Origin of the sequence: Nonomuraea sp. NPDC050643 (assembly GCF_040654715.1) — a bacterium.
Lineage (GTDB): Bacteria > Actinomycetota > Actinomycetes > Streptosporangiales > Streptosporangiaceae > Nonomuraea.
In genome coordinates this window covers 57100-168522 of the sequence record NZ_JBFAIM010000010.1, presented here as the reverse complement: position 1 = coordinate 168522, position 111423 = coordinate 57100, and the positions used below count along the sequence as shown (strand labels likewise).

Here is a 111423-nt window from a genome sequence, read left to right as displayed (position 1 = left end):
CGTCGGCGAGCTCTACTCCGCCCGCCAGGACCTGAGCTGCGGCACGATCGACCTGCCGGTCAGCAAGTCCACCGCCACCCACCACTTCAACGTGCTGCGCGAGGCCGGTCTCATTCACCAGTACTACGCGGGCACCTCCCGCATGAACGGGCTGCGCCGCGACGAGATCGACGCCGCCTTCCCCGGGCTGCTGCGCGCGCTGGTGGCCGGGCGCGGCGACTGAGGGCGCCCCACGCCCGCTCCCGATCGGCTCCCGGCCCTGGACAACGCGGCTCGGGCGTGATCTGACGGTATGAGAGCGCCGCCGATCACGAACAGGAGCACCTGGACATGAGCGATACGCCGCGACTCCACAAGGCCGGCCCGACCCTGCTGGAACGAGCCCGCGAGCTGCGCCCGCTGATCGAGCAGGCGGCGGACGTGGCCGAGGCGCAGGGCCGGCTCACCGACCCCGTCGTGGACGCCCTGCACGAGGCCGGGCTTTTCGGCATCTGGGTGCCGGCGCCCCTCGGCGGTGCCGAGTCGTCCCCCAGGGAGGCGATCGACCTGCTCGAAGAGCTCTCCTACGCCGACCCCTCCACGGGCTGGGTCGTCATGGCCACCAATCTGGAGAACGGCACGGCCGGCGCCTACCTGGGAGACGACGCCATCGAACGGATCTTCAAGGGCCCGCGCATGCCGGTCTTCGCCGGTCAGGGCACCCGGCCGGGCGTCGCCGTGCCCGAGGACGGCGGCTTCCGCCTCACGGGACAGTGGAGCTTCGCCTCGGGCATGCTCCACTCCCAGTACGTGCACAGCCTGGGCGCCGTCGAGGGCACCGACGAGGTCCGGATCTGCATCACCCCGATCGAGGACGCCAGGATGCTCGGCAACTGGGACGTCCTGGGCCTGCGCGCCACCGGCAGCGTCGACTACGCCATCGACGGCGCCTTCGTACCGGAGTCGCAGACGCACGTCTTCACCCAGAACGAGCCGCTGCGCGGCGGCGCGCTCTACCGGCTCGGCGTGGTCGACATGGCGCTGATCTGCCACTCCTCCTGGGCGCTCGGCGTCGGCCGCCGGCTGCTCGACGAGCTGGTCCGCCACACCGGGGCACGGACCGGACGGCCGGGGCAGATCGCCGACAGCGACGCCTTCCACGCCGACTTCGCCCGCGCCGAGGCGAGGTTCCGGGCGGCGAAGGCCCTGGTGATCGAGGCGTGGGACGACGCCGAGCGCACCCTGGACGCGGGCCGGCGGCTGGACGTGCGGCAGGAGACGATGGTGCGGCTCGCGCTCAACCACGTCACCTCGACGATCGCGGAGGTGGCCCGGTTCGTGTACGCGTCGGGCGGCACCTCGGCGCTGCGCGACGGGCTGATCCAGCGGCTGTTCAGGGACGTTTTCGCCGGCTCCGCGCACATCACCTCGGGCCCGCAGATGTTACGGGAGTGCGGCCGGGAGCTGGCCGGTCTGGCGCGGGGGCAGGCGTGGGTGGTGTTCAGCCTGGAGTCATGAGCGGGTCCAGGCCCTCCCGCCCGGCGATCCGCGTGCTCCTGGGCCCGGGAAACATTCGGACCGGGAAGGGCAAGCCGGGGTTGCCGGGGCAGGGGACGCGGGACGTACGGCCTCGGGGACATCCGGAGGGACGATGGAGATCGTGGAGTCGAGCGTTCGCGTCCCGGTGGGCGAGGTGACGCTGGACGCGGACGTCGCCGTGCCGGCGGAGCGGCGTGGCGCGGTACTGTTCGCGCACGGCAGCGGCAGCGGCCGGCACAGCCCGCGCAACCGCCACGTGGCCGCCGCGCTCCAGTCGGCCGGGCTGGTGACCGTGCTGGCGGACCTGCTGACGGAGGCGGAGGAGCGGCACGACGCGGTGACCGCCGCGCTCAGGTTCGACATCGGCCTGCTGGCCGACCGCGTCACCGCCCTGACCGACTGGGCCCGCACCGCCCCCGAGACCGCCGGCCTGGGCCTCGGCCTCTTCGGCGCGAGCACCGGAGCCGCCGCCGCCCTGATCGCCGCCGCCCGGCGGCCCGGCGAGGTACGCGCCGTCGTCTCCCGGGGCGGTCGCCCCGACCTGGCGGGCGACCTCCTCCCCCGGGTCCGGCAGCCGACCCTGCTCGTCGTGGGCGGCGCCGACCCCGTCGTGATCGACCTCAACCGCCAGGCGATGGAGCACATGACCGCCGAGGTGCGGCTGGAGATCGTGCCGGGGGCGACCCACCTGTTCGCCGAGCCCGGGACGCTGGAGCGGGTCGCCCGGCTCGCGACGGACTGGTTCGCCGCCCGTCTCCGGGCGTGATCAGCTCGAGACCATGTCGCCGTGGGCCAGGACGCGCAGGTGCTCCAGCGTGTCGGCGGGGGTGTCGGCGAGCGGCTGGACGCAGACGTGGTCGGCGCCGGCGTCCAGGTGCGCGCGGACGCGCTCGATGATCGTGTCCGGGTCGCCCCAGGCCACGATGGCGTCCACCAGGCGGTCGCTGCCGCCGTCGGCGAACTCCGCGTCGTCGAAGCCCAGGTCGCGCAGGTTGTTGACGTAGTTGGGCAGGCGAAGATAGGTGGCGGTGAAGCGGCGGGCGGTGCGCCGGGCGCTGTCCGGGTCGGTGTCGAGGATCACGGTCTGCTCCGGCGCCAGCACCGGGCCGGGGCCGAGCACGGCGCGGGCGCGGGCGGTGTGCTCGGGGGTGACGAAATAGGGGTGGGCGCCGTAGGTGCGTTGGGCGGCGAGTTCGAGCATGCCGGGGCGCAGGGCGGCCAGCAGGCGCGGGGCCGGCTCGGCCAGCGGGCCCTCGTACTCCGCCTCGTCCATGGCGTCCAGGTACGCGCGCATCGCCGACACCGGCTTGCGGTAGTCGTGCCCCCTGGACGACACCAGGGGCGCGTGGCTCACGCCGAGGCCGAGCACGAACCGGCCGCCGCTCGCCTCCGCGAGCGCGTTCGCGCCGTTCGCGGCGGCGGTGGCGTCGCGGACCCAGATGTTGGCGATGCCGGTGGCGATCGTCATGCTCCGGGTGCCCTCCAGCAGGATCGCCGAGTGGACCAGCGCCTCCTTGCCCCGGGGGCTCTCACCGATCCAGAGCGTGGTGTAGCCGAGACTCTCCATCTCCGCCGCCGCCTCGCGCTCGAAAGCGGCCGGCTGCCCGCTCAGCGTGCTGCTCCAGACCCCGACCCTGCCCAGACGCCGCTTCAGAGCGGCGGTGTCCACCCCGGCCATCACAACCTCATCGCCTCGTACGACTCGTCTTGATCACCATAGGCGGACCGGGGCCGGGGCACCGGTCATGACGTGCCGTGTCTTACTCCTTCTCGGCCTCGCACAACCGGGACGGCGGCACGGGGATGGCGGGGAACGGGTTGTCCGGCAGGAGGATGACCCGGCGCGCCTGGCGGGGTTGCAGGGCCGCGTCGAGGTGCAGCAGGGCCGCGCCGATGCCGGCGGCGCCGATCATGTAGCCGGTGTCCGCGCTCACCTCGCCCGGCCGCAGCCGCCGGTAGGCCTGGTACCAGCGGTAGCCCCGGCCGTCGGGGTCGGTGGCGCCGGAGACGAGGTGGTCGGCGAGCCGGCGGGCGTAGGTGAGGTAGGTGTTCTCACCGGTCTGCGCCCACAGGCCGACGAACAGTTCGAGCAGCCCGGCGGTGCCGCAGCACTGGCAGGCCACGTTCCAGAAACCGGTGGTGCGCCGCTCCGGGGCACCGCTCTGCACGATGCCGCTGGCCAGGCGCCGCGTCCAGTCGAGGTGGCCGGGGTCGCCCGTCACCCGGTAGAGCTCGTAGAACGTGCGCGCCACGCCCGCCGAGCCCGAGCAGAACCCGAGGTAGTGCAGGCTGCGCTCGTGCGGCACGTGGTGCGGGACGACGGCGCACCGGCCGGTCACGATGCTGACCTCGCGGACGAAGCCGGCGCCCCGGTCGGCCGCCTCCAGGAAGCGGTGCTCGCCGGTGAGGCCGTACAGGCGGGCCAGCAGGAAGGCGGTGCCCGCCGTGCCGGCGAGGAAGCCGGGGGTGACCGCGTCGATGGGCAGGTCGGGGCAGTCGCCGAAGCGGTGGCCGGGGACGGCCAGGCCGGCGATGCGCTCTCCCGCCGCCACCGCGAGCTCCTCCAGCTCCGGGGCGCCCAGGGCGGTGGCGGCGCGCAGCAGGCCGAGCACGATCCCGCCGTCGCCGCGCTGCGCGGGGTCGCCCGTCCAGCCGGGGCCGCCCCCCAGGGGGCGGGCCGCCCGCGCGATGTGCTGGGCCGCCGCCCTGGCCTCACTTTCCAGGCGCTCGTCGCCGAGCGCCCAGCCCACCTCGGCGAGCGCCACCACGGTGCCGGTCAGGCCGTGGTAGAGCGACAGATCACTCTGCTCGCGCCAGGTCGCCGCCAGGCGGCGCGCGCCCTCTCTCGCGTCCTCCAGGTACGCCTCGTGCCCGGTCGCCGCCGCCAGCTCCAGGAAGAACAGCACGATGCCGGCCGACCCGGCATAGAGCGAGCCGGGCTCCGCAGCGGTCAGCGCCGAGCGTCCTTTGGCGTCGGGGTTGGCGGTCCAGTGCCGTCCGCGGTCATCGTCCACGGCGGCGGATCGGATCCAGCGCCCGGCCAGGATGGCGGCGGTCAGAGGCGTCTCGGCACGCTCACCCGGCAAGCGGGTCATGTCCAAACCCATGCTTCATTATCCCACACATTTGGTAGGGAAAGGGGCTTAATGGCGAACAGCATACGTACCCGCTCATGATCGAAAGGCCGGGCGTCCCCGGGAGGAACCGCATGAGCACGCGAGAACCCCTATGAGAACGGTACCGCGTCCGACGAGGACCGGCCCCTGCCCGCCGGCGCCATTCCCCTGACTCCCACGACTTGCCGTCATCATGTCGGCAATATTCCCAACAGAATTGTTGACAATTTGGTCGTGGCGATTTTAGCCTCGTCAGGCACTCACACAGAAGGGCGAGACCGGGATGACCGACCCATCATCGACGCCGTCCACCCTGGTCGTCAGCGCGCACGCGGGCGACTTCGTCTGGCGCGCGGGCGGGGCCATCGCCCTGGCCGCCGCGCGGGGCGAGAGGGTGACCATCGTCTGCCTGTCCTACGGCGAGCGCGGCGAGTCCGCGAAGGCCTGGCGCGAGGGCAGGTCCCTCGACGAGATCAAGGAGATCCGGCGCGGCGAGGCCGAGCAGGCCGCCGCGACCCTGGGGGCCGGCATCCGGTTCCTGGACGCCGGTGACTATCCGCTGCGCGAGACGCCGGAGCTCACCGACGAACTCGTGAAGGTCTACCGGGAGGTGATGCCGAGCGTGGTGCTCACCCATCCGCTGGAGGATCCGTACAACGGCGACCATCCGGCGGCGGCGCGCATGGCGCTGCAGGCCCGGGTGCTGGCCCAGGCGATCGGCTACCCGGCGGAGGGCGAGCCGCTCGGGGCGCCGCCGGTGTTCTTCTTCGAGCCGCACCAGCCGGAGATGTGCGGGTTCGCGCCGCAGGTGCTGCTCGACATCACCGAGGTGTTCGGCACCAAGCGCAAGGCCATGGAGTGCCTGCCCGCGCAGCGGCACCTGTGGGACTACTACACCGACCTGGCCGTACGCCGGGGCGTGCAGCTCAAGCGCAACGCCGGGCCGAACCTGGGGCTGCCGCACACCACGTACGGCGAGGCCTACATGCGGCCCTACCCGCAGGTGACGGGGGTGCTGGCATGAGCGGCGTGATCGTCACCGACGTGCCCAGGGCGGACGCCGCCGGGGTGGCGGCACTGGCCCGGTACGGCGTGGCCACCGTGCACGAGGCCCTGGGCCGGACGGGCAGCCTCGGCCCGCGCCTGCGGCCCATCCAGCAGGGGGTGCGCGTCAGCGGCACGGCGGTCACCGTCCTGTGCTGGCCGGGCGACAACCTCATGGTCCACGCGGCGGTCGAGCAGTGCCGCGAAGGGGACCTGCTGGTGGTCACCACCACGTCGCCGTGCACCGACGGGCTGTTCGGCGAACTGTTCGCCACGGCGTTGCGGCGGCGCGGCGTACGCGGGCTGGTGATCGACACCGGCGTGCGCGACACCGAGGAGCTGCGCACGATGGGGTTCCCCGTCTGGTCGGCGGCCGTCTGCGCGCAGGGCACGGTCAAGGCCAGCGCCGGCTCGGTCAACGTGCCCGTGGTGCTCGGCGGCCAGGTGATCAGGCCGGGCGACGCGATCCTGGCCGACGACGACGGGGTGATGTGCGTGCCCCGCGACCAGGTCGCCGCCGCCGTCGAGGCCGCCGCGGCGAGGACCGCGAAGGAGGAGGCCAGCCGGGCGGCCTTCGCCGAGGGCGAGCTCGGCCTCGACCGCTACGGCCTGCGCGAGACCCTCTCCAGGCTGGGCGTGCGTTACGTGACGGCCGAGGAGTACGACCGCGACGGAACCCCCTCGTGACCATCCAAGGGCGCGGCCGGGTCCTGAGCCGCTGGGGAGGGGCCCCGTGAGCGGGGTGCGGTGCATGCTCATGCGCGGCGGCACGTCCAAGGGCGCCTACTTCCTCGCCGAGGACCTGCCCGCCGACCGGGCCGCCCGTGACGAGCTGCTGCTGCGCGTCATGGGCAGCCCGGACCCGCGCCAGATCGACGGCCTGGGCGGCGCCCATCCGCTGACCAGCAAGATCGCCGTCGTCTCCCGTTCCGGGGACGACGCCGCGGACGTCGACTACCTGTTCCTGCAGACGGGCGTCGAGACCGCGGAGATCACCGACCGGCAGAACTGCGGCAACCTGCTGGCCGGGGTGGGACCGTTCGCCGTCGAGCGCGGGCTGGTCCCGGCCGGCGACGGCGAGACCACCGTACGGATCCGCATGCTCAACAGCGGCGACCTGGCCGCGGCCACGTTCCCCACGCCCGGCGGGGTCGTGCGCTACGACGGCTCGACGGAGATCTCGGGCGTGCCGGGCACCGCCGCCGCCATCGTCATCGAGTTCCCCGGAGGCGAGGGCGGGGCGCCGCTGCTGCCGACGGGGCGGGCCCGTGACGAGGTGGCGGGGGTCGAGGTGACCTGCGTGGACAACGGCATGCCCGTCGTCCTCATCCGGGCGGCCGACCTCGGCGTCACCGGCTACGAGAGCCCGGCCGAGCTGGAGGGAGACGCGGCGCTGACGGCCCGGCTCCAGGAGATCCGCCTGGCGGCGGCGGAGGCGATGGGCCTGGGCGACGTGCGCGGGGCGAGCGTCCCGAAGCTCACCCTGCTCGCGCCGCCCCGGGACGGCGGGGCCGTCTGCACGCGCACGTTCATCCCGGTCCGCTGCCACGCCGCCATCGGCGTGCTGGGGGCGGCCGGCGTCGCCGCCGGGCTCCTGCTCCGGGACGGCGTCGGTCACGCCCTCGCCGCACTCCCCGAGCCGCCGCAGCGGGCGGAACAGATCCGGGTCGAGCATCCGACGGGGTTCCTCGACATCGAGGTCGCCGTCGAGACCGCCACCGCCGAAGGGCGCTCCGGCGACCCCTACGCCGCCCGTACGGCCGTGGTCCGCACCGCGCGCAAGATCTTCGACGGCACCGTGTTCCCCCGCCCGCCCACCTAGAAAGGCGCCCGTATGCCCCCGCCGCTGGGAGACATCGCCCATCTCGGCCATGTCCAGCTCCGCACCCCCGACCCCGACCGCAGCCTGTGGTTCTTCACGCGGATGCTCGGCATGACCGAGAGCGGCCGCGCGGGCGAGTCGGTCTATCTGCGCACGTGGGACGACTACGAGCACCACAGTCTCGTCCTGACCGCGCACACCACGTCCGGGCCCGGCCGCACGGCGCTGCGGACCTCCAGCGCGCAGGCGCTCGAAGCGCGGGTCAAGGCCCTGGAGGACGCCGGCCTGGCCGGCACATGGGTGGAGGACGAGCCCGGCCTCGGCCCCCTGTACGTCACCCAGGACCCGGACGGCCACGAGATCGCCCTCTACTGGGAGAGCGAGTGGTACGAGGCTCCGCCCGGCCTGCGCCCGGGGCTGAAGAACCAGCCCCAGGCCAAGCCCGCCCACGGCGTCGGCGTACGGCGCCTCGACCATGTCAACTTCCTGGCCGCCGAGGTCTCCCCCAACGCCGGCTTCGCCCACCACGTGCTCGGCGCCAGGCCGACCGAGCAGATCGTGCTCGACTCCGGCAGGGTGGCCGCGCAGTGGCTGACCTTCACCGACAAGTCGTACGACGTGGTCTACACCGAGGACTGGTCGGGGGCGCGCGGACGCCTGCACCACATCGCGTTCGCCACCGACACCCGCGAGGACATCCTGCGCGCCGCCGACCTGTGCCTCGACAACGGCGTGCACATCGAGACCGGCCCGCACAAGCACGCCATCCAGCAGACCTTCTTCCTGTACGTCTACGAACCCGGAGGCAACCGCGTCGAGCTGTGCAACCCGCTGACGCGGCTGGTGCTCGCCCCCGACTGGCCGCTGATCACCTGGACCGCGAAGGAGCGCGCCAAGGGGCAGGCGTGGGGGCTGAAGTCCATCGAGTCCTTCCACACCCACGGCACCCCTCCGTAGCACCCGCGTCTCACGCATGAGCGCGTCCGGAACCGGGGGCGCGGGGTGCGGGCCACCCCGCGGCCGCGGAGCGGGCTGCCCGCCGCCGCCTCCGGAGCGTGAGCGCGGAATTACGGGGTGACGGCCTCCGGGGTGCCCTTGACGCTTGTCGCTCAGATTGTTAACAATCTGTTTCACCAAATATGGCAACAATTTGGGAGACAGGCATGGACCATCCCAAACCCTCCCCTCGCGCCCGTGAGCTCGTGGCCGGCGCGTACGACATCCACATCCACGTCGCCCCCGACGTGATGCGCAGACGCATAGACGACCTCAGCCTGGCCGCCCGGTTCGCCGAGGTGGGGCTGGCGGGATTCGTGCTCAAGTCCCACTACGTCCCCACCGCCGAGCGGGCCGCGGTGGTCCGGGCGGCGGTGCCCGGCTTCGGCGCGGTGGGCGCGATCACCCTGAACGCGTCCGTGGGGGGCATGAACCCCATCGCCGTCGAGATCGCCGCCCGGAGCGGCGCGCAGGTCGTGTGGCTGCCCACGGTCGACAGCGCCAACCAGCGCGCCTGCACGGCCACCGATCCCGAGGGCGCCACTCCCCCGATGTGGGCCCGGCTGCAGGACGAGCTGCGGGAGGCGGGCATCGCGGCCGACCCGGTGGACGTGCTGGGGCCCGGCGGCGCCGTGCTCGACCGGACCCGCCAGGTGCTGCGCCTGATCGCCAGGCACGACCTGACGCTCGCCACCGGTCACCTCAGCGCGGACGAGATCGACACCGTGGTGGACGCGGCCGTGGCGGAGGGCGTCCGCCGCATCGTGATCACCCACCCGGAGTTCACCTCCCAGCGCGTGGCCGTGGAGCGGCAGCGGGCCCTGTCCGCCAAGGGCGCGCTGCTCGAACGCTGCTTCACCACCCCGCACAGCGGCAAGGTCTCCTGGGAGACGTGGTTCGCGCACATCGAGGCCACGGGTGCCGCGCACTCGGTGCTCTCCAGCGACCTCGGCCAGCCGTTCAACCCGCCCGTGGAGGACGGCCTGGCGCTGCTGGCCGACCGGCTGCTCGCGGAGGGCTTCGCCGAGAAGGACGTCAGGACCATGGCCGTGGACAACTCGCGGTGGCTGGCGGGTGTGCGATGAGCGCCCCGGAAAGTGGCCTGGGAAACGGCACGGTGATCAAGGTCGGCGGGCTGACCAAGCAGTTCGTCAAGGACGACGTGGGCATCGTGGCGCTGCGCGACTTCGACCTCGAGATCGCGGAGGGCGGCTTCGTCAGCGTGCTGGGGCGCAGTGGCTGCGGCAAGTCGACGATGCTCAACCTGCTCGCCGGGCTCACCACGCCGACCTCGGGCACGATCACGTACCGGGACGCGCCGGTGTCGGGCCCGCGTACGGAGGTGGGCTATCTGACGCAGTCCGACACGCTCATGCCGTGGCGCAGCGTGCACCGGAACGTCGAGCTGCCCATGGAGATCGCCGGCGTGCCGGCCGAACGCCGGAAGACGCGTACGGCGGAGCTGATCGCGAAGGTCGGCCTCGAAGGGTTCGAGCGGCACTACCCGCGCGAGCTGTCCGGCGGCATGCGGCGCCGGGTCAGCCTGGCCAGGATGCTGGCCTGCGACCCGGAGACACTGCTCATGGACGAGCCCTTCGGCGCGCTCGACGCCCAGCTCCGCGGCGATCTGCAGGCCGAGTTGCTGCGGCTGTGGGCGGACGGCGGGCAGACGGTGGTGTTCGTGACCCACGACATCGAGGAGGCGCTGCTGCTCGGCGACCGGATCGTGGTGCTCGGCCGGGTCGGCCGCATCGTGCTGGACCGGCCGATCGACCTGCCCAGGCCAAGGGACGCCGACGAGCTGCGCGTGGATCCTGCGTTCGTCGCCCTGCACCGCGAGCTGACCGAGGCACTGAGAGAGGGAGCGCGATGACCGCCGTACAGACGGTGAACCTCGACCGGAGCTGGTGGAGCAGGCACGGCGGCGGGGTCACGGTGGCGTCGCTGCGGGCCCTGCTGGTGGTGGCGCTGCTGGTCACGTGGGAGCTCACCGCGGAGCGCTGGTTCGACATCACGTTCACGAGCCGGCCGAGCGACATCTGGACCCGCCTGGTGCAGTGGCAGCAGGACGGGACGCTGTGGTCCAACACGTGGATCACGGTGCAGGAGGTGGTCTACGGCTTCGTGCTCGGCGCCGCCGCCGGCGCGTTGACGGGCTTCCTGCTGGCCTCGGCGCCCGCGGTCTACCGGGTGTTCGACCCGTTCATCATGGCCCTGTACGCGATCCCGAAGGTCGCCCTGGCCCCGCTGTTCATCGTCTGGTTCGGCATCGGCATCCACATGAAGGTCCTGCTGGCCGCCGCGACGGTGTTCTTCCTGGTCTTCCTCAACACCGCCGCGGGTGTGCGCGAGGTGGACCGGGGCCTGATCGACGCCGTGCGGCTGATGGGCGGCAACCGGCGCGACATCATGCTCAAGGTCGTCATCCCGTCGTCGATGACGGGGCTGCTCACCGGCCTCAAGGTGGCCATCCCTTACGCGCTCATCGGCGCCGTGATCGGCGAGCTGGTGGCCTCCAACCGCGGGCTCGGCTATCTGATCAACGACGCCGCCGCGCAGTTCGACACCGCGGGCGTGTTCGCCACGCTGGTCGTGCTGAGCGTGATCGCGGCGCTGCTGAACCTGGTCGTCGGGCTGCTCGACAAGCGGGCCGGCCGGTGGAAGCCGATGGGGGCGGACCAGTGACGCGCCGCGCCCTGGCGCTCCTGGCCGTGGTCCTGCTCCTGGGCACGGCCGCCTGCGCGCAACGCACGTCGACGACGCCGCCGGGGGTGCTGAACGTCGGCCAGATCAGCAACTCGATCGCCTTCTTCCCCCTCTTCGTGGCCGAGCAGAAGGGCTATTTCACGCAGGAGGGCGTGAAGATGGGCGAGCGGCCCCGGCTCGGCACCGGGGCCAAGGTCGCGGCGGCGCTCAAGTCGGGCGGCATCGACCTGGGCGCCGGGGTGCTGACCGACGCGCTCAACCTTTCCAGGATCGACGACAAGGGCCGGCTGGTGGCCAACCTGGTGGACCGCTACTACGTGGACGTGGTGGTCGGCGCCTCCTTCACCGGGGCCGCGCCCGGCGATCCGCTCGACCAGCGCATCCGTGCCCTGCGCGGCAGGAAGATCGGCATCACCGGGCCGGGGAGCGGGACGGAGGCGCTGGTCACGTACCTGTTCGCCAGGGTCGGGATGAACTCCGCGACGGACTGCGAGCTGGTCAACCTGGGCAGCACCGCCGCCTCCGCGCTGGGCGCGCTCAAGGCGGGCCGGGTGGACGCGCTCGCCTTCTTCCAGCCGATCGCGCAGCAGGCGGCCGCGGCCGGGATCGGCACCCGCTACATCTCGCCCGCCGCAGGTGACGTGCCCGGCCTGGACCGGACCGCGCACGGCGTCGTGTTCACCACGCAGCGGATCATCGACAAGAAACCCCAGGAGGTCGCCGCCTTCCAGCGCGCCCTCGAACGCGCCCAGCGCCACATCCACGAGGCCGATCCGGCCGAGATCACCACGATGCTGACGGCCTATCTCAAGGGCATCGACCCGAAGGCGCTGACGGAGCTGCCGGCGCTCCTGAAGGCCGAAATACCGGAGCGGATCGGCTTCACGCGGACGTCCTTCGACACGGCCATCGCCTTCCATCGCACGACGGGGCTGGTCAAGCGGCTGCCCTCGTACGAGAAGATCGTGCCGCCCGCGCTGCGGATCGACACCCCTTAACCATGTTTCGGACACGTAACAAGGGGTTGACTTTGCCCACAAGATTGTCAACAATTTCGGCAACGGTTTTATCGGCAATGTTGATCAGGAGTCGGGGATGACGGTGATCGCGGTGCTGGGGCTGGGCGAGGCCGGGCGGATCTACGCCCGCGACCTGCGCGCCGCCGGGTTCCGGGTGCGGGGCTTCGACCCGTACGTGCGGGCGGACGACGACCAGGTGGACAGCGTCCAGGAGGCGGTGGCCGCGGCGGACGTGGTGATCAGCCTGGCCGGCGCGCGGGCCGCGGAGGGCGTGGCCCGGCAGGCCCTGCCCCACTGCCGTGAGCGGGCCGTCTACGCCGACCTCAACACCGGCTCACCCGCCCTGAAGAGGACGCTGGCGGAGCTGGCGCGGGCGGCCGGCGTCGCGTTCGCCGACGTCGCGGTGCTGGCGCCGGTGCCGCGGCGGGGCGCCGGCACCCCGCTGATGGTCGCCGGTCCCGGAGCCGCGCGGTTCGCCGAGCTGGTCGGGCCCGCGGCCGTGCCCGTGGAGGTCATCCCGGGCGGGGCGGGCGCGGCGGCGGCCAGGAAACTGCTGCGCAGCGTCTTCATGAAGGGCCTGGCCGCGCTGATGCTCGAGTGTGAGAGCGCCGCCGAGGCCGCCGGCGAGCGGGAGTGGCTGCGGGGCCAGATCGTCGGGGAGCTCTCGGGGGACGCCGGTCAGCTCGTCGACCGGCTGATCGACGGCAGCAGGGAGCACGCGGCCCGGCGGGTGCACGAGGTCGAGGACGCCGCGGAGTACCTGGCGGAGCTGGGCCGGCCCGCCTGGGTCATGCGGGCGTCCCGATCCTGGCTCGCCTCCCTGCTGGCCCCCGAACCACAGGACCGTCAGCCGCTGGATCATGAGGAGGAAGCGTGACCGCACGCAGAATGCTGGTCGTCGGGGCGCACAGCGCCGACTTCGTCTGGCGCGCCGCCGGCGCCATCGCCAAGCACACGCGGGCCGGCGGCGAGGCCCGGGTGGTGACGCTCTCGTACGGCGAGCGCGGCGAGTCCGGCGAGCTGTGGAAGGAGCCCGGCCAGAGCGTCGAGAACGTCAAGCGGATCCGGCACGCCGAGGCCACCGAGGCGGCGCGGGCCGTCGGCGCCGGCTACGAGTGCTTCGACCTCGGCGACTACCCGCTGCGGGCGGGCGGCGAGGACGTGGAGCGGCTGGCCGAGCTGATGCGGGAGTTCGCGCCGCACGTCGTCCTGACCCACCCCGACAAGGATCCGTTCAACCCGGACCACCCGGTGGCCTACCAGGTGGTCTCCCAGGCCCGGCTGCTCACCTCGGGCGCGGTCGTCGAGGCCGGGTTCAGGACGGCGCCGCCGTCGGAGTTCCTGGTCTTCGAGCCGCACCAGCCCGACCTGTGCGGGTTCGTGCCCACGGTGTTCGTGGACATCACGGAGGTCTTCGAGGCGAAGGCCAGGGCCATGGAGGCGATGAGCGCGCAGGCGTACCTGCGGCAGTACTACACCGAACGGGCCGAGCACCGGGCCAACCACGCCCGCAAGGTCACCGGCGACAAGGCGATCCGGCACGCGGAGGCGTTCCAGCGGATGGTGCCGAACGTGGTGGGTGCGCTGTGAAGGTCGAGGTCACCGGGCTGACCCTCACCTACGGCGACGCGGTCGCGGTGTCGGACCTGGACCTGACCGTGGACGAGGGCGAGTCCCTGGTCCTGCTGGGCCAGTCGGGCTGCGGCAAGACCAGCACCATGCGCTGCGTCGCGGGGCTGGAGACGCCGACGTCGGGGGTCATCGGCATCGGCGGCCGGACGGTGTTCGACAGCGGGGCCGGCGTCAACCGCCCGCCGAACAAGCGCAACATCGGCATGGTGTTCCAGTCGTACGCGATCTGGCCGCACATGACCGTCTTCGAGAACGTGGCCTTCCCGCTCAAGATGAAGGGCAGGAAGAGCGCCGAGCTGCGTACCGCCGTCCACGAGACGCTCGAGCTCGTCGGCCTCGACCACCTCGCCGGCCGAGGGGCCAGCCTGCTGTCCGGCGGGCAGATGCAGCGGGTCGCCCTGGCGCGCAGTCTCGCGATGCAGCCGTCGGTGATGCTGCTCGACGAGCCGCTGTCCAACCTCGACGCCCGCCTGCGCCACCGGTTGCGGATGGAGCTGCGCGAGCTGCAACTGCGGCTCGGCGTCACCTCCGTGTACGTCACCCACGACCAGGACGAGGCGCTGGCCCTGGCGGACCGGATCGCGCTGATGCAGTCGGGGCGCATCGTCCAGATCGGCCGGCCGCCCGAGATCTACGCGCGGCCGAGGAGCGCCGCCATCGCGGAGTTCCTCGGGGTGGGCAACATCATTCCCGTCACCCCGGAGGACGCCACCTGCGTGCGCGTGCCGGCGACCGGGCACCGGCTGCGCGTCGAGCCGTACGAGGCGGCCGACTCCCTGCGGCTCTGCATCCGCGCGGAGGACGTCCGGCTCGGCACGGAGGATGCCCGGCCCGGCCCGGACGCCGTCAACGCGCTGCCGGGCAGAATCGTCGGGTACGCCTTCCAGGGCTCGACCGTGGCCTACCGCGTAAGGGTCGGCGAGGAACTGGAGCTGGACGCGGTCCACCTGAGGTCGGCCGCGCTCCCGCTCGAGGTGAACGACGACGTCACCGTGTCGCTGCCGCCCGCCGCGATCCGGGTGCTGCCCGCGGAGGTGGCGGCGTGATGGCCACCCCGGCCGTCGAGCGCCCTGCTCCGGACCGGGCCCCGGGCCGGACCCCGAACCGGGCCACCGGGCTGCCCGGCCGCGCCCGGAGTCTGCTGCGCGCGGCCTCGCTGCCCGGGGCGCTGTTCGCCGTGCTCGCCGTGCTGATCCTCGCGCCCGTCGCGCTGGTGACGCTGGCCGCGTTCGCGTCCGAGGCGCCACGGCCGGGCAACGTCGGCCTGACGGGGCTCACGCTGGGCAACTTCGCGAGCGTGGCGAGCGCGGGATCGCTGGCGGCGACGCTCAACTCGCTGAAGGTCGGCCTCGGCGCGTCCGTGCTCGCCCTGCTCATCGGCGGGTTCCTGGCGTTCGTCACCGCCCGCACCAACGTGCCCGGACGCCGCTTCCTGTACCTGGTGGGCCTGGTGCCCATGCTGCTCCCCTCCTACGTGGGGGCGCTGGCGTGGTCGGTGCTGGGCAGCGAGAACGCCGGCCTGCTCAACATCACGCTGCGCGATCTCGGGCTGGCGGGGTTCGTCGACGTCAACAACGTCGGCGGCCTGGTCGTGGTGCTCGCCCTGTACTACGCGCCGTACGCGTTCCTGCTGATCCACGGGGCGCTGAGCCTGATGAACCCGGACCTGGAGGAGGCCGCGGGCGTGCACGGCGCGTCGCTCGCCCAGGTGCTGCGCCGGGTCACGCTGCCGCTGGTCACCCCGGCGGTGCTGGGCTCCGCCGTACTGATCTTCGTGCTCACGGTCGAGAACTTCCCGGTGTCCCAGATCATCGGCGGGGCCGCCGGGGTGGAGACGCTGCCGACCTACATCTACCGGTTGATGAACTCGACGCCGTCACGCGGCAACGAGGCCGCCGCCGTGGCGATCGTCCTGGTGGCGGTGGTCCTGGTCGTCACCGCGCTGCAGCGGCGGATGCTGGCCCGGCGCACGTTCACCACGGTCTCCGGCAAGGGGATGAAGCCGCGCCGGATCGACCTCGGCCGCTGGCGGCTGCCCGCGCTGCTGCTCGGCCTGGGCTACTTCGCGCTGTCGGCCGTGCTGCCGGTGCTCGCGCTGCTGTTCGTGGCCCTGCACGACTCGCCGTACGTCGGGACGGTGCTCGGGGCGTTCACCAAGCCGGGCGCGTTCACCGTCGAGTCGTTCCAGGACGTGCTGAGCTCCGGCATCACCCACCGGGCCACGGTCAACAGCGTCGTGGTGTCGGTGGCGGCGGCGGTGCTGGGCACCGTGCTGGCGTTCGCGGTCGCGTACGTCGTCAACCGCACCAGGCTGCCCGGCCGCCAGCCCCTCGAGTACGTGTCGATGCTGCCGCTGGCCATCCCGTCGATCGTGCTCGGCCTGGGCCTGCTGTGGACCTGGCTGATCATGCCGATCCCGGTGTACGGGACGCTCGCCGTCATGGTGATCGCGTTCGTCGCGGCCCAGATGCCGCAGGGCTTCCGCGGCGTGGCCGCCTCGATCGTGCAGGTGGACCGCGACCTGGAGGACTCGGCCGTGATGCACGGCGCGTCGCGTCCACGGGCCATCACGGCGGTCACCGCGCCGCTGCTGCGGGTCGGGCTGACCTCGACCTTCCTGCTCCTGCTCATGCTGTCGATGCGCGAGCTGACCGTGCCGCTGTTCCTGTTCACCTCGGACACGCGGCTGCTCTCGATCGTCATCTTCGACGACTTCGACAACGGCATCCTCCAACGGGCGGCCACCACGAGCCTGCTCTATTGCCTCGTCATCCTCGCCCTGTCCATCGTGTCCAGGCTCTGGGCGCCAACGAGCAGTCTCCGTAGTCCGAAGTTCGTAGGGAGATGTCATGAAAGCCACCCTTGTGGGGTCGAGCGTCCTCGCGTTGGCCCTGGCCCTGGCCGGATGCGGCGGGGCCGGGCCGGCCGGTGCGGCCACGACCCTGGTCGCCGGCGGCGAGGTGATCGCCGACGCGGCACTGTACTCGGCCGCGAAGGAGGAGGGCTCGCTGGTCTTCTACACCGGCGGCAGCGAGCAGTCGGAGAAGGCCGTCACGGAGGCGTTCACCAAGGCGACGGGGATCGAGGTGGAGATCGTCCGGCTGGCGCCGAACAAGCTCACCGAGCGCATCCTGGCCGAGGTGGGCGCGAAGAAGCTGGGCGCCGACGTGATCCGCACGTCGGGCGAGGACATCATCATCTCCCTGGCCAAGGCGGGCACGTTCCAGAAGACCGCGTTCCCCGACACGGTGAGGACCGCCGTGGGTGACGCGATCAAGGAGGACGGGCTCTACTTCTCGGGTTTCGACCGGGTCTACTCGTTCGCCTACAACAACGCCGTCGTCCCCAAGGACCAGGCGCCGAAGAACTGGGCCGACCTGCTGGACGCCAAATGGCAGGGCAAGCTGTCGATCGTCCAGGTCGGGGCCGGGGGCAGCACCGCCGCGCTCACCCGGTTCCAGCTCGACAAGATCGGCGAGGAGTACCTGAAGAAGTTCGCGGCCAACAAACCGCGCATCTTCGACTCGTCTGCGGGGCAGACCGACGCGCTGGCGCGCGGCGAGGTGGCGGTGGCGACGATGCCGGTGGCGACCGGGGTCGGCGCGATCGCCGACGGGGCGCCGCTCACGATCGCCGTGCCCGAGGAGGGCGCGGTGGGCTACCCCTTCTACGTGGGGGTGGGCGCGCAGGCGCCGTCGCCGAACGCCGCCAAGGTCTTCGCCGCCTGGCTGCTGTCGAAGGACGCCCAGCGGATCGCCGTCCAGCAGGGCGACTACCCCGTGCGCAAGGACGTCGGCACCCCGAAGGTCGGCGACGCGGAGCTGCCCGCGGCCGGCTCCGGCTGGCTCTACCGGACGGACGCGGACACCATGCTGGCGCACGTCGAGGAGGACGCGAAGCGCTGGCGCGAGATCTTCGGCTACACCGGATAGCGGGCGTATGAACCTCGTCGACCGCATCCGCACGGCCATCTTCGACGGAGACCTGGCGCCCAACCAGCGCCTCATCGAGGCGGACCTCTGCGCGCAGTTCGGGGCGTCCAGGTCGCACATCCGCAACGCGCTCACCGACCTGGTGGGCGAGGGTCTCGTGGAACGGATCCCGCACCGGGGCGCCCGGGTACGGGCGATCACCCTGGCCGAGGCCATCGAGTTCACCGAGATCCGCATGGTCGTCGAGGGCCTGTGCGCGGCCAAGGCGGCCCAGGCGGTCACCGAGGTGGGGGCCGCGATGCTGCGCTCGATCGGCGAGCGCATGCGACACCACCTGGCCGCCGGCGACCTCCTCGAATACTCGGCCTGCAACAAGGAACTGCACACGCTCATCCGGCGGATCAGCGGCCAGTCGGCGGCCGGTGACATCATCGAGCGGATCCGGGGCAACCTGACGCGTCACCAGGTGCGGCTGGCCCTCCGGCCGGGCCGGGCGGCGGTGTCGCTGCCCCAGCATCTCGCCATCATCGAGGCGATCTGCGACCACGACGAGGAGCGGGCGGAGGCGGCCATGCGCGCTCATCTGCGCAGCGTCATCGAGGCGCTGAAGAACGCTCCGCGATGACCGGCGGGCGGGCCTTCTGGCCGCTGCTCGTGGTGCACGCGATCCTGGTCCAGGTCGTCAGCTACGCGATCCGGCCGGCGTTGTCGTACGCGGTGCTGGAGCTCGGGTACGGGTCGGCGTGGGTGGCCGTGGTCGCGGCCATGTTCGCGCTGCCGCCGCTGATCCTGGCGGTGGCGACCGGGCGCCTGGTCGACCGGGTCGGCGAGCGGCCGAGCATGGTGATCGGCGGGGTCGCGCTGACGGCCGCGTCGGCGGTCGCCTTCGCCGGCTCCACGCGGCTGCCGCTGCTGATCACCGCCACCGGTCTGCTCGGCATCGGCATCGTCTTCTCGATGGTGGCCGAGCAGTCGGCGGTCGCGGGCCGGGCGCGGGGCCGCGGGATGGACGCCGCCTTCGGCGGATACACGTTCATCACGTCCCTGGGGCAGGGACTCGGGCCGCTGCTGCTGCTGATCCCGCCGGTGCCGGGCGGCAACGCGCCGCCCCTCGCGCCGATCGCCGCCGTGTGCGGGCTGGCGAGCCTGGTGACGCTGGCGGTCTCCTTCGGGTTCGGCTCCCAGGCCGCGCCGGTGCCGGGCGTGCGGGGGCGGTGGCCGGCCCGGCGGCTGCTCGCCCTGCCGGGGATGTACCGGGCGCTGCTGGTCGGCGCGCTGATCCTGGCGTCGATCGACGTGACGCTGGCGTACCTGCCGGCGCTGGCGCACGGGCGCGGCATCGCGCCCGCGTGGGTGACGGCGATGCTCGCGGCACGCTCCCTGACGCAGATGGTGTCCCGCATCTACCTGCGCCACCTGGTACGGCTGCTCGGGCGCAGACGCCTCACCGTGGTGGCCTGCGCGCTGTCGGCCCTGACGCTCTGCGGCCTGACGCTGCCCGTCCCCGTCGCCGTGCTCATCGCCCTCACCGCCGTGTACGGCTTCGCCGCCGGGGTCTGCCAGCCGATCACGATGGGCTGGGTCACCCAGCTCGCCCCGTCCGGCACCCGCGGGACCGTGCTGTCGCTGCGCATCGCGGGCAACCGGCTCGCCCAGACCCTGATCCCGGCCCTGGGCGGCGCCGCCGCGACGGCCGGCGGCGTGTCCGGCGTCCTGATGATGACGGGCGCGACGCTGGGACTGGCGGCCTGGTCGGCCGGAGCGATCCCCGACTCCGAAACCTAACCCGCGCCCGGCCCGCCACCCGGCACGGAAGACCGGCCCGCATCCGGCGTGGCCGTCAGGTGGTCGCGTCCGGCGGGTGGCCGTGAGGGCTGGGCGGCCTCGCGGCGGGCCGCCGCCGCGGCCACGTTGACCGGCATGTGCCCGAAGATCAGGCCGTGGAACGGTGAGATGCCCCACCAGTAGAGATGCCCGAGCAGCCCGTGCGGGTGGAAGATCGCCCGCTGCCGGTAGACGGTCCGGCCGGCGGAACGGGCGACGCTCAGCTCCAGCCAGGCCAGCCCCGGCAGCCGCATCTCGGCGCGCAGCCGCAGCAGCCGGCCGGGCCGGACCTCCTCCACGCGCCAGAAGTCGATGGCGTCCCCCACCCGCAGCCTGTTCGCGTCGCGCCGCCCGCGCCGCAGGCCGACGCCTCCGACGAGCCGGTCCAGCAGGCCGCGCAGCCGCCAGGCGGTCGGCAGGGAGTACCAGCCGTTGCGGTCGCCGATGCTCTCGATGACCTGCCACAGCGCCTCGGGGGAGGCGTCCACCCGGATGGCGCGGCGCTCGATGTAGAGGCTGCCGCCCGCCCAGCCGGGATCGGTCGGCAGCGGGTCGCTCGGGGCGCCCGGGGTGGAGGCCGACGACCAGCGGGTGGCGACGTCGGCCTCCTTGATCTTCTTGAGCGCCAGGGAGACCGCGTCCCTGAAGCCGATCAGGCCGGTCTCGGGGTCGGGCACGTACCGGGCGATGTCGTGCTCGCCGCAGACCGCGTTGTTGCGCAGCGACTCGACCAGCGGGCGCGCGATGCCCGAGGGCACCGGCGTGACCAGGCCGACCCACAGGCTCGACAGCCTGGGGGTGAGCACGCGCACGGGGATGATCACCCGGTGGGGCAGACCGGCGACGGCGGCGTACCCGCGCATCATGTCGGCGTACGTCAGCACGTCGGGGCCGCCGACGTCGAAGGCGCGGTTGACCTCGGCGGGGACGCTCGCCCACGCGGTGAGGTAGCGCAGCACGTCGCGGACGGCGATCGGCTGCGTACGGCTGCCCACCCAGCTCGGCGTCGTCATGACCGGCAGCCGTTCGGTGAGGTAGCGCAGCATCTCGAACGACGCCGAGCCCGAGCCGATGATCACCGCGGCCCTGAGCACCACGGCCGGGACGCCGCCGCGCAGGAAGACCTCGCCCACCTCGGCCCTCGACCGCAGATGCGGCGAGAGCCGCTCGTCCGGGACGAGCCCGCCCAGGTAGACGATGCGGCGCACGCCCGCCTGCGCGGCCGCCGCCGCGAACGTCTCGGCCGCCCGGCGGTCGTTCTCGGCGAACTGCCCCGATCCGCCCATGGTGTGGATCAGGTAGTACGCCACGTCGACGCCCTCCAGGGCCGCCCGGGTCGGGCCGGGATCGGCGGCGTCCGCCCGCACGATCTGGGTCCGTACCGCCCACGGGTGGTCCCGGAGCCTGTCCGGCGACCGGGCCATGCAGCGGACCTCGTGACCGGCCGCCAGCAACTCGGGCACCAGCCGGCCCCCGATGTAGCCGGTCGCCCCTGTGACCAGGCAACGTGCCATGCCCACTCCCCCGATGTAGACCGTTCCGTCCCCGTATACCCAGCCAGGGGCGTTTGCCTCAGGCGGTGAACGCCTACACGCCCGCCTGGGCCTCGCGGCCGGGGCGGGGCCAGGGGCGGCCGCCGAGGCGTTCGACCTCCGTGTTGAAGCGGCCGAGGTAGGCGGCGAAGTCCGCGACCTCCTCCGGCGTCCAGGCGGCCAGCACCCGCTCCAGGCCGTGCAGGTGCCGGGCGCGCTCGCCGTCGAGATAGCGCTCGCCCGCCGCGCTGAGCCGGAACTTGCGGGCGATGCCGCCGTCCGGGTCGGGGATGCGCTCGGCCAGCCCGGCGCGCAGCAGGGCCGAGGTGTGCCGGTTGAGCGTCGAGACGTCCAGGCCGAACGCCTCGCTGAGTTGGCCGATGGACATCATGCCCTCCATGCGGATGCGGCTGAGCAGGATGTACGCGCTGCGGTCGAGGTGACGGTGCTGCCCGAGCAGCATCGTCTCGTACTCGATCAGGTGGGTGGGCTTGTCCATGCCGGTCTTTCTCCGCTTCGAGGTGTGCAACCCCCACATCATGTGCACGTAACACTCTATGTGTAGAGTGCACACCGCTTCCAACGTCGAGAGCTTGAAGGGGGATCCGCGTGGAAGAGCAAAGAGCAGGCACCCGCCCGAACGGCATCGTCACCGTGATGGCGGTGGCCGGCATCGTCGCCTCACTCACCCAGACCCTGGTCGTCCCGCTGATCGGCGAGCTGCCACGGCTGCTGGGCACCAGCGCGTCCAACGCCTCCTGGGTGATCACGACCACGCTGCTGGCCGGGGCCGTCACGACCCCGGTGATGGGCCGGCTGGGCGACCTGTACGGCAAGCGCCGCATGATGCTCGTCTGCTCGCTACCCCTGATCCTGGGCTGCGTGGTGTGCGCGCTCGCCGGATCCCTGACCCCCATGATCATCGGCCGGGGCCTTCAGGGCATGGGCATGGGCATGATCCCGCTGGGCATCAGCGCCCTGCGCGACGTGCTGCCGCCGGCCCGGCTCGGCCCCTCCATCGCGCTGATGAGCTCGTCCATGGGCATCGGCGGCGCGCTCGGCCTGCCGATCGCCGCCGCCGTGGCCGAGTACGCGAGCTGGCGGGTGCTGTTCTGGGCCACGGCCGTGCTGAGCCTGCTGGTGGCCGCCCTCATCTGGCTCCTGGTCCCGGTCACGCCCACCGGCGCCCGGGGCCGCATCGACGTCGTGGGGGTGCTCGGCCTCGGCACCGGCCTGATCTGCCTGCTGCTGGGCGTCTCCAAGGGCGCCGACTGGGGCTGGGCGAGCGGCACCACGCTCGGGCTGCTGGCCGCCGCGGTGGTCGTCCTGCTCGCGTGGGGCTGGTGGGAGCTGCGGACCAGGGACCCGCTGGTCGACCTGCGCGTCACCGCCCGGCCCCAGGTGCTGCTGACCAACATCGCCTCGATCGTGGTCGGCTTCTCCATGTACGCCCAGGCGCTGATCGTCATGCAGATCCTGCAGCTCCCGGAGGCCACCGGCTATGGGCTCGGCCAGTCGATGCTGGCCGCCGGCCTCTGGATGGCCCCCTCCGGGCTGATGATGATGATCATCTCCCCCGTCAGCGCGCGCCTGTCGGCGGCCCGCGGCCCCAAGGTCACGCTGATCGTCGGCAGCCTCATCATGGCCCTCGGGTACGGCTCCTCCATGGCCCTGCTCGGCTCCACCTGGGGGTTGCTGATCGTCACCTGCATCTGCAACATCGGCGTCGGCTTCGCCTACGGCTCGATGCCGGCCCTCATCATGGGCGCGGTGCCCCGGTCGGAGACCGCCGCCGCCAACAGCTTCAACACCCTGATGCGCTCGATCGGCACCACGGTGTCGGCCGCGGTGGTGGGCGTGGTGCTGTCTCAGTTGACGATCGAGTTCGCCGGGCGCGCGCTTCCGTCGGAGGCCGGGTTCCGTACCGGCATGCTGATCGGCTGCGGCGCCGCGCTCGTCGCGGCGGCGGTCACCATGGCCCTGCCGTCCCGCCGGGCCGAGCCTCCGACCGTGCACGCCGAGGCCCCCGCGCACGCCGTGAAGCACTGAGCCGGCCCCGCCGGGAGCGACCCCGACCACGCGCACTTCGGACCAGGCTCCCAAGATTCTGGACACCTTGCCCAGATGATCTTGGGCCGGGGCCCGCCGGGCGGCCAAGGTCAGGGTCATGACGAACGCCTCCTCCCCGCCCGCCGGCACCGCGCACCGCTCTCCGGCGGCCCGGGTGCTGTCCTCGCTCGCGCACCGCTGGCCCACCGCGCTCGGCCTGCTGGCCATGGTCCTGTCGGCGATGGACATGACGATGGACCGGGGGACGAACGGGGCGGACGGCCGCGATCAGGCCCTCGTCGTGTTCCTCGCCGCCCTGATCTACCTCGCCACCGCCATGACGGGCCGGCCGGGCGTGGTCTGGATTTTGTTCGGCCTGTCCGTGGTGGCGGTGACGGTGCTCCGGGTGTTCGACCAGGATCCCTGGCCCGCGATGGTCGCCGGCGCCGTCACGACGCTGGCCATCGGCCTGGTGAGCGACCTGCCCCGCCGGCCGCGGCTCGACGCCCTGCAGATCCCCGCCATGGTGGTCTTCGGCGCGGCCGCCCTGGTCGCCCTGTCCCTGTCGCCGCTGCTGGGCAGCCTGCTGGTGGCCGCCGCGCTGATCGGCCACGCCACGCTCGACGTGATCGTCTGGCGGGCCCGCAAGGTCGTGGCGCGCTCGCTCGCCGAGTTCTGCGCCGTCCTCGATCTCACCCTGGGCGTGGCCATCGTCGTCTTCGCCCTGACCTGATCCCGACTTGAAAGTTTCACTCTCAGAAATCTGGGCTGTTATGTCCTGACCGGCCACGACGCCGATCCCGCCGCGCGGGGTCGGCGGCCGTGTGTTGACGGACGGAAAGCGCTTTCCTACATTCGCACTCGTTCACTACCGTGCCTGTCGTTCACATACGTGGACGCCAGTCAAGGTCGTCACGAGGAGTCGACTGTGCGCAGGACGATCCGAGCCCGGACGGCGGTGGCCGTACCGGCCCCCGGCGGCACGATGGCCCGTCGGCACGGCACCGGCGCCCGCACGCTCTCCGACGTGACGGCCACCCCTCCGGGCGACACGCCCACCAAGATCGGCGGTGGCTCGGACGTCACCCGCCGACAACCCCCCGCAGTAGGAGCGATCATGCGCACAGCACGACGTACCCTCTCCCTCGCCACCGGCCTGGCCGCGGCATTCGCCGGGCTGACCGTGGCCGTACCCCCCGCTTCGGCCGACACCCCACTGGTCGGCTGGGCCACCCAGGGCGGCGGCACCACCGGTGGCGGCACGGCGGCGACCACGAACGTGTCGTCGTCCTCCGCCCTCTCGAGCGCCCTGTCGTCGGGCTCGGCCGCGGTGATCAGGGTCTCCGGCACGATCTCGTGCTCCGGCATGCTCCGGGTGGCCTCCAACAAGACCGTCATCGGCAACTCCGGCGCGACGATCTCCGGCTGTGGCTTCAACGTCTCGCAGGCGTCCAACGTCATCATCCGCAACCTCACCTTCCGCAACTGGGGCGACGACGGCATCAACGTCCAGTACTCGACCCGGGTGTGGATCGACCACAACTCCTTCAGCAACGGCTACGACGGCGCCCTGGACATCAAGCGCGCCAGCGACTACGTGACGGTCTCGTGGAACAGGTTCTCCAGCCACGACAAGACCATGCTGCTGGGGCACAGCGACGACAACGCCTCGGAGGACCGGAACCGGCTGCGGGTGACCTATCACCACAACTGGTTCGACGGCACCAACCAGCGCCACCCGCGCGTGCGCTTCGGCAACCCGGTGCACGTCTACAACAACTTCTACCGCAGCGTCGGCAGCTACGGCGTGGCCTCCACGCTGGAGGCCGGCGTGCTGGTCGAGGGCAACTACTTCGAGAACACCGAAGACCCCTTCCACCGCGGCGAGGGCAGCTCACCGCCCGCCAACCTGGTGGCCCGCAACAACCACTTCGTCAACTCCGGCAGCGGTGACCAGGGCGGCAGCGTCCGGTCGATCCCCTACTCGTACACGCTCGACAGCGCCTCCAGCGTCAAGTCCATCGTGAGCTCGGGCGCCGGAGCGGGCCGCATCTCCATCTGACAGTCCGTCCCAGGGCCGTGAGCGCGGCCGGCCTCCCGCGCTCACAAGCCCCTCTTTTCGAACGCTATTTCCCCTTGATCAAAGTCTGCCAGGATTCCTGCACATTCATGATCACGCGAGAGGGATCCCGTGAAGTTCTTAACCATGGCCGGACGTCGTATCGGAGGGCTGGTGGCGGTCGTCGCCCTGGCGTCCGGCACCCTCGTCTCGGGCGCGCAGGCCGCCCCGCATCCGGTCTCCTTCGGTACGGCCTCCGCCCTGCCGAAGACCCACACCGGCGAATGCCCCACGACGGTGACCCTGGCCACCACGGTGCGGGTCAAGGCACCGGCGACGCTGAAGTACGCCTGGACCTTCAGCGACGGGGACACCGGCCGCGCCAGGACCTACAAGGTCGGCGGCAAGGGGCTGAAGACCGTCCGGCTGTCCACCTCGGTCAAGGTCGACGGTGACGCCCGCGGCTGGGGCGCGGTCCGCCTCGCGAGCCCGGTGCGCAAGACCTCCGGCAGGGCCTCGTTCGCCGTCACCTGCACCGGCGCCGACGAGGTGGGCGCGGGCGACGTGTGGGACAGCGTGGTCACCACCGTGGAGACGCCCGGCGAGCCGGGCGACCAGGCCACCCCGCCTCCCCCCGCGCAGAGCGGTGACACGCCGGGGCAGCACCGCGAGCGCGGGGCCACCATCGCCTTCGAGCGGACCACCGCGGTGAAGTGCCCCGTGACCTTCAAGGTCCACGGCTATTTCGAGGACCTGCCGGAGGGCGCGCAGACCGTCCGCTACCGCCGGGTCGGCACCGAGGAGTGGAAGACCGTCAACGTGCCGGCCGGCCATGGGGGTGCGTACTCCACCGTGCTGGAGACGCTCGCGTGGGACTGGGAGACGGCCGAGAACTCGGTGCGGATCGAGTTCGACCAGCCGGGCGGCCGCCGGTCCAACGTCCTGTACTACTTCGCGTGCCGGCCGCCCAGTGGCGAGGCGATCGTGGGCGAGGCCGCCGGGGACATCGCGCGGACCGGCACCGGCGGGCCGATCGCCGAGTTGGTCGCGGACGCCATGCTGGAGTCGGTGCGGCGCGTCACCGGCGCGGAGACCGCCCTCGTCAGCATCTACGGGATGCGTCAGGGGCTGAAGAAGGGGCCGATCCCCTTCATCGACCTGTGGCACATCCAGCCCGCCGGGTTCGCCGTGGACGTACGGTCGATGACCGGCGCGCAGCTCAAGAAGATCCTGGTGCCCTCGAGCCCGTCGGCCGGGGTGCTCACCCCCTCGGCCTCGCTCCGCTACACGCTGACCGGCGGGGCGGTGACCGAGCTGACGCTGAACGGCAAGCCGGTGTCCGACACCCAGGTCGTCAAGATCGCGGCCAACTACCACCTGATGGGCGGCTGGCAGGGCTTCCCGCAGTGGACCGGGAGCACCCGCGTGGCCACCAGCGGGCCGGACGACAAGGCGGCGCTGGCGGCGTACATCGCCGATCACTCGCCGGTGCGCGTGCCGAAGGGTGACCGCGTCACGGTTCGATAGCTCGCCGCGGCGGTCGCCGGATCCGTCCGGGGACCGCCGTCACGCCTCGACCCGCAGCTCGATCGGGGTGAACGCGGAAGCCTGCGCCTGACGCGGAACCGGCCGGCTCAGCACCGGCTCGCTCAGGACGGGCTCGCTCACAACCGGCTCGCTCAGGACCGGCTCGCTCAGAATCGGTGCCGCTTCCGGGATTCGCTGGGGTGGGACGGGGCGCTGCACGGCGTGCCGGCGCTGGTTGGGGCAGGCGGGCCCGGCGCTTCTGCGCAGCCGGACGTGATCAGTGCGGGCGGGGTGGGTGCGGGCGGGGTGCCGGGCGCTCACGGCCGCCGGTCCGTCCCGGTCGGTGGCGGGTTCGGCCTGGGGCGGGGCGGAGGGCTGCGGGGACGTCGGGGCGGAGGGCAGCAGGACGTCCTCCAACTGCTGCATGAGCATCAGGCCGATCAACACCAGGAGCGGAATGGCCAGGGCGGCGAGCATGAGGTCGAACCTCCAATAGCGGGGTGCCACTACGAACCCCGGGGGTTGCTTTCCGCTGCCGCCCCTGCCCAGAGCCGTGACCGATATACATAGAAATGAGAGCGTCGGCGGCTTTCCTGATCGAGCGGAGGATCAGGTCGCCGACCCGCCCAGCCCGATGAGGCCGTTCTCGTAGGCGAAGACGACGGCCTGGACGCGGTCGCGCAGGTCGAGCTTGGCCAGGATGTGACTCACGTGGGTGCGGACCGTTCCCTCCGACAGGTACATCCGGGCCGCGATCTCCGCGTTGGACAGGCCGGCGGCGACCTCGGTCAGCACCTCACGCTCACGCCGGCTGAGCAGCGCCGCCCGCCGGTCGGGACGCGCGTCGGGCCTGCGCCGCGACGCGCTGGGCAGGAAATGGGACAGCAGGCGCTTGGTCGTGGACGGGGCGATGATGGCCTCGCCGCTGTGCACGACGCGGATCGCCTCGGCGAAGTACTTCGGCCCCGAGTCCTTCAGCAGGAAGCCGCTCGCGCCCGCCTTGAGCGCGCCGAAGACGTACTCGTCCAGGTCGAAGGTGGTCAGGATGAGCACCCGGGTCCCGTCGCCGCGCGCGCTGATGCGCCTGGTCGCCTCGATGCCGTCCATGCCGGGCATGCGGACGTCCATCACCACGACGTCCACGGCGATCCGGTCCAGCAGGTCGAGCGCCTCCCTGCCGTCCGCGGCCTCTCCGACGACCTTGATGCCGGGTTCGCGGCGGAGCACCAGCCGTACGCCGGTGCGGACCAGCTCCTGGTCGTCGGCCAGGAGCACACGGATCGTGTCGGTCACCGATCACCACCGCGGTGTGGCATCGACCCGGATGTGCGACCCATCGTCGACGTAGCGGAGTAACACCTCGGCTTCGGCATCCTTTCCAGCGTGCTCGGACGTGTCCCTAGACGCGTAACCGTATTCTCATCGACGGCCGCTCGGCCAGATCCTTGATCGCATCGATTCCGTGCCGTCGCCTCTCACGCGGGGATGCCCGGCGTGAGGTTCCCGGTGAACACGAGAACGGGCGTGACGCCGTCAGCGCGTCACGCCCGTCAGAGGTCTCCGGTCAGCCGAACTTTCTCACCATCTTGTAGTAGGTCCAGGCGATCTTCTTGCACCGCCCCCCGAAGTAGCCGCCGTACGCGGGGCAGGTCTTGTCGCGGAGCGTGGTGTAGAAGACCGCGTCGACCGATCCCTTCTTGCTCTTGGGGAGATACTTGTTCTGGATCAGCGACCGGCCGTAGTCGTGCATGTCGCAGGCGGGGATGAAGTTGAAGCCGGCCGGCCTGTCGATGCTCGAGGTGCAGTGGTCGTGGGTGATGCCGACGACGCCGAACCCGGTGGGCGTCTTGCGCCAGCCCACCCTGCGCCACTTGCCCTTGTACTTGACGGTGCTGTTCCTGGCCCAGCAGTAGTCGCGGCCCCACATGTACTGGGAGGCGTAGCGGCAGCGGGCCGCCGCGGCGACGACGAGTCGTGCCTTGTCCTGCCGGGTCAGGGTGCCGTCGGCGGCGTATCCGAAGGTCCAGGTGCCGCGTTCGGAGGAGGCGAGCCGGGCCAGGCGGCCGGCCTGGTCGTAGCCGTAGCTCTCCACGCGCTGCTCGGTGCCGTCGCCGGGCGTGCTGGTGACCTCGGCGAGCCGGCCGTCCGTCGCGTAGGTGTAGGTGGCGGCGGTGAAGGGCGCGGTGCCGGCGTCGGCGCTGTAGGCGATGGACTTGAGCCGTCCCTCGTAGTCGCCCGGGACGCCGGCCGTGGCGGTGGTGCCGCCGGCGTAGGTGAGCGTGATCGAGGCGCAGCCGGGACCGGGGTCGGGGCCGCAGGCCGCGGGGACGGCGCCCTCGGCCGTCTCCCCCGGGGTCACGACACGGCCGACGCGGCCCTGTTGGTCGTACACCACGGCGGAGGAGCCCGCCTCGGCGGTCGCGACGGCGGTGACCAGCCAGTGCCCGGCCACGCGCGACCAGGTGAGCGTCAGGCCGGCGACCGGGCGTTCGGTGATCGTGCCGGCGGCGTCGACGGTGAGCGTGGCGCTCTCGCCGGCGGTGTAGACGCCGTCCGCGCCCCTCGTGTAGCGGACGGTGTCGCCATCCTGGTCGGTGACCTCGATGAAGCCGTCGGCGCCGTGGTCGTCGAGCCGGCTCGCGGCGATGCCGCCGAGGGCCTCCGGGCGCCAGCCGGCCCCCAGCACGCCCTGGTCCGGACGGTCGATCGCCGGGGACGCGGCCAGGTGGGTCCGGGTGAGCATCGTGCCCGCCGCGTCCACGTCGGCGGCGGCGAACGAGGGCGCCTTGGTGACGGGGTCGATCGTGGCCGGGCCGGTGACCTCCACCTGCGCGGTGATGGTCGCGGTGCCGACGGCGCCGGTCAGGGGGTACACGCCGGGAAGTGTGCCGCCCAGGAGCGTGGCTCGGCCGACGGGCTCCTCGCCGGGGGCCGGGCGGGTGAGCGTGGCCGTGCCGCCCTCGATGACGGGCGAGGCGACCTGGACGGACGTGACGCCCGAGGGCAGGCCGGCCGCGGTGAGGGTGAGCTGGTCGCCGGGCTCGGCCTGGGCCTGGTCCAGGATCAGCGCCGCGTTCGACGGGGTCAGGTAGTAGCCGCGGACGGAGACCTGGACGTGCACGGCGGCGCTGCCGTGGTTGGTGATGGTGACGAAGCCGTCGGTGTCGGGGATCGCCAGGTCGAGGCCGTTGGTGGTGTCGCCGTCCTTGCCGTAGTTGACGCTGGAGACACCCGGGTCCACGCCGCCCGCCGGATGGACCGACAGCCAGCCGTTCTGGGTGGGGCGGCGCGCTCCGACGTTCATCGCGACGGCCTGGACGTGGCCGGCCAGGACTCCTGCGGCGCCGGCGGCGTCGAAGGTCAGGGACTGCCCGGCGGCCAGGGGCTCGACGGCGCCCTCTGGCTCGAGGATGCCGGTGCCGTCGAGCGTCTGCACGATGGTCCTGGTCGCCACCGGCTTGTACTGCGCGCCGCCGCTCTCACCGGTGGCCTTGAAGTAGCCGCGCACGGTGACCGACACGTCGACCGTGGTGTCGTTGTGGTTGGCGATCGTCAGCTTGCCGGTCGAGGTGAGCTGCGCGATCTCCAGGTTGCCGTTGTGCTCGCCGGGCACGTACGCGACCGTGGACACCATCGGGTCGGGCCGGTCGGAGGCGCGGACCGAGAGCCAGCCGGTCGTCTTCTGGTTCGCGGCGACCAGGTTCAGCGCCACGGCGGTCGCGCCGGTGGCCGGCATTCCCGAGACGCCCGCGACCTGGAAGGTCAGCGACCCCTTGGCGGGGATGGGCGCCTTGGTCTCGGTGCCGAGGCCGTGGCCGGGGCGGGTGTCGTACAGGTAGGCGGTGGGCAGCGGGTGGTACTCGGTGCCGCCCGCCACGGTGGCCGCCTCGCGGAAGTAACCCCGTACGTCCACCAGCACGTGCACCGGCGCGTCGCTGTTGTTGGTGATCGTGATCTTGCCGGTGGAGGTGATCCGCGTGTGGTCCGCCCCGGCGGTGTTCTCCTTGGCCGAGAACGTCACGGTGGCGTTGGTGGTCGGCGCGTCCGACGGGTACACCGTCAGCCAGCCGAACCTCTCCGGCGCCACGGCCTCGATCTTCAACGCCACCGCCGACACCTCGGTGGCCGGGATGGCGGCCCGCCCGGTCACCTGGAACGTCACCGAGCCGCGCGCGGGTAACTTGCCGGGTGCGGCGGCGCCGTTGCCCGACCTGGTGTCCAGTAAGGGTGCCGGCGTCACGGGAACGAACTGGCTTTCACCGATCAGGCCGGCCTGTGCGGCCGCTGCTTCGGCGGGGAGCGCGCTGATCGCGGTGAGCAGCGCGATCAGCGAGGTGACCAGGGCGAGTACGCGTACGCGCACGCTTGTTCTTCGTTCGTGGGCATGGGACACCAGGGCTCTCCTCGTGAGGGGGTTGGCGTCATCGGCCGATCACCGCTCGGCTGATGGCGGCCGTGGCTGAATGAACCGCCTCACTGTAAAACCGGCTGTAAGGCCCGGGGATCTCGCTGAAGGACGAATCCCGGGTACGCGGGAACGCGTATACGGCACGCGACGCCCGGCGCGCGCATCTGCCTGGCGGCGTAGTCGGTCAGGGGGCGGGCGCGCCCGGCCCGGGGCCCTTGGGGTCGTCGAGGTCGCGGTGGCCGAAGATCTCGATCAGCGCCTGGACGGGCATGCCGGCCTCGGTGTGGTGGCGGAACTGCCGGTCCGGGTTGAGCCGGTAGTGGTTGCGCCGCCCCACCCGGGTGCGGCTCAGGTAGCCGGCCGCTTCGAGGTCGCCGACGATGCCCTGCGCCGCGCGCTCGGTGATGCCGATCGTCGCGGCGATGTCGCGCAGGCGCGTCTGCGGATCGGCGGCGATGGCCAGCAGCACCCGGGCGTGATTGGTCAGGAACGTCCAGCCGGAGTGCCGGTCAGCGGGCTCGTCCATGCGCCACGTCCTCCTTGCCGGGACCGGGAGGCCGTCCGGCTCCTGTCCTCATAGCGGAAGATTTTATACAGAAAAACTATTCCGGTATTCTTCTTACGAAGTTAGCCTAAGAGCGCTGGCTCACGCATGCCGGGAGGTGGGATGTCACGCACGTCGCGTCACACTGCGGCTCGTCATATACGCACTTCACGGCCATCCGACTCCACACATCCCGGGCACCCGCGACGGGTCGACGTCCTGCCCGCCGATGACCGCCAGGGCCCGCCCGAACACCTGCTATACGTGGACGACATCCTCCGCGTCACCTGCACCCCGATGCCCGGCCCCTCGGTGATCCGCCTGGCCGGCGAGGTCGACAGCAGCAACAGCGCCGAGCTGGCGAACACGCTGGCCCAGGCGTGGCGCATCGACGACGAGCTGATCATGGACCTCGGCCGGGTCACGTTCGCCGACGTCGCCGGCATCCGCACGCTGCTCGCCTTCACCGCGGGCGGCCCGGTGCACGTCCGCGACATCCCGCCCCAGATTCGGCGGCTGATGGGCCTGATGGGCCTGTCCTCGCTCGGCTGATCCCCGCCCCCGCCGCGTTAGGCCAGCGAGTCGATCCAGCGCTCGAGGCGGGCACCCTCCATCGCCATGAGGCCGGGGTCGCGGAAGGTGTTGGTCAGCAGGGAGATGCCCTGGTACGCAGCGATCAGGGCGACCGCCAGCTCGCGGGCGTCCGCGCGCCCCATGGCCCGGAACTGCCCCTCGGCCCAGTCGAGCAGCCGGCCCATGACCGTGGCGATGGCGCGGTCGAGGCCGTCGTCGCGCTTGTCGAGCTCGGAGGCGAGGGTGCCGGTGGGGCAGCCGTAGCGGGCGGTCAGGTCGCGCTGGTCGATCCAGCCGCCGAGCAGGGCCTTGAGCCGCTCCTGCGGTGTGGGCAGCTCCTCCAAGGCGCCGATCATCGACTCGAGCCGCCGGCCGTGCGTGTCGATGGCGGCCTCGATGAGCTGGTCCTTGGTCTTGAAGTAGTAGTAGACGTTGCCCACGGGAACGTCGGCCGCGCGCGCGATGTCGGCGAGCGTGGTCTTCTCGACGCCCTGTTCGTGCAGCACCCGCGCGGCGGCGCCCGCCAGTCGTTCCCGCTTTCCCACCCGTGTTGAGTCAGTCACCTGACTGACTATAGACAAGCGCTCCGGCGGGCCGCTATGGTTCCGCAGTAAGTCAGTCAACTAACTCAATGCAAAGGACGAATCGATGACGATCGTTGTCACGGGCGGCGGCGGCAATGTCGGCGGCGAACTGGTGCGGCTGCTCGCCGCAGCGGGCGAGAAGGTGGTCGCGGTCTCCCGGGGGCCGGCGAGGCTGCCCGACGGGGTCCGGCACAGCCCGGCCGATCTGGGCGAGCCCGCGAGCCTGAAGGCCGCGTTCGACGGGGCCGACGCGCTGTTCCTGCTCGTCGCCGGTCAGGAGCCGCGCGCCGTCCTGGAGGCGGCCGAGGCGGGCGGGATCCGCCGGGTCGTCCTGCTCTCCTCCCAGGGCGCGGGCACCCGCCCCGGCCTGTACGCCCACCCCGTCGCCTTCGAGGAGGCCGTGCGCGCCTCGGGGCTGGAGTGGACGATCCTGCGGCCGGGCGGCTTCCACTCCAACGCCCTGGCCTGGGCCGGGACCGTCCGCGCCGACCGTACGGCCGCCGCGCCGTTCGCCGACGTGGCGCTGCCCGGCATCGACCCGGCCGACATCGCCGAGGTCGCGGCCGCGACGCTCCGGGAGGACGGCCACGCGGGGCGCACCTACGAGCTCACCGGCCCCGAGCCGGCCAGCCCGCGTCAGCGGGCCGCGGCGATCGGGGCCGCCCTGGGGGCGGAGGTGCGCTTCACCGAGCAGACCCGCGAGGAGGCGCGCGCCGACATGCTCCGGTTCATGCCGGAGCCGGCCGTCGAGGGCGCCCTGGCCATCCTCGGCACACCGAGCGCCGCCGAACTCCGGGTCAGCCCCGACGTGGAACGCGTCCTGGGCCGCGCGCCCCGGACGTTCGCCGACTGGGCCGCCCGCAACGTCGCGATGTTCAGGTGAGCACGATGCCCGCCCAGATGCCCGCCCAGATGCCCGCCCAGATGCCCGTTCAGCGCGTGCTCGACTCGACCATGGCCTACCGGGAGCTGGGCGACGGCGCGCCGATCGTCTTCCTCCACGGCAATCCGACCTCGTCCCACCTGTGGCGCGACGTCATGCCCGCCGTCGGGCGGGGCCGCCGCCTGGCGCCCGATCTGATCGGCATGGGCGAGTCGGGCAAACCCGCCATCGACTACACCTTCGACGACCACGCCCGCTACCTGGACGCCTGGTTCGACGCCCTCGGGCTCGACGACGTGGTGCTGGTCGGCCACGACTGGGGCGGCGCGCTGGCCTTCGACTGGGCCGCCCGCCACCCCGGCCGGGTCCGCGGCATCGCCTTCACCGAGGCCATCGTCAAGCCGATGACCTGGGAGGAGTTCCCGGAGGGCGGCCGCCCCCTGTTCCGGGCGATCAGGACCGAGGGGGTGGGCGAGTCGATGATCCTCGACGACAACGCCTTCCTGCTGCAGGGCCTGCCCGCCACCGTCGCCACACCGCTCGGCGAGGAGGACCTGGCGGTCTACCTGAGGCCGTACCCGACCAGGGAGAGCCGCCTGCCGCTGCTGCGCTGGCCGCGCATGATGCCGCTGGGCGGTGAGCCCGCCGACGTCGTCGCCAGGATCGAGCGCTTCGGCCGGTGGCTGGCCGCCAGCGTGGAGGTGCCGAAGCTGCTGATCGACTTCCGGCCGGGGCCGGGTGCGATGTGGACGCCGGAGACGGTCGCCTGGTGCGCCGCCAACGTGGCCTCGCTCGAGATCTCGCGGCACGAGGAGATCGCCGGGCACCACACTCCGGAGGACCAGCCCCTGGCCATCGCCGCCGCCATCGAGAAATGGCTCACATAGGCACCCCGCGCGCCGGGGGCGGCCCGGGGCGGCCCGGGGCGGCCCGGTCAGAAGGCGTACGGGCCGAAGCGGCCCCAGGCCACCACGGCGGCCAGCACGAGGAGCACCGCGTTGACGCCGATCATCGGGAACTCCTTGCGCCGCGCGTGGGTGACGGCGGCGCCCACCATGATCAGGGCCAGGCCGGTCGCGGCCAGCGGGGTCAGCACCGGCGCGATGCCCGTCAGCGCCGGCAGGATCAGGCCGAGGGCGCCCAGGATCTCCAGGGCGCCGATGCCCTTGACCGCGCCGGCGGAGAAGTCATCGGTCCAGCCCATGCCGGACGCGGCCAGCTTCTCCTTCGGCCGGGTGAGCTTCATCGCCCCCGCGCCCAGGAAGAGGAGTGCCAGCAGGGCGGCGAAGACCCACAGAACGACGTTCATCGGTTCATCCGTTCTTCGGAGGGGGGTGAGTTGAAGCTTCAAGCGCAATCTAGGCCGCAACGACTTGAAGCGTCAAATGATCCAGGTGGCGTGATCACTTGATGCCTCAAGTTAGGCTGGGTACGTGGAGACGTCGCGGGAGCCACGCTGGCTGACCGAGGAGGAGCAGCAGACCTGGCTCGCGCTGGCCAGCGTGCTGATCCGGCTGCCGGCCGCCCTCGACAGGCAACTGCAGCGCGACGCGGGCCTGAGCCACTTCGAATACCAGGTGATCGCCGGCCTGTCGATGAGCCCCGGCCGCACGATGCGGATGAGCGACCTGGCGGCCTTCTCCGAAGGGTCGCTGTCGCGGCTGTCACACGTGGTGAGCCGGCTGGAGAAGCGCGGCTGGGTGCGCCGCGCGCCCGACCCCGCCGACGGCCGCTACATGCTGGCCGGCCTCACCGAGGAAGGCTGGGCGAAGGTCGTCGCGACCGCGCCCGGTCACGTCGAGGCGGTCCGCGACCTGGTCTTCGAGCCGCTCACCAAGGCCCAGATCCGGCAGCTTCGCGACATCGGCCGCCGCATCACCCACGCGATCGACCCCGAGGACGACTGCCTGGGCCCGTAGATCCGGTTCCCCGCCGATCCGCCCCCGCGTACGTCCATCCGCGCGCCCATGAACGACGAATGGGAGGCGATGGCGAGCGAAGGGGGCGGGCCCATGCGGGGGTGGCCGTTCGTCGGGCGGGAGGCGGAGCTCGATCGCATCCGCTCCTCCCTGTCAGCGGGAGAGGCGATCGGCGTGGTCGTCTCCGGGGAGGCGGGCGTCGGCAAGACCCGGTTGGCCCGCGAGGTCCTGGCCGAGTGCGCGGCCCGCGGCTCCGCGACCGGGTGGGTGGCCGCGACCAGGGCGCTGGCCCGCATCCCGTTCGGGGCGGTGGCCGCGCTGCTGCCCGCCGAGCGGCTCGCGCACGAGCCGGGCCTGTCCATCCTGGCGCTGGCCGAGAGCCGGGTACGGGAGTGGGGAGCGGGACGCCCGGTGGTGGTCGGCTTCGACGACGCGCACCTGCTCGACGACGGCTCGGCCGCCGTGCTCGGGCACCTGGCCGCCCGGGGGCTGGTCGTGCCCGTGATCACCGTACGCGGTGGGGAGCCGGTGCCCGACGCCGTCATCACGCTGTGGAAGGACGGCCCGGCCGGGTGGCTCGACCTCGACCCGCTGCCGCCCACCGCCGTGGACCGGCTCATCGAGCTGGAGCTGCGCGGCGGCGTCGAAGGGGCGACCCGGACCCGGCTGCACGGCCTGGCCGCGGGGAACCCGCTCGCCCTGCGCGAACTTCTGTCGGGGGCGCTCGCGGACGGCACACTGCGGCGGGCGTACGGAGTGTGGCACCTCGCCGGGGAGACCCGCCCGCGCGGCGGCATCCGGCGCCTGCTCCTTGACCGGCTGAGCGCGCTGGAGCCGTCCACCAGGCTCGTTCTCGAGCTGCTGGCCTGCGGTGAGCCGCTGCAGCCCGGCCTGCTGGAGCGGCTGGCCGGCGCGGCCTCGATCGAGGAAGCCGAGGGCTGCGGGCTGGCCGTGTCGGAGCGGTCGGGCGGGCGCGTACAGGTGCGGCTGGCCCATCCGCTCTACGGCGAGCTGCTGCGCGCGGGCCTGTCGGCCGCGCGGACCCGGCTGCTCGCCGGTCGCCTGGCCGGCGCGGCGCTGGCCACGCCGCTGCGGCGCCGCGACGACGCCCTGCGCGCCGGGATCTGGCAGCTCGAAGGCGGCGCCGTGACCCGGCCGGACGTCGTACGGCTGGGTGCGCGGGAGGCCGTCGAGCGGGCCGACCTCGCGCTCGCCGAGCGGCTGGCCCGCGCCGCCCGCGACGCCGGCCCCGGCGCCGAGGCCGACGCGCTCCTGGCCGAGATCCTCCAGTACCGCGGCCACAGCGAGAAGGCCGCCGCCGTCCTGTCGGACGTGCCGCCGCCGGGCCCGGAGCGGGTGCGCTGGGCCCTGGCCCGCTCGGACACGCTGTACTTCGGCTCCGGCGACGTCGAGTCCGCCGCGCGGGCGCTGGATCTGGCGGACGGCGACCTGGCGACGGGCAACCGGGCGTGGATCTTCATGTTCGACGGGCGCTGCGCCGAGGTGGTCGAGGCGGCCAGGAAGCTGCTGGCCTGGGAGTCGGCGGACCCCCAGGCCGTGCTGTGGGCCACCGCGTCGGCCACGGTGGCCGCCGGCTTCCTGGGCCTGCCCGCGCAGGCGGTCTACTTCCACGACCGGGGACAGGCGCTGCTGGCCGACCACGCGGGCGACTATCCCTGGTGCGTCGTGCAGCACAGCCTGGCCCGCTGCCTGTCCTGCCTGGCCACCGGGGATCTCGTCACGGCCTGGGAGGTCGCCGAGGGCGGCTACCGCGAGATCCTGGCGGGGCCCGCGCCGCTCATGTCGGCCGGCTCGGCCGGGTTCCGGGGGCTCGTCGAGTGCGCCCAGGGCCGGCCGGTCACCGCGGGCCTGTCGCTCCGGGAGGCCATCGCCGCGCTCCAGGACCGTGACACGGTCCGGCTGACCGGCGTCTTCATGGCCGGGCTCGGCCTGGCGAGCGCGCTGGGCGGCGACCCGGCCGCCGCCCGTGCCTGGACCGGCCGGGCCGCGGCGCGGGACAACGGGGCCAACCGCCTGTTCGCGCCCTGGGCCCTGCTCGCCGACGCCTGGGCGCGGGCCGCGGCGGGCGAGCTCTCCGAGGCAGCCGCGTCCGCCGCCCGCGCCGCCGCGCTGGCCCGCGCCATCGGGCTGCCCGCGGTGGAGTGCCGGGCCCACTACGACGTGGCGCGGCTGGCCGGCGTCGCGGACCTGGCCCGGCTGGAGGAGCTCGGGGCCCGGCTCGGCACCCCGTTCAGCAGGACGCTGGCGACCGGCGCGCGGGGGCTCGCGACCCTGGACGGCGACACGCTCAGCGAGGCGGCCACGGGCTTCACCCGGCTCGGCCACGACCTGCTGGCCGCCGAGGCCGCCACCACCGCGGCCCGCGCCTACCGGGAGGCCGGGCTGGGGAGCCGGGCGGTCATGGCGGCCGAGCGCGCGACCCGGCTGCGCGAACGCTGCGAAGGGGCGGTGACGCCGCTGCTGGACCACGACCACACCGCCGTGCTGACCCGCAGGGAGCGCGAGGTCGCCGTGCTGGCGGCCCGGCACAGCAGCAAGCACGTGGCCGAGCGGCTCGGGCTCACCGTGGCGACCGTGAACAACAACCTGGCCAGGGTGTACGCGAAACTGGGCATCTCCTGCCGGGCCGAGCTGGCCGCGCTGATCGACGACCGGTAGCGCGAAAATCCGTCGACGACCGGGCGGGCGGCTGTCAGCATGGGCGGTGATGTACCGAGCGTAGGAACACCTTGATCACAGCGGGGACCGCCGGTCCCCTTCTTCGGCAATGCCTCTCATCGTGATCGAGGAGTTCCCATGAACCTTTCCGAATACGCGCGCTACGACGCCATCGGCCTCCGTGACCTGATCCGGACGGGCGAGGTCACGGCCCTTGAGGTGGAGACCGCCGCCAGGCAGGCCCTGGCCGCGGCGAACGACGAGCTGAACGCGCTGGCGCTGCCGCCCTTCGCGACGGCGCTGCGCCACGACGTGGACGGGCCGCTCGCGGGCGTGCCGTTCCTGATCAAGGACCACGGCCCGGTGGCGGAGGGAGTGCCGTTCTCCCTCGGCAGCCGGGCGCTGCCGGGCATCGTCGCCCCGCACGACACCGACCTGATGGCCCGCTTCCGGGCCGCCGGGCTGGTCACCCTCGGCCTGACCGCCGTGCCGGAGCTGTGCCTCAGCTTCGCCACCGAATCGGTCAAGCACGGGCCGACCCGCAACCCGTGGAACCCCGGCCGGGGCGCCGGCGGGTCGAGCGGCGGCGCGGCCGCCCTGGTGGCGGCGGGGGCCGTGCCCGTCGCGCACGCCAGCGACGGCGCCGGCTCCATCCGCGTCCCGGCCTCCTGCTGCGGCCTGGTCGGCCTCAAGCCGAGCCGGGGCCGCGTCCCGTGCGGGCCCGACATGGGCGAGCCGATGCTCGGCATGGCCTACGAGTTCGCGCTGACGCGTACCGTCCGCGACGCCGCCCACCTCCTCGACGCCGTCCAGGGGCCCGGGGTCGGCGACAAGTACACCGCCCCTCCCCCGCGCCGCCGCTACGCCGACGAGCTCCGGGCCAAGCCCGGCCGGCTGAAGGTGGCGGTGACCACCACGGCCTGGTCGGGGTCGGCCGTGGATCCCGAGGTGGCGAAGTGGGCCGTCAGGACCGGCCGGCTGCTGGAGAAGGCGGGGCACGACATCGGCGCGGACACCCCGGTCATCGACTGGGAGGACGTCACGCGGGCGTGGGTGGCCGAGGGGGTCGCGGTCTCCTCGACGCTGCTGCTGGCCCCCCGGCAGCCCGACCCGGCGCTGATGGAGGCCGTCTCCCGGCGATTCCTGGAGACGGCGCGGAGCTACACCGGGCTGGACATGATGGCCGCCTTCGGCGCCCAGAACCGGGTGACCCGCTCGGTGGCCGCGTTCCTCACCGCGTACGACCTGCTCATCACCCCGACGCTGGCCCGCACCCCGGCGCCGCACGGCACCCTGCGGTACGACGACCCCGCCCACACGCCGGCGAGCTGGCTGCGGTCGTTGACCGACTACGGGCCGTTCACGGTGCCGTTCAACATCACCGGGCACCCGGCGATCAGTCTGCCGCTGGGGCAGAGCGACGACGGGCTGCCCATCGGCGTGCAGCTCGTCGCGGCCTACGGCCGTGAGGATCTGCTGTTCCAGGTGGCCGCCCACCTGGAACAGGCCATGCCCTGGAGGGGGCGCAGGCCGCGGATCCTCATCTGACCACGCGGTAGGTCAGGTGGGTGACCAGGCCGGTGCCCGACACGGCGAGCGGCTCGAGCGTCAGGCGTCCGACGCCGTCGAAGAGCCGCTCGCCCGCACCGAGCACCACCGGCGCGACGTGCACCCGCAGCTCGTCGATCAGGCCCGCCGCCAGGCACTGGTTCACGGTCGCCGCCCCGCCCGCGATCGCGATGTCACGGCCGCCGGCCGCCTCGCGCGCCCGGCTCATCGCCGCATCGAGCCCGTCGGTGACGAACGTGAACGTGGTGCCGCCGCGCTTGACCACCGGCTCGCGCTCGTGGTGGGTCAGGACGAAGACCGGCCCGTGGTACGGAGGCTCCTCGCCCCACCAGCCGGTCCAGTCCAGGTCCCAGGCGCCCCGGCCGGGGCTGAACATGTTGCGGCCCATGACGTACGCGCCGGCCGCCGTGATCGCCTCGATGACCTCCTTGTGGGCCTCGGGCTCCTCGAACATCCACTGGTGCAGGACGTCGCCGACGCCGTCGCCGAAGGGCTGGTCCAGCCGCTGGTTGAGGCCGGCGACGAAGCCGTCGAGGGACATCGCCATGTCGCAGGTGACCTTGCTCATTTCTCCTACCTTCTGTCGCTTTCACACGGAGGTCGGAGCCGCCCGCGCGTTCTCGACATGTCACGGCAGAAGAGTTCGCAGGGCGAGATCGGCGACCCGGCGTAGCTCGTCGCGGGTGCGCCCGCCGGCCGCCTGGACCGCGATGCCGTCCGTGATGGTGTGGACCAGCCCGGCCAGCGTGCCGGCGTCGTAGCCGTCGGGCAGGTCAGGGGCGTCCTCGAAACGCCGGCGCAGCGCGGTCTCGCCGGCCATGCGGCAGGCGAGGGCGGCGTCGCGGGCGGAGGCCGCGTCGGGGCCGCAGGCGTGCACGCTGTTCACCATCAGGCAGCCGACCGGGGCGTCCGTACGCGTGGTCAGCTCGATGGCGCCGTGGACGAGGCGTTCGACGACCTCGCGGACGGTGGGCGCGTCCAGCGCCTCGGCGGCGAAGGCCCCCGGGCCGCTGACGTAGCGCTCCAGTGCCTTGACGAACAGCTCCTCCTTGTTGCCGAAGGCCGCGTAGATGCTGGGCCGGTTGATGCCCATCGCCGCGGTCAGGTCAGACAGCGAGGCCCCTTCGTAGCCCTGCCGCCAGAACACCTCCAGGGCCCGGTCGAGCGCCGCGTCGGTGTCGAAGGCTCGCGGGCGGCCTCCTGGCATCCGTACCTCCCCAAGTTTTTTACCTATCGGTACGTTACCCCTTGCGCGCCGCGCCCGCACGACTTAGTTTCATACCGGTCGATACACAATTGGAGGACCAGGTGATCAAGGTAGGAATCGTGGGGGCGAGCGGGTGGGCGGACGTGGCCCATTTGCCCGCGCTGGCCGCCCTGGACGAGTACCGGGTGACGGCGGTCGCGACGACGAGACAGGAGAGCGCGGACCGCGTGGCCGCCCGCTACGGGGTGCCGCTCGCCTTCGCCGACGCGGGGGCCCTGACCGCCCATGACGACGTGGACCTCGTCGTGGTGTCGGTGCGGGCGGCCCTGCACACGAAGGTGATCAGGGCGGCGCTGGAGGCGGGCAAGCACGTGCTCAGCGAATGGCCGCTGACCGTGGACCCGGACGAGGCGGCCGAGCTGGCCGAGGCCGCCGCGACCGCCGGGGTGACGCACGCCGTGTGCCTGCAGGGATATCACTCACCGGGCGCCCGCTTCGTCGCCGACCTCGTGGCCGGCGGCCGGATCGGGCGGCTGGAGTCGGTCGTCATGGTGGCCTCGGGCGGGCCTCTCGGCGGCGCCGCCGTCGCGCCGCAACATTCGTGGACCACCGACCCGGCCGGGGGCACCACGCTCCTGACGATCATGGGCGGGCACTTCCTGGCCACGCTGGAGCGCATGACGGGCGAGCTGGCGGAGGTGTCGGCGCGGCTGCCGCACCTGTACGACTCGGTGCGGGTGGGGGGGACCGGCGAGACGGTCGACGGCGGCGTGCCGAACCAGGTCCTGCTCCACGGGACGCTGGCCGGGGGCGCCACCGCGTCCGTCACGATCCACGGCGCGGCCGGGGACCCTGACGGGTTCTACGTCAAGCTCGTCGGCTCGGAGGGCGCGCTGACCGTCACGCCCGGCCGGGGTGGCGACTACCTCCACTGGGCCGAGTGGGACATCCGGGCCGATGGGGAGCGGGTGGAGGTGCCGCGGGCGTACCGGACGGTCTCCCTTGATCCCGCCGACGGGCCCGCCGCGAACGTGGCGGCCGTCTACCGCGACCTGGCCACCGCCATCGGCGAGGGCCGCGCGCCGAACCCCGGCTTCCACGCCGCCGCCCGCTATCACCGGCTGCTGGCCACCATCGAACGCGCCGCGCGGAGCGGCGCCAGGGAGGAGATCGCATGAAGCTCCTGGTCATCGGCGCGGCCGTGACCGCCGCCTTCGAGGGGGCCGGGCACGAGATCACCGCCCTACGCCGCCCGGACGCCGCCCGGACCGGACCCGGCGCGGCGGCCCGGCGGCGACCGGCCGGGCACCGGGCCGCCGTCCGCGCGGGGTCCGGTTCGCGGTGGTGGACGGAGACCTGGGCGAGCCCGCCTCGCTGACCCCCGCGGCCAAGGGCTTCGACCTCGTCGCACACGTGGGCGCCCCGCTCGGCGAGCCGGCCGGCCTGGACGGCGTGGACGCCCTGGTGACGGCCGGTGTGTCGCTGCTCTGCACGACCGGGGCCGCCGTGCCCCTCCGGAGGGCCGCGCCTCAGACGACGTCGAGGTTGCCCATCATCATCATGTCCTCGTGTTCGAGGTTGTGGCAGTGGAAGACGTAGCGGCCCTTGAAGCCGGTGAAGCGCACCAGCAGCTCCACCTGCTCGTTGTCCGGGATGTCGATGGTGTCCTTCCAGCCCGCGTCGCTCGGCCGCAGCGAGCCCTCGCTGGCGCGGTTGAGCACCTGGAAGTGGCCCAGGTGGATGTGCAGCGGATGATGCCGATCGGTGATGATCTGCCAGAGCTCGGTGGTGCCGAGGCGGGATTCCACGTCGGCGCGGCCGGGGTCGAAGACGCGGCCGTTGATCGTCCACGACACGCGGCCGTCGTTCTCCCCCTGGGCGAACATGAGCTGGCGCTTGACCGCCACCGAGTCCGGCGAGAGGCGTTCGAACCGGACGAGGCGTGCGGGCACGGTACTCTCGTCCCGCGCCTTCCTGGTCACGCGGAAGCGCATGACCTGGGAGGTGCCCCCCTGACCGAGGGTGTTGGTCAGCGTCACCTCCGAGCCGATCGGGTAGGCGGAGAAGTCGATGACGACGTCGAAGCGCTCCGACTGCGCGATGGGGATCTCGGTGTGCGCGACGGGCGCGCCCAGCAGGCCGCCGTCGCTGCCCACCTGCACGAACCGCGTCGCCGCCGGCTTCAGCGCGAGGCGGTAGCGGCGGGCGTTGGAGGCGTTGAGTATGCGGAACCGGTAGCGGGTGTTGTCCACCTCCATGACCGGCCACGGCGCGCCGTTGACGAGGATGACGTCGCCCAGGACGCCCTCCATGAACTGCTCGCGCACGCCGGAGGCGCCGGTCAGGCTGGGATCGACCGACGGGTAGGCGAGCGAGCCGTCCTCGGCGAAGGCCCGGTCGCAGATCATGAGCGGGACGTCGTGGTCGCCCTTGGGCAGCGGCAGCGCGTCCGACTCGTCGTCGTGGACGAGGTGGAACCCGGCCAGCCCGCGCCAGACCTGCGGCCCGGTGAAGTCCATGCGGTGATCGTGGTACCAGAGTGTGGCGGCGGGCTGGTCGAGCGGGTAGACGTAGTCCTTCGCGCCCGCGCTGACCCGGCCCCCGGCCGTGTGGTTCTCGTGCCCCTGCCAGCCGCCCGACGGCAGGACCAGGTCGGTCGGGTAGCCGTCGCTCTCGGGAGGCGTCTTACCTCCGTGCAGGTGCACGGCGACCGGGACGGGTAACTCGTTGCGATGCGTCACCTGCGTACGGCGTCCGCTGCGCGACACGATCGTCGGCCCGGGGAACAGCCCGTTGTATCCCCAGACCTCCGTCTGCCGCCCCGGAATGATCTCCGCTCGCGCGATCTTCTGGACGATCTCGTAGTAGTCGGTGGTGCCGTCCGTGCGTGCGGGCTTGAGCACGGGCGGAATGGGCAGAGGGACGGTGAACGGCTTCGGCAGGGGGATCTTGCTGGACAGGATGCTTCCGGTGCTCCCCTGGATCTTTTGCGTGTCGCCGCCGCAGTTGACGGAGAACTGCAAGAGAGCGATCCCGGCCCCGGCGCGGAGCACGTCTCTTCGGCTCGGCTGCACAGACGACCCTTCCGTTGACACGGTGGATATGTAGACAGTCTACGCATCGACTGTACGTCCCGGAAGGCGCCTCCGCGATCAGAGCAGCCCGGCCACCGTACGCAGGGCCGCCAGGCGTTCGGGCTCCGTCGGTGCGATCGGGCCCACGCAGAGCGTGGTGACCCCGGCCTCCGCGTACGCCTTGAGCCGGTCGGCCACCCGCTCGGGCGGGCCGAGCAGGGACATGGCGTCCACGAACTCGAACGGCACGGCCTCGGCCGCACCCCGCCGGTCGCCGGCGACGTACCGGTCCTGGACGAAGCGCGCCGCCTCGCCGTAGCCCATCTCGACGGCGATCCGGTAGTAGAAGTTCTCCTCCCTGTGCCCCATGCTCAGGAAGTGCGCCGCGTACTGCGCGATCGGCCGGGCGAGCTCGGCCACGGGCCCGTCGCCCAGCGCCATCGGCACCGTGAGCACCACCTCGAAGTCCGGGGCGGGGTTCACCGCGCGCTCCCGGCCCTTGCCGATGCGCGCCACCGCGTCGCGGACCCTGTCGGGTGACAGGAACGTGCCGATCCAGCCGTCGCCCAGTTCCCCGGCCAGCTCCAGGTTCCGCGGGCCGACCGCCGCCAGGAAGATCGGCACCGGGGCGGGGGCCGGCAGGCGCAGGCCGGTGCCCGACTCATCGAGGGGCAGCCGGTAGTGGGCGCCGTCGTAGCGGGCCTCCTCACCGCGCAGCGCCATGCGGACGATCTCGACGTACTCCCTCGTGCGGTGGAGGGGGCCGGCGAACGGGCGGCCGTACCAGCCCTCGGTGGCGTGCGGGTTCGAGACCCCCAGGCCGAGCCGGAAGCGGCCCCCGGAGAGCGTGCCCAGCGTCGCGGCGGTCATCGCCATCATGGCCGGGGTCCGCGCCGGGATCTGGCACACGCCGGACACCAGGCCGATCTCCGTGGTCCGGCCCACCGCCCAGCCGATCACGCTGACCGCGTCGCGCAACCCCTCGGGGGCCAGCGCGTAGGCGAAGCCGAGTCGTTCCGCCTCCTCCAGTAACGCCCCCGCATCAGGGGGTACGAGATTGAGCCCCAAACGCATCCGTTGCCTCCTCCGTACGCGGCCTTCAGACGGCCAGGATCACCCGGCGCGCTCGTGCCGGAACCGTGGCCCGCTCGAAGCGCCGGGCGGGTCCCGCCCGCCCCAACCGGCTTCGACCAGCGCCCGAGTGCCCCGTGTCACGCTCGCGGCCATGGCAGACATCGATCTCGTCAGGCTCGCGCGCTCCTACTTCGCCGCCAAGGCGCTGCTCAGCGCTGCCGAGCTGGACCTGTTCACCACCCTCGCGGAGAAGGCGCTGAGCGAGCCGGAGATCCGGGAGCGGCTCGGCCTCCACCCCCGCGCGTGCCGGGACTGGCTGGACGCGCTCACCGGCCTCGGCGTCCTCGTACGCGACGGCGACCGCTACGGCAACGGGCGGGACGCGGCGGCCTACCTCGACGCGACCAAGCCCACCTACATCGGCGGGTTCCTCCATCTGCTGAACTACCACTACGGGAACTGGGCAGAGCTGACCAAACTCCTGCGTACCGGCGACCCGGGCTCGAAGGGGGCGCAGAACTTCGACGCCTTCTACGCCGATCCCCGGCGGGTGGCCCAGTTCATGCGGGCCATGGACGGCGCCGCGGCGGCGGTCGGGCCCGCCCTGGCGCACGCCTTCGACTGGAGCCGGTACCGGTCGTTCACCGACGTCGGCGGCGCGCGCGGCAACCTGGCGGCCGACATCGTACGGGCGCATCCGCACCTGACCGGGGTCACCTTCGACCTGCCCCAGGTCGAGCCCAGCTTCACCGAGCACATGGCGCGGCTCGGCATGAACGGGCGGGTCCGTTTCCACGGCGGGGACTTCTTCGCCGACCCGCTGCCCGAGACGGACGTCGCCGTGTTCGGGCACGTGCTGCACGACTGGGACGACGAGCGGCGGATCGCGCTGCTGGAGAAGGCCCACAAGGCGCTGCCCGCGGGCGGCCGGGTGGTCATCTACGACGCGCTCAAGGACGAGATCCCCGGCGACCCGGAGACGTTCCTGATGAGCCTCAACATGCGGCTGATCACGCCGGGCGGCTCGGAGTACACGGAGTCGGAGTGCCGCTCGTGGCTGACGGCGGCCGGTTTCCGCGAAGTCGAGGTGGCGCCGCTCACCGGCCCCGACATCCTCGTGACCGCCCGCAAGGGGGAGCGATGAGCCGGTTCCCCGCACGGCGCGGCCTGCTGGCCGGCGCCCTGCTGCTGGCCGCCGCCGCCCAGATGGCCGGCACGCCCGGAGCCGCGTCGGCCACCGGGGCCGCCACCGGCAGGGTGGTCGACGTCGTCATCGGCGAGGGCGGGCTGTCCGCTCCCTCGACGCTGCCCGAGGGCGCGGTGACGCTCCGGGTCCGCTCGACGCGGCCCGCCGTCGCGCTCCTGCTCGTACGCCTGCGCACCGGCCACTCCCTCGACGTCTACCTGCGCGATCTCGTCCTGACCTCCTCCCTCGACCTCGAGGAGCGCAAGGCCGCCTCCCGTGCCGTGGAGGCGGCCGCCGACCAGTTCGGCGGGGCCGTGGTGACCTCGGCGGCCGTCGTGGCGTGCACGCAGGTCCTGCCGCACGGCCGCTACTACCTGGTCGCCTTCGAATACAGCTCCGCCACCGCCACGCCCATCGTGCGGGAGGTGAGCGTCGAAGGCTTCGGCGGGCGGGCGTACCCGGCCGTGGACGGCAGCATCGTCCACCGGCGGGCGGGAACGCACACCCGCCTGGAGGTGTCCGGCGCGGACCTGCCAGGACACGGCCGCTTCCGCGTGTTCAACGCCTCCGGCGGGCTGAACGAGGCGGTGTTCGTCCCCGTCGCGCCCGGCACCACCGAGGACGAGGTACGCGCCGTGTTCGACGCGCTCAGGAACGGCACGCCGCCGCCGAGCATGCCCTTCCGCGGCCGGCCCGTGGGCCTGGCGCCCCTGTCCCCCGGCCGCTCCGCGGTGCTGCACGTCGAGCTGCCGGCCGGGCCCTACCTGCTGCTCTCCCACATCGTCGACCCCCGCACCGGCCATCCGCGCGCCTACGACGGCGCGTTCCACCTGACGTCCCTGACCTGAACGGAGCAGAGAGATGAGCCTGGACCTGACAGGAAAGCGATGCCTGGTGACCGGCGGCAGCCGGGGCTCCGGCCGCGCGATCGTCCTCGCCCTGGCCGCGCGCGGCGCCCGGGTGGTCACCTGCTACCGCGAGGACCAGGAGGCCGCGGCCGACCTCGAACGGGAGCTGAAGGCGTTCGGGGCCGACCACCGCGTCGTACGGGCCGACGTCCGCCGGCCCGAGGACGCCGCGATGCTGGCCGGCACCTGCCGGGAGCTGTTCGGCGGCCTGGACGTCCTGGTCAACAGCGCCGGGGTGGACGGGCACGCGCCGCTGGAGGCCCTGGAGCCCGACGAGTGGCACCGCGTGCTCGACACCAACCTGACCGCCCTGCACCTGGTCACCCGGGCCGCGCTGCCGCTGTTCGGCGCGAACGCCACGATCATCAACATCGGGGCGTCGGCGGCCGAGCGCGGGCTCGCCTTCAAGAGTCACTACACCGCCTCCAAGGCCGCGGTGACCGGGTGGACCCGTTCGCTGGCCAAGGAGCTGGGGCCGCGCGGGATCCGGGTCAACATCATCGCGCCCGGCATCGTCGCCTCGGGCGCGGACGGCCCGCCCCCGCAGGTGATCGAGCGGATCAAGTCGGCCACCGCGCTCGGCCGCCTGGGCGCGCCCGGCGACATCGCCGACGCCGTGCTGTTCCTGGCCAGCGATCACTCCGCCTACATCTCGGGGGCCACGCTCACCGTGGACGGGGGGATCTGATGCACCTGCGCGACGTGGCCGTGTTCGGGCTCGGCTCGATGGGCTCGGGCATGGCGATGCGCCTGGTCGAGTCCGGCTACCGCGTCACGGTCTGGAACCGGACGGCCGAGCGGGCGAAACCGCTGGCCGAGACGGGGGCCCGCGTCGCCGCCGGCGTTCGGGAGGCGGCGGCCGGGGCCGAGGTGCTGCTGCTGAGCCTGGCGGACGAGAACGCCGTCGAAGAGGTGCTGTTCGGGCAGGCCCTCGCGACCGTCCGGCCGGGCACGCTCGTCGTGGACACCAGCACGGTCTCGCCCGCGTACGCGCGCCGGGCCGCCGAGCGGGTGGCCGGCGCCGGTTCGCGCCGGGTGGAGGCGTGCGTGCTGGGCAACCCCCTGCAGGCGCGCCGGGGCGAGCTGCGCGTGCTGGCCGCCGGCGCCGACGAGGACGTCGTACGGGCGAAGCCGCTGCTGGAGACGCTCGGGCACGACGTGTACGAACTGGGCCCCGCCGGGCGGGCGGCGGCCATGAAGCTCGCCTTCAACCTGCTGCTCGGCGCCCAGCTCGCCTCGCTCGCCGAGGCCGTGAGCTATGGGGAGAGCGCGGGGCTCGACCGGGACATGCTGTTGTCGGCCATCGCGGAGAGCGGGTTCAGCTCGCGGGTGATGAGCTTCCGGGCGGCGCTGATGCGGGAGGGGCGGTTCACCCCGGCGGCGTTCCGGTCGCGGCTCATGGCCAAGGACCTCAGGCTCGTCCTGGCGGAGGCCGCCGAGGCGAACCTGGACCTGCCGGTCACCGAACGCGCCGCCGGCCAGTTCGCGGCGCTCGTCGGGCGGGGCGCCGGTGACCGGGACGCGGCGGCGGTCTGCGAGCTGTTCTCGAACGGGTCGCCCGCCACCCCCTGACCTGGCGCGGTGGGCGGGCCGTTCAGCGGATGTGCGGCCCGTTCACCACGTCATGATCTCTCCGTCGGGGCGGAAGAACGCGCCGGTCGGTCCGTCGTCGGCCAGCGTGGCGAGGGCGACGACGGACCGGGCGGCGTCCTGCGGCGTGCGCTGCGCGTCCGGGCACATCCGACTCCTGACCCGGCCGGGGTTGACGGCGTTGACCAGCACGCCGGTGCCCTCGGTGTCCCTGGCCAGGATGACGGTGATCGCGTTGAGCGCGGCCTTGGAGACCGTGTAGCCGGGCGTGCCGGGGAACAGGCCGTAGGTGAACGACGCGGTGCCACTCGACACATTGACGATCCGGCCCCAGCCGCGCCGGAACATGCCGGGCAGCACGGCCTGCGCCATCCGCCACGCGCCGAGCGTGTTGACGGCCAGCTCCCGCTCGACGAGGGCGAGGTCGGCGTCGGACGGGCGCCGCCCGGGGGTCAGGAGCACGCCGGCGTTGTTGACCAGGACGTGGACCGGGCCGATGGCCGCCAGCGCGGCCTCGATCGTGCCGGGGTCGGTGACGTCGATGACCGCCGGGCGTACCGATCCGCCGTACCGGGCCGTGAGCTCGTCCGCGACGGCGGCCGCCGTGTCCTTGGCGCGCGCGGCGACGACCACGCCGAACCCCTCCTCGCACAGGCGGGCCGCCAGCGGCATGCCGAGGTCGCCGTTCGCGCCGGTGACCAGCGCCGTACGCGCCGAATCGGGGTTCATCACAGCACCGCCTTCGCCAGGAGGTCGAGCTGGCCGGGATCGGGGAGGCAGGGCACGAAGATCAGCTCGTCGCAGCCGGCGTCGCGGTAGCCGGTGACGACCTCGCCCAAGCGGGCCTCGTCGGTGATCGCGCCCGCCGCCGCGCGGCCCGCGTACCCGGGGCCGAGGAAGGCGTAGTAGTCGCCGAGGAAGCGGGCGGCGTGGTCCGGCGCGCCCGTGCCGAGGACGAAGTAGCTCAGGGCGAGCTTGCGCGGCTCGTCGGCGCGGCCCTCCTCACGCCAGACGGCGCGGGCGCGTTCGAGGTGGATCGCGTAGCCCGACGGGGCTCCGCCGCCCGTGATCCAGCCCCAGCCGTGGCGGCCGGCGCGGCGCATGGCCGCCTCCGAGTGGCCGCCGAACAGCAGCCGCGGCGCCCGCTCGGGGACCGGGCCGATCGGGCGGTCGTACCCGTCCTCGGGAGCGCCCGACCAGATGCGCAGCAGGCGCTCGGCCATCGCGTCGAGGCGGCGCCCGCGATCGGCCAGGCCGGTGCCGTTGGCCGTGAAGTCGTCCTCCCGCAGCCCGGCCGCCAGGCCGAGGACCAGCCGGCCCTCCGACAGCCGGTCGACGGTGGCCGCCTGTTTGGCCAGCACGGCGACGTCCGCCCGGTAGGTGGCGATGAGGATCGTGGTCGCGAGCGTGATCCGCTCGGTGACCGCGGCCGCCGCGGCGAGCGTCGTGAGGGGTTCGAGGCTATCGTAGACGAGCCGGTCGAGGGTGCCCAGCGTGGAGAAGCCCAGGCGGTCGGCGCGCCTGGCCCAGTCCAGCAACTGCCCCGCCCGCGTGCCCGGGATCACCGTGGGAAGCGCCACACCTATGTCCATGCTCCGATGATCCGGCCCCGGCCTCGACGCTCGATCGAGCCGTGTTCGACCGGGGCGGCCTAGCGTACGAACGCTGGTCGTTCGCGCAGAGGGAGGCATGGGATGCGGGTTCTGTTCAACACGTGGGCCTGGCCGACGCACTTCTACCCGATGGCGCCGCTCGCCTGGGCCCTGCGCGCCGCCGGCCACGAGGTGCTCGCCGCCGTGCCACCCGCCCAGACCGGGGTGGTACGGGCGGCGGGCGTGCCCTTCCAGCCGGTGGGCCGCGACCTGGACACCGTCGCCATGTTCCGCGCCATCGTCGAGGGAACACCCCAGACCCGGCCGGTCCCGGCGGAGCCCGCCGCCTCGGCGGGCCCGGCCGCTTCGGCGGAGCCCGCCGGGGCGCCTGAGTGGACGCGGCGGGTGCCGCGTGCCTCGATGATCTGGCTGGCCCTCGCCGAGTCGATGACCGGGGAGCTCGTGGACGTCGCCCGCGCCTGGCGGCCCGACCTGGTCGTGTTCGATCCGACCTCGTGGGCCGGGCCCATCGCGGCGGCGGCCGTGGGCGTGCCCGCCGTACGGCATCCCTGGGGCGCGGACATCGTGGCGGCCATGCGCGCCCGGCCCGGCGTCGCCGAAGGGGAGGCCGCGGCCATGGCTCCCCTGTGCGCGCGGCTGGGCGTGGAATCGCCGGTCGAGCCGCTCGGACGGCTCACCCTCGACCCCTGCCCGGAAGGGCTGCAGCAGCCGGGCCTCACCCACGAGCGGGCACCGATCCGGTACGTCCCGTACAACGGCGACCGGGCACCGCATGGCCTCCAGAACGGCCGTGCGGGCACCGATCGGGCGTCCGGGCGGGCTTCCGGGCGGGCTTCCGGGCGGGCTTCCGGGCGGGCGCGGGTCTGTGTCACCTGGGGCACGACGGTGGGCAGGGTGGCGCCCGGGCGGATGGAGGCGGGCCGGATCGCCCGCGCGCTGGCCGGCGCGGGGCTGGACGTGGTCGTGGCCGTCGACGAGGGCCAGCGGCACCTGTTCGGCGAGCTGCCCGGCGAGGTCGAGGTGGTGGAGTCGGCGGCGCTGCACACGGTGGTGCCGGGGTGCGACGCGGTGGTGGGCCACGGCGGCTCGGGGACGATCCTGACCGGGCTGGTGCACGGGCTGCCGCAGATCGTGTTCCCGCTGCTGCCCGACCACCGCTTCAACGCCACACGGCTGGCCGCCTCCGGCGCCGGGATCAGCGTCGACCTCGCGGAGGCGACCGACGCGCGGGTCCGGGACGAGATCCGGCGGTTGCTGGACGAGCCCTCCTACGCCAAGGCGGCCAGGGCGCTGGGCGACGGCATCGCCGCCGCACCCGCCCCCGCCGCCCTCGTCCCCCGGCTGGCCGAGCTCACGGGCTGACGGGCTGACGGGCTGACGGGCTGACGGGCTCACGGACCGCACAGGTCCTTCGGATCCGGCCGGATCGACCCGCTCGCCCCCGCGCCTGCGCACCGGGGCGAGCGGGTTCGCGGTCAGAGGTCCACGCGTACCCGGTACAGGTCCAGCCAGGAGTTGAGCTGGAGGACCATCTCCGCGTGGGTGCGCGACACCCAGGCGCGGGGGCCGCTGATCAGCTCTCCCGGCTCCGCGGCGAAGCGCTTGACCGCGTCCGTGTCGATCAGGGGGGCCACCGGGGACGAGGTGTCGTTCACGATGTCCATGAGCTCACCGCAGAGGGCGCGGGCGTACACGTCGTCCTGCGGCGTGGGGTACGGCGTCTTGCGGCGCTCCAGGATCGAGTCCGGCAGCAGGCCGCGGAGCGCGGCCCGCAGCAGGCTCTTCTCGCGGCCGTCGAAGCTCTTCATCGCCCACGGCGCCCCGTACACGTACGACACCAGCCGGTGATCGCAGTACGGCAGCCGGAAGGCCAGCCCGGCCGCCTGGGAGATCGACTCCCCGTGCGGAAGCAGGGTGTGCAGCCAGTTGGTCACGCCCAGGTGCCACACCTCCCGCATCCGCTTCTCCTCCGGCGTGTCACCCGGCAGCGAAGGGACCTCCGCCAGGGCCTCGCGGTAGCGTCCGGCGGCGTAGCCGGGCACGTCGAGGGTGGCGAGGAGTCCGGGGTCGAGCAGGTCCGTCCCCATGCCGTGCCGGCCGCCGCCCCAGTGGGCCATCGCCAGCCACGGGAAGGTCCTGGCCTCGAGGAGCGGGGGCATCGACATCCACATGCCGCCGCCGAAGATGCCGTCGGCGGCGTCCCCGAGCAGGGCCAGCGGGACGTGCTCGGCGATGGCGCGGCACAGGGCGTACAGGGAGGTGTTCATGTTGCCCAGCGGGCTGGGGACGTCCTTGGCGCGCAGGGAGTTGATCTTGATGACGGGGTCGAGCAGGTCGGCGGCGTTCAGGACGATGTCGGTGTGCCGGGCCCCGACCGATTCGACCATCGTGCGGACGAACGGCGCGTCCGGCGTGCCCCACACCTCGTCCGCCTGGAAGTCCTCCTCGGCCCCGAACGTGACCGTGAACGTCCGCAGCGGCTCGGCACCGCGTTCGCGCAGCGCGCGGGCGGCGAGCGCGGTGAGCCCGCTGGAGTCGAGGCCGCCGGAGAGCATCACGCACAGCGGCACGTCGGCCCGCAACTGCTCGCGGACGGCGTGGTCCAGCAGCTCCGTGATCGTGCGGACGGTCGTGTCCAGGTCGTCCTGGTGGCCGTCCGCCTCCAGCCGCCAGTAGCGCTCCTCCGTCACCCGGCCGTGCCGTACGCGGACGAGATGGCCGGGGCGGACCTCGGCCATCCCCTGGAACACGGCGTGCCCGGGGGTGCCGGCGTAGGAGAGGACCTCGCGCAGCCCGTCGGCCCCGACCCTGGCCTGGATGAGGGGGTGGGCGAGGATCGCCTTGCGCTCGGAGGCGAAGAGCGCGCCCTCGGCGAGAGGGGCGTAGAACAGCGGCTTCGCGCCGAGCCTGTCGCGGATGAGGAGCAGTTCGTCCGTGCCCGGGTCCCAGACGGCCAGGCCGTAGATGCCGGTGAGCCGGCTCGCCAGGCCCGCGCCGCCCCACTCCAGGTAGCCGCGGGCGAGCACTTCCGCCGCGCCGGCGGAGGTGAAGCGGTGGCCGTGCGCCGTGAGGTCCGCGCGCAGCTCGGCGGCGTTGTAGACGTCGCCCGCGCAGACCGCCACGGCCCGGACCGCCCCGTCGGCCTCCAGCACGTACGGCTCCGCGCCGCCGGCCGGCTCCCCCAGCCTTCGGTGGCGGTGGGCGAGGATCGCCCTGGACGACGTCCAGAGACCCTCCCCGTCAGGCCCCCGGCAGGCCATCGCGCCCGCCATCGCCCGCACCGTGTTCCCTTCCCGCGACAGGTCCCGCTGTCCGTCGACCCAGCCGGCGATGCCCGACATGACGATCTCCAATCCGTGGGGTGATCAGGTTTCCCCGCCCGGGGGCGCCTTGAGGCGCCGTCCGAGCGTGCGCGCGCCCGCGGCCAGCGCGAGCGCCGTACAGGTGCCCAGCACCGCGAGCACGAGGTAGTAGACGGGGAGCGAGACCACGGTGGTCAGCTCCGCGAGCCTGCCTCCGAAGGCCGCGCCGATCGCGGCGAACATCCAGAACAGCCCGAGCACCTGGCTGGTGTTGCCGCGCGGCGCCACCTCGGCCGCGAGGCTGAGCCCCACCGGCCCGACCGCCAGCTCGCCGCAGACGATCAGCAGGTAGACCACCAGCAGCCACAGCGGCGAGATGAGCTCCGACTCCGCCTGTACGGCGGCCAGCGCCATGACGCCGAAGGACAGCCCGCCGGCCAGCAGCCCGGCGGCGAACTTGGGCGGCGTGGCCACGCGCGCCCCCAGCCGGGTCCACAGCAGCGCGAACACGGGGGCGAGCAGGAGCAGGAACAGGGGTTGCGCGGATTGGAACCAGCTCGCCGGAACCTCGAAGCCGGCGACGTCCCGGTCCACCGCGTCCCGGGCGAAGAGGTTCAGCAGGGCCGGGCCCTGGGCGTACATCATCCAGAACACGGAGGAGGCGACCAGCATCCACAGGAACGCCCGCAGGCGGGGGCGGTCGCCGGGGCCGACCTCGGGGCGGCGGCGCAGGCGGCGGACGTACAGGATCGGGGCCGCAAGCAGGACCAGGCCGATCAGCATGAGGATCCGGTCGAGGGTGAGGACCCCGGCGGCGATCCCGGCCCCGGCCAGCAGCAGGGGGACGCCGGCCCACCAGGCGGTGCCGCGCAGCACGCGGGAGCGCTCGGCGGGGGTGGCCGGGTTGGTCGGGTGGACGCCGACGTCGCCGAAGTTGCGCAGGCCGTAGGCGTACTGGACGAGGCCGGCGAGCATGCCCACCGCGGCGATGCCGAAGCCGAGGTGCCAGTTGACGCGTTCGGCGGCGTAGCCGGTGAGCAGGGGCGCGAACAGGGCGCTGACCTGGATGCTCATGTAGAAGATGGAGAAGACGGCCTCACGCCGCTCGGGCCGCCCGGGGTACATCTCGCCGATCATGGCGGCCATGCTCGGCTTGACCAGCCCGGTGCCGACGATGATCAGCCCGAGGCCGGGATAGAGCGCCGACTCCACCGGGATCGCCAGGCACAGGTGCCCCGAGGCGATCAGGACGCCGCCCGAGAAGACGGCACGGCGGGCCCCGAGTACGCGGTCCGCCACCCACCCGCCGGGCAGCGCCGCCATGAACACCAGCGCCATGTAGATCCCGAACAGGGCGCTGGCCGTGTCGGGCGCCATCGCGAGGCCGCCCTGCGAGCGCGGCGCCACGAGGTAGAGGTAGAGGATGGCGAGCATGCCGTAGAAGCTGAAACGCTCCCACATGTCGACCACGAACAGCGTGCCGAACCAGCGCGGCCAGCCGAACACCGTGCGCGGCGACCCGGCGGTCTTGATCTGCGACGTCATGATTCCTCCAGCGGCCTGAGCATTTCGATGACCGCGCACGACCAGGTGAAGCCCGCGCCGACACCGGCGAGCAGGCACAGTTGCCCGGGGCGGATGCGCCCGGAGACGGCGAGCTCGTCGAGCCCGGCGATCTGGTCCCCGGCGCCGAGGTGGCCGACGTGGCGTCCCCACGACCAGAGCGTGCGGTCGACGTCGATGCCGAACTTGTCGAGGAAGTACTCCTTCAGCCGGGGCAGCCCGAGGTTGGGCAGGACGAACCAGGCGATCTCCTCGGCCTCGGCCCCGGCCTCGGACAGGGCCCGTTTGAACGCCTCGCGCCCGCCCGCGTCGAGGCGGTCGAGCACCGCGTCGAGCCCCGTGTCTCCGACGAAGTGCCGGTGGGCGGGCTGGACGTCGATCGGCCTGCGCGCCTCCAGCGGGGTGGAGCCGAAGGGGTCGCCGCCCCGCTGCATGCCTTCGAGCGCCGGGTCGGAGACGGTGACGAGGCTGCGTACGCGGGCGTAGCCGCCGGTCGTGGAGAGCACGAGCGCGGTGCCGCCGTCGCCGAGCACCGTGCCCGGGTCGCTGCGCCAGCGGTCGATGCCGGGCAGGGCGAAACGGTCGCCCGTGGTGATCAGCGCGCGCCGCCGGGCCCGGCCGGCCGCCAGGTAGCCGGCGGCCAGTTCGAGCGCCGCCATCCCGCCGTTCGACAGTTGCCGCACCTCGATGGCCGGGCCGCGGCCGCTCGCGGTGGCCCGCTGCACGTACGAGGCCGCGGACCACAGGTCGTGACCCTGGTGGTAGATGCCGGCGTGCAGCACGAGGTCGATCTCGTCCGGCGGGCCACCCGCGACCCGCAGGGCCGTACGGGCCGCGCGCACGGCCATCTCCGGCCCCGCGTCGCCCTCGGAGACGCAGACGGAGACGATGCCGTCGCGCCACACCTGACGGCGCTCCACCAGCCCCTCCTCGGCCGCCCGCTCCAGGGGCATGGGCGGGGGGAGCCAGCGTCCGGTGCCGGCCACGTACAGGTCGGCGGCCCTCACGTCTCCCCCAGCATGCGCGCCAGCAGCATGGTGTCGTGCCGGGCCGCGCGGAAGGCGGGCTCCCGCAGCACGTCCCTGAGCAGCCCGGTCGTCGTCCGCACCCCGTGCCCCTCCACCACGAACTCGCCCAGCGCCCGGTCCATGCGGGCCAGCGCGGCCTCGCGGTCCTCGCCCCACGTGATGACCTTGGCGAGCAGCGAGTCGTAGTCCGGCGTGATCGTCATCCCGGTGTGGCCGTGCGTGTCGACGCGGGTGAAGGGCCCGCCGGGCGGGCGGAAGTCGGTCAGTGTGCCGGCCGTGGGCGCGAAGCCGCGCTCGGGCGCCTCGGTGTTGACCCGGCACTCGATGGCGTGACCGGCCGGGACGACGTCGTCCTGGGACAGGCCCAGCGGCAGGCCGGCGGCGACGCGGATCTGCTTCTGGATCAGGTCGATCCCGGTGACCGCCTCCGTCACCGGATGCTCGACCTGGATGCGGCAGTTGACCTCCATGAAGAAGAAGTCGGTGCCGTCCACGAGGAACTCGAACGTGCCCGCGCCGGTGAAGCCGACGGCGGCGGCGGCCTTGACCGCCGCCTCGCAGATGTGGGTGGTGAGCCCGGGGTCCAGGCCGGGGGCCGGGGTCTCCTCCATGAGCTTCTGGTGGCGCCGCTGCACCGAGCAGTCGCGCTCGCCGAGATGGACACCGCCGCCCAGGTCGTCGAGCAGCACCTGGACCTCGACGTGCCGGGCGGATTCGACGTACCGCTCCAGGTAGAGCCGGCCGTCGCCGAACACGGCCCGCGCGGCGGCGCGGGTCTCGTGGAAGGCGCGGATCAGGTCGCGGGGGTCGCGGACCACCTTCATGCCCCGGCCGCCGCCACCCGCGACGGCCTTGAGGATCACCGGGTAGCCGATCGCGTCGGCGGCCTCCTTGGCCTCGGCCGCGTCCTCCGGCGGATGCTCGCCGCCGGGCAGCACGGGCAGGCCCGCCTCCGCCATCGTGGCCCTGGCCCGTGCCTTGTCGCCGAGCCGGGCCATGATCTCGGGCGAGGGCCCGATGAAGGTCAGCCCCTCCGCCGCGCACACCTCGGCGAAGTCGGGGTCCTCGGACAGGAAGCCGTAGCCGGGATGGACGGCCTGGGCGCCGGTCCTGCGGGCGGCCTCGATGATCGCGGAGACGTTGAGATAGCTCCGCCTGGGCGCGGGCGGGCCGATGCACACGACCTCGTCCACGACGCGGGTGACGGCCGAGCCGAGGTCGGCCGTCGAGCAGACCGCCACCGACCGGATGCCCATCTCCCGGCAGGTACGGGCGACGCGCAGCGCGATCTCGCCCCGGTTGGCGATGAGCACGGTATCGAACATGCTGGCTCCTCAGGTGCTGGCGGGCTCTATGGCGAGGAGCGGCTGTTCGTACTCGACCTGGGTCCCGTCAGGTACCAGGACCTCGGCCACACGGCCCGCGACGTTCGCCTCGACCGGATTCATGATCTTCATGGCCTCCAGGACGCCGACCTGGAGGCCGCACTCGATGAGGTCACCGAGCCGGACGAAGGGGTCCGCGCCGGGCTCGGGAGCGTGGTAGAAGGTGCCGACCATGGGGGCGCGCACGTACAGGACCGAGGTGGTGTCCTCGGCCGGGACTGATTCGTCCTCCTGGGCCGTCGCCGCGGGCGCCGACGGCCATTCGAGCTCGACGGAGGCCGCCCCCGACCGCACCACGATCCGCCGCAGCGGCCTGGGCGAGGCGCGCAGCAGCCGCTCCGCGCCCCGGACGACCTCATCGACGACGATCTCCGATTCCGGATCAGACATGATTCTCCCTACCGATGTCGCGGTAGCGCCGCCGGCGGGCGCGCAACAGATCGTCGAGCGGCACGCCCGTCACCTCCGTGAGGACGGTGGACAGGCCGTGCCGCAGCAGTTCGGCGGCGAGCGCCGGATCGCGGTGGGCGCCCCCTGCCGGCTCGGGGATGACGCCGTCGACGACGCGCATGCGCAGCAGCTCCCGCGCGTCCACGCGCAGCGCCTCCGCGGCGCGGGGGGCCAGGGCCCGGTCGCGCCACAGGATGGCCGCGCAGCCCTCGGGGCTGATCACCGAGTACACGGCGCCGGCCAGGCACAGGACGCGGTCCGCGACGCCGAGGGCGAGGGCGCCGCCGCTGCCGCCCTCGCCCGTGACGACCGCGATCGTCGGGGTGTGGAGCTGCGACATGAGCCGCACGCTCTCGGCGATGGCGATCGCCTGCCCGCGCTCCTCGGCGGCCACACCCGGGTAGGCGCCCGGCGTGTCGATCAGCGTGATCAGCGGCAGTCGCCACTTCTCCGCCAGCCGCATGAGCCTGGCCGCCTTGCGGTAGCCGGCCGGGGTGGCCATGCCGTGGTTGCGGGCGATCAGCTCGGCCGTCCCGTGGCCCTTCTGGTGCGCGATGATCATGACGGGTTCGCCCTCGAGGCGGCCCGTCCCGCCCACGATCGCCGGGCAGTCGCCCGACGCCCGGTCCCCGTGCAGCTCGACGAACCCGTCGACGAACTGGGCGATGTAGTCGAGCGCGGTCGGCCGTCCCGGGTCGCGCGCCGCCCGTACGGTCTCCCAGGCGTCACGCGCGGGCAGTTCCTCCGCGCGGCGGATGAGCGCGCCCGGGCCGGAGCCGCGATGGACCGGCCGGCCGCGGCCGAGCAGGGCGCCCAGCGTGGCCCGCAGCTCGCCTCGCGCCCTGATGCCGTCGATCAGGCCGCAGCGCAGCAGCGCCTCGGCGGTCTGGAAGCCCTCGGGCAGCCGCTCCCCGATCGTCTCCATGATGACCCTCGGGCCGGTGAACCCCATCCTCGCCCCCGGCTCCGCGACGATCACGTCGGTGAGCGTCGCGAAGGACGCGGCGACCCCGGCGTAGGTCGGGTCGGTGATGACGGAGATCGTGGGCAGGCCGAGACGGTCCAGCTCGGCCAGGGCCTGGCTGGTCTTGGCCATCTGCAGCAGGGACCAGATGCCCTCCTGCATGCGGGCTCCTCCCGAGGCCGTCACGAGCACCAGCGGGGTCCCGTCACGGGCGGCGGCGTCGGCCGCGCCCGCGATGGCCTCGCCGACGGCCACGCCCATGCTGCCGCCGAAGAAGCGGAAGTCCATGGCCGCCACGACCACGGGCACGCCCAGGATCGCGCCGCGCGCGCAGACCACGGCGTCGCTCAGCCCGGTGCGCTCGCGTACCTCGCCGAGGCGTTCGGCGTAGGGGCGGTCGTCGACGAAGTCCAAGGGGTCCACCAGGGTCGGCGCGGCCTCGAACGTCGCCGCCGACCCCTCGTCCAGCAGTTGTGCCAGGCGCTGGTGCGCGGTGAGCCGGGTGTGGTGCCCGCACTCGGGGCAGACGCCCAGCTCGCGGGCCAGGCGCTTGCCGTACACCAGGGCGCGGCAACCGCCGCAGGCCGACCACGCCACGGCGGGTGCGGTCGTCGTCATCGCCACCAGTCCTCCTCTGCCGGTTCCTCCGGGTCCTCCGCCGGCGGGAACGGCGGCGGGAACCCGAACCACCACAGGCCCGACAGCGCGGCGGCGTCCAAGACTTTCCGCAGGAACGACCTCAGCGATCGGGCCCACGGGCGGCTGTGTTCCACGTGTTCCTCACGGTCAGAAAGCGGATACCACTTCATAGATCTCGTACCGGTCGGCGAAGGGGCGCAGCGGAGAGGTGGCGGCCCGGTGCTCGGTGCCCGACTCCCACTGCTGGAAGCTGGCCAGGCTCTCCCACTCGCTCATCACCATCACGCGCAGGGGGTCGTCGGCCCGCCGCAGCAGTTCGTTGCCGAGCAGGCCGGGGGTGCCCTCGAGATCGCCGCTGATCCGGTCGTAGGCGCGCTCGACGGCGTCGGGCTGGTCGTCCGGGGCGACGTACCAGACCATGATCCGGGCCCGGCCGTTCACGCCGCGTTCCCCGGCAGGGCGTGCACGACGCTCATGGTGCTCATCGCGCCGCCCTTGCGGTACGGGTGCAGCTTCTTGCGGTGCTCGACGTGCTCGTCGCTGTGCTCGAACTCCCGGAAGCGCTTCTCGTCCAGCCAGTCGCTGACGACGTAGTAGACGCTGTCCTGCTCGGAGTCGCGCAGCAGCCACTGCCCGATGTTGGCCGGGTGGCCGGTGATGACGGAGCCGATGGACAGCCAGGTGTCCTCGAACCCCTTCTCCATGCCGGGGTTGATGTCGAAGCGCAGCAGCACGCGGAACGTCATCTCAGATCCCTCCGTCGACCCGGATCGAGGTGCCGGTCACGTAGCGCGACTGGGGCCCGGCCAGGAACAACACCACGTCGGCGACCTCGTCGGGGGTGCCGAGGCGGCCGAGCGAGGTCAGCGCGCGATAGCGGGCCTGGAGCGCGGCGTACTCGGCCTCGCTCAGGCGGGCGGCGGCCTCGGTCTCGATCACGCCCGGCTCGACGACGTTGACGCGGATGCCGCGGGGGCCGAGCTCCTTGGCCAGCGACCGGAAGAAGCCGACCAGGCCGGACTTGGCCGCGGTGTAGTGGGTGCGCTGGGCCAGGCCGACGGAGGCCACCCGGGAGCCGAGGCCGATGACGGACGAGCCCTCGGACAGGTGCGGCAGCGCGGCGCGTACGAGCTGGTAGGCGCCGGTGAGGTTGGTGTCCACGATGCGGTGCCACTCGTCCGGCCCGAGGTCCTCGACCGACAGGTGGCTGATCACGCCGGCGTTGTGGACGAGCACGTCCAGGCCGCCGCCGACCTCACCGATGAGCGCCGCGACGTCGTCGGGGCGGCGGACGTCGGCCCGGACCACGCGGTGCTCGCCGGGGATGCCCTTCAGCTCCCGCGCGAGGTCGGCGGCGGGCTCCCCGCCGGAGACGTGGCAGGTGACCACGTTCGCCCCGGCGCGGGCCAGGCCCAGGGCGATGGCCCGGCCGATGCCCCGCGTCCCTCCGGTGACGAGGGCGTTCTTTCCACTCAGTTGCGACTCCATCAGACTCCTCCGAGGACGACGGCGGCGGCCACGGCGTTGCCGGCCAGCGCGGTCACGGCGAACACGGTGCGCAGCAGGTTCCAGTTGCGCCAGCGGACCCTCGGGTCCACCGCCGCCCAGTTCTCCGGCGGGGCCTGCGGATCGAGCCCTGCCACGAAACGGTTGATCGGTACGTTCTTGCCGAGCGACACGTAGATCGCTCCGGCCAGCGCGGTCAGCGCCACGAGCAGCGGGATCCTGGCCACCCCGGGAGCGGTGAACACGAGCACCAGGTCGCACACCGTCGCGATGACCATGCAGATCGGCATGAAGGGATCGAAGCGGGTCACCAGGAACTGGTGCACCGGGATGTACTGCTCCCGCGGCAGCCTCTCCAGCAGCGGGGCGCCGCCCAGTGAGGCGATCATCAGCCCGCCGGCGGCGAGCCCGCCGCCGGCCAGCGCCAGGGGTAGGAGCAGCCAGGTCATCGCCGCCCGGCGGCCTCCTCGATCCGCTGCTTGATGTGGGCCATCTGGATCGCGGTGTTCTTCCGCAGGTGGGCGGCCATCTCCTCGTCGCCGTACGACATCGCCTCGTTGACGTGGAACTCCTGCACCCAGCGCATCTCCACGCCGCCGTGGCGCTCCTCGTAGCTCCAGAAGATGTTCATGTAGTCGAAGGCGTGCGACTCCACCCTGCGGGCGCGGACCGTACGCGACTTGGGGTCCGGCGTGCGCTCGGACACCCAGGCGTGCACGCTGCCGTTCTCGTCGGGGTGCATGGTCAGGCGGAAGCGGACGGTCTCGCCCTCGTGGCCGAGGATCTCCACCTTGGCGTACTCGGTGAACAGCTCCGGCCATGACTCCAGGTCGTTCGTCATGTCCCAGACCAGGTCCATCGGCGCGACGATCACAACGGCCGCCTCGGTGCGCCCGCTCATGACCGCACCGCCCCGGCCTTGTTGACGTAGCCGAGGAGCTTGCTGGGGGTCTCCAGTTCGACGATCAGGTCGTCGGGGATGGCCACGCCGTACTCCTTCTCGATCTTGTTCGCGATCTCCAGCACGGCGAGCGAGTCGTACCCGAGCTCCCCGAACGGCACATCCGCGATGTCGCCGTCCAGGTCGACCGAGTCGTCGACGCCGACCGTGGCGCGGATCACTCCGCGCAGGTCGTCGGCGGTGAACTCCGGCATTGCCTCTCCTCTCTCAGGCGGCGCGCACGACGAGCGCCGCGTTGAACCCTCCGTGGCCGCGGGCCAGCACGAGCGCGGTACGCACCCGTGACGGCCGCGGGCCCTCGCGGACGAGGTCGATGGCACAGCCGGCCGCGAGACGGGTGACGTTCACGGTCGGCGGGATCAGCCCGTCCCTGATGGACAGCAGCGCGGCGGCCACGTCGAGCGCGCCCGCGCCCGCGTAGATCCGCCCGGTCATCGTCTTCGGCGCGGTGACGGGCACCCCGTAGGGCCCGAAGACCTTGGAGATCGTCTCCGCCTCGATGAGGTCGAGGTCGGGCACGCCGTACGCGTCGGCGAAGACCACGTCCACGTCGCGGGGGTCGGTGCCCGCGTCGGCGAGCGCCTTGCGCACCGCCTGTTCCAGCGCGGGCGGCCGGCCGGTGCCGGGACGCGGGTCGAAGGTGGCGGCGTACCCGGCGAGCTCGCCGTAGATGGTGGGCGCTCCGCGCTCGCGCGCCGCGGTCCCCTCCTCGACGACGAGGATCGCGCCGCCCTCGCCGCCGACGTAGCCGTTGGCGTCCGCGTCGAAGGGCAGGTAGGCCCGGTTCGGGTCGGTACGCGTGCTCAGGTTCCTGGTGGGGATCTGCGCGACCACACCCGCCGGCGACAGCGCCGACTCGGTGCCGCCCGCCAGGACCATGCGGTGGTCGGCGCGCAGCGCGCGCCGGGCGTGGCCGAGCGCGTCCAGGCCGCCGGCCTGCTCGGACACGACCACCCCGCAGTGGCCGCGCAGCTTGTGCCGGATCGAGAGCTGACCCGTCGTCGCGGCGAAGAACCAGGCGATCGACATGTACGCGCTGACGTGGCTCGGCCCCTGGCTCCACAGGTTCTGCAGCTCGCGCTGCCCGAACTCGACGCCGCCGGTGGCGTTGGCGGTGATGACGCCCCGCTCGTACTCGGGCAGGTCCGCCGGATCGAGCACGGCGTCGGCCAGCGCCAGCTCGGCGGCAGCGAACGCGATGTGGCTCATCATCGAGGTCTCCGGCCGCAGCCGCCCCGGCACGTGCTCGGCGGCGTCGAACGAGCCCAGCTCACCCGCCAGCGTCACCGGGTAGCCGGTGCAGTCGAAGCGCCGGATCCTGTCGATGCCGCTCTTGCCGTCGCAGACGGCCGACCAGTACTCCTCCGCGCCCATGCCGTTCGGCGCGACGACCCCGAGGCCGGTGACGACGGCGCTCATGACGCCGCCCCGGCGAACACGATGGCGCTCTGGAAGCCGCCGAACCCGCTGCCGACCGAGAGCGCCACGTCCGTCCGGTGCTCACGCGCGGTCAACGGCACGTAGTCCAGATCGCACTCGGGATCCTTCGTGTGCAGGTTGGCCGTGGGCGGGACGACGTTCCTGTCGATGGCCAGCGCGCAGGCCGCCGCCTCGATGGCGCCGATGGCGCCGAGCGAGTGGCCGACCATGGACTTGATCGAGCTCATCGGCACGTCGTAGGCCCGGGGGCCGAGGGCGTGCTTGACCGCCGCCGTCTCGTGGCGGTCGTTCTGCTTGGTGCCCGAGCCGTGCGCGTTGACGTAGTCGACCCGGTCGCCGCCCAGGCGGGCGCGGTCCAGGGCGATCCTGATGGCCTCGGCCATCTCCCGGCCGTCCGGTTTGAGCCCGGTCATGTGGAAGCCGTTGGCGCGGGTCGCGTACCCGGGGATCGAGCAGTAGATCCGCGCGCCGCGGCGGCGGGCGCTCTCCAGCGTCTCCAGCACGAACATCGCCGCCCCCTCCCCCAGGACGAGCCCTCTGCGGTCGGCGTCGAAGGGCCGGCACGCCTCCTGCGGCCGGTCGTTGATCGTGGAGGTGGCCTTGATCGCGTCGAAGCAGGCCACGGTGATCGGCGACAGCGGCGCGTCGGTGGCGCCGGCCACGACCACGTCCGCCGAGCCCTCCTCGATCAGGCCGACGGCGTAGCCGAGCGCGTCGATGCCGGAGGTGCAGCCGGATGACACCACGGAGACGGGTCCCTCGGCGGCGCAGTCCCAGGCGACCTCGCGGGCCAGGGAGCTCGGGGCGAAGTAGTCGTAGAGCTCCGGGACGGCGTAGTCGTGGTCGACGACCCACTTGCGGCCGCCGTCGCTCACCACCGTGTACTCCCGTTCCAGGCCCATCGTGCAGCCGACGGCGTTGCCCACCGTGACCGCCGTGCGTTCCGGGGTCAGCCCGGGGCCGCCCGCGTCGTCGATCGCCTCGCGGGCGGCGACGACGGCGAGCTGCGCCGCGCGGTCCATCCTGCGGATCTCCTGGGGCGTCAGCCCCGCCGCGCGCGGGTCGAAGTCGCATTCGGCCGCGACCTGGCAGCGGAACCCCTCGGGATCGAAGAACGTGATCCGCCGGGTCGCCGGGACCCCCGAGGTGATGCGCTCCCAGAACGCCTCGCGGCCGAGGCCGCCCGGGGCCACGACCCCGATGCCCGTCACCACGACGGTGCGCCCGTCGGCGTTACCGGCCACCGTTCGCCCGCCCTTCTCCGGGGGCGCCCACCGGCAGGTGCGGCTGGTCCTGCGCGCCCGGAAGCGTCTCCAGGTCCACGTGGCCCAGCTCGGGTCGCGGAGCCAGGGGGCTCAGATGGAAGATCACGTACGCCTGCTCGCCGCCGTCGTTCTCCATGCGGTGCCGTACGCCGATGGGCACCATCAGCGCGTCCCCGGGGCCGAGCCGCTCGGGTGCGCCGTCGACCCGCATGACGAGCGAGCCGCGTACGACGTGGATGAACTCCTCCGAGTAGGGGTGGTAGTGCTCGCAGATGTACTCACCGGGTTCGAGGGTGAGCGCGCCGCCGAAGCCCGAGGCCGCGTCGACGGTCCGGGGGCTGAGCAGCACCCGGACGTCACCACCTCGGCGCCGGTTCGGCGTGACGTCGTCCCAGGTGACCTTCATGCTCGCGTCCAGGTGTAGAAGATCTCGGCCATGGCGTCCTTCGGCTCGCGCCAGTTGGGGTCGTACGGCGTCATGTACTCCGCCAGCTTGTGGTGGATGTCCTGGTAGAGCGGGTGGCTGCGGGCGCGGTAGAGGTTCTCGGTGATGTCCTGCTCCGCCTCGATGAGCTGGAAGTACAGCCCGTGGAAGCGGAAGAGGGTCCGCCGGTCGACGCCGATCATGTGCGGCAGCTCGGTGGCGTCCGACTCCGTCCAGACCCGCGCGACCTGTTCGGTGTCGCCCGGGTCCATGCGCGCGACGATCAATGCACGGTGCACGGTCCCTCCCTCTCCGCGGCCCGTGCCTCCCGGGCCGACGGACAGCACGCTCGCACCCGCTCCTCGGACGGCTGTCCAGCAGCGCTGGAGATCCGGGTTCCAGCAGCGCCCCACCCGCTCTCGAACGCCTGCCTGCACCGTTTCGACTTGTCCACGTACCGCGAAGGGGAGGGTGGCGGCTCGATGCTCACCGCGTTCCTGGAGGTCGTCGCGATCGTCGGCAGCGGCATCACCGCCGGCGTCTTCGTCGCGATCGCCCTCAGCGTGCTGCCCGCCCTGCGCGCGCTGCCCGCCGACCGCTACATCGACATGCACCGGCGGCTCGGCAAGGGCTACCACCCGACGATGCCGCTGATGGTCAACGGCGGCATGGTCGCCTGCCTGGGGCTGGTCTTCCTGACGCCCGCCCCGGCCCGGTACCTGTTCGCCGCCGGGTTCGTGCTGATGCTCGGCACGCAGGGGGTCTCCCACCTGGCGAACGTGCCGATCAACCGGCGTATCCAGGCGATCGATCCGGCGGCGATCCCGGGCGACTGGGACGATCCCCGTCCTTTGTGGCAGAACTGGCACCTGCTGCGGACGGCGCTGGCCCTGGCGGCGCTGACCGTCAACGCGGCGGCCGCGGCCCTGGTGACGGCATGAGCGGCGGCGGTTCCGGCGGCAGCCCTGGTGACGGCCCTGGCGGTCGTGTGCGGCGGCTGGTCATGGCGGCCGTGCTGCCGATCGGGTTTCTCGGGTTCTTCGAGGTCAGCGTGATCCCCGTGATCGCGCCGGCGATCCGGCAGGACCTGGAGTCGGCCCACTCCGCCACCCAGCTCGTCATCCTCGCCTACACGCTGCCGTTCGCCCTGCTGGTCGTGGCCGGGGGACGGCTCGCGGACCTGTGGGGGATCCGGCGGGTGTTCCTGCTGGGCGTCGGCGGGTTCGCCGCCGCGTCCCTGCTCGCCGCGGCGTCCTGGGACCTGCCGTCGCTGCTCGTCGCCCGCGGCGCGCAGGGCATGGGGGCGGCGCTCATGACGCCGCAGGTCCTGACCGCCATCCGGTTCCTCCTGCCCGCCGCGCGGCGGGGACGCGCCTTCGCCATGTACGCGCTCGTCGCCTGCCTGGCCACCGCGTGCGGCCCGCTGGCCGGGGGCTTCCTCACCCACTCGGCCCTCGGCTGGCGGATCGTCTTCCTCATCGAGGTGCCGGTCGGCCTGGCGGCCCTGGCCGTCGGCGCATGGTGCCTGCCGGGCCCCGCCGCGAGACCGGGCAGGCCCGGGATCGACGTGAGGGGGACGCTGCTCGCCGGGGTGGGCGTGCTGCTGCTGGTCTACCCGCTCACCTCGGGGACGTCGTGGGCCTGGGCACTGCTGCCGCTCGCCGCGGTCCCCCTGGTGATCTTCGTCCGGCACGAGAGGCGGGTGGAGCGGGGCGGCGGGCAGCCGCTGGTGTCGCTCGGGCTCTTCCGGCTGCCGGTCTTCACCGCCGGGCTGAGCGTCACCGTGCTCGTCTCCGTCCTGCTCGGCGCGTTCTTCCTGCTCTTCGTGATCCTCTTGCAGGACGGCCTGGCCTACGACGGGCCGCGCCTCGGCCAGGCCATCACGCCGTGGGCGATCGGCACGGCGGTGGGCGCGGCGCTCACCAGCCGCCTGACGCGGCGGTTCGGGCGGCGGGCGCTGCTCGCCGGGGCCGTGCTGATGACGCTGGGAATGGGGGCCTTCGCCTGGGCCGTGCCGATGGCGGAGGGGATGCCCGCCTTCGCGTGGGCGCTGCCGATGGGCGAGGGGGTGCCCGCCCTGGCGGGGGCCGTACCGGTCGCCGGGGCCACGTCGGTGCCGTTGGCGCTGGCCCTGGCCGCGGCCGGGATCGGCACGAGCCTCGTCGCCACGCCCGCGCTCGACCTGGTCATGAGCTCGGTGCCGGCCGGTGAGGCGGGCGGCGCGGCCGGCATGTTCACCACCTTCCGCCAGATCGGCGGGGCCGTCGGGGTCGCCGTGGCGGGCGCGTTCTTCTACGCGCTGCTCGGGGATCCGGTGTCGGCGGGGCGCGCGGCGTACGTACGGGCGTTCTCCATCACGGTCCTGCTGGACGTCGTCCTCTGCCTGATCATCCTGGGACTGATCTTCATGCTGCCACGCTCAGCCGAACCCGCCGAACTCACCGAACCCGTCACCCGACCGGTGGCGCTCCTGTTCCCCGGCCAGGGCGCGCAGGCCGCGCGGATGGGCGCCGGACTGTACGGTCACGAGCCCGTCTTCACCGCCACCATGGACACGGCCTTCGCCCTGATGGGCCCCGAGGGCGACCGGCTGCGCGAGGAGTGGCTGCGGGAGCGGCCCTCCGACCTCTTCGACGACGTCACCCGGGCCCAGCCCCTCCTGTACGCGGTCAACTGCGCGCTGGGCCGGATGGTCATGCACCGGGGGGTGCGCCCGGCCGCGCTGCTCGGCCACAGCGTGGGCGAGATGGCCGCCGCCACGCTCGCGGGCGTGTTCTCCTTCGAGGAGGGCCTGCGCCTGATGCGCGACCGCGTCGAGCAGATCAAGGACAGCCCGCCCGGCGGGATGCTCGCCGTGGCCGGCTCCCCCGGCGACCTCGCCCCCTACCTGAACGGCCAGGTCGTCGTCGGGGCGGTGAACGGGCCGCGGCAGACCCTGCTCGCCGGACCGTCGGGACCGCTCGGCGAGGTCAGGGAGCGCCTGGTCGCCGACGGTTTCACGTGCCGGCCGACGCGCGCGCTGCAGGCGTTCCACAGCCCGGCCCTGTCGGCGCACGCCGCGGCCTCGGTCCCCGCCTGGCACGCGACCGAGCTGCGCCCGCCCGAACTCCCCCTCTACTCCGCCTACCGGCCCGGCCGCCTGCCGGACGCCGACGTCCTCGCCCCCGAGTTCTGGGCGGGGCAGCCCGCCGAGCCGGTCCTGTTCCGGACCGCGCTCGACCTGATGCTGGAGGACGGCGACTTCCTGCTGGTCGAGGCCGGCCCCGGGCAGGGCCTGTGCGCCCTGGCCCGCCGTCACCCCGCGGTCGTCTCCGGGAGAAGCGCGGTCATCGGGCTGCTCCCGGCCCGCTCGGGCGACGACTCCCGCGACCGCGAGGCGGTCGACGCGGCTTTCCACCGGATCAGCGCCGAAGGGCATCCGCTCGATCGGCGTCCATGACGGCTCCCAAGGAGGGACCCATGCCGTACGCGGCCATCACCTACAAGGTCAAGCCCGGACACGAGGACGAGATCGAGAAGATCTTCGCCGGCTTCCGGCGCGTGAGCACGCCGGTCATCCGCGACGCCGCGGGTGAGAAGGTCGGCGAGCTGCTCGGCAGCGCCGTCTTCATCAAGGACGAGTTCATGGTCAGGGTCATCCACTACGAGGGCTCCATCATCGAGGTCGGGCGGCACATGGCCACGCAGGGAGGCGTGCACGACCTGGAGGAGAAGCTGGCGCCCTACCTCGCCGAGCACCGTGACACGAAGACGCCCGAGGGGTTCCGGCGGCACTTCGCGAACTCGATCATGAGGTCGATCGCGCAGCTCACGCCGGAGAACTATCCGGGCGCGGGCGCGTAGGGGTCGTCCATGTACCGGGCGGATCTTTTCGAGGGGCTGCTCAACATCGACGTGGTGTTGTCGCTGGCGGCGCTGCTGGCGTGGTGGTGGGCGGCCCGCGCCGCCTCCCGCTTCCCCCACCCCACCCCTGCCCCCTGGGCCGACCCCATCGACGACCCACCGGCCCGCGAAACCCCGGACGAACGCCCGGCCCACGACGCACCAACGCTCGGCTCTCCGGCCGACGGCGACCCAGGGAACGGCGGCACAACCGGCGGCGACCCGACCGGCGGGCATCCGGCTCGCGGTGACGCGGCCGACGGGAGTCCGACCAGCGGGCATCCGGCTCGTCGCGACGCGGCCGGCGAAGGTCCGGCTCGTAGTGGCGCGGCCGGGCCGGGGGTTGGCGGGGTTTCGGCCGGGGAGGCCGGTCGGGGTGCCGTGGGCGGCAAGCCTGCGGGCGGACGTGCCGGTCGGGATCCGGGGCGGCGGGTGCGGATTCGGGCGCGGATCCTGCTGGGGGTGCTCGCCGCCGGCACCCTGCTGCTCGTGGCGCGCACGGTCATCGGCGCCCTGCTCGCCGGCTTCGGCTGGGAGTTCGGCGCCGACCGGGTGGTGGTGGCCGCGCCGCTGGTGCTGCTCCCGGCCGTCGCGGTGGCCTGCTGGACGGTGCCCCGCCTGTGGCGGCTCAGCTCCCGGCGCTCCCCGTCCCCACCACCAGAGGCCCCGCTCCCAGAAGCCTCGCATCCCGAAGCCTCGCGTCCTGAGGCCGGGGCTCTGCCGGACGGAGGTCTTGCGCCGAAGGCTCCGCCGGCCGGGACGTTCCCGGCAAGAGCCTGGCCGTCGCGGGAGCCGAAGATGGTGTGGCCCGTGCAGGTGACGGCGGTGGGGGCGGTGGCCGGGTTCGTGCTCGCGTTCCTGTGGCCGATCTCCCCGCCGTTCACGGGCGAGGCCCTGATCGTCTTCACCGCCCACGGCCTCACCAGCGCCCTGCTGTGGAACCGGCTGGGGCGGCGCGCCCGTACGGGCCCGGTCAGGCCCAGGTGGGGGCGTCGCGCGCTGGCCGCGGCGCTGGTCGTGGCCGTGGTCGGCGGGTGTGCGCGGTTGTCGGCGGAGGCCAGTGAGCATCCGCCGGTCATGACCATGCACGGCCCCGGCCTGCCCACCGCGCACGGCTCGGCGCACTCGCCGCTGTTCGGGAACGCGCCGGGTTCCGCCACGCCCGCCGAGGACCCGGTGAGCGTGACCGAGCTGACCGAGCCGGACACCGGCCCGCCCGACCGCCGCTTCACCCTGGTGGCGCGCGAGCAGCGGGTCCGGCTGGCCTCGGGCGCGGTCGTGGAGGCGTGGGCGTTCAACGGCAGCGTGCCGGGCCCGGAGCTCCGGGTGCGCGAGGGCGACCTGGTCGAGATCACGGTCGTGAACCGGCTGAGCGCGGCCGAGGTGAGCGTGCACTGGCACGGCGTCGACGTGCCGAACGCGGCCGACGGCGTCCCCGGGGTCACGCAGGACGCGGTGCCGCCGGGCGGGCGGTTCACGTACCGGTTCCGGATCAAGCCCGGTGACATCGGCACCCACTGGTACCACTCCCACCAGAGCGCCTCCGAACAGGTCGGCCGTGGCCTCTTCGGGCCGCTGATCATCGAGCCGGCCGGTGCTCCCGAACGGGAGGACGTGACGGAGCGGACCGTGATGATGCACACGTGGCAGTCGCAGGGCCGCGACCGTCGCGCGTTCGGGCTCGCGGACCGGCTCGAACGCCTGGCCGTCCCGGCCGGCCGCAAGGTACGGCTGCGCGTCGTCATCACCTCGCCGACCCCGCGATTCTTCACGATCGACGGAACCTCGTTCATGATTACCGCAGTGGACGGAAATCCGATCAACGGCCCCTCCGCGCTGTCCGGCGTCCGTCTCATGCTGGGCGCGGGCGGCCGGTACGACATCGAGTTCACGATGCCCGACGGCCCGGTCCGGCTCACGGAGGCGTACGCGCTGGACTCCGGCCTGCTGATGAGCCCCGACGGCGGCGGAGAGGTGACGCCGACGACGTGGAGCTCGCCCGAGTTCGACATCAGCCGGTACGGCACCCCCGCCGCCACCCCGTTCGACCACACGAGCCGCTTCGACCGTACGTTCAGCTTCAAGTTCGACAACCGGCCCGGCTTCTACGACGGCTCCTTCACGCTGCTGTGGATGATCAACGGGCACGTGTACCCGGACATCCCGACCCCCGTGGTGCGCGAGGGCGAGCTGATCAGACTGCGGTTCGCCAACCGCAGCCGCCTGGACCATCCGATGCACGTGCACGGCCACCGCATGCTCCTGCTCACCAGGAACGGCCGGCCGCTGTCGGGCAGCCCGATCTGGCGCGACACCGTCGACGTCCAGCAGGGGGAGATCTGGGAGGTCGGCTTCCGCGCCGACAACCCCGGCGCGTGGATGGACCACTGCCACAACCTGCTGCACGCGCGCGCCGGGCAGATGATGCACCTCATGTACGACAACGTGGAGTCCCCCTACAAAACCGGGGGCTCCACCTCCAACCACCCCCTATGACGGAGGTCAGCGGTGACGGCGACGGAGACGTTCCCCGTGTTCATCATCGGGCGTGACACACGAGCGGCGGGCCGGCTGTTCCGGCTGCTCGCCGGCCTGGCCGGCCTCGGGCTGCTCGGGCATCGCCTGGCCGGGGCGTCCGCGGCGGAGATCGGCCTGGTGGCGGCGTTCGCCGTGCTGCTGGCGGCGGCCTACACGGTGCTGTGGCGCCTGCTCATGTCCCGGGTCATCGGCCGGGTGAGCCCGTGGGTGACGAGCGCGCTGCTGCTCCTGCCCCTGCTGGCGTACGGGGCCGATCCGGGCGGTTCGGCGTTCTTCAACGGCGCCGCCGGCTATCAGTCGATCTCGCTCATCGTCAACGCGGTCAGCGGCTACGGGGGCCTTGAGGTGGCCGCGATCCCGGTGCTCGTCTGGCGGCGGCGGTGTCCGACCTACAGCCCGTTCAACACCGTCGACCTGCTGGAGCGGGCCTGCCACGAGCGGCCGGGGGGCGTGGGGGCGGCCGTGGCCGCCGCGGTGTCGGCGGCGATCTCCGTGCTCGTGTTCACGGCCTACTGGCTGGTCCCGCTGTTCGCCTCCTACGTCCCGGCGTTCGCGGCGTTCGCGGAGCGGCTGCCCGGGGCCGCCGCGCTGGCGCTCCTGATCCCGGCGGCCCTCTTCGGATACGCGGCCCTGCGCCCGCGGACCCGGGCGGTCCCCGAAGGGCTGGGGGCTGAGGACGGAGACGAGGCCCCGCGCGGCCGGACGCGGCGCTTCGATCGTGTCCAGGGGACGGCCGCGGGCGTGGCTCTGCTGCTCACGCCCGCGTTCGTCCTCCTGTCGGAGCAGGGTGGTGGCCCTCAGGGCGTCCTGTGGGGCCTGATCACACTCATCGGCCTGGGCGTCGGCGCGGCCGCGCTGTCGCGGAGGTTGTTCGGGGGTCGCGCGGCGGGGAAGAACGCCGAACCGTCCAGGCTGTCACAGTAGCCTCACCTCAGACGGCCATGGCCCCGCGGCGGCGACGATCGGTTGACCACCGCTCCGCCCTTGATCACGGCGTCCATGCGGGAGACGGCTCCCAGTTTGGTGAAGATGTTGCGCAGGTGACGTTTGACCGTCCCCTCGGTGATCCCCATACGGCTGGCCACCTGCGCGTTGCTCAGTGCCTCCGCCACCAGCGACAGCACCTCCCGCTCGCGCCGTGAGAGCGCGTTCGGCGGTGTGCCGCGGACCGGATCCGCGCTCTCGTAGGCCAGCGCGCCGACGCCCACGATGATGACCGTGGAACGCGGCGCGGCCTGGCGGAGCGCGTGCACCGTCGTCGAAAACTCATTCTCGAAGGTGATGATCTCCGCTATTGCCTCCCGTGTGCGTTCGTCTCCGCCGAGAACCAGGACAGTGTCGTCGTTTACCTTCTGCTTCATAGGGATTCCTCGCCAGGCCTCTGACCGCGGTGTGCAGACTTGATCACATCTCGTGAGGAATGCCGTGCACAGGTCGGAGGGGAGTCAGAGTAAAGACCTGCGGATCGTGCGTTTCTAGGCGGCTGCGAGCACGGATGATTCGTCGTGACGTTCGGCAGGCCGGCCCTCTGTGCGGGTGGCTCCGGCGTGAACGAGCGCGACCAGGCGGGCGCCGTCTGCGGCGCGCCGGCTGGCTGGGACCGGCTCGGTCAGGTGAGCCCGGCAGCGCCGGGTCAGGATCGCCGGGAGCACCTCGGCGGGCGCGGAGCGGAAGCGGAGCGCATCGTTGCCAGCGGCGAGCACCGGGGCGCGCGGGCCGCGCCAGGCGCAATCGCATGACAGGGAGGACCACGGCCCGCTCGATTCGCGGCAGCCGTAGGTCCGGGTGATGAGCTCTGTGCTTCCGTCCGTGCGCGGTGGCACGTCGATGGTGGCCAGAGGCTCGTGCGGGAGCCCCTGGGAAAGGCGTCGCCGGCCCGTGCCGATGGCCGGACGGCCGCCATGCTCGTCACTCCCGTAGGCGAACAGGGCGCTTCCGGCGTCGGCCCGATGTGCCGCGGCGGGCATCGAGCGGGCAATTCTCTGGTTTGACGATGGAGGTGGAAGGGGGGCCGCGGCGCGGCCATAGAGGTCGGAGTCAGGGACTACGGTGAGCACGGTTGTGCCTTCCCGACCGGCGCTGGTGCGTCGGTCATGCATGAGACCTGCTCGATTACCCGGAAAGGCACTACCTTTCCCGGATCCGCAGGGTCTAAGCATTGTTCCGTCGAGCTGGCTTAACATATTGCGCTCATTTTCTCAGTGATGCTATGTCGCCCCACGGGTGGTGTCCAGGCAACCACTGCAGTTCTCCATGCGGGAGCACCCGATTTACGCCTTGATGAATTAACTCAGACTCCAACTTTTTCTTCAGCCCCAGGACCCACTCTCGCGGTTCGCCGCCGTCACGCTCCGCAGGCGGCCAGTGGCGGCGGGTCGGCGCCGTCGAGGATCGAGCGCTGGAGCCGTCGCAGTGGCTCGGCCGGCTCCAGGCCGAGTTCGTCACGGAGCGTCATCCGCATGCTCTGGAACGCCTGCAGCGCCTCGCCCCGGCGGCCGGCGCGGTAGAGCGCCTCGATGAGCCGGGCGTGGAACCACTCGTTGAGCGGATGGAGCACGACGAGAGATCGGAGTTCGGCGATGAGCGTGCGCGCCCGGCCCAGCCGCATGTCCGCTTCGATGCGGGTGCCCAGCGCGCGAATGCGCAGTTCTTCGAGGTGAACGGCGTGTGCCTGCAGCAGGACGCCGCAGGGCGTGTTGGCCAGCGGCGGCCCCTTCCACAGGGCCAGGGCCTCGCCCAGCACGTCCGAGGCCTCGTTCGGCCGGTCCTTCTCCAGCAACCGGTTGCCCTGGTCGATCAGTTGCTCACATGTCAGGGCGTCGAACTCATCCTCACCCAGCCGCAGAAGATAGCCGGGAGGCTTGGTGATCAGTCGCTGGCGGTCACGGTTGAGCTCCTTACGGAGTTGATAGATGTAGGTCTGCGTGGTGGTGACCGCACTCATCGGCGGGCGGTCACCCCAGAGCTCGTCAATCACCGACTGCATATCAACGACACTGTCGGCACGAAGCAGCAGCAGGCCCAAAACGCGGCGTAATTTCGGAGCGCTCGGCGTCCTCACACAGTCGTCTCGATAGACCTCGAGCGGGCCGAGAACCTTGAAGCGAAACATGCCTCCTCCAGCGCGATTCGAATATGTCACGAATTACAGTAAGCGCCGTAAGATTCACGAGCAAGGTGGCTGCCCATAAAGGGATACCCCTACGTCGAAAGGCGCATCCGCTAAAGGGGGACCCCTACCTCTCAGGGTGCATCCCCCTTTCGAGCGGGCCTCGACCACCCCTCCATTACCCGGAATTATTCTTCGTTAAAAACAAACAGCGCCACAGGAGGGTTCGTGCCGAATCGTTTTCTCAGCGGCGGGTTCGCGCCCGTTCAGGATGAGCTGAACGTCATCGATCTGCCCGTCGAGGGTGCCCTGCCACCCGACCTCAACGGCATCCTCATGCGTAACGGGCCCAACCCGGTCAAGCCGGACCCCGAGCACCCGAGCTGGATCCTCGGCGACGGGATGATCCACGCCTTCGAGCTGCGCGAAGGGCGGGCGGTCTCGTACCGCAACCGCTGGGTGCGTACCGACCAGGCGAGCGAGGAGCTCGGCGAGCAGCCGCCCGGCGGGCAGCCCGACCGGTTGGTGCCGCCCGACTACAGCATGGCGAACACGAACGTGATCGCCCACGCGGGGCGCATCCTCGCCCTGGAGGAGGTCTGCCTGCCCGTCGAGGTCGACCGGTCGCTGTGCACGATGGGCCGCTTCGACTTCGGCGGCAAGCTGAAGTCGGCCATGACCGCGCACCCCAAGACCGACCCGGAGACCGGGGAGCTGGTCTTCTTCGGTTACGACCCGGCCGGGCCGCCGTTCCTGCGGGTGCACATCGCGGACCGGGACGGGGAGCTCACCATGTCCCAGGACGTGGACATCCCCCGACCGACCCTGATGCACGACTTCGCGATCACGCAGAACCACATCGTCCTGATCGACGGGCCGGTCGTCTACGAGCCGGGCCCGTTGAAGGAAGGCGCCGGCAAGCTGCCGCTGTCCTGGCGGCCGGAGTTCGGCACCCGCGTGGGCGTGCTGCCCCGGACGGGCGGCGCGACGCGCTGGTTCGAGGTCGAGACGTGCTTCGCCTTCCACACCGTCAACGCGTACGAGGAGGGCAACGAGATCGTCGTCGACGTGATCCGCCACGCGACCATCGGCGAGGCCCTGCCCACCACGCTCGACCGGTGGCGCGTCGACCTGACCACCGGCCGCGTGCGCGAGGAGCGGCTCGACGACAACTCTCAGGAGTTCCCGCGCCTGGACGACCGGCGCCTCGGCCGGCCGCACACCATCGCCTACTGCAGCCAGACGCCCATCGAGCCGGGCGAGTGGACGTTCGGCGGCCTGCTCAAGCACGATCTGCGCACCGGCCGTCTGGAGAGGTCCTTCATGCGGCCGGGCGAGGCGGCCGGAGAGCCCGTCTTCGCCCCTGCGGGAGCCGGGGAGGAGGACGGCTGGATCCTCTCCGTCGTCTACGACGCCAACCGCGACGGCAGCGACCTGATCGTGGTGGACGCCAGTGACTTCACCGCTCCGCCGGTGGCCAGGGTCCGGCTCCCGCAGCGGGTCCCGTTCGGCTTCCACGGCAACTGGATGCCCGACGCGTGACCCTCGCAGAAGGACGTCCCTCTGAGTGACGTCTCCCAGAGAGGGGACGTCACTCAGAAGAACGTCACCGAACGCTCACTCAGGCGGTGCCGGTGGATCCACCACAGCACCGCCTGAGCCGCGATCAGCAGCGGCAGGGACGGCAGCAGCACGATCGTGATCCGCTGCAGTGTGCTGGGCTCGGCGACCTCCTGCAGCAGCCGCGCGGCCGTCAGCGCCCCGGCCGCGAACGGCACCGACACCGTGGCCACGGTCGTCGCGACGAACGTCAGGCCGTCACGGCCTTTCCTGAGGGCGAGCCAGGCCCCCGCGGCGGCGACGGGACCGAGGGCTCCGAGGAGCAGGGCGATCGGCGTCACGCCGTCCACCACGAGCGGCGCCGTGGCGATGAGCAGCGCCAGGAGCGCGACCACGGGCAGCGCGACGCGCCCGGCCACCTGCCTGGCCCGCTCCCGCAGTTCACCCGTGGCACGGGCGGCGAGGAACGCCGCGCCGTGCAGGAGGAACAGCGCGACCACGGCGAGCGCGCTCAGCAACGCGTACGGATTGAGGACGAAGATCCCTTCCTCACCGGGACTCTGCGCGGCGTTGCCCAGGAAGAGACCGGCCGCCGCGGCGAACACCACGCTGGCGCCCGCCATGATGGCCTCCCAGCGCGTCTGCCACCGGCGCCCGGGCCGCCGCGACCGGAACCACATGCCCATGTCACGGACGAGCCAGGCCGCGATCAGCACCACCACCGTGGGGAACAGCGTGGTGAACAGCCTGGCCTCGGTGTCGGGGAAGGCCACGGCCAGCGTGCCGGCGAAGGCGATCAGCCAGACCTCGTTGGCCAGGAAGAACGGCCCGACGGCCGCGATCACCCGGCGCCGGGCCGGTGGGTCCTGCCGCAGCGCGCCCATGAACATGCCCGCGCCGATGCTGAACCCATCGAGCCCGAACCAGCCGGCCAGGAGCAGGCCGACGACGAGCAACCAGACGACGTCCATCAACGCTCCCCGGCTAGTACGGCTTCTTCGGAGTCGTCGCCCAGCACCCGCCCGAGCACCACGGCGTCCGGCCCCTTGCGGGCGACCCGGGCGATCACCGTGTAGCCGACGACCACCAGAGCCAGATACAGCGACGTGAAGATCACCAGCGAGGCCAGGATGCCGCCGGCGCTCACGTCGGAGAGCGCCTTGTCGGTGGGCAGCACGTCGTAGATGATCCAGGGCTGCCGCCCCATCTCACGCACCACCCAGCCGAGGATCGTGGTGACGAACGGCAGCGGTATCGTCCAGACCCCGATCCCGAGCAGGAACCGGCGCTTCTCGATCCGGCCCTGGCCGAGCAGCACGATCGGGATGAGCGCGAACAGCACATAGAGATAGGCCACCGACAGCATCACCGTGAGGATGATGGGAATCCAGTCGGAGGCCAGATAGTTCCCCGGGCCGTGCTCGGCGACCATCTGGGCCTGCACCTGTGTGGCCTCGTCGCTGCCGGGGAGTTTCGTCGGCTGATTGCGCACCACCCACAGCACCGACGCGTCGCCGAAACCGATGGTGAAGAACGTGGCGATGTATCCGACGGTCAGCCCGAGCCGCATGGAATAACGGAAGAACCCCACCTCGCTGGTGCCCCGGCGGAAATGCCAGGCGCTCACGCCGGCCATGAAGAAGCCGCCCACCATGAGCGCGGCGGGCAGAATATGGCCGACGGCTAGCAACGCGGCGGGATTGGTGAAAACCGCGCCGACGTCGACCATGCGCAGGCCATCGCCGTCGCGCACGAAACCCACCGGGTTCTGCAGAAATCCGTTCGCGACGACGATGAGGTACGCGGAGGCCAGCGCCGCGGCGGCGACGACGTAGAACGTCGCCAGATGCAGCGCCTTCGGCAATCGGCCCCAGCCGAAAATCCAGAGACCGAGGAACGTCGATTCGACGAAGAATGCGAACAGCGTCTCCATCGCCAGCGGGGCGCCGAAGAGCTCGCCGGCGAAGTGCGTGAGCCCGCTCCAGTTGAGACTGAATTGGAACTCCAGCAGCAATCCGGAGATGATGCCGAGCCCGTAGTTGACGAGGTAGATCTGGCCCCAGAACTTGGTCAGCCGCTCGTGCAGCGGATTGCCTTTGATCACCCAGACGGTCTGTAAGAAGGCGATCAGCGGCACAAGACCCAAGGTCAGGGCGACGAAGAGGAAATGCAGGCTGGTCGTGATGCCGAATTCGAGACGGGCCAGGTCAAGCGCATCCATCCCTCATCGCCCGGTCCGCCGAAAAATGCCGAACTCGACCACGAGGCCAAGCAGGGCGCCGCCGCCGAAGGCGATTAGCTCGTCGATTCCGAGACCGGTGTCCCGATTCATCAGCAGAGAGACGACCACGTTGCCGATGACGATGCCCACGATGATGAGTACGATGAGCCTCACCGTCGGTGCAACAGATCCCTTGACCTGGTCCTCACTCATGAATAGCGCCTCTTCCGTGTAGGCGTACCTGTTCTAACACCTGCCAAGGCTACAACTACGATCAGGCGTCGCGATCATACTCAGGGATAAGTCACGCTCATACTCGGGGATAAGGCGCGCGTCATACTCGAGGTCGGATCGCGCCGCTCGCCTACTTCCCAAGGGGGAGAAGCCCGAGCAATGAGCGCACCGCGTCACCCAGCGCGCGCCGCGGATCGCCCACGCCGGCGGGCTCTCTCCAGGCCACGAAGCCGTCGGGCCGGATGAGCACGGCGCCCTCGGGCGTGATGCCGTGGGCGGCGGCCCAGCGGCCCTCCGGGTCGGCGACGTCCACCCCCACCCGCAGCACCTCCAGCGGCATCGGGATGCCGGCGGCGACCTCGCGGCCCGCGTCGTACCAGCCGCCGGCCCGCTCGCCGGTCAGCAGGAGCAGGCCGTCGCCGAGCAGGTCGAGGGTGGACACGCGCGCGCCGTCCCGCTCCAGCCACAGGTGCGGGATCCGGGTGCCGGGGCGGCCGCTGAACTCCAGCTCGCGCGGGATGGCCTCGACGGATCCGTTGCCGGGCACCGGGTACTGGTAGCCGTTGGCGATCACGTGCACGCCGCGCAGCCGGGCCCGCAGCTCGTCGGTCATGCTGCCGGGCCGCCTGTTGTGCATCAGCCAGGCCTGCTCGGCGGTGGCCGCGCCGACCGGACGGCGCTCCCGCTCGTACCAGTCCAGCAGCCCCGGCCCGGCCCAGCCCTTGACCACGGCGGCCAGCTTCCAGGCCAGGTTGTAGGCGTCCTGGATGCCCGCGTTGACGCCGAGCCCGCCGGCCGGGGGGTGCGCGTGGCACGCGTCGCCGGCCAGGAAGACCCGCCCCTTGCTGTACGCGTCGGCCACCATGTGCATGGCCTGCCAGCCGATCGCCGACTCCAGCTCGGGCTCGAGGTCGGGCACGCCCATGGCCGCCCTGAGCACCTCGACGCAGCGCTCCGGGGTGAAGTCCGCGGGCGACTCGCCGCGCTCCGGGTCGTAGTGGGCGCCGTACATCCACCGCTCCGGCGAGATGTAGAACAGCATCCCGTTCGTCTCGGGGTTGCGGATCAGCGCCCAGGTGAACTGCTTGGCCCCCGGGGGCAGCTCGAGCTTGGCCCGGAAGACGATGTTGACGAAGGTGTCGGAGCGGCCCTTGCTCACGTGCTCGATGCCGAGCCCCTGCCGGACCCGGCTGCGGACGCCGTCCGCGCCGACGAGGTAGCGGGCCTCGATGGTGCTCCGCTCGCCCGTGCGCCGGTCCTCGATGGTCGCGGTGACGCCGTCGTCGGCGGCGGTGAACTCGGTCAGCTCCGTCTCGAACCGGACGTCCTGGCCGTGGGCTCGGGCGTCCTCGAGCAGGATGCGCTCGTAGAGGTCCTGGCCGCACCAGTACGGGCGGGCGGGGCTGATGGGCTCGTACTCCAGGTCGTGCGACTCCATGACGAATCCCGCCGCGCTCTCGGCGAAGGAGCGGGTGCCGAGCGCGAGCAGCGCCGTGGCCCGGCCCTGCTTCACCTGCTCCGCGCGCGTTCCCGGCGGCACGAGCTCCATGCCGCGCTCGGCGATGCGGGCGCCGAGGCCGTACTGGCGGAACAGCTCCATGGTCCGGGCGTGCAGGCCCGTGGCGCGCGGTACGTCGGACACGTCGTCGCGGCGTTCCACGACGACGGCGCGGACGCCCCGGTGCGCGAGGAACACCGCGGTGGCCAGGCCCACAGGCCCGCCTCCCACGACGAGAACGTCAACCTGCTCCTTGGACATGCGCTCTCCTTCCATCCCACTGACACGTGCCCAGTGACACGTGCATGGTGGCCGCCCTCCCTCGAACTCCGGTCGAGCGGGAGTGGAAGGAGACCGCTCCGAGTCCCGGTCGACCCTCCCTCTAGCACGGCGGGTCACCCTGGGCCGCGGAACCCCTCATGAGGAGGACGACGTGATCGACAACACGATTCGCCCGACGGCCGGTCCCCAGGACCGGGCCGCCGTGGTGCGGACCGCGCGCTCGTACTGGGCCGCCAAGGTCCTGCTCAGCGCCGTGGAGCTGGGCCTGTTCAAGAAGCTCGAGAAAGGCGCCGCGACCGACGCGGACATCCTGCGGGACTGCGGCATCCACGCCCGCGCGGGCCACGACTTCCTCGACGCGCTGGTCGGGCTGGGGTTCCTGGAGCGGGAGGGGAAGTCGTACCGCAACGCCCCCTCCGCCGACCGCTACCTCGCCGCCGGGCCGGACTCGCTGGAGGGGCTGATGCGGCTGCTCAGCGCGCACTTCTCGGTGTGGTCCGACCTCACCGGCCTGCTCCGCGACGGCGGCCAGCGCACCAACGTCGGGCGGGACTTCAAGAAGCTGTACGAGGACCCGGAGGCCCTCGAGCGTTTCATGGCCGTGATGGACGGCGCCAGCGCCGAGATCGGCCCCGCGCTCGCGTCGGGCTATGACTGGGCCGCCCGCGCCTCGTTCGTCGACCTGGGCGGCGCCCGGGGCAACGTCGCCGCGGCCGTCGCCCGCGCCCACCCGCACCTGCGGGCGGGCTGCGCCGACCTGCCCGCGGTCGAGCCGGCCTTCGACCGGCACATGGACCGGCTGGGGCTGACGGGCAAAGTCCGCTTCCACGCCTGCGACTTCTTCGCCGACCCGCTGCCCGAGACCGACGTGATGATCATCGGTCACGTCCTGCACGACTGGGACTCCGAGCAGTGCGTGCGGCTGCTGAGCCGCGTCCACGACGCGCTCCCGCCGGGCGGGTCGGTGCTGATCTACGACTCGATGATCGACGACGCCCGCCGTGACCCGGACCGCCTGCTGCTCAGCCTCAACATGAAGCTGATCACGCCCGGCGGCACGGGCTACACCCCGGCGCAGGCTCGTTCGTGGCTGACCGAGGCGGGGTTCGCGAAGACCGCCGCCTCCCGACTCACCGACTCCGACACCCTGGTCGAAGGCCGTAAGGCCGCTTAGGAGCGAGCGTGCGCGAGGAAACCACTCCGGTCCTGATCGTCGGGGGCGGCTCCGTCGGCCTGTCGGCGTCGCTGTTCCTTTCGTGGCTGGGCGTACGATCCGTCCTGGTCGAGCGGCACGGCACCACCTCCGTCCACCCCCGCGCGTGGGGCTGGTACCCGCGCACGCTGGAGCTGTTCAGGCAGGTGGGCGCGGCGGACCCGATCCTGCGCGAGAGCCTCGGGTTCGCCGGGCACAACCTGAACGGCAAGGTCGAGTCGCTGGCGGGCAAGGAGATCTCCGTCTCCCTCATCCCCGAGCCCGAGGAGGTCGGCGGCGTCAGCCCGATCCCCCGGATCATCTCGCTCCCGCAGGACCGGGTCGAGCCGGTCATCCGCCACCGCGCCGAGGAGCTCGGCGCGGACCTGCGCTTCGCCACCGAGCTCGTCGACCTCGTCCAGGAGGAGGACGGGGTGGTGGCCACCGTCGTGCGCGACGGGGTGAAGCAGACCGTCAGGGCCCGGTACGTGATCGCCGCCGACGGGGCGCGCGGCCGTACCCGGGAGGCGCTCGGCATCGCCCGCCACGGCCGCGGCGTGCTCCGCCACCAGGTCAGCATCCTGTTCCGCGCCGACCTGCGGCAGGCGCTGGGCGGGCGGCGCTTCGCCGTCTGCCAGGTGGACAACCCGGAGGTCGACGGCGTCCTCGGCCACGACGACACCCTCCGGCAGGGCACGCTGATCGTCACCTTCCATCCGGAGCGGGGCGAGCGGGCGGCGGACTTCACGCCCGAGCGCTGCGTCCACCTGGTGCGGGCGGCGGTCGGGCTGCCCGGGCTCGAGGTCGAGCTGCGTGACGTGCTGCCGTGGGAGATGGCCGCGCTCACGGCCGAGACCTACGCCCGCGACGGGGTGTTCCTGGCCGGCGACGCCGCGCACGTGATCCCGCCGGTCGGCGGGTACGGCGCGGGCACCGGCATCCAGGACGTCCACAATCTGGCCTGGAAGCTGCGGGCGGTCCTGGCCGGGTACGCCCCGCCGGACCTGCTCGGCACGTACGACGCCGAGCGCCGCCCCGTCGCCGCCGCCACGGTCGAGCAGGCCGGGCTCCGCCTGGCCGCCCGGGCCGGTTTCGCCACGCCGGAGCAGGCGGCCAGGGTGCAGGACACGATGGCGGTCACGTTCGGCTACACCTACCGCTCGGCCTCGATCCTGCCGGAGGACAACGGGCAGCCGCCGTTCGTCCACCCGAGCCTGCTCACCGGCCGGCCCGGCACGCGGGCGCCGCACCTGTGGGTCCGCCGCGAGGGCACGACCATCTCGACCCTCGACCTGTTCGGCGCGCACCCGGTCCTGCTGGCCGGGGAGGCGGCCACCGATTGGTGCGCCGCCGCCGGCCAGGCCGCGGACGCCCTCGGCGCCCCGCTGCGCGTGCACCGCTTCGGCCGCGACCTGCTGGCCGCGGCGGAGGAGGACCGGTCCTGGTACGACGCCTACGGCATCACCCCGTCGGGCGCCGTCCTCGTCCGTCCGGACGGCTTCGTCTCCTGGCGTGCCCGCTCCTCCCGTCCCTCCCCCGAGACCGCCGTCGGCGCGGCCCTCGCCGCGATGCTGTGCCGGCGCCCGAAGGAAGGCCCATGAGCCCGACACCCATCGCGATCATCGGCGTCGCCTGCCGCCTGCCGGGGGCCGCCGATCCGCGCGCGTACTGGAGGCTGCTGCGCGACGGCGTGAGCGCGGTCCGCGACACCCCGCCGCCCGGCCGGGACCCGCTCGGGCCCGGCGGCTACCTGGACCGCGTAGACGAGTTCGACGCGGCCTTCTTCGGCGTGCCGCCGCGTGAGGCGGCCTCCATGGACCCCCAGCAGCGGCTCATGCTCGAGCTGTGCTGGGAGGCGCTGGAGGACGCGCGCATCGTCCCCGGGCGGCTGCGCGGTGGCCGGGCGGGCGTCGTCATGGGGGCCGCCTCCGACGACTACCTGGCCATGACGTACGGCAGGGCCGCCGCCATCGGCCCCCACACGCTCGTCGGCCTGCAGCGCGGCATGATCGCCAACCGTGTCTCGCACGTGCTGGGGCTGCGCGGCCCGAGCCTCACCGTGGACGCGGGCCAGTGCTCGTCGCTGGTCGCGGTGCACGAGGCGTGCGCCAAGCTCCGGTCGGGGGAGGCCGACGTCGTGCTCGCGGGGGGCGTCAACGTCATCCTGACCGAGGCCGGCAGCCTGAGCGCCCGCCGCTCGGGCGCCCTGTCCCCCGACAGCCGCTGCTTCACCTTCGACGCCCGCGCCAACGGGTACGTCCGGGGCGAGGGCGGGGCGGCGCTCGTGCTGAAGCCGCTGCCCGCCGCGATCGCCGACGGCGACCGTGTCTACTGCGTCATCCGGGCGAGCGCGGTGAACAACGACGGCCCGGCGGACGCGCTGACCGTGCCCAGTGCCCACGCCCAGGAGGAGGTCCTGCGCGCGGCCTACCGGCGGGCCGGGATCGCCCCGTCCGAGGTCGGGTACGTCGAACTGCACGGCACCGGCACCCCGGTCGGCGACCCCGTCGAGGCCACCGCGCTCGGCGCGGTCCTGGGAGCCGCTGGTCCAGACACCCGGCCGGGCGGCCGGGCCGGCGGTCGGGCCGGCGGTCGGGCGCTGCCCGTCGGTTCGGCGAAGACCAACCTCGGCCATCTGGAGGGCGGCGCCGGGATCGCGGGGCTCCTCAAGGCGGCGCTCAGCATCCACGAGGGCGTGATCCCGCCCAGCCTCAACTTCGTCTCCCCGAACCCCCGGATCCCGCTGGAGGAGTTGGGGCTGCGCGTCCCGGTGTCGCCGGAACCGTGGCCGGACGGGCGGCGGGTCGCGGGGGTGTCCTCCTTCGGGATCGGCGGCACCAACTGCCACGTGGTCCTGTCCGACATCCCCGGGGATCGGCGCGCCGCCGAGGTGGCCTCCGGGCCGGAGGGGACGCCGTGGCTGGTGTCGGGCGGGTCCGAGGACGCGCTGCGCGCCCAGGCCGCCGCACTGACGTCCGCCGACGGGGAGCCCGCTGACGTGGGCTTCTCGCTCGCCACCACGCGGACCGCGTTCCCGTACCGGGCGGCGGTGGTCGGCGGCACGACGGAGGAGTACCGCGCGGGCCTGGAGGCGGTCGCCCACGGCGGCCCGGGGCCGAACGTGGTGACCGGGGTGGCGGGCGATGCGGGGCTGGGCTTCCTGTTCCCCGGCCAGGGCAGCCAGTACGCGGGGATGGGCGGGGCGCTGTACGAGGCGTTCCCCGCGTACGCGGCGGCGTTCGACGCGGTCGCGGCCGAGCTGGACCCGCTGCTGCCGCTGCCGCTGAGCCAGGCCCTGGCGTCGAAGGACGCGCTGGAGGACACCCGGTACACCCAGGCGGGCCTGTTCGCCGTGGGGGTCGCACTCTACCGGCTCTTCGAGAGCTGGGGCGTGCGGCCGGACCGGGTGGCCGGGCACTCCGTCGGGGAGATCGCCGCCGTACACGTGGCCGGTGGGCTGCCGCTCGCCGACGCCTGCCGGCTGGTCGCGGCCAGGGGCACGCTGATGGCCGAGCTGGACGAGAGCGGCATCATGATCTCGGTCCAGGCCGCGGAGTCCGACGTGCTCCCGTTGCTGGACCCTGGCGGGCGGGTCGCGATCGCCGCCGTCAACGGCCCCCGTTCCACCGTGATCTCCGGTGCGGCGGACGAGGTGTCGCGGCTGGCCGACCGCCTCACCGCGCTGGGCAGGCGTACCAGACGGCTGGCCACCGGCCGCGCCTTCCACTCCCCGCACATCGACCCGATCATGGACCGCCTGGCGGCCGTGGCGGAGGGCCTCGGGTTCGGCTCCCTCGACGGCGTCCAGATGGTCTCCACGGTCACGGGCCGCCCGATCAGCGCCGGTGAGCTGGCCGACCCTCGTTACTGGGCTCGCCAGGCCCGCCTTCCCGTCCGCTTCGGCGACGCGGTGCACGCGTTGCACGCGGCGGGGGTGGGGACGTTCTGCGAGCTCGGGCCGGGTGGGCAGCTCACCACGATGGGACGCGCGTGCCTGCCCGAGTCCACGGGGGCGGCGTTCGTCGCGTCCCTGCGCCGGGAGAGCGAGCGGCAGTCCGTCCTGCGGGCGCTGGCCGGTCTGTGGGTACGAGGCGTGGACGCGAACTGGCCCGCCGTCTTCGGCCCCGGCAGACGGATCGAGACCCTGCCGACCTACCGGTTCCAGCGAACCCGCCACTGGCTCGACCTGGACCCCACCCCGGCCACCCACGCAGATCCCCCACCCCCAGCCACCCCCTCGGACACCACGCACGCCCCCCAGGATCCCCCACCCCTTGCCACCGCTTCGGACACCGCGTACACCCCCGGAGGACCTGCGCGTCCGGCCGCCCGTGATCGTCCCGTGGATCCGCTCCACCTGGTCCGCGCGCACACCGCCGCCGTACTCGGCCACTCCGGGCCCGAGGCCGTCGATCCCGGCCGTACCTTCAAGGATCTCGGCCTGACGTCGATCACGGCCGTGGAGCTGAGCGCCTCGCTCTCCACCGCCCTCGCCGTGGACCTGCCCCCCACCCTCGCCTTCGACCACCCCACCCCGGCGGCCCTCGCCGCGCACCTCGCGGACCTCCGGAACCGGTCGGCCCCGGTCGCACGTCCCCGCAGGGCGCACTCCGCCGAGCCCTTGGCCATCATCGCGATGAGCTGCCGCTACCCCGGAGGGACACGGTCGTCCACGGACCTGTGGCGGCTCGTCGCGGAGGGCCGTGACGCCATCTCCCCCTTCCCCGCCGACCGCGACTGGGACCTCGGCCGCCTCTACGCCGCCGACCCGGAACTCCCCGGCACCACCTACGCCCGGCACGGCGGCTTCCTGGACGACGTGGCCGGCTTCGACGCCGACTTCTTCGGCGTCAACCCCAAGGAGGCCGAGGCCATGGACCCGCAGCAGCGACTGCTGCTGGAGGTCTCCTGGGAGGCCCTGGAGCGCGCCCGCCTCGACCCGGCTCGCGCCGCCGAGCAGCGCGTGGGCGTCTTCGTCGGCGCCACCACCCAGGAGTACGGCCCCCGCCTCCAGGACGCCGGCCCGATGGGCGGGTACGCGTTCACGGGCAGCACGGTGAGCGTCGCCTCCGGCCGGATCGCGTACTGCCTCGGCCTGACCGGCCCCGCGCTCACCGTGGACACCGCGTGTTCGTCGTCCCTGGTGGCCGTCCACCTGGCGGCCCGTTCACTGCGCGACGGGGAGTGCGACCTGGCGCTGGCGGGCGGGGTCACCGTCATGTCCACGCCGGGGATGTTCGTCGAGTTCAGCAGGCAGCGCGGGCTCGCCCCCGACGGGCGGTGCAAGCCGTTCGCCGCCGCCGCCGACGGCACCGCCTGGGCGGAAGGGGCCGGCATGCTTGCCCTGACCCGCCTGGCGGACGCGGAGGCGGCCGGGCATCCGATCCTCGCGGTCATCCGTGGCAGCGCCATCAACCAGGACGGCGCGAGCAACGGGCTCACCGCGCCGAGCATGCGGGCCCAGGTACGCGTCATCCAGGAGGCCCTCGCCGACGCCGGGCTGCGGCCGGAGGACGTCGACGCCGTCGAGGCCCACGGCACCGGCACCACGCTCGGCGACCCCATCGAGGCAGGCGCCCTCATCGAGGCCTACGGTCCCGGCCGCGCCCCGGACCGGCCGCTCTGGCTGGGATCGCTCAAGTCCAACATCGGCCACGCCCAGGCGGCGGCCGGGGTCGGCGGCGTGATCAAGATGGTCGAGGCCCTCCGCCACGGCACCCTGCCCAAGACCCTCCACCTGGACGAGCCCACCCCGCACGTGGACTGGGCCTCGGGCAAGGTCACCCCGCTAGGCGAGGAGCAGCCCTGGCCCGGCCACGACCGCCCCCGCCGGTGCGGCGTCTCCTCCTTCGGCATCAGCGGCACCAACGCCCACGTCATCCTCGAACAACCACCCCCCACCTCCGTCGGCGTCGCGGGCGACACCGCGGGAGGCGAGGCGACGGACGACACGATCCGCCACGCGGCCGGCCAGACCATAGGAGGCACGGCCGATGGCACGGCACCCGGCGTTACGGGTGGTGGGCTCGTTCCCTGGCTGGTGTCGGCCAAGAGCGATGCCGCGCTGCGCGGGCAGGCCGAGCGTCTCGGGGTGTTCCTCGACGCCGGGCCAACGTCGGCGCTCGACCTCGGGCACGCGCTGGCCATGACCCGAGCCCGGTTCGGCCACCGCGCGGTGGTGCTCGCGGACCAGACCACCGACCGCACCCCCACCGCCGACCCCGCCACCGCCGCCGCCACCACCACCACCACCACCACCACCACCACCAGCCAAGACAACGCCACCACCCATGACAACTCCACCGCCCGTGACGCCGTCGCCGCGCTCGCGGCCGGGCGGACCGCGCCGCGTCTGGTTCGCGGACGGACGGTGCCGGGCAGGTCCGTGTTCGTCTTTCCCGGTCAGGGCTCGCAGTGGCCCGGCATGGGCATGGACCTCGCACGAACCGACCGCGTCTTCGACGAGCGCCTCCGGGAGTGCGCGGACGCGCTCTCCCCGCACGTGGACTGGTCGCTCTTGGACGTCCTGCGCGGCGCGCCGGGCAGCCCCGAGCTGGACCGCGTGGACGTCGTGCAGCCCGCGCTCTTCGCCATGATGGTGGCGCTGGCGGCCCTGTGGGAGTCGTGGGGCGTACGCCCCGAAGCGGTCATCGGCCACTCGCAAGGGGAGATCGCCGCGGCCTGCGTCGCCGGGGCGCTCTCCCTGGAGGACGCCGCCGCCGTCGCCGCCATCCGCAGCCAGGTCATCGCGGAGCTGGCCGGCAGCGGCGGCATGGGCTCGATCGCCCTGCCCGCCGACGAGGTCAGGGCCAGGCTCGACGGCACCGGGCTGCACGTGGCCGCCGTCAACGGGCCGGCGTCCGTGGTGGTCGCCGGCGAGGTGGCCGAGCTGGCCGACTTCCTGGCCCGCGCCGAGGCGGACGGCCTGCACGCGCGGCGGGTCAACGTCGACTACGCCTCCCACACCCCGCACATGGCGCCGATCCGCGACCGGCTGCTCGCCCGCCTCGACGGCATCAAGCCCCGCGAGGCGTCGATCCCGTTCCGGTCCACGACCCGTGGCGCCCTCCTGTCCGGTACGGAACTGGACGCCTCCTACTGGTACGAGAACCTCCGCTCCCCCGTCCTGTTCGAGGACGCCGTCGCCGCGCTCGCGGAGACGGGACACGGGCGGTTCATCGAGGTCAGCCCGCACCCGGTGATGACGATCGGGGTGAGCGAGACCCTGGACTCGCGCGGCGTGACGGGAGCCGCCCACGGCAGCCTGCAGCGGGACGGCGGATGGCCGCGGTTCCTCGCCGCCCTCGCGGAGGCGTACGTGCACGGCGCTCCGGTGACGTGGGAGCGGCTGTTGGAGGGGCGCCGCGGCGTACCGCTCGACCTGCCCACCTACGCCTTCCAGCACCGGCGCTTCTGGAGCCCGCCGCCGGCCGGGGCGGACCTGCGCGAGTCCGGGCTGTCGTGCGACCGCCACCCCTTCCTGGGCGCCCAGGCGCGGCTGCCCGCCGGCGACGGCCTGCTGCTCAGCGGGCGGCTGTCCCGCGAGGGCTGGCTGCGCGACCACGCGGTACGGGGCCGGGTGCTCCTGCCCGGCACGGCGTTCCTCGAGCTCGCCGCGCACGCCGGAGAGCTCACCGGCCGGGACGGGGTCGGCGAGCTCACGCTGGAACACCCTCTCGTGCTGCCGGAGCGCGGCGGCCTGCGGCTTCGGGTGACGGCGGAGAACGGCGTCCTGACCGTGCACTCCCAGCCCGAGGACGACGCCGAGCTCGCTCCCTGGACCCTGCACGCCACCGGCACCCTGGAACCCGGCCAGGCCCCCGCGCCCCAGGACGACACCGCCTGGCCGCCACCGGGGGCGGACGAGATCGACCTGGACGGCGCCTACGCCGACCTGGCCGCGCGGGGGCACGAATACGGCCCGGCGTTCCGCGGGCTACGCCGCGCCTTCCACCTCGGCGACGAGGTACTCGCCGAGGTGGCGCTCCCACCGGACCTCATCCCCAGCACCCTCGCCGAGGCGACACCGCCGCCCAGCGCCGCCCAGAACGGCCCCGGCCAGAACGCCCCCGCCGGGCAGGGCGCGTCCCAAGGCGGTGGTGGGTTCGGGGTGCATCCCGCGCTGCTCGACGCCGCTCTGCACGCCTGGCTGCTGGCCAGGGAGTCCCGCGTGGTCCTCCCCTTCGCCTGGCGCGGCGCGCGGATCCACGCCCGCGGCGCGACCGAGCTCCGCGTACGCATGGCCCAGGTCCCCGGCACGGGCGAGCTCGCGCTCTCCGCGACGGACGCCGCCGGCCGCCCGGTGCTCTCCGTGGCGGGCCTCACGCTGCGCCCGGCCCCGACCGGCGACCGGGAGGCGCTGTTCCAGATCCGGTGGCGCCCGGCGGACCATCTGCCGGAGCCCGCCGCGGGGAGCCGCTGCGCGAGCATCGGCGACGTGCCCGGCACGCCGCCCTGTGACCGCTACCCGGACCCGCCCGCTCTCGGCGCGGCCCTGCGCTCGGGCGCCGCCGCCCCGGCGTTCGCGGTCACCGCGATCATCTCGCGCTCCCCCGGCGCGGCGGCGCGGGAGGCTCTCGCGGTGCTCCGGTCCTGGCTGGCCACAGACGGCCTGGAGGACGTGCGCCTGATCGTCCTGACCCGCCCGGGTCCGGCCCACGCGCCCGTGTCCGGCCTGCTGCGATCGGCGCAGTCGGAACATCCCGGACGTTTCATCGTTCTGGAGGCGTCCGGCCCGCTCACCGCCGACGCCCTCGCCCGCGCGGCGGCGGGCGGCGACGAGCCGCAGCTCCGTTTCGACGGCTCGCGCTTCCGCGTCCCCCGCCTGTCCAGGCCCGCCACGGAGGAGCTGCTGACCCCGCCGGGGAGCGGCCCGTGGCGGCTCGACGTCACGGCGAAGGGCCTCATCGAGAACCTCACGCTGCTCCCGGCCGGGCAGGAGCCGCTCGGCCCCGGCATGGTACGGGTGGGCGTGCGCGCGGCGGGCCTCAACTTCCGGGACGTCGTCGTGGCGCTGGGATTCGTCCCGGGTGAGGAGGGGCTCGGGCTCGAGGGCGCCGGCGTGGTGCTGGAGACGGGGCCCGGGGTGAGCGGCCTGAGCCCGGGAGACCGGGTGTTCGGGCTGATGCGGGACGCGTTCGGCCCCGTCGCCGTGGCGGACGCGCGCACGCTGGCCCCCGTCCCCGAGGGCTGGACGTTCGCCCAGGCCGCGTCCGTCCCGGTCGTCTTCCTCACCGCGTATTTGGGGCTCGTGGACGTGACAGGGCTGCGGCGCGGCGAGCGGCTGGTCGTGCACGCGGCGGCGGGCGGTGTGGGCATGGCCGCCGTGCAGCTCGCCCGGCACCTGGGTGCGGAGGTCTTCGGCACCGCCCATCCCCGCAAGTGGGACGTCCTGCGCGGCATGGGGCTGGACGACGCCCACATCGCCTCCTCCCGGTCGCTGGAGTTCGCCGACGCCTTCCCTGCGGCCGACGTGGTGCTCAACTCGCTGGCCGGGGAGTTCGTCGACGCCTCGCTGCGGCTGCTCGGGCCGGGCGGGCGCTTCGCCGAGATGGGCAAGAGCGACCTGCGCGACCCCGGGGCGGTGGCGGCGGCGCATCCGGGGGTGACGTACCGGCCGTTCAACCTGCCCGACGTGCCGCCGGGCCGGATCCGGGAGATCTTCGAGGCGATCATGCCGCTGTTCGGGCGCGGGGTGCTCCGGCCCCTGCCGGTGACGGCGCGCAGCATCCGCCGGGCGCGGTCGGCGTTCCGCGACATGAGCAGGAGCCGCCACACCGGAAAGATCGTGCTGACCGTCCCCCGTCCCATCGATCGGGACGGCACCGTCCTGATCACGGGCGGCACCGGTACGCTGGCCGCCCACGTCGCCCGTCACCTGGTCACCCGGCACGGGGTCACCCGCCTCGTGCTGGCCGGACGGCGCGGCCCGACCCCGGAGACCGCGGAGCTCAGCGCCGAGCTGGCCCGGCGGGGCGCGGAGGTGACGGTCGAGACCTGCGACGTCGCCGACCGCCCGGCGCTCGACCGGCTCCTGTCCCGCATCCCGGCCGACCGGCCGCTGACGGCGGTGGTGCACGCGGCCGGGGTGCTGGACGACGGCGTCGTCACCTCACTCACTCCCGAGCGGCTCGACCGGGTGATGCGCCCGAAGGCGATCGCGGCGCTGCACCTGCACGAGGCGACCGCCGCGATGGACCTGTCGGCGTTCGTGCTCTTCTCCTCGGCCTCCGGCGTGCTCGGCGAGCCGGGCCAGGCGAACTACGCCGCCGCCAACGCCTTCCTGGACGCGCTCGCCCGGCACCGCCGCGAACGCGGGCTGCCCGCGACCTCCATCGCCTGGGGGCTGTGGGCCGAGCGCAGCGCCATGACCGGGCATCTCGGCGCGGCCGACCTGGCGCGGATCCGCCGATCGGGCATGGCGCCGCTGCCGACGGCGGAGGCGCTGGAGCTGTTCGACGCGGCGCTGGAGCTGGACGACCCCGGCGCCGTGCCGATGCGCCTCGACCAGCGGGCCGTACGGGAGGCCGGGGTGCCGCCGATCCTGCGGGAGCTGGTCCGGCCCGCGCCCAGGCAGGCCGCGCCGGTCGGCGGGCTGCTGGAGCTGATCTGCGCCGAGGCCGCCGGCGCGCTCGGGTACGGCGAGGGCGCCGTGGCCCCGGACAACGACCTCAAGGAGCTCGGCCTCGACTCGCTCACCGCGATCGAGCTGCGCAACCGGATCGCCGCGGCCACGGGCGTACGGCCGCAGGCCAGCGTCATCCTCCGGGCGCCCACCCCGCTGGCGATCTACCAGCGACTGGCGGCCGAGCTGGCCGGGGAAGGCGCTCCAACCGCGATAGACGGCCCCTCGAACCGGGCCGGAGAAGCTGAGTTCGGCAGGCACTCGTAAAGAAGGGGCGATTCGATGTCAGGTGTCGTCGGATGGATCGACTACTCCAGAAACCTGTCCCTGGAGCGGCCGCTGATGAGCGCGCTCACCGGGACCCTCGCGCAGCGCGGACCGGACGGGGAGACCGTGTGGTCGTCGCCGCACGCGGCGATCGGCTACCGCGAGCTCGACCTCGGGCTCACCGGGGCTCCGTTCGCGCTCGAACCGGGGCCGGTCACCGTCTGTGTGGCCGGGTCGCCGTTCGGGCTCGGCGAACTGCGCGGGCGGCTTCCGTCGGCGCCGACGGGGGCGAGCGCGTCCGAGGTGATCGCCAGGGCGTACCTCGAATGGGGGACGGACTTCGTACCGTGGCTGGACGGGCCGTTCGCGATCGTCATCTGGGACGGCCGCCGGCGGGAGCTGGTGCTGGCCAGGGACCGGATCGGCGGGCAGCCGCTGTTCTACACGGCGACGCCGACCGGGCTGCTGTTCGCCTCGCGGCGCGAGACGCTGCTCGCCCACCCCGAGGTCGCGCCCGTCGTGGACGTGGGCGGGCTGCGGCAGGTCATCTCGCACGCCCTGCCGACCGGGCCCGTGTTCGCGGGCTTCGAGAGCGTGGGGCCGGCCGAGATCGTCACGTTCGACGGTGAGGGCCGGGCGAGCAGGAACCGCTACTGGAGCCTGACCACGCGGGAGCACACCGACGACCTGGACGCCACCGTGGCCAGGATCCGCGAGCTGCTCGAGGAGAGCATCCGGCTGAACGTCCCCGACGACCCCGCGCGGCTCGTCGCCATGCTCTCCGGCGGCATCGACTCCTCGTCCGTGGCCGCGCTGGCCGCCGCCGAGCTGCGGCGACGAGGGCTGGGGCCGCTGCGCACGTTCACGATCGACTATCTCGACAGCGAGTTCCAGGCCGACGTCATGCGCAGGACCAAGGACGCGCCGTACGCGAGCAAGGCCGCCGACCACATCGGCGCCGCGCACACGACGGTGAGCCTGCGGCCGTCCGACATCCTGCACCCGCTGGTCCAGAAGGGGCTCCTCGGCGCCACCGAGTCCCCCGCGCGCATCTACGACATGGACGCCGGGCAGCACATCTTCCTCCGTCACGCCGCCGCGCAGGACGGCCGGATCATCCTGACCGGCTTCGGCGGCGACAACGCGTTCCTGGGCTCCAACTGGGCGATCGACAGGGGGCTCGTGGAGTCGGGCACCTTCCCCTGGCTGGCGCTCGCGCAGCGGCACGGCGCGGCCAACGGCTTCGGCACCGGGCTGCTCAACAAGGAGACGCTCGACGTCCTGGACTTCCCCGTCTACTACCGCGACACCTACGCCACCGCCATCGCCGACGTGGTGCACCTGCCCGGCGAGGACCAGTGGCAACGCCAGCTCCGGCGGGTCTCGCACCTGGTGATGACGCTGTTCAGGACCGACTACGCGATGTTCACCGCCGCGGGGCTCCAGGCGCGCTCGCCGATCAACAGCCACCTGCTGCTGGAGTACGCCTACAACATCCCCGCCGACCTCCAGGCCCACGGCGGGATCGAGAAGGGCCTGCTCCGGGCGGCGGTCAAGGACCTGCTGCCCGAGGAGATCGTCCAGCGGCGGCGCAGCGCCACGCCGGTGAGCAACCACCCGGACTATCCACGGCAGCTCCAGTCCGAGCTCAAGGAGATCCTCGCGGACGGCCACGCCCCCGTCCGGGCGCTGATGGACCTGGAGCTCGCGGCGGCCCGGGCCGGCGACCCGGCGACGCTGGCCGAGAACCGGCTCGCGCGGGCCGACGTCGAGCTCATGATCCAGCTCAACAACTGGCTCACCGCGTACCGGGTGCGATTGGCGCTGCGGTGATCCACAACGACATCCTCAGCACGATCGGCGGCACCCCGGTGGTCCGGCTGCGGCGGCTGACGATCCCCGGCACCGAGATCCTCGTCAAACTGGAGGGCTTCAACCCCGGCGGGAGCATCAAGGACCGCGCGGTGCTCTCCATGATCCGCCGCGCGGAGCTCAACGGACGGCTGCGGCCCGGCGGCACGATCATCGAGTCCACGTCGGGGAACGTGGGCAAGGCCCTGGCGCTGATCGGCGCCGTCAACGGCTACCGCGTGATCCTCGTGGTGGACCCGAACGCGCCCCGGTCGAAGCTCGACTACGTCCGGGCGCTGGGGGCCGAGATCGTGGTCGTGGACACCGCCGACGAGAGCGGCCTGTACCAGCGGCCGCGCATCGCCCGGGTGAAGCAGATGCTGAAGGAGATCCCCGGCTCCTTCTGGCCGGACCAGTACAACAACCCGGACAACCCGCGGGCCCATGCCGAGCAGACGGCGTACGAGGTGCTGGGCGACGTGCCGGCCTTCGACACGCTGGTGACGGCGGTGGGCACCGGCGGCCACATCAGCGGGCTGGCCTCGACGCTCAAACGCGAGCTGCCCCACCTGGTGACGGTCGGGGTGGACGCCCTCGGCTCGGCCGCCATGGGCTTCCCCTTCTCCGGCTACCTCATGCGCGGCCTGGGGCTGCCGTGGCGGCCGGGCTGCCTCGACCTCGATCTCGTGGACCGCGCCCACCTGGTCGCGGACCACGAGGGCATCGCCACCAGCATCGTGCTGGCGAAGACCGAGGGCATCCTGGTGGGCGAGTCGTCGGGGGCGGCGGTGTTCGGCGCGCTGCACCACGCGCACCGCCATCCCGGCTGCCGGATCGTCGTGGTCGCCGCGGACGACGGCACGCACTACCTCGGTGAGTCGTTCGACGAGGGCTGGCTGCGCGAGCGCGGCCTGCACGAGGCGATCTTCGGTGCCGGGCTGACCGATCCCGAACGGCTGGTCAAGGCCGCGCGCACTCCCCAGTCCCAGCCGGTAGCCCTCGGCCGGAACTACGCCATCACCCGATGAGGAGGGTCCACGCATGCCCGCGAACGTCGAACGGCTGCGCAGGCGGATGGACGAGCTCGGCCTCGACGCCGTGGTCGCGACCACGAAGGAGAACGTCTGCTACCTGACGGGGATCACGAACGTGACCCTGTCCGTCCATCCGCACGGCGGGCAGTGCTACGCCCTGGTGACGCGCGACCGGCCCGACCGGCCGTACGTCGTCTCGCCGCGCTGCGACCTCGACCAGACGCTCGACGCCGACGTACGGCCGGCCGAGGCCATCGGTTTCGGGGACTTCTTCCGCGAGATCGAGCCGGACGCGCGGCTGGACGCGGCCGAGACCGACCTGCGCCGCGTCGCCGTGGACGGGCCGCACGCGGCCACCGCCATGGACGCCCTGGTACTGGCGGCGGGCCGGGCGGGCTGCGCGGCCGGTGCCATCGCGGTGGACGAGGACGGGGTGCCGCACGGCTTCGTCGACGCGCTCCGCGACGCCCTGCCGGGCGTCCGCGCGGGTGCCGACGTGCTCCGCTGGGCCAGGAAGGTGAAGACCCCGGCGGAGATCGAGCGGCTGACGGAGGCGGCGGCGATCACCGAGGACGCCGTACGCGCCGCGACCGCGATCGCCCGGCCCGGCGTCACCGAGATCGACCTGGTCCGCGAGTTCGAGCGCACGATCGTGGGGGCTGGGGCGCGCCCCGGGTTCACGCTGATCAAGTTCGGCCGGGCGGCGGTCGGCGGCCAGCGGCTCCCCCGGGACGTGCCGCTACGGGCGGGCGAGGCGATCTGGATGGACGTGGGCTGCGTGCACCGGGGCTACTGGTCGGACCTCGCCCGCGTCTACAACATGGGCGAGCCCGCGGAGAAGCTGGCCCGCTATCACGCGGCCATGAAGGCGGGCACGGACCGGGCGCTCGCCGAGGCCCGGCCCGGGATGAGCGGCAAGGAACTGTTCGACCTGGTGGTCGACGCGGTACGCGGGGCGGGCGTGCCGCACTACCGCCGCCAGCACGTGGGGCACGGCATCGGCGTGGAGATCTACGACCGGGTGCTCATCACGCCCACCAGCGACGACCTGCTCGAAGAGGGCACGGTCGTCAACGCGGAGACGCCGTACCACGAGCTGGGCTTCGGCTCGGTGCAGGTGGAGGACCCGTTCGTGGTCGGGCGGACGGGCAACACGCTGCTGACCTCGCTCGGCCGCGACCTGACGACGTTGCGGTGAGCCAAGACCTGACAAAGGTTCGGTTCCGATGTGATCACCCGGCCGGACGAAACCCGGCCTAGTGGGCACTTTCCTCCATATCGGCTGTTTCGGACACTGGCCCGGATCGAGCCCGAGGAGGAGCATGTACCGTCCGCTCGGCATCGTCGTCATCGCCACGCTGACCGTCGTCATGGCGCGGCCCGCCGCCGCCGCGTCCGACGTGGACACCATCGCCCATCGCGGCGGCTCGGCCCAGGCGCCGGAGAACACGATCGCCGCGTGCGCCCTGGCTTCGGCTCAGGGGGCCGACATGTGCGAGCTCGACGTCCAGCAGACCAAGGACCGCCGGCTCGTCCTCATGCACGACCAGACCCTGTCCCGTACGACCAACGTCGAGAAGGTCTTCCCCGGGCGGTCCCCGTGGCGGGTCTCCGACTTCACCCTCGCGGAGATCCGCCGCCTGGACGCCGGCTCCTGGTTCTCCCCCGCCTACCGGGGCGAGGGCGTGCCCACGCTCACGCAGGCCCTCCAGACGATGGGCGGCCGGACCGGCCTGCTCCTGGAGATCAAACACTCCCCGCACAGCCCCGACATCGACCGGCGGGTGGCCGCCGAACTGCAGGAGAACCGCGCGTTGTGGAGCGGCAAACGGCTGGCCCTGCAGGCGTTCGGCTGGGCTTCGATGCGGATCCTGCACAGCATGCTCCCGGACGTCCCCGTCGCCCTGCTCGGCAAGCCCCCGGCCGCCCGCCTCCCGGAGCTGGCCCGCTACGCCGCCGGGATCACCCTCCCGCACACCGGCCTCACCGCCGGGTACGTCGACAAGGTCCACGACCGCGGCATGCGGGTCTACACCTGGACGGCGGACAGGCCGGCCGTGATCCGGCGGCTGATCTCGTACGGGGTGGACGGCATCATGACCAACGCCCCGGCCCGCCTCCGGAACGTCCACGAACGGGCCGCCCGGTAGCGGGCGGCCGGGGTCCGGTGCGTCACGCGTACGCCGCGGTGAGTTCCCTGCGCAGCTCGCGGGCCTGGTGCTGATAGTGGGTGGCCAGCGTGGTGCGGCCCGCCGAACGGTAGAGCTCGCTCAGCGTCTGGTACGTGTCGGCCACCCCGCTCCGGTCCCCGAGCTGCTGGAAGATCGCCAGTGACCGCTGGAGCTGGTCCGACCCGTCCGTGCGCTCGCCCCGCGCCACCTGGAGCCCGCCCAGGTTGCGCATCGCGTACGCGCCGCAGTGCCGGTCCCCGAGCGCCTCGAAGATGTCCAGCGCGTGCCCCTGGCAGCGCAGGGCCCGCTCCGACTCGGCCACCAGGTCGTACAGGCGGCCGAGCTGCATGGACACGCACCCCTCGCGGTGCGCGTCGCCGAGCTCCTCGGCCAGCCGTAGCGCCTCGCCCAGCCAGCGCGAGGCCTGGCGGGGATCCCGCAGCGACAGGTACACGCGGCCGATCGCCTGCCGCGCGTACGCCTCGCCGCTGCGGTCGCCGATCGCCACGAACATGGCCAGCGCGTGCCGGAACGACCCGAGGGCCCGGAAGTGACGTCCGGAGAACTGGTTGACCGCCCCCAGCCCGCAGATGGAGATCGCCTCGCTGCGCGTCTCGCCCAGTTGGCGGAACAGCGTCCGCGCCTGCCGGAACATGTCGTCGGACTCGGCGTAGCGGTCCTGGTAGAGGTACACCTGCGCGAGACCGCGCAGCATCGCCGCCTCACCGTGGCGGTCGCCCGCCGCGCGGGCGCTGTCGAGGGCGATCCGGTGCGTGAGCTGCCATTCGTCCACGCGGCAGTGCAGGTCGAAATACGGTACGAGCGTCGCGGCCAGCCCCCACGCCGACTGCGCCAGCCCCGCGTCGGCGGCCAGCCGGACGGCGTCCACCAGGGAGTCCCGCTCCGCGTCCAGCCACGGCAGCGGCTCGGCCGTCAGCCGCGCGAGCGTCTCCCCTTCCGGGCTCCAGCGGGGCGCCATCTCGGGCGTCAGCCCGAACAGCGTGGTCGGCAGCCGGGACGTGGCCCGCTCGGCGGCGCTCAGCCAGCCGCCGAGCACCCGGACGAGGGCGTGCCGCTCGTCCCCGCCCGCCTTCTCCCGCGCGGCGCAGCGGAGCAGGTCGTGCAGCCGGTAGCGGGGCTGCCCGGCCGGGTCGGTGCCGGCCAGCCGCAGCAGGTTCGCGTCCACGAGCGTGTCCACCACGGCCTCGGAGCGATGCCGGTCGAGGACGGCGTCGGCCACCCAGCCCGGCACCGACAGAGGGCCGAGCAGCCCGAGCGCGCGGAAGGCCAGGGCCGCGTCGCCGGGCAGCCGCCGGTAGCTCAGCTCGAACGAGCCGCGTAGGTCGAGGTCTCCGGCGCGCAGCTCGTCGAGCCGGCTCGTCTCGTCGTCCAGGCGCTGCCGCAGCACGCTCAGCGGCCATCCGGGCCGCCCGGCCAGCCGCGCCCCCGCCACCCTGACGGCGAGCGGCAGGTAGCCGCAGGAGCGGACGATCGCCTGGGCGGCCTCGCGTTCACGCGCCACCCGGTCGGCGCCGGCGATCCTGGCGAGGAGTTCCTCGGCCTCATCCGGCGGCAGGACATCGAGCTCGAGCTGCAGCGCCCCGGGTAACTCCGCGATCCGGCGCCGGCTCGTGACGAGGACCGCGCAGCCGCTGCCGGGGAGCAGGGCGCGGATCTGGGCGGTGTCGGCGGCGTCGTCGAGGAAGACGAGCATCGGGCGCTGGGCCAGCAGCGAGCGGTACAACGAGGCCCGCTCGCGCACCGTGGACGGCTGGACCGCGTCGCCGACCCCCAGCGCCCGCAGCGCCTCGGCCAGAAGCTCGGCGGGGTCGGCGGGCTCCGCGTCGGTGCCGCCCAGGCACAGGTAGAGCTGCCCCGCCGGGTACTCGGCCCGTACGGCGTGCGCGCAGTGCACGGCCAGCGCCGACTTGCCCACGCCCGGCGGCCCGGTCACGACGGCGATCGACGGCGGCCCGGCCGGCCGCAGCCCGGCGGGCGACAGGGCCCGGGTCAGGGCGGTCACGGCCCGCTTCCGGCCGGTGAAGTCGGGCACGTCCGCGGGAAGCTGCTGAGGGGCGGTCATGGCCGGCAAAGGCTGGGGCGCCAGAGGCATGAGGGGCACGCGGGACATGAGGGGCGTGGAAGACAGCGGAGCCGACAACGGAGCCGACAACGGGGGCGGCAGCGTGGACGGCAGGGGTGACGCGGCCGTCGCGGGATCTCCTGACAGGACGCACGCCTGCACGTCCCGCAGCTCCTGGCCCGGTTCGATGCCGAGGTCGTCCACGAGCTGCCGCCGGATCGTCGTGTACGCCTGTAGCGCCTCGGCCCGCCGCCCGCTGTGGTGCAGGGCCAGGATCAGCCGCTGCCACAGATCCTCCCGGTACGGATGCTCCCCGATGAGCTCCCGCAGGTCGTCGATGGCGGCCGCGTGCTCACCACGGAGCAGCCTCATGATGACGAACTCCTCGACCGCGGCCAGCCGGGCTTGGGCGAGCGAGCGTAGGTGCTCGTCCCACAGCGGGCTGGCGGGCAGGTCGCCCAGAGGCGTGCCCCGCCACAGCGCGAGCGCCTCCCGCAGGAGCCCGTACCCCTCCTCGGTACGCCCCGCCTCCTGCGCCCTGGCCACCAGGTGCACGAACCGCAGCGCGTCGAGCTCCTCCGCCTCCACCTCGACCGCGTACCCGGACGGGTGGGCCGCGATCCGCACGCCGATGGAGCGCAACGAGCTCACGTACGTACGCAGGTTCGCCACCGCGGACGACGGCCGTGCGCGCGGCCACAGCACCTCGGCCAGGAGGTCCGCGGGGACCGTCTGGTTCGCGTCCAAGAGCAGCGAAGCGAGCAGAAGCCTGGGCTTCCTACCCGCGATCTTCAGGGGCCCCTCCGGGACCCGGACCTGTAACGGCCCGAGCACCCCGAATGTGGGCTGATCAACCACCACGACCGCGCGTTCTCCTCAGCTGGAGGTCTTGCTAACGTCCGTCAGGTTTGGCGTTCAAGCTGGCACGGCCTTTATACCGATTTTGGATGTTCTCTGTATGCCGTACCCGCAATCTTGATCCCCAGCAAGAGCGCTTCGAGAGATCCAACGGACGGTTCGCGGCGTCGGCAGGGCATCGCCGCCGGCGCGCGCAGAAAGGTATCCGCATGAGACCCAGAGGGGTGCTTACCGCGGGGTTCGCCCTGCTTGTCGGCCTAGCCACGGGCCCGGTCGCGGCGTCCGCCGCGTGGGCCGCGCCGACTCCGGCCCCGTCGCCCTCGCCGTCGCCGACGAGCACGGCGGCGCCCGCTCCCGACGAGAACAACGACCCGGACAACCAGGTCGACGTTCCCGAGGTGTCGACCCTGGCCGCGCCGAAATTCCAGCTCCCGTTCCCGTGTGGCCAGAAGTGGACGGGCAAGTCCAGCGGAAGCAGCGCGCACACGTCGTACGAGATCGACTTCAACCGCGGCAGCACGGCCGAGGCCGACAAGGGCGACACCGTGCTCGCGGCCGCGGCGGGCACCGTGGTCATCTCGGCCCACCAGGGCTCGGTCAACGGCTACGGCAACCTCGTCAAGATCGACCACGGTGGCGGCTGGCAGACGTACTACGCGCACCTGAACTCGCGTTCGGTCAGCGCCGGCGCCCAGGTCGCGCAGGGTGCGAAGATCGGCACCGTCGGCCGGACCAGCAAGCCGGGCAACAACATCAGCTCGCACCTGCACTACGAGGTGCGCCAGGGCTCCGGCTACCCGGGCAACGTGCGCAAGGCCACCTTCAACGGGGCCACCTTCGGCTACCCGACCGCGGCGGTCACCTCCAACAACAAGTGCGGCGGTGGCGGCAGCACCAACCCGCACACGGGCCAGTCGGTCTGCGGCTCCGGCTACAAGGTGATCGACTCCGCGGCCCTCGGGTCGGGCGGCAACGTCTACCTGCTGTACAACGCCGGTAACGGCAGCAACTGCGTGGCCACGATCAAGAAGACCTCCCTGGGCAAGGCCACGGCGGCCACCGCCTACCTGGAGGTGGTCGGCAAGCCACGCGCCACCGACAGCGGGAGCTACGCGTACTACGCGGGTCCCGTGCGGGGCTCGGCGGCCGGCAAGTGCGTGAAGTGGGGCGGCAAGGTCGGCGCCACCGCGTACAACAGTCCTCCTGAGCACTGCGGCTAGTCGGACGCGAACAGACCGGGTGCCCGGACCGCGCGCGGCGGTCCGGGCATCCGCCTGTTCAGAACCCGATCAGCTTCGGCCCCTGGACGCAGGGCCCGAACAGGCGGGGCACGGTGGCGCGCACCTCGGCGATCTTCTCGGGGGGCAGGTCGAGGCGGACCTCGAAGACGGTCTCGGTCTCCAGCACGTCGGCGGCCTCACCGGTCAACCCCAGCCGCAGCTCGGGACCGTCGAGGGTGGGGCCGGCCCACTGCGGCGCGAAGTCACGCCGGTAGAGCCACGACGCCACGGCCGCGGCCCAGTGATCCATGGCCGGGACAGTAACGGCCCGTGCCGACAGTTTCAGGTTTCAACGCCTGTCGTCGGGAACGGAGGGAGACCCACGTTCCGGAAGGAAGGATGGAGATGGGCGAGCAGCAGGATGTGATCGAGATACTGGTGACCGACCACCGCGAGGTCGAGGACATGTTCGCCCGGCTGGAGCGGCTGGCCGCGACCGGCGGGGACGCGGGCGAGGCCGGGCTGCTGGCCGAGAAGGTGGTCATCGAGCTGGTCCGGCACTCGGTGGCCGAGGAGGAGTACCTCTATCCGGCGGTGCGCAAGCACGTGCCCGGCGGCGACGAGACCGCCGACCACGAGATCCAGGAGCACGCCGAGGCCGAGGAGACGATGAAGCGCCTGGAACGGCTTGAGCCCGGCGACGCCGACTTCTGGCCCGCGGTGCACCGGCTGATCGAGCAGATCCGCCACCACCTCGACGAGGAGGAGAACGACCTGTTCCCGCGGCTGCGGCAGTCGTGCTCGCACGAACGGCTGGTCGAGCTGGGTACGAAGATCCAGCGGGCGAAGAGGCTGGCCCCGACCAGGCCGCACCCGTCCGCACCCGACACCCCGCCGGGCAACAGGCTGCTGGCCCCGGGCACGGCCCTGGTGGACCGCGTACGCGACGCGCTGAGCGGCCGCGGCCGCCCCTGAGGGCCCCGCTCCCGGCGGGGCGGCGGAACCTTTAGGCCGCCCGCTCCGGCCGTCTGAGCAGTTCGGTCAGCGCCGAGATGCTCTGCTCGGCCCGCCCCTCGGCCACGGCCCGCTCGATGAGGTCGTACATGGGGAACTGCCAGGAGTTGTCGACACCGGTCTCCTCGCCGAGCCGGCGCTCCGCGGGGAGCGCCGCGTGGAACAGGCCGATCGAGGAGGCGGGCTCGGCGTAGTCGCCGCCGTCGATCTCCTTGGCGAGGACGGGCAGGATGGAGATGATCATCTCCATCCATTTCACGCTGTACGGCACCAGCGTGCCCGCCTCCAGGCCGCGTCCCATGACCATGGCGGCGCCCTGGAAGAAGCCGAGCAGGGCCGGCAGCAGAGTGGCGCCCACCGCCGTCTCGTACAGGGCCGCCAGGTCGCTCTCGTCGCCCAGGTGGACGGTGTCGCCGCCGAGCACCCTCAGCGTGGCCTCGTGCTCGTCGAAGACGGTCCGGTCGCCGCTGTAGTAGAGCAGGGTGTCGGGGGCTCCCACGGCCGCGGGGACGTTCTTGACGGCGCCGTCGAGGTGGCGGGCGCCGTGGCCGGTCGCCCAGGCGGTCATCTCGCGGGCCTCGGCCGGGGTGCCGCTGTTCAGGGTGACCAGGGCCCGCCCGGCCAGCGCGGCGGCGGCCGGTCCGAGGGCCAGGCGGGTGTCGTCGTACGTGGTCAGGCAGGTGATGACCAGTGGGCTCGCGGTGACCGCGGCCTCGACCGTCCCCGCGTGCGCCGCGCCCTTGGCGGCCAGGGGCGCGGCCCTGCGGGCGGTGCGGTTCCAGACGGTCGTCGGGTGACCGGCGTCGATGAACGCCCCGGCCAGCGCGGTGCCCATCGAGCCCAGCCCGATGACGGTCACCGGCGGGTGAATGTCGGTTGTCATGGCGTTCATGCTGGTCGTCTTACCGTCACCTCGGCAAGTACCTACAATTTTCTCAGGTACTGACCTTTTTGTTAGTGGAGTGCGAATGACGAAGCGGACCTACACGTGCGGGCTCGACGCCGCCATCGCGGTGATGGGCGGCAAATGGAAAGGGCTGATCCTGTTCGCCCTCCACGAAGGGCCGCTCCGTTTCGGGCAGGTGCGGCGGGCGGTCCCGGGCATCAGCGAAAGGGTGCTCATCCTGCAGTTGCGGGAGATGGAGAACAGCGGCCTGGTGCATCGCGAGGTCTACCACCAGGTTCCGCCCAAGGTGGAATACTCGCTCACCGGCTTTGGCCAGACGCTCAACACCGCCCTCGGCCCGCTCGGCGAATGGGGTGAGGAGCACATGGAACGCATCGAGGCCATCCCGCCGTCGGAAAGCCGATAGCCGCCGTTCACGAACACCCCCTAGGTTGCCGGTCCATGGCATTCAATGAGGAAAGTGTCCTTACCCGACGGGCTCTGCTCACCGGCGCGCTGGCCGGGGCGGTGCTGGGCGGTGGCGCCACGGCGGCCCAGGCGAGCGGGAGGGCGCGGCGCGTACTGATCGCCACCAACGAGCCGTGGGGCACCTATCACGCGGCGCCGCTGCTGCCCGAGGCGCGGCGGCTCGGATGGGAGGTCGTGCAGCTCGTGCCCGACCGGTCGGGGGTCAAGCCGGGCGATCCGGTGCCGGTCATGCTTCCCGGCGAGGTCGACGAGGCCGACCTGCTCGTGGTGACGGGCGCGGGCGACTGGCCCGCCGACTGCGCCGCGCGGCTGCGCCGGCTGCCGCTGGCCGCCTCCTCGCTGGCCTACCAGCTCCCGGTCGAGGCTCCGCGCGCCAAGGAGTTCCGGGGACGGCTGCGGGCCATCACCGCGTCGTCGCCGGCCGAGGCGAAGGTGTTCGACGACTATCTGGGCACGGGGCGCCGGCCCATCGCGGTCGTGGGCACGCCGCAGAGCGACGACCTGCCGCGGCGCGCTCCGGAGGCGGGCACCGTACTGGTGCTCACCAGCGTGACCAGGTCCGGCGACACGGGCGGCTCGGCGCCCGGCACCGACCTCCTGCTCGCCGCGGCGGAGCGGCTCGCGGCGGCCGGCCGGCACATCCTGGTCGGCCTGCACCCGCGCGAGGACCGCTCCCTCTGGGAGAGGTACGAGATCAGCGCCGTCCCCTCGGTCCAGGCGTCGGCCCGCGCCGAGGCCGCGATCGGCATCCCCGGGACGGTCTTCCCCGTCGTCGCCGCCGTGGGCGTCCCCCTGGTGGGCGTGACGGACCCGCGCCTGCAGATCCCCGGCTACCTGCTGAGCGTCTGCACGCACACGATCACCACCGCGGACGAGGCCGTCACCGCCGTCGAGACGGCCGAGCCGGTCTCACGGAAGGTCCTCTACGAAGCGGCGGGCCCGGTGGGCGGCTCCGCCAGACGCCTGTTCAAGGTCTGGCGGAAGGTCGCCCAGCGGGCCCGCGCGGCGTAGCCGGAGTTACGCCGGGAAGTCCTTCGGGTTTACCTGGGTGGTCCTGGCGTTGCCGCCCTTGACCGGGTTGATGGTCAGGCTCCAGCCGGGCCGGTAGGTGGAGGTGGTCCGGTATTTCAGCTTGCTGTCGAAGCGCTGGTAGGTGGCCGACCGGGTGAACCGGCCCTTCGAGGTGTTGTAGGCGTAGCCGGTGGTGAAGTAGACCCGGTAGGTGCCGTCCCTGACGTCCTTGATGGTCGCCGTGGACCTCGCGCGGACGTAGATGCTGATCGCCTTGGTCTTACCCCTGACCAGGGCGACGACCCCGTCCCTGGAGGTCCCGTTCTTGATCTTCAGAAGTCCGATGCCGCCGCTGATGCGGTCGTAGAGGATCTTGCCATTGCGCGGTCGCGCCGCGGCGGTGGCCGAGGCGGCCGTCTGCGGTGTGCGGACGACGGTGGCACGATCACCGGACGCCGTGGCGGCGGCGGGGGACGAGGCCAGCAGTCCGCCGGCCAGTACGACGGCCGCGACGGCACCGGTACGCAGAGGGGTTCTCACGGTGAACGACTCCTTAGGGGGCGCGCATGGTCACGCCAACCATAGAAGAGCGACCCTTGATCACGTACCTGGTATATCCGGATGGACGACGCAAGAGCCTCAACGCGGGCTCAACCATTACTCAACATCGCGGCTCCTACCTTCCTCCCAACATCCGTTGAGAGGAAGGAGAGCACGTGAGGACGAACATGGCCCGTCGCCTGGTGGTCATCCCCGCCGCCCTGGCGACCGCGACCGTCGCGCTCGCCGTGCCCGCCCACGCCGACGCGGCGCGATCCGCTTCGGGCGAGAGCACCGCCGCCGTGACCATCCCCGGACGGTACTGCGGCCAGGCACGGGGATCGGGCGGGTACGTCCGCCAGGCCGCCCCGTGGAAGAGCGGGAACACCATCCGCGTCTCCTCGATCGTGCACTGCGGCCGGGCGGACCTGTGGAACTTCCGCGCGGTCGAGACCCACATCTCGCAGTATCGGGGGCTCGGCATCTGGCGCGCCAAGGCACGCAAGATCACCCGCAAGAACGGCAGGGGCGCCTACACCGTCACCCACGACCTGAGCTGGAAGTGCTCCGGCGGCAGCCAGCTCTACCGCAACGCCACCTTCAACCGGGTCGGCCGCTGGGTCTACCGGGCCTACTCGGGGCAGCGGCGCATCCGGTGTTGACCGGCCCCGCCGTCACGTCCTCCGGGGCGGCCGCTCGCGGCCGCCCCTCCCCCTGGAGAGCACTCATGCGACCGGTTCCCCTGGTGATCGCCGTCCTCGCCCTGGCGCTCTGTGCCTGCGCGGGCGAGGAGGCGTACGACGTCGCAAGCGCCGCTACTTCGCCGCCGCGGACGCCGTCTGCCTGGCGGCCGGGCAGGAGACCGCCACCGGCGGCGAACCCCCGGCGACCACCCGGGACGCCGTGGCCGAGCTGCGGCGCAGCGCGACCGCGATGACCCGCGCGGCCACCCGGCTGGCGGCGCTCGACCCGCCGCCACGCGACGCCGACGCCGTCCGGACGGGGTTCGTCGGACCGGCCAGGACGCTGTCCGCCCGCCTGACCGGGCTGGCCGGGCAGGCGGAGCGGGAGCTGGCGGCGGGCCGCGACGCCGCGGCCGCCGCCGTCGTGGAGCGCTCGCTCGCGCCGGACGACACCGAGGCGGCCCTGCGCTCGTTCGCCCTGGCCTACGGCCTCACCGTGTGCGCGGGCGAGTAGGCCCGCGGGCACATCGGGCCCACCCGGCTCGCGGGCGCGAGCGAGCCCCGGTCGCGGGCGCCGGTCGCGGGCGCGGCGCGATCACCCGGCCCGCGGGCGTGGCGCGATCACCAGGTGACGGGCAGTTCGTAGACGCCGTAGACCTGGCCGTCGTGCTTGAACGGGATCTCGTCCAGGCCGGCCGCCAGCGCCAGGGTGGGGACGCGCCGGTAGAGGGTGCCGTAGGCGACCTGCAGCTCCACCCGGGCCAGGGGCTGGCCGAGGCACTGGTGGACCCCGAAGCCGAAGGCCACGTGGCGGCGGGCGTCGCGGCGCAGGTCGAGCGTGTCGGGGTCGGAGAAGACCGCCGGGTCGCGGTTGCCGATGTCGTTGGGCATGATCATGCCCTCGCCCGCCCGGATGACCTGGCCGGCGATCTCGATGTCCTCCTTGGCGACCCGGCGCCGCCCGCTGTGGGTGATGTTGAGGTAGCGCAGCAGCTCCTCCACCGCCCCCGCGACCAGCTTGGGGTCGTCGTCGTCACGCAGCAGCGCGAACTGGCCGGGGTGCCGCAGCAGCGCCAGCGTGCCGAGCGCGATCATGTTCGCGGTGGTCTCGTGCCCGGCGATCAGCAGCAGCACACCCATCTGGGCCGCCTCCGAGCGCGTCAGCTCGCCGTCCTTGACCCGCGCGGCCACCTTGGACAGCAGGTCGTCGCCGGGGCGGTCGAGCTTCTCGCCCACCAGTCCGTCGAGGTAGGCGGCCAGGCGTCCGCCGGCCGTGGCGCGCTCCTCGGGCGACACGTCGCGCTTGATGATGGTCTTGCTGTTGTCCTGGAAGAAGTCGTGGTCGGCGTACGGGACCCCGAGCAGCTCGCAGATCACCAGCGAGGGCACCGGCAGCGCGAACGCCTCGACCAGGTCCACCGGCTTGGGCCCGGCCAGCAGGTCGTCGACGAGGTCGTCCACGATCCGCTGGATGGCCGGGCGCATCGACTCCACCCGCCTGACCGTGAACGCCCCCTGCACCATGCGCCGCAGGCGCGCGTGCTCGGGGTCGTCCATCAGGATGAAGCTCAGGGAGCCTCCTCCGCTCCTGGGCGTCTGGATCGGGTAGCCGGGGCGGGTGACGTCGGCGCTGACCCTCGGGTCGGCCAGCAGCGCCCGCTGCTCGGCGTGGGTGGTCACCAGCCACGGGGTGGAGTCGTCCCACAGCCGCACCCTGGCCAGCGGGCCGCCCTCCTGGAGAGCCTGCAGGTCCGGAGGCGGGTCGAAGGGGCAGCGCTCCGCCCGCGCGCCGGGGAACCGGGGCACCTCGGCCTCGTGCAGCGTGTCCGTCATCGTGACACCTCCTCGCTCACCTCGATGGCGCCGGCACCGCAGCACCTGTCCTCTTCCACCAGGACCTTCATGACGGGGTTCCCTTCTCTTCCGCGGTGACGGGGGCCGTCCACAGCGCGGTGATCGCGTCGATGAGCCCGGTGGCGGCGGCGTGCCAGCTCGTACGGGGCGTGGGCAGACCCTCGGCGAGGGCGCGCTCACGCTGGGCGCACACGTGGACCATCAGGTGGCTCGCCATGTCGTCGCGCTCGGCCCGCACCTCGGGCGGCAGCTCGGGGATGCAGCGGTTGAGCCCCTCCAGGATGCGCCGCAGCGTGGGCGAGGTCATGGCCTCGCCGACCATGATCTCGCGGAGCCCGGGGTCGGTCCTGACCTGGGCGGCGAAGCGGGCGTACCAGGTGGGGCTGCCGATGTCGGCCAGGTGCTCCGTGAGCGGGCGGACCAGGCAGGCGGCCCAGTCGCGCACCTCGGCGGAGTCGCCGATCTCGGCCAGCAGGCGCCCGCGGAGCAGCTCGATCCGCTCGCCGTGCTTGCGCACGATCGCGCGCACCAGGTCGGCCTTGGTGCCGAAGTGGTAGCCGACCGCGGCGTTGTTGCCCTGGCCGGCGGCCTCGCTGACCTGGCGGTTGGACACGGCGTGGACACCGTGCTCGGCGAAGAGCCGCTCGGCCGCCGTCAGGATCTGCTCGCGGGTCGCGCTGACCCTCTCGGCGCGTACGGCCACCTTCCACCACTTTCACCTTGACTCACCGTTATCCATCGAGTGTGATGAGAGCGCCGATCGTAAGTCAAGCAGTTGAATTAACTTTTGCCGGGCGGCGCGCAGGGCTGGGACAGCGGTTATGGTGACCTCGAACCGGACAACAATGTCCGGTTACCGCGATCCAGGGAGCAGATGTGAGTGACACCGGCCGCCAGGCTCCGCACTACCCCTTCCCCGGCCCCGGCGCGCTCGAGCCGCCGCGGGAGTGGGCCGAGCTGCGCGCGCGCTGCCCCGTGGCGCCGATCACGCTGGCCAGCGGCGACGAGGCGCTGCTGCTCACCCGGTACGCCGACGTGAAGCAGCTCCTGTCGGACCCCCGCTTCACCCACCACCTCGTGGCCGACGACGCCGCCAACATCACCTCCAACGAGTCCGGCGGCGTGTTCGGCAGCGGCGGCGGCACCAACGTCAAGGGCGACGCCCACCGCGAGTGGCGCAAGCTGATCGGCAAGGCGTTCACGGCCAAGCGCGTCTCGGCCCTGCGGCCCGGCATCGAGGCGGAGACCGAGCGCCTGGTGGCGGAGATGGCCGGGCGGGGTTCGCCCGCCGATCTGACCGCCGGGCTCGGCTTCCCGCTGCCGGTGTGGGTGATCTGCGAGCTGCTGGGGGTGCCGGAAGCCGACCGGGACAGGTTCGCGTACTGGTCGGACACCCTGCTCAGCCTGACGAGGTTCACCCAGGAGGAGATCGACGCCGCCCAGGCCGAGTTCGCCGCGTACATGCGCGACCACGTCACCGCCAAGCGCGCCGAGCCGGGCGACGACCTGATCAGCGAGCTGATCTCGCTCGTCGGCGCCCTCGACGGCCGGGTGACCGAGGAGGTCGTGCTCATGACCGCCAAGGGCCTGCTGGTCGCCGGGCACGAGACCACGGCCAACATGATCGCCAAGATGGTCGCGATGCTGCTGGCCGACCGCGCGCGCTGGGAGCGGCTGCTCGCCGACCGCTCCCTCGTCCGCCCGGCCGTCGAGGAGTGCCTGCGCTACGACGCCAACTTCGGCTTCGGGATCCCGCGGTACATCAGCGAGGACGTCGAGGTCGGCGGCGGCACGCTGCGGGCGGGCAGCACCGTGGTGTGCAGCCTGTCGGCCGCCAACCGGGACGAGGAGGCGTTCGAGCACGCCGGCGAGATGGACCTGACCCGCTCCCCCAACCCGCATCTGATCTTCGGCGCGGGGCCGTACGCGTGCCTGGGGCAGTCGCTGGCCCGCACCGAGCTGCAGACCGTGCTGGCGGTGCTGCTCGACCGGCTGCCCACGCTGGAGCTGGCCGTGCCCGCCGGGGAGCTCGAACGCCGCGAAGGGCTCATCGTCGGCGGCCTGCGGCAGGTCCCGGTGCGCTGGTGACCCCGGAGCGACCCCGTGAGGCCGCCGTCAGGACGCCGGGGTCTCCGCGTCCGGCCGCGGGGCGGCGCGGCGGCCCTCCCGGGGCCAGGGACGCCCGCCGAGGCGCTCGATGTCGGTGTTGAACCGCTTGAGGAAGGCGGCGAAGGCGCCGACCTCCTCCGGTGTCCAGTCGGCCAGCACCTTCTCCAGGCCGCTGATGTTCCTGGCCCGCTCGTCGTCGAGGTAGCGCTCACCCGCCTCGGTGAGCCGGAACTTCCGCGCTATGCCGCCCTCGGGGTCGGAGATGCGCTCGGCCAGCCCGGAGCGCAGCAGCGCCGTCGTCTGCCGGTTGAGGGTGGAGGCGTCGAGCCCGAACGCCTCGCTGAGCTGCCCGATGGACATCATGCCCTCCATGCGGATGCGGCTGAGCAGGATGTACGCGCTGCGGTCGACGTGGCGGTGCCGGCCGAGCAGCATCGTCTCGTACTCGATCAAGTGCGTGGGCTTGTCCATGCCAGTCCTTCTCCGCTCCGGTGCACGTCAGCATATCCGCCACGCCCCGCCCCGGAAGGCGCCCGCCGGACGCCGTGACCGCCGCCCGGGTCTCGACGCGCGGCGGGCCGGGCGGCTATGGTGACACCAACCGGACATCAGTGTCCGGTTGGTGCCGCCCGGGAGGACGCAGCCTTGACGAACCACACCTTCGACGACCGCGTCAGCCTCGTCACCGGCGCGGGCTCC

At 72.8% G+C, this 111423-nt stretch carries 102 protein-coding genes and 1 pseudogene (2 of these 103 cut by a window edge); 58 read left to right on the top strand and 45 right to left on the bottom strand.

Features of this window, described 5'->3' with window-relative positions:
- The 3 genes from AB0I15_RS15595 to AB0I15_RS15585 form a co-directional block, all read left to right on the top strand.
- Positions 1-223, top strand: partial view of a helix-turn-helix transcriptional regulator gene (locus AB0I15_RS15595; protein WP_358095137.1) — the 3' portion only. It extends 113 nt beyond the left edge of the window; the window shows 223 of its 336 coding nt (coding positions 114-336); the start codon falls outside the window, past its left edge; its stop codon occupies positions 221-223.
- A gap of 107 nt (positions 224-330) precedes the next feature.
- The gene (locus AB0I15_RS15590; protein WP_358095135.1) at positions 331-1497 is read left to right on the top strand and encodes an acyl-CoA dehydrogenase family protein; all 1167 of its coding nucleotides are present in this window, start codon (positions 331-333) and stop codon (positions 1495-1497) included.
- 133 nt (positions 1498-1630) lie between these two features.
- Positions 1631-2284: a dienelactone hydrolase family protein gene (locus tag AB0I15_RS15585; RefSeq protein ID WP_358095134.1), complete on the top strand. Its 654-nt coding sequence runs from the start codon at positions 1631-1633 to the stop codon at positions 2282-2284.
- Here AB0I15_RS15585 and AB0I15_RS15580 read toward each other — a convergent pair whose 3' ends face one another.
- The gene (locus AB0I15_RS15580) at positions 2285-3196 is read right to left on the bottom strand and encodes a TIGR03620 family F420-dependent LLM class oxidoreductase (RefSeq protein ID WP_358095132.1); all 912 of its coding nucleotides are present in this window, start codon (positions 3194-3196) and stop codon (positions 2285-2287) included.
- Positions 3197-3278: 82 nt separating this feature from the next.
- A complete protein-coding gene (locus AB0I15_RS15575; protein WP_358095130.1) occupies positions 3279-4613 on the bottom strand; it encodes a lanthionine synthetase LanC family protein in 1335 nt (444 codons plus the stop codon).
- A 304-nt stretch (positions 4614-4917) separates the two neighbouring features.
- On the opposite strand from AB0I15_RS15575, the gene AB0I15_RS15570 reads away from it, so the two are divergent.
- From AB0I15_RS15570 to AB0I15_RS15500, 15 genes and pseudogenes are all read left to right on the top strand, one after another.
- Positions 4918-5658, top strand: coding sequence for a PIG-L deacetylase family protein (locus tag AB0I15_RS15570; protein WP_358095128.1), 741 nt, complete (start codon positions 4918-4920; stop codon positions 5656-5658).
- Positions 5655-6365 carry a 4-carboxy-4-hydroxy-2-oxoadipate aldolase/oxaloacetate decarboxylase gene (locus tag AB0I15_RS15565; RefSeq protein WP_358095126.1) on the top strand — a complete coding sequence of 237 codons (711 nt, stop codon included), beginning with the start codon at positions 5655-5657 and terminating at the stop codon, positions 6363-6365. The genes AB0I15_RS15570 and AB0I15_RS15565 overlap by 4 nt, the downstream gene beginning before the upstream one ends.
- A gap of 46 nt (positions 6366-6411) precedes the next feature.
- Positions 6412-7500 carry a 4-oxalomesaconate tautomerase gene (locus tag AB0I15_RS15560; protein ID WP_358095124.1) on the top strand — a complete coding sequence of 363 codons (1089 nt, stop codon included), beginning with the start codon at positions 6412-6414 and terminating at the stop codon, positions 7498-7500.
- Positions 7501-7512: 12 nt separating this feature from the next.
- Positions 7513-8457: a catechol 2,3-dioxygenase gene (locus AB0I15_RS15555; protein ID WP_358095122.1), complete on the top strand. Its 945-nt coding sequence runs from the start codon at positions 7513-7515 to the stop codon at positions 8455-8457.
- A 206-nt stretch (positions 8458-8663) separates the two neighbouring features.
- Positions 8664-9581: a DUF6282 family protein gene (locus AB0I15_RS15550; RefSeq protein ID WP_358095120.1), complete on the top strand. Its 918-nt coding sequence runs from the start codon at positions 8664-8666 to the stop codon at positions 9579-9581.
- Positions 9578-10369, top strand: coding sequence for an ABC transporter ATP-binding protein (locus tag AB0I15_RS15545; protein ID WP_358095118.1), 792 nt, complete (start codon positions 9578-9580; stop codon positions 10367-10369). Before AB0I15_RS15550 ends, AB0I15_RS15545 begins: the two co-directional genes overlap by 4 nt.
- Positions 10366-11181 (top strand): ABC transporter permease, encoded by an 816-nt coding sequence (locus AB0I15_RS15540; protein WP_358095116.1) that lies wholly within the window; start codon positions 10366-10368, stop codon positions 11179-11181. The genes AB0I15_RS15545 and AB0I15_RS15540 overlap by 4 nt, the downstream gene beginning before the upstream one ends.
- The gene (locus AB0I15_RS15535; RefSeq protein WP_358095114.1) at positions 11178-12200 is read left to right on the top strand and encodes an ABC transporter substrate-binding protein; all 1023 of its coding nucleotides are present in this window, start codon (positions 11178-11180) and stop codon (positions 12198-12200) included. The genes AB0I15_RS15540 and AB0I15_RS15535 overlap by 4 nt, the downstream gene beginning before the upstream one ends.
- A 97-nt stretch (positions 12201-12297) precedes the next feature.
- Positions 12298-13098 carry a DUF1932 domain-containing protein gene (locus tag AB0I15_RS15530; RefSeq protein WP_358095112.1) on the top strand — a complete coding sequence of 267 codons (801 nt, stop codon included), beginning with the start codon at positions 12298-12300 and terminating at the stop codon, positions 13096-13098.
- Positions 13095-13811: a PIG-L deacetylase family protein gene (locus AB0I15_RS15525; RefSeq protein WP_358095110.1), complete on the top strand. Its 717-nt coding sequence runs from the start codon at positions 13095-13097 to the stop codon at positions 13809-13811. Before AB0I15_RS15530 ends, AB0I15_RS15525 begins: the two co-directional genes overlap by 4 nt.
- Positions 13808-14899 carry an ABC transporter ATP-binding protein gene (locus tag AB0I15_RS15520; RefSeq protein ID WP_358095108.1) on the top strand — a complete coding sequence of 364 codons (1092 nt, stop codon included), beginning with the start codon at positions 13808-13810 and terminating at the stop codon, positions 14897-14899. Before AB0I15_RS15525 ends, AB0I15_RS15520 begins: the two co-directional genes overlap by 4 nt.
- A pseudogene (locus AB0I15_RS15515) lies at positions 14899-16644 on the top strand (iron ABC transporter permease); the annotation flags it as partial. The gene AB0I15_RS15520 and the pseudogene AB0I15_RS15515, both read left to right, overlap by 1 nt.
- Before the next feature lie 58 nt (positions 16645-16702).
- Positions 16703-17785: an ABC transporter substrate-binding protein gene (locus AB0I15_RS15510; RefSeq protein ID WP_358095106.1), complete on the top strand. Its 1083-nt coding sequence runs from the start codon at positions 16703-16705 to the stop codon at positions 17783-17785.
- 7 nt (positions 17786-17792) lie between these two features.
- The gene (locus tag AB0I15_RS15505; RefSeq protein WP_358095104.1) at positions 17793-18410 is read left to right on the top strand and encodes a GntR family transcriptional regulator; all 618 of its coding nucleotides are present in this window, start codon (positions 17793-17795) and stop codon (positions 18408-18410) included.
- The gene (locus AB0I15_RS15500) at positions 18407-19570 is read left to right on the top strand and encodes an MFS transporter (protein ID WP_358095102.1); all 1164 of its coding nucleotides are present in this window, start codon (positions 18407-18409) and stop codon (positions 19568-19570) included. The genes AB0I15_RS15505 and AB0I15_RS15500 overlap by 4 nt, the downstream gene beginning before the upstream one ends.
- Here AB0I15_RS15500 and AB0I15_RS15495 read toward each other — a convergent pair.
- Positions 19567-21123 carry an SDR family oxidoreductase gene (locus AB0I15_RS15495; protein ID WP_358095101.1) on the bottom strand — a complete coding sequence of 519 codons (1557 nt, stop codon included), beginning with the start codon at positions 21121-21123 and terminating at the stop codon, positions 19567-19569. The genes AB0I15_RS15500 and AB0I15_RS15495 overlap by 4 nt on opposite strands.
- A gap of 73 nt (positions 21124-21196) precedes the next feature.
- Positions 21197-21640, bottom strand: coding sequence for a MarR family transcriptional regulator (locus AB0I15_RS15490; protein WP_358095100.1), 444 nt, complete (start codon positions 21638-21640; stop codon positions 21197-21199).
- A gap of 110 nt (positions 21641-21750) precedes the next feature.
- On the opposite strand from AB0I15_RS15490, the gene AB0I15_RS15485 reads away from it, so the two are divergent.
- The 4 genes from AB0I15_RS15485 (at position 21751) to AB0I15_RS15470 (ending at position 26776) form a co-directional block, all read left to right on the top strand.
- The gene (locus tag AB0I15_RS15485; RefSeq protein ID WP_358095098.1) at positions 21751-23190 is read left to right on the top strand and encodes an MFS transporter; all 1440 of its coding nucleotides are present in this window, start codon (positions 21751-21753) and stop codon (positions 23188-23190) included.
- A gap of 118 nt (positions 23191-23308) precedes the next feature.
- On the top strand, positions 23309-23923 hold the full coding sequence (locus AB0I15_RS15480) for a hypothetical protein (RefSeq protein WP_358095097.1): 615 nt from the start codon (positions 23309-23311) through the stop codon (positions 23921-23923).
- 195 nt (positions 23924-24118) lie between these two features.
- Positions 24119-25252: a right-handed parallel beta-helix repeat-containing protein gene (locus AB0I15_RS15475; protein ID WP_358095095.1), complete on the top strand. Its 1134-nt coding sequence runs from the start codon at positions 24119-24121 to the stop codon at positions 25250-25252.
- Between the two features lie 144 nt (positions 25253-25396).
- The gene (locus AB0I15_RS15470) at positions 25397-26776 is read left to right on the top strand and encodes a 5'-nucleotidase (protein ID WP_358095093.1); all 1380 of its coding nucleotides are present in this window, start codon (positions 25397-25399) and stop codon (positions 26774-26776) included.
- Between the two features lie 39 nt (positions 26777-26815).
- Here the strand turns inward: AB0I15_RS15470 and AB0I15_RS15465 are convergent, their stop codons facing one another.
- From AB0I15_RS15465 to AB0I15_RS15450, 4 genes are all read right to left on the bottom strand, one after another.
- Entirely contained in the window at positions 26816-27253 is a 438-nt protein-coding gene (locus AB0I15_RS15465) for a hypothetical protein (protein WP_358095091.1), read from the bottom strand.
- A 132-nt stretch (positions 27254-27385) separates the two neighbouring features.
- Complete coding sequence (locus AB0I15_RS15460) at positions 27386-28069, bottom strand: response regulator transcription factor (protein ID WP_358095090.1); 684 nt, start codon at positions 28067-28069, stop codon at positions 27386-27388.
- A 271-nt stretch (positions 28070-28340) separates the two neighbouring features.
- On the bottom strand, positions 28341-31169 hold the full coding sequence (locus tag AB0I15_RS15455) for a phospholipase A2 (RefSeq protein WP_358095088.1): 2829 nt from the start codon (positions 31167-31169) through the stop codon (positions 28341-28343).
- A 199-nt stretch (positions 31170-31368) separates the two neighbouring features.
- Complete coding sequence (locus tag AB0I15_RS15450) at positions 31369-31710, bottom strand: winged helix-turn-helix domain-containing protein (RefSeq protein WP_358095087.1); 342 nt, start codon at positions 31708-31710, stop codon at positions 31369-31371.
- Between the two features lie 282 nt (positions 31711-31992).
- On the opposite strand from AB0I15_RS15450, the gene AB0I15_RS15445 reads away from it, so the two are divergent.
- Positions 31993-32280: an STAS domain-containing protein gene (locus AB0I15_RS15445; RefSeq protein WP_358095085.1), complete on the top strand. Its 288-nt coding sequence runs from the start codon at positions 31993-31995 to the stop codon at positions 32278-32280.
- Between the two features lie 17 nt (positions 32281-32297).
- On the opposite strand, the gene AB0I15_RS15440 is transcribed toward AB0I15_RS15445, so the two are convergent.
- Positions 32298-32864, bottom strand: coding sequence for a TetR/AcrR family transcriptional regulator (locus AB0I15_RS15440; RefSeq protein WP_358095083.1), 567 nt, complete (start codon positions 32862-32864; stop codon positions 32298-32300).
- An 85-nt stretch (positions 32865-32949) separates the two neighbouring features.
- On the opposite strand from AB0I15_RS15440, the gene AB0I15_RS15435 reads away from it, so the two are divergent.
- Positions 32950-33768, top strand: coding sequence for an NAD(P)H-binding protein (locus tag AB0I15_RS15435; RefSeq protein WP_358095081.1), 819 nt, complete (start codon positions 32950-32952; stop codon positions 33766-33768).
- A gap of 5 nt (positions 33769-33773) precedes the next feature.
- On the top strand, positions 33774-34655 hold the full coding sequence (locus AB0I15_RS15430; RefSeq protein ID WP_358095311.1) for a haloalkane dehalogenase: 882 nt from the start codon (positions 33774-33776) through the stop codon (positions 34653-34655).
- A gap of 47 nt (positions 34656-34702) precedes the next feature.
- Here the strand turns inward: AB0I15_RS15430 and AB0I15_RS15425 are convergent, their stop codons facing one another.
- The gene (locus AB0I15_RS15425) at positions 34703-35077 is read right to left on the bottom strand and encodes a DoxX family protein (RefSeq protein WP_358095079.1); all 375 of its coding nucleotides are present in this window, start codon (positions 35075-35077) and stop codon (positions 34703-34705) included.
- A gap of 124 nt (positions 35078-35201) precedes the next feature.
- Between AB0I15_RS15425 and AB0I15_RS15420 the strand changes: the two genes are divergently transcribed.
- The 3 genes from AB0I15_RS15420 (at position 35202) to AB0I15_RS15410 (ending at position 39914) form a co-directional block, all read left to right on the top strand.
- The gene (locus AB0I15_RS15420) at positions 35202-35687 is read left to right on the top strand and encodes a MarR family winged helix-turn-helix transcriptional regulator (RefSeq protein ID WP_358095077.1); all 486 of its coding nucleotides are present in this window, start codon (positions 35202-35204) and stop codon (positions 35685-35687) included.
- 48 nt (positions 35688-35735) lie between these two features.
- Complete coding sequence (locus tag AB0I15_RS15415; protein WP_358095075.1) at positions 35736-38366, top strand: AAA family ATPase; 2631 nt, start codon at positions 35736-35738, stop codon at positions 38364-38366.
- 138 nt (positions 38367-38504) lie between these two features.
- The gene (locus AB0I15_RS15410) at positions 38505-39914 is read left to right on the top strand and encodes an amidase (protein ID WP_358095073.1); all 1410 of its coding nucleotides are present in this window, start codon (positions 38505-38507) and stop codon (positions 39912-39914) included.
- Here the strand turns inward: AB0I15_RS15410 and AB0I15_RS15405 are convergent.
- Entirely contained in the window at positions 39907-40503 is a 597-nt protein-coding gene (locus AB0I15_RS15405; protein WP_358095071.1) for a dihydrofolate reductase family protein, read from the bottom strand. The genes AB0I15_RS15410 and AB0I15_RS15405 overlap by 8 nt on opposite strands.
- Positions 40504-40563: 60 nt before the next feature.
- The gene (locus AB0I15_RS15400; RefSeq protein ID WP_358095069.1) at positions 40564-41142 is read right to left on the bottom strand and encodes a TetR/AcrR family transcriptional regulator; all 579 of its coding nucleotides are present in this window, start codon (positions 41140-41142) and stop codon (positions 40564-40566) included.
- 101 nt (positions 41143-41243) lie between these two features.
- Here AB0I15_RS15400 and AB0I15_RS15395 point away from each other — a divergent pair, with 101 nt between their 5' ends.
- The 3 genes from AB0I15_RS15395 to AB0I15_RS15385 are packed head-to-tail and all read left to right on the top strand — an operon-like array spanning position 41244 to position 42741.
- The gene (locus tag AB0I15_RS15395) at positions 41244-42320 is read left to right on the top strand and encodes a Gfo/Idh/MocA family oxidoreductase (RefSeq protein WP_358095067.1); all 1077 of its coding nucleotides are present in this window, start codon (positions 41244-41246) and stop codon (positions 42318-42320) included.
- Positions 42317-42520, top strand: coding sequence for a hypothetical protein (locus AB0I15_RS15390; protein ID WP_358095066.1), 204 nt, complete (start codon positions 42317-42319; stop codon positions 42518-42520). Before AB0I15_RS15395 ends, AB0I15_RS15390 begins: the two co-directional genes overlap by 4 nt.
- The gene (locus tag AB0I15_RS15385) at positions 42487-42741 is read left to right on the top strand and encodes a hypothetical protein (RefSeq protein WP_358095064.1); all 255 of its coding nucleotides are present in this window, start codon (positions 42487-42489) and stop codon (positions 42739-42741) included. The genes AB0I15_RS15390 and AB0I15_RS15385 overlap by 34 nt, the downstream gene beginning before the upstream one ends.
- Here AB0I15_RS15385 and AB0I15_RS15380 read toward each other — a convergent pair.
- Positions 42672-44165, bottom strand: a complete 1494-nt coding sequence (locus AB0I15_RS15380; protein ID WP_358095063.1) for a multicopper oxidase family protein — start codon at positions 44163-44165, stop codon at positions 42672-42674. The two genes, AB0I15_RS15385 and AB0I15_RS15380, sit on opposite strands and share 70 nt — an antisense overlap.
- 129 nt (positions 44166-44294) lie before the next feature.
- Positions 44295-45290, bottom strand: a complete 996-nt coding sequence (locus AB0I15_RS15375; RefSeq protein WP_358095061.1) for an LLM class flavin-dependent oxidoreductase — start codon at positions 45288-45290, stop codon at positions 44295-44297.
- Between the two features lie 151 nt (positions 45291-45441).
- On the opposite strand from AB0I15_RS15375, the gene AB0I15_RS15370 reads away from it, so the two are divergent.
- Genes AB0I15_RS15370 through AB0I15_RS15355 form a run of 4 tightly spaced genes read left to right on the top strand, consistent with a single transcriptional unit; the run spans position 45442 to position 48956 of the window.
- Entirely contained in the window at positions 45442-46434 is a 993-nt protein-coding gene (locus tag AB0I15_RS15370; RefSeq protein ID WP_358095059.1) for a methyltransferase, read from the top strand.
- The gene (locus AB0I15_RS15365) at positions 46431-47324 is read left to right on the top strand and encodes a hypothetical protein (RefSeq protein ID WP_358095057.1); all 894 of its coding nucleotides are present in this window, start codon (positions 46431-46433) and stop codon (positions 47322-47324) included. The genes AB0I15_RS15370 and AB0I15_RS15365 overlap by 4 nt, the downstream gene beginning before the upstream one ends.
- Before the next feature lie 13 nt (positions 47325-47337).
- On the top strand, positions 47338-48072 hold the full coding sequence (locus tag AB0I15_RS15360; protein WP_358095055.1) for an SDR family NAD(P)-dependent oxidoreductase: 735 nt from the start codon (positions 47338-47340) through the stop codon (positions 48070-48072).
- Positions 48072-48956 carry an NAD(P)-dependent oxidoreductase gene (locus tag AB0I15_RS15355; protein ID WP_358095053.1) on the top strand — a complete coding sequence of 295 codons (885 nt, stop codon included), beginning with the start codon at positions 48072-48074 and terminating at the stop codon, positions 48954-48956. Before AB0I15_RS15360 ends, AB0I15_RS15355 begins: the two co-directional genes overlap by 1 nt.
- 42 nt (positions 48957-48998) lie before the next feature.
- On the opposite strand, the gene AB0I15_RS15350 is transcribed toward AB0I15_RS15355, so the two are convergent.
- A complete protein-coding gene (locus AB0I15_RS15350) occupies positions 48999-49703 on the bottom strand; it encodes an SDR family NAD(P)-dependent oxidoreductase (RefSeq protein ID WP_358095051.1) in 705 nt (234 codons plus the stop codon).
- Positions 49703-50566, bottom strand: a complete 864-nt coding sequence (locus AB0I15_RS15345) for an LLM class flavin-dependent oxidoreductase (RefSeq protein WP_358095049.1) — start codon at positions 50564-50566, stop codon at positions 49703-49705. Before AB0I15_RS15345 ends, AB0I15_RS15350 begins: the two co-directional genes overlap by 1 nt.
- A gap of 102 nt (positions 50567-50668) precedes the next feature.
- Here AB0I15_RS15345 and AB0I15_RS15340 point away from each other — a divergent pair, with 102 nt between their 5' ends.
- The gene (locus AB0I15_RS15340; RefSeq protein WP_358095047.1) at positions 50669-51949 is read left to right on the top strand and encodes a nucleotide disphospho-sugar-binding domain-containing protein; all 1281 of its coding nucleotides are present in this window, start codon (positions 50669-50671) and stop codon (positions 51947-51949) included.
- A gap of 113 nt (positions 51950-52062) precedes the next feature.
- Here AB0I15_RS15340 and asnB read toward each other — a convergent pair whose 3' ends face one another.
- From asnB to AB0I15_RS15260, 16 genes are all read right to left on the bottom strand, one after another.
- On the bottom strand, positions 52063-53928 hold the full coding sequence (gene asnB / locus AB0I15_RS15335; protein ID WP_358095045.1) for an asparagine synthase (glutamine-hydrolyzing): 1866 nt from the start codon (positions 53926-53928) through the stop codon (positions 52063-52065).
- Between the two features lie 24 nt (positions 53929-53952).
- On the bottom strand, positions 53953-55434 hold the full coding sequence (locus AB0I15_RS15330) for an oligopeptide:H+ symporter (RefSeq protein WP_358095043.1): 1482 nt from the start codon (positions 55432-55434) through the stop codon (positions 53953-53955).
- Entirely contained in the window at positions 55431-56459 is a 1029-nt protein-coding gene (locus AB0I15_RS15325) for a ketoacyl-ACP synthase III family protein (RefSeq protein WP_358095041.1), read from the bottom strand. The genes AB0I15_RS15330 and AB0I15_RS15325 overlap by 4 nt, the downstream gene beginning before the upstream one ends.
- On the bottom strand, positions 56456-57805 hold the full coding sequence (locus AB0I15_RS15320) for an acetyl-CoA carboxylase biotin carboxylase subunit (RefSeq protein ID WP_358095039.1): 1350 nt from the start codon (positions 57803-57805) through the stop codon (positions 56456-56458). The genes AB0I15_RS15325 and AB0I15_RS15320 overlap by 4 nt, the downstream gene beginning before the upstream one ends.
- A gap of 9 nt (positions 57806-57814) precedes the next feature.
- Positions 57815-58255 (bottom strand): biotin/lipoyl-containing protein, encoded by a 441-nt coding sequence (locus AB0I15_RS15315; protein WP_358095037.1) that lies wholly within the window; start codon positions 58253-58255, stop codon positions 57815-57817.
- Positions 58248-59897 carry an acetyl-CoA carboxylase carboxyltransferase subunit alpha gene (locus AB0I15_RS15310; RefSeq protein WP_358095035.1) on the bottom strand — a complete coding sequence of 550 codons (1650 nt, stop codon included), beginning with the start codon at positions 59895-59897 and terminating at the stop codon, positions 58248-58250. The genes AB0I15_RS15315 and AB0I15_RS15310 overlap by 8 nt, the downstream gene beginning before the upstream one ends.
- A gap of 168 nt (positions 59898-60065) precedes the next feature.
- On the bottom strand, positions 60066-60359 hold the full coding sequence (locus tag AB0I15_RS15305; RefSeq protein WP_358095033.1) for an antibiotic biosynthesis monooxygenase: 294 nt from the start codon (positions 60357-60359) through the stop codon (positions 60066-60068).
- Positions 60356-60664: an antibiotic biosynthesis monooxygenase gene (locus AB0I15_RS15300; RefSeq protein ID WP_358095031.1), complete on the bottom strand. Its 309-nt coding sequence runs from the start codon at positions 60662-60664 to the stop codon at positions 60356-60358. Before AB0I15_RS15300 ends, AB0I15_RS15305 begins: the two co-directional genes overlap by 4 nt.
- 1 nt (position 60665) lies before the next feature.
- Positions 60666-61406, bottom strand: a complete 741-nt coding sequence (locus AB0I15_RS15295) for an SDR family NAD(P)-dependent oxidoreductase (protein ID WP_358095030.1) — start codon at positions 61404-61406, stop codon at positions 60666-60668.
- Complete coding sequence (locus tag AB0I15_RS15290; protein ID WP_358095028.1) at positions 61406-61873, bottom strand: DUF1772 domain-containing protein; 468 nt, start codon at positions 61871-61873, stop codon at positions 61406-61408. Before AB0I15_RS15290 ends, AB0I15_RS15295 begins: the two co-directional genes overlap by 1 nt.
- Positions 61870-62325: an SRPBCC family protein gene (locus tag AB0I15_RS15285; protein ID WP_358095026.1), complete on the bottom strand. Its 456-nt coding sequence runs from the start codon at positions 62323-62325 to the stop codon at positions 61870-61872. Before AB0I15_RS15285 ends, AB0I15_RS15290 begins: the two co-directional genes overlap by 4 nt.
- Positions 62322-62579, bottom strand: a complete 258-nt coding sequence (locus AB0I15_RS15280; RefSeq protein ID WP_358095024.1) for an acyl carrier protein — start codon at positions 62577-62579, stop codon at positions 62322-62324. The genes AB0I15_RS15285 and AB0I15_RS15280 overlap by 4 nt, the downstream gene beginning before the upstream one ends.
- 13 nt (positions 62580-62592) lie before the next feature.
- Positions 62593-63804, bottom strand: a complete 1212-nt coding sequence (locus tag AB0I15_RS15275; protein WP_358095022.1) for a ketosynthase chain-length factor — start codon at positions 63802-63804, stop codon at positions 62593-62595.
- Positions 63801-65069, bottom strand: a complete 1269-nt coding sequence (locus AB0I15_RS15270) for a beta-ketoacyl-[acyl-carrier-protein] synthase family protein (RefSeq protein ID WP_358095021.1) — start codon at positions 65067-65069, stop codon at positions 63801-63803. Before AB0I15_RS15270 ends, AB0I15_RS15275 begins: the two co-directional genes overlap by 4 nt.
- On the bottom strand, positions 65059-65496 hold the full coding sequence (locus tag AB0I15_RS15265) for a cupin domain-containing protein (RefSeq protein WP_358095019.1): 438 nt from the start codon (positions 65494-65496) through the stop codon (positions 65059-65061). The genes AB0I15_RS15270 and AB0I15_RS15265 overlap by 11 nt, the downstream gene beginning before the upstream one ends.
- Positions 65493-65813: a TcmI family type II polyketide cyclase gene (locus AB0I15_RS15260; RefSeq protein ID WP_358095018.1), complete on the bottom strand. Its 321-nt coding sequence runs from the start codon at positions 65811-65813 to the stop codon at positions 65493-65495. Before AB0I15_RS15260 ends, AB0I15_RS15265 begins: the two co-directional genes overlap by 4 nt.
- Before the next feature lie 147 nt (positions 65814-65960).
- On the opposite strand from AB0I15_RS15260, the gene AB0I15_RS15255 reads away from it, so the two are divergent.
- Genes AB0I15_RS15255 through AB0I15_RS15235 form a run of 5 tightly spaced genes read left to right on the top strand, consistent with a single transcriptional unit; the run spans position 65961 to position 72858 of the window.
- On the top strand, positions 65961-66455 hold the full coding sequence (locus AB0I15_RS15255; RefSeq protein ID WP_358095016.1) for a DUF1772 domain-containing protein: 495 nt from the start codon (positions 65961-65963) through the stop codon (positions 66453-66455).
- On the top strand, positions 66452-68953 hold the full coding sequence (locus AB0I15_RS15250) for an MFS transporter (RefSeq protein WP_358095014.1): 2502 nt from the start codon (positions 66452-66454) through the stop codon (positions 68951-68953). The genes AB0I15_RS15255 and AB0I15_RS15250 overlap by 4 nt, the downstream gene beginning before the upstream one ends.
- 20 nt (positions 68954-68973) lie before the next feature.
- Positions 68974-69357 (top strand): SchA/CurD-like domain-containing protein, encoded by a 384-nt coding sequence (locus AB0I15_RS15245; protein WP_358095012.1) that lies wholly within the window; start codon positions 68974-68976, stop codon positions 69355-69357.
- A gap of 9 nt (positions 69358-69366) precedes the next feature.
- Positions 69367-71892, top strand: coding sequence for a multicopper oxidase domain-containing protein (locus tag AB0I15_RS15240; RefSeq protein WP_358095010.1), 2526 nt, complete (start codon positions 69367-69369; stop codon positions 71890-71892).
- Between the two features lie 12 nt (positions 71893-71904).
- Positions 71905-72858 (top strand): DUF6410 domain-containing protein, encoded by a 954-nt coding sequence (locus AB0I15_RS15235; protein ID WP_358095008.1) that lies wholly within the window; start codon positions 71905-71907, stop codon positions 72856-72858.
- 2 nt (positions 72859-72860) lie between these two features.
- On the opposite strand, the gene AB0I15_RS15230 is transcribed toward AB0I15_RS15235, so the two are convergent.
- On the bottom strand, positions 72861-73295 hold the full coding sequence (locus AB0I15_RS15230) for a helix-turn-helix transcriptional regulator (protein WP_358095006.1): 435 nt from the start codon (positions 73293-73295) through the stop codon (positions 72861-72863).
- 186 nt (positions 73296-73481) lie between these two features.
- On the opposite strand from AB0I15_RS15230, the gene AB0I15_RS15225 reads away from it, so the two are divergent.
- Positions 73482-73673 (top strand): hypothetical protein, encoded by a 192-nt coding sequence (locus AB0I15_RS15225; protein WP_358095004.1) that lies wholly within the window; start codon positions 73482-73484, stop codon positions 73671-73673.
- 605 nt (positions 73674-74278) lie between these two features.
- On the opposite strand, the gene AB0I15_RS15220 is transcribed toward AB0I15_RS15225, so the two are convergent.
- On the bottom strand, positions 74279-75046 hold the full coding sequence (locus tag AB0I15_RS15220) for an AfsR/SARP family transcriptional regulator (RefSeq protein ID WP_358095002.1): 768 nt from the start codon (positions 75044-75046) through the stop codon (positions 74279-74281).
- A gap of 225 nt (positions 75047-75271) precedes the next feature.
- On the opposite strand from AB0I15_RS15220, the gene AB0I15_RS15215 reads away from it, so the two are divergent.
- A complete protein-coding gene (locus tag AB0I15_RS15215; protein ID WP_358095000.1) occupies positions 75272-76585 on the top strand; it encodes a carotenoid oxygenase family protein in 1314 nt (437 codons plus the stop codon).
- A 53-nt stretch (positions 76586-76638) separates the two neighbouring features.
- Here the strand turns inward: AB0I15_RS15215 and AB0I15_RS15210 are convergent, their stop codons facing one another.
- From AB0I15_RS15210 to AB0I15_RS15195, 4 genes are all read right to left on the bottom strand, one after another.
- Positions 76639-77574, bottom strand: coding sequence for a cytochrome d ubiquinol oxidase subunit II (locus tag AB0I15_RS15210; RefSeq protein WP_358094998.1), 936 nt, complete (start codon positions 77572-77574; stop codon positions 76639-76641).
- Entirely contained in the window at positions 77574-78824 is a 1251-nt protein-coding gene (locus AB0I15_RS15205; RefSeq protein WP_358094997.1) for a cytochrome ubiquinol oxidase subunit I, read from the bottom strand. Before AB0I15_RS15205 ends, AB0I15_RS15210 begins: the two co-directional genes overlap by 1 nt.
- A gap of 3 nt (positions 78825-78827) precedes the next feature.
- Positions 78828-79037 (bottom strand): hypothetical protein, encoded by a 210-nt coding sequence (locus tag AB0I15_RS15200; protein WP_358094995.1) that lies wholly within the window; start codon positions 79035-79037, stop codon positions 78828-78830.
- A 151-nt stretch (positions 79038-79188) separates the two neighbouring features.
- A complete protein-coding gene (locus AB0I15_RS15195) occupies positions 79189-80817 on the bottom strand; it encodes an FAD-dependent oxidoreductase (RefSeq protein ID WP_358094993.1) in 1629 nt (542 codons plus the stop codon).
- 172 nt (positions 80818-80989) lie between these two features.
- Here AB0I15_RS15195 and AB0I15_RS15190 point away from each other — a divergent pair, with 172 nt between their 5' ends.
- From AB0I15_RS15190 to AB0I15_RS15160, 7 genes are all read left to right on the top strand, one after another.
- Positions 80990-82012 (top strand): methyltransferase, encoded by a 1023-nt coding sequence (locus AB0I15_RS15190; protein WP_358094991.1) that lies wholly within the window; start codon positions 80990-80992, stop codon positions 82010-82012.
- 8 nt (positions 82013-82020) lie between these two features.
- Positions 82021-83631 carry an FAD-dependent monooxygenase gene (locus AB0I15_RS15185; RefSeq protein WP_358094989.1) on the top strand — a complete coding sequence of 537 codons (1611 nt, stop codon included), beginning with the start codon at positions 82021-82023 and terminating at the stop codon, positions 83629-83631.
- A complete protein-coding gene (locus tag AB0I15_RS15180) occupies positions 83628-92921 on the top strand; it encodes a type I polyketide synthase (protein ID WP_358094987.1) in 9294 nt (3097 codons plus the stop codon). Before AB0I15_RS15185 ends, AB0I15_RS15180 begins: the two co-directional genes overlap by 4 nt.
- Positions 92922-92936: 15 nt before the next feature.
- Entirely contained in the window at positions 92937-94754 is a 1818-nt protein-coding gene (locus AB0I15_RS15175; RefSeq protein WP_358094985.1) for an asparagine synthase-related protein, read from the top strand.
- Positions 94751-95800, top strand: a complete 1050-nt coding sequence (locus tag AB0I15_RS15170) for a cysteine synthase family protein (protein ID WP_358094983.1) — start codon at positions 94751-94753, stop codon at positions 95798-95800. Before AB0I15_RS15175 ends, AB0I15_RS15170 begins: the two co-directional genes overlap by 4 nt.
- Before the next feature lie 13 nt (positions 95801-95813).
- Positions 95814-97004 (top strand): Xaa-Pro peptidase family protein, encoded by a 1191-nt coding sequence (locus AB0I15_RS15165; RefSeq protein ID WP_358094981.1) that lies wholly within the window; start codon positions 95814-95816, stop codon positions 97002-97004.
- Between the two features lie 124 nt (positions 97005-97128).
- Entirely contained in the window at positions 97129-97956 is an 828-nt protein-coding gene (locus AB0I15_RS15160; protein ID WP_358094979.1) for a glycerophosphodiester phosphodiesterase family protein, read from the top strand.
- A gap of 22 nt (positions 97957-97978) precedes the next feature.
- Here AB0I15_RS15160 and AB0I15_RS15155 read toward each other — a convergent pair whose 3' ends face one another.
- On the bottom strand, positions 97979-100807 hold the full coding sequence (locus tag AB0I15_RS15155) for a BTAD domain-containing putative transcriptional regulator (RefSeq protein ID WP_358094977.1): 2829 nt from the start codon (positions 100805-100807) through the stop codon (positions 97979-97981).
- A 320-nt stretch (positions 100808-101127) separates the two neighbouring features.
- Between AB0I15_RS15155 and AB0I15_RS15150 the strand changes: the two genes are divergently transcribed.
- On the top strand, positions 101128-102138 hold the full coding sequence (locus AB0I15_RS15150) for a M23 family metallopeptidase (RefSeq protein WP_358094975.1): 1011 nt from the start codon (positions 101128-101130) through the stop codon (positions 102136-102138).
- Positions 102139-102196: 58 nt separating this feature from the next.
- On the opposite strand, the gene AB0I15_RS15145 is transcribed toward AB0I15_RS15150, so the two are convergent.
- Entirely contained in the window at positions 102197-102448 is a 252-nt protein-coding gene (locus AB0I15_RS15145) for a hypothetical protein (protein WP_358094973.1), read from the bottom strand.
- A gap of 95 nt (positions 102449-102543) precedes the next feature.
- On the opposite strand from AB0I15_RS15145, the gene AB0I15_RS15140 reads away from it, so the two are divergent.
- On the top strand, positions 102544-103113 hold the full coding sequence (locus AB0I15_RS15140) for a hemerythrin domain-containing protein (protein WP_358094971.1): 570 nt from the start codon (positions 102544-102546) through the stop codon (positions 103111-103113).
- A gap of 31 nt (positions 103114-103144) precedes the next feature.
- Here AB0I15_RS15140 and AB0I15_RS15135 read toward each other — a convergent pair whose 3' ends face one another.
- On the bottom strand, positions 103145-104035 hold the full coding sequence (locus tag AB0I15_RS15135) for an NAD(P)-binding domain-containing protein (RefSeq protein ID WP_358094970.1): 891 nt from the start codon (positions 104033-104035) through the stop codon (positions 103145-103147).
- Between the two features lie 85 nt (positions 104036-104120).
- Between AB0I15_RS15135 and AB0I15_RS15130 the strand changes: the two genes are divergently transcribed.
- Complete coding sequence (locus AB0I15_RS15130; RefSeq protein ID WP_358094968.1) at positions 104121-104465, top strand: helix-turn-helix domain-containing protein; 345 nt, start codon at positions 104121-104123, stop codon at positions 104463-104465.
- 35 nt (positions 104466-104500) lie between these two features.
- A complete protein-coding gene (locus AB0I15_RS15125) occupies positions 104501-105538 on the top strand; it encodes a hypothetical protein (RefSeq protein WP_358094967.1) in 1038 nt (345 codons plus the stop codon).
- A 6-nt stretch (positions 105539-105544) separates the two neighbouring features.
- On the opposite strand, the gene AB0I15_RS15120 is transcribed toward AB0I15_RS15125, so the two are convergent.
- Complete coding sequence (locus AB0I15_RS15120) at positions 105545-106078, bottom strand: hypothetical protein (RefSeq protein ID WP_358094966.1); 534 nt, start codon at positions 106076-106078, stop codon at positions 105545-105547.
- Positions 106079-106254: 176 nt separating this feature from the next.
- On the opposite strand from AB0I15_RS15120, the gene AB0I15_RS15115 reads away from it, so the two are divergent.
- Positions 106255-106740, top strand: a complete 486-nt coding sequence (locus tag AB0I15_RS15115; protein ID WP_358094965.1) for a hypothetical protein — start codon at positions 106255-106257, stop codon at positions 106738-106740.
- A 241-nt stretch (positions 106741-106981) separates the two neighbouring features.
- Entirely contained in the window at positions 106982-107275 is a 294-nt protein-coding gene (locus AB0I15_RS15110; protein ID WP_358094963.1) for a hypothetical protein, read from the top strand.
- A 107-nt stretch (positions 107276-107382) separates the two neighbouring features.
- Here the strand turns inward: AB0I15_RS15110 and AB0I15_RS15105 are convergent, their stop codons facing one another.
- On the bottom strand, positions 107383-108594 hold the full coding sequence (locus AB0I15_RS15105; RefSeq protein ID WP_358094961.1) for a cytochrome P450: 1212 nt from the start codon (positions 108592-108594) through the stop codon (positions 107383-107385).
- A 67-nt stretch (positions 108595-108661) separates the two neighbouring features.
- On the bottom strand, positions 108662-109318 hold the full coding sequence (locus tag AB0I15_RS15100; protein WP_358094959.1) for a TetR/AcrR family transcriptional regulator: 657 nt from the start codon (positions 109316-109318) through the stop codon (positions 108662-108664).
- Positions 109319-109491: 173 nt separating this feature from the next.
- On the opposite strand from AB0I15_RS15100, the gene AB0I15_RS15095 reads away from it, so the two are divergent.
- A complete protein-coding gene (locus tag AB0I15_RS15095; RefSeq protein WP_358094957.1) occupies positions 109492-110703 on the top strand; it encodes a cytochrome P450 in 1212 nt (403 codons plus the stop codon).
- A gap of 27 nt (positions 110704-110730) precedes the next feature.
- Here AB0I15_RS15095 and AB0I15_RS15090 read toward each other — a convergent pair whose 3' ends face one another.
- Positions 110731-111195: a MarR family transcriptional regulator gene (locus AB0I15_RS15090; RefSeq protein WP_358094955.1), complete on the bottom strand. Its 465-nt coding sequence runs from the start codon at positions 111193-111195 to the stop codon at positions 110731-110733.
- Between the two features lie 174 nt (positions 111196-111369).
- On the opposite strand from AB0I15_RS15090, the gene AB0I15_RS15085 reads away from it, so the two are divergent.
- A protein-coding gene (locus AB0I15_RS15085) for a glucose 1-dehydrogenase (RefSeq protein WP_358094953.1) crosses the window boundary here: on the top strand, positions 111370-111423 show its 5' portion. 702 nt of this gene lie beyond the right edge of the window; the window shows 54 of its 756 coding nt (coding positions 1-54); the start codon lies at positions 111370-111372; its stop codon lies off the right edge, out of view.

Excerpts from the sequence above, each read along its gene's own strand:
- AB0I15_RS15355 (WP_358095053.1), top strand. The coding sequence starts at position 48,072 with ATGCACCTGCGCGACGTGGCCGTGTTCGGGCTCGGCTCGATGGGCTCG.
- AB0I15_RS15340 (WP_358095047.1), top strand. The coding sequence starts at position 50,669 with ATGCGGGTTCTGTTCAACACGTGGGCCTGGCCGACGCACTTCTACCCG.
- AB0I15_RS15590 (WP_358095135.1), top strand. The coding sequence starts at position 331 with ATGAGCGATACGCCGCGACTCCACAAGGCCGGCCCGACCCTGCTGGAA.
- AB0I15_RS15280 (WP_358095024.1), bottom strand. The coding sequence starts at position 62,579 with ATGCCGGAGTTCACCGCCGACGACCTGCGCGGAGTGATCCGCGCCACG.
- AB0I15_RS15195 (WP_358094993.1), bottom strand. The coding sequence starts at position 80,817 with ATGTCCAAGGAGCAGGTTGACGTTCTCGTCGTGGGAGGCGGGCCTGTG.
- AB0I15_RS15480 (WP_358095097.1), top strand. The coding sequence starts at position 23,309 with ATGACGAACGCCTCCTCCCCGCCCGCCGGCACCGCGCACCGCTCTCCG.
- AB0I15_RS15105 (WP_358094961.1), bottom strand. The coding sequence starts at position 108,594 with ATGACGGACACGCTGCACGAGGCCGAGGTGCCCCGGTTCCCCGGCGCG.
- AB0I15_RS15290 (WP_358095028.1), bottom strand. The coding sequence starts at position 61,873 with ATGACCTGGCTGCTCCTACCCCTGGCGCTGGCCGGCGGCGGGCTCGCC.
- AB0I15_RS15545 (WP_358095118.1), top strand. The coding sequence starts at position 9,578 with ATGAGCGCCCCGGAAAGTGGCCTGGGAAACGGCACGGTGATCAAGGTC.
- AB0I15_RS15230 (WP_358095006.1), bottom strand. The coding sequence starts at position 73,295 with ATGAAGCAGAAGGTAAACGACGACACTGTCCTGGTTCTCGGCGGAGAC.
- AB0I15_RS15295 (WP_358095030.1), bottom strand. The coding sequence starts at position 61,406 with ATGGAGTCGCAACTGAGTGGAAAGAACGCCCTCGTCACCGGAGGGACG.
- AB0I15_RS15175 (WP_358094985.1), top strand. The coding sequence starts at position 92,937 with ATGTCAGGTGTCGTCGGATGGATCGACTACTCCAGAAACCTGTCCCTG.
- AB0I15_RS15320 (WP_358095039.1), bottom strand. The coding sequence starts at position 57,805 with ATGTTCGATACCGTGCTCATCGCCAACCGGGGCGAGATCGCGCTGCGC.
- AB0I15_RS15200 (WP_358094995.1), bottom strand. The coding sequence starts at position 79,037 with ATGAGTGAGGACCAGGTCAAGGGATCTGTTGCACCGACGGTGAGGCTC.
- AB0I15_RS15245 (WP_358095012.1), top strand. The coding sequence starts at position 68,974 with ATGCCGTACGCGGCCATCACCTACAAGGTCAAGCCCGGACACGAGGAC.
- AB0I15_RS15430 (WP_358095311.1), top strand. The coding sequence starts at position 33,774 with ATGCCCGCCCAGATGCCCGCCCAGATGCCCGCCCAGATGCCCGTTCAG.
- AB0I15_RS15370 (WP_358095059.1), top strand. The coding sequence starts at position 45,442 with ATGGCAGACATCGATCTCGTCAGGCTCGCGCGCTCCTACTTCGCCGCC.
- AB0I15_RS15265 (WP_358095019.1), bottom strand. The coding sequence starts at position 65,496 with ATGAAGGTCACCTGGGACGACGTCACGCCGAACCGGCGCCGAGGTGGT.
- AB0I15_RS15390 (WP_358095066.1), top strand. The coding sequence starts at position 42,317 with ATGAAGCTCCTGGTCATCGGCGCGGCCGTGACCGCCGCCTTCGAGGGG.
- AB0I15_RS15580 (WP_358095132.1), bottom strand. The coding sequence starts at position 3,196 with ATGGCCGGGGTGGACACCGCCGCTCTGAAGCGGCGTCTGGGCAGGGTC.
- AB0I15_RS15350 (WP_358095051.1), bottom strand. The coding sequence starts at position 49,703 with ATGAACCCCGATTCGGCGCGTACGGCGCTGGTCACCGGCGCGAACGGC.
- AB0I15_RS15285 (WP_358095026.1), bottom strand. The coding sequence starts at position 62,325 with ATGAGCGGGCGCACCGAGGCGGCCGTTGTGATCGTCGCGCCGATGGAC.
- AB0I15_RS15210 (WP_358094998.1), bottom strand. The coding sequence starts at position 77,574 with ATGGACGTCGTCTGGTTGCTCGTCGTCGGCCTGCTCCTGGCCGGCTGG.
- AB0I15_RS15575 (WP_358095130.1), bottom strand. The coding sequence starts at position 4,613 with ATGACCCGCTTGCCGGGTGAGCGTGCCGAGACGCCTCTGACCGCCGCC.
- AB0I15_RS15240 (WP_358095010.1), top strand. The coding sequence starts at position 69,367 with ATGTACCGGGCGGATCTTTTCGAGGGGCTGCTCAACATCGACGTGGTG.
- AB0I15_RS15425 (WP_358095079.1), bottom strand. The coding sequence starts at position 35,077 with ATGAACGTCGTTCTGTGGGTCTTCGCCGCCCTGCTGGCACTCCTCTTC.
- AB0I15_RS15585 (WP_358095134.1), top strand. The coding sequence starts at position 1,631 with ATGGAGATCGTGGAGTCGAGCGTTCGCGTCCCGGTGGGCGAGGTGACG.
- AB0I15_RS15565 (WP_358095126.1), top strand. The coding sequence starts at position 5,655 with ATGAGCGGCGTGATCGTCACCGACGTGCCCAGGGCGGACGCCGCCGGG.
- AB0I15_RS15165 (WP_358094981.1), top strand. The coding sequence starts at position 95,814 with ATGCCCGCGAACGTCGAACGGCTGCGCAGGCGGATGGACGAGCTCGGC.
- AB0I15_RS15465 (WP_358095091.1), bottom strand. The coding sequence starts at position 27,253 with ATGCTCGCCGCCCTGGCCATTCCGCTCCTGGTGTTGATCGGCCTGATG.
- AB0I15_RS15530 (WP_358095112.1), top strand. The coding sequence starts at position 12,298 with ATGACGGTGATCGCGGTGCTGGGGCTGGGCGAGGCCGGGCGGATCTAC.
- AB0I15_RS15450 (WP_358095087.1), bottom strand. The coding sequence starts at position 31,710 with ATGGACGAGCCCGCTGACCGGCACTCCGGCTGGACGTTCCTGACCAAT.
- AB0I15_RS15470 (WP_358095093.1), top strand. The coding sequence starts at position 25,397 with ATGGCCGGACGTCGTATCGGAGGGCTGGTGGCGGTCGTCGCCCTGGCG.
- AB0I15_RS15130 (WP_358094968.1), top strand. The coding sequence starts at position 104,121 with ATGACGAAGCGGACCTACACGTGCGGGCTCGACGCCGCCATCGCGGTG.
- AB0I15_RS15570 (WP_358095128.1), top strand. The coding sequence starts at position 4,918 with ATGACCGACCCATCATCGACGCCGTCCACCCTGGTCGTCAGCGCGCAC.
- asnB (WP_358095045.1), bottom strand. The coding sequence starts at position 53,928 with ATGTCGGGCATCGCCGGCTGGGTCGACGGACAGCGGGACCTGTCGCGG.
- AB0I15_RS15360 (WP_358095055.1), top strand. The coding sequence starts at position 47,338 with ATGAGCCTGGACCTGACAGGAAAGCGATGCCTGGTGACCGGCGGCAGC.
- AB0I15_RS15505 (WP_358095104.1), top strand. The coding sequence starts at position 17,793 with ATGAACCTCGTCGACCGCATCCGCACGGCCATCTTCGACGGAGACCTG.
- AB0I15_RS15400 (WP_358095069.1), bottom strand. The coding sequence starts at position 41,142 with ATGCCAGGAGGCCGCCCGCGAGCCTTCGACACCGACGCGGCGCTCGAC.
- AB0I15_RS15145 (WP_358094973.1), bottom strand. The coding sequence starts at position 102,448 with ATGGATCACTGGGCCGCGGCCGTGGCGTCGTGGCTCTACCGGCGTGAC.
- AB0I15_RS15415 (WP_358095075.1), top strand. The coding sequence starts at position 35,736 with ATGAACGACGAATGGGAGGCGATGGCGAGCGAAGGGGGCGGGCCCATG.
- AB0I15_RS15555 (WP_358095122.1), top strand. The coding sequence starts at position 7,513 with ATGCCCCCGCCGCTGGGAGACATCGCCCATCTCGGCCATGTCCAGCTC.
- AB0I15_RS15330 (WP_358095043.1), bottom strand. The coding sequence starts at position 55,434 with ATGACGTCGCAGATCAAGACCGCCGGGTCGCCGCGCACGGTGTTCGGC.
- AB0I15_RS15205 (WP_358094997.1), bottom strand. The coding sequence starts at position 78,824 with ATGGATGCGCTTGACCTGGCCCGTCTCGAATTCGGCATCACGACCAGC.
- AB0I15_RS15150 (WP_358094975.1), top strand. The coding sequence starts at position 101,128 with ATGAGACCCAGAGGGGTGCTTACCGCGGGGTTCGCCCTGCTTGTCGGC.
- AB0I15_RS15090 (WP_358094955.1), bottom strand. The coding sequence starts at position 111,195 with ATGGACAAGCCCACGCACTTGATCGAGTACGAGACGATGCTGCTCGGC.
- AB0I15_RS15550 (WP_358095120.1), top strand. The coding sequence starts at position 8,664 with ATGGACCATCCCAAACCCTCCCCTCGCGCCCGTGAGCTCGTGGCCGGC.
- AB0I15_RS15510 (WP_358095106.1), top strand. The coding sequence starts at position 16,703 with ATGAAAGCCACCCTTGTGGGGTCGAGCGTCCTCGCGTTGGCCCTGGCC.
- AB0I15_RS15410 (WP_358095073.1), top strand. The coding sequence starts at position 38,505 with ATGAACCTTTCCGAATACGCGCGCTACGACGCCATCGGCCTCCGTGAC.
- AB0I15_RS15275 (WP_358095022.1), bottom strand. The coding sequence starts at position 63,804 with ATGAGCGCCGTCGTCACCGGCCTCGGGGTCGTCGCGCCGAACGGCATG.
- AB0I15_RS15315 (WP_358095037.1), bottom strand. The coding sequence starts at position 58,255 with ATGTCTGATCCGGAATCGGAGATCGTCGTCGATGAGGTCGTCCGGGGC.
- AB0I15_RS15500 (WP_358095102.1), top strand. The coding sequence starts at position 18,407 with ATGACCGGCGGGCGGGCCTTCTGGCCGCTGCTCGTGGTGCACGCGATC.
- AB0I15_RS15180 (WP_358094987.1), top strand. The coding sequence starts at position 83,628 with ATGAGCCCGACACCCATCGCGATCATCGGCGTCGCCTGCCGCCTGCCG.
- AB0I15_RS15125 (WP_358094967.1), top strand. The coding sequence starts at position 104,501 with ATGGCATTCAATGAGGAAAGTGTCCTTACCCGACGGGCTCTGCTCACC.
- AB0I15_RS15160 (WP_358094979.1), top strand. The coding sequence starts at position 97,129 with ATGTACCGTCCGCTCGGCATCGTCGTCATCGCCACGCTGACCGTCGTC.
- AB0I15_RS15435 (WP_358095081.1), top strand. The coding sequence starts at position 32,950 with ATGACGATCGTTGTCACGGGCGGCGGCGGCAATGTCGGCGGCGAACTG.
- AB0I15_RS15300 (WP_358095031.1), bottom strand. The coding sequence starts at position 60,664 with ATGACGTTCCGCGTGCTGCTGCGCTTCGACATCAACCCCGGCATGGAG.
- AB0I15_RS15310 (WP_358095035.1), bottom strand. The coding sequence starts at position 59,897 with ATGACGACGACCGCACCCGCCGTGGCGTGGTCGGCCTGCGGCGGTTGC.
- AB0I15_RS15375 (WP_358095061.1), bottom strand. The coding sequence starts at position 45,290 with ATGCGTTTGGGGCTCAATCTCGTACCCCCTGATGCGGGGGCGTTACTG.
- AB0I15_RS15220 (WP_358095002.1), bottom strand. The coding sequence starts at position 75,046 with ATGTTTCGCTTCAAGGTTCTCGGCCCGCTCGAGGTCTATCGAGACGAC.
- AB0I15_RS15140 (WP_358094971.1), top strand. The coding sequence starts at position 102,544 with ATGGGCGAGCAGCAGGATGTGATCGAGATACTGGTGACCGACCACCGC.
- AB0I15_RS15490 (WP_358095100.1), bottom strand. The coding sequence starts at position 21,640 with ATGGACAAGCCCACCCACCTGATCGAGTACGAGACGATGCTGCTCGGG.
- AB0I15_RS15250 (WP_358095014.1), top strand. The coding sequence starts at position 66,452 with ATGAGCGGCGGCGGTTCCGGCGGCAGCCCTGGTGACGGCCCTGGCGGT.
- AB0I15_RS15495 (WP_358095101.1), bottom strand. The coding sequence starts at position 21,123 with ATGGCACGTTGCCTGGTCACAGGGGCGACCGGCTACATCGGGGGCCGG.
- AB0I15_RS15540 (WP_358095116.1), top strand. The coding sequence starts at position 10,366 with ATGACCGCCGTACAGACGGTGAACCTCGACCGGAGCTGGTGGAGCAGG.
- AB0I15_RS15135 (WP_358094970.1), bottom strand. The coding sequence starts at position 104,035 with ATGACAACCGACATTCACCCGCCGGTGACCGTCATCGGGCTGGGCTCG.
- AB0I15_RS15345 (WP_358095049.1), bottom strand. The coding sequence starts at position 50,566 with ATGGACATAGGTGTGGCGCTTCCCACGGTGATCCCGGGCACGCGGGCG.
- AB0I15_RS15365 (WP_358095057.1), top strand. The coding sequence starts at position 46,431 with ATGAGCCGGTTCCCCGCACGGCGCGGCCTGCTGGCCGGCGCCCTGCTG.
- AB0I15_RS15405 (WP_358095071.1), bottom strand. The coding sequence starts at position 40,503 with ATGAGCAAGGTCACCTGCGACATGGCGATGTCCCTCGACGGCTTCGTC.